Annotated in this window: 94 protein-coding genes and 4 pseudogenes (2 of these 98 cut by a window edge); 41 read left to right on the top strand and 57 right to left on the bottom strand. The window is 64.5% G+C overall.

Going from position 1 to position 113,934, the window contains the following annotated elements; all coding sequences use genetic code 11:
• Both dnaB and alr read left to right on the top strand, forming a co-directional pair.
• Window positions 1-697 carry the final stretch of a replicative DNA helicase gene (gene dnaB, locus D6Z43_RS22590; RefSeq protein ID WP_120654253.1) on the top strand. 698 nt of this gene lie to the left of the window's left edge, so the window shows 697 of its 1,395 coding nt (coding positions 699-1,395); its start codon lies beyond the left edge, outside the window; the stop codon is at window positions 695-697.
• A gap of 71 nt (window positions 698-768) precedes the next feature.
• Entirely contained in the window at window positions 769-1,845 is a 1,077-nt protein-coding gene (alr, locus tag D6Z43_RS22595) for an alanine racemase (protein ID WP_120654254.1), read from the top strand.
• 93 nt (window positions 1,846-1,938) lie between these two features.
• Here alr and D6Z43_RS22600 read toward each other — a convergent pair whose 3' ends face one another.
• Complete coding sequence (locus tag D6Z43_RS22600; protein WP_120654255.1) at window positions 1,939-3,846, bottom strand: diguanylate cyclase; 1,908 nt, start codon at window positions 3,844-3,846, stop codon at window positions 1,939-1,941.
• Between the two features lie 211 nt (window positions 3,847-4,057).
• Here D6Z43_RS22600 and D6Z43_RS22605 point away from each other — a divergent pair, with 211 nt between their 5' ends.
• The 7 genes from D6Z43_RS22605 to D6Z43_RS22635 all read left to right on the top strand — a co-directional run bounded on the left by D6Z43_RS22605 (window position 4,058) and on the right by D6Z43_RS22635 (window position 17,098).
• Window positions 4,058-6,343, top strand: a complete 2,286-nt coding sequence (locus D6Z43_RS22605) for a YgiQ family radical SAM protein (protein WP_120654256.1) — start codon at window positions 4,058-4,060, stop codon at window positions 6,341-6,343.
• A 177-nt stretch (window positions 6,344-6,520) separates the two neighbouring features.
• Window positions 6,521-7,750, top strand: coding sequence for a parallel beta-helix domain-containing protein (locus tag D6Z43_RS22610; RefSeq protein WP_120654257.1), 1,230 nt, complete (start codon window positions 6,521-6,523; stop codon window positions 7,748-7,750).
• On the top strand, window positions 7,747-8,856 hold the full coding sequence (locus D6Z43_RS22615) for an SO2930 family diheme c-type cytochrome (protein ID WP_120654258.1): 1,110 nt from the start codon (window positions 7,747-7,749) through the stop codon (window positions 8,854-8,856). The genes D6Z43_RS22610 and D6Z43_RS22615 overlap by 4 nt, the downstream gene beginning before the upstream one ends.
• A gap of 385 nt (window positions 8,857-9,241) precedes the next feature.
• Complete coding sequence (locus D6Z43_RS22620) at window positions 9,242-12,529, top strand: DUF2126 domain-containing protein (protein WP_120654259.1); 3,288 nt, start codon at window positions 9,242-9,244, stop codon at window positions 12,527-12,529.
• 98 nt (window positions 12,530-12,627) lie between these two features.
• Complete coding sequence (locus tag D6Z43_RS22625; RefSeq protein WP_120654260.1) at window positions 12,628-15,126, top strand: circularly permuted type 2 ATP-grasp protein; 2,499 nt, start codon at window positions 12,628-12,630, stop codon at window positions 15,124-15,126.
• Complete coding sequence (locus tag D6Z43_RS22630) at window positions 15,126-16,061, top strand: transglutaminase family protein (RefSeq protein WP_120654261.1); 936 nt, start codon at window positions 15,126-15,128, stop codon at window positions 16,059-16,061. Before D6Z43_RS22625 ends, D6Z43_RS22630 begins: the two co-directional genes overlap by 1 nt.
• A gap of 188 nt (window positions 16,062-16,249) precedes the next feature.
• A complete protein-coding gene (locus tag D6Z43_RS22635) occupies window positions 16,250-17,098 on the top strand; it encodes a mechanosensitive ion channel family protein (protein WP_120654262.1) in 849 nt (282 codons plus the stop codon).
• Window positions 17,099-17,163: 65 nt separating this feature from the next.
• Here D6Z43_RS22635 and D6Z43_RS22640 read toward each other — a convergent pair whose 3' ends face one another.
• The 4 genes from D6Z43_RS22640 to D6Z43_RS22655 all read right to left on the bottom strand — a co-directional run bounded on the left by D6Z43_RS22640 (window position 17,164) and on the right by D6Z43_RS22655 (window position 19,508).
• Window positions 17,164-17,610, bottom strand: a complete 447-nt coding sequence (locus D6Z43_RS22640; RefSeq protein WP_120654263.1) for a GNAT family N-acetyltransferase — start codon at window positions 17,608-17,610, stop codon at window positions 17,164-17,166.
• A gap of 5 nt (window positions 17,611-17,615) precedes the next feature.
• Window positions 17,616-17,987, bottom strand: a complete 372-nt coding sequence (locus D6Z43_RS22645; RefSeq protein ID WP_120654264.1) for a DUF393 domain-containing protein — start codon at window positions 17,985-17,987, stop codon at window positions 17,616-17,618.
• A gap of 58 nt (window positions 17,988-18,045) precedes the next feature.
• On the bottom strand, window positions 18,046-18,633 hold the full coding sequence (locus D6Z43_RS22650) for a TIGR00730 family Rossman fold protein (RefSeq protein ID WP_120654265.1): 588 nt from the start codon (window positions 18,631-18,633) through the stop codon (window positions 18,046-18,048).
• A gap of 251 nt (window positions 18,634-18,884) precedes the next feature.
• A complete protein-coding gene (locus D6Z43_RS22655; RefSeq protein ID WP_120654266.1) occupies window positions 18,885-19,508 on the bottom strand; it encodes a LysE family transporter in 624 nt (207 codons plus the stop codon).
• Between the two features lie 123 nt (window positions 19,509-19,631).
• Between D6Z43_RS22655 and azu the strand changes: the two genes are divergently transcribed.
• Window positions 19,632-20,081, top strand: coding sequence for an azurin (gene azu / locus D6Z43_RS22660; RefSeq protein WP_120654267.1), 450 nt, complete (start codon window positions 19,632-19,634; stop codon window positions 20,079-20,081).
• A gap of 100 nt (window positions 20,082-20,181) precedes the next feature.
• Here azu and D6Z43_RS22665 read toward each other — a convergent pair whose 3' ends face one another.
• Together D6Z43_RS22665 and D6Z43_RS22670 are read right to left on the bottom strand one after the other, a co-directional pair.
• Window positions 20,182-21,201 (bottom strand): DUF1338 domain-containing protein, encoded by a 1,020-nt coding sequence (locus D6Z43_RS22665; protein WP_120654268.1) that lies wholly within the window; start codon window positions 21,199-21,201, stop codon window positions 20,182-20,184.
• Between the two features lie 196 nt (window positions 21,202-21,397).
• Complete coding sequence (locus tag D6Z43_RS22670) at window positions 21,398-22,291, bottom strand: LysR family transcriptional regulator (RefSeq protein WP_120654269.1); 894 nt, start codon at window positions 22,289-22,291, stop codon at window positions 21,398-21,400.
• Between the two features lie 207 nt (window positions 22,292-22,498).
• On the opposite strand from D6Z43_RS22670, the gene D6Z43_RS22675 reads away from it, so the two are divergent.
• The 8 genes from D6Z43_RS22675 to D6Z43_RS22710 all read left to right on the top strand — a co-directional run bounded on the left by D6Z43_RS22675 (window position 22,499) and on the right by D6Z43_RS22710 (window position 31,976).
• Window positions 22,499-23,989 carry an aldehyde dehydrogenase family protein gene (locus tag D6Z43_RS22675; RefSeq protein ID WP_120654270.1) on the top strand — a complete coding sequence of 497 codons (1,491 nt, stop codon included), beginning with the start codon at window positions 22,499-22,501 and terminating at the stop codon, window positions 23,987-23,989.
• A 12-nt stretch (window positions 23,990-24,001) separates the two neighbouring features.
• Window positions 24,002-25,285, top strand: a complete 1,284-nt coding sequence (locus tag D6Z43_RS22680; RefSeq protein WP_120654271.1) for an FAD-binding oxidoreductase — start codon at window positions 24,002-24,004, stop codon at window positions 25,283-25,285.
• A 518-nt stretch (window positions 25,286-25,803) separates the two neighbouring features.
• Window positions 25,804-26,925: a branched-chain amino acid ABC transporter substrate-binding protein gene (locus D6Z43_RS22685; protein WP_120654272.1), complete on the top strand. Its 1,122-nt coding sequence runs from the start codon at window positions 25,804-25,806 to the stop codon at window positions 26,923-26,925.
• 226 nt (window positions 26,926-27,151) lie between these two features.
• Window positions 27,152-28,066: a branched-chain amino acid ABC transporter permease LivH gene (locus D6Z43_RS22690; RefSeq protein WP_120654273.1), complete on the top strand. Its 915-nt coding sequence runs from the start codon at window positions 27,152-27,154 to the stop codon at window positions 28,064-28,066.
• Between the two features lie 2 nt (window positions 28,067-28,068).
• Window positions 28,069-29,355: a high-affinity branched-chain amino acid ABC transporter permease LivM gene (livM, locus tag D6Z43_RS22695; protein WP_120654274.1), complete on the top strand. Its 1,287-nt coding sequence runs from the start codon at window positions 28,069-28,071 to the stop codon at window positions 29,353-29,355.
• Window positions 29,352-30,227 (top strand): ABC transporter ATP-binding protein, encoded by an 876-nt coding sequence (locus D6Z43_RS22700; RefSeq protein ID WP_120654275.1) that lies wholly within the window; start codon window positions 29,352-29,354, stop codon window positions 30,225-30,227. Before livM ends, D6Z43_RS22700 begins: the two co-directional genes overlap by 4 nt.
• Window positions 30,224-30,940: an ABC transporter ATP-binding protein gene (locus D6Z43_RS22705; RefSeq protein WP_120654276.1), complete on the top strand. Its 717-nt coding sequence runs from the start codon at window positions 30,224-30,226 to the stop codon at window positions 30,938-30,940. Before D6Z43_RS22700 ends, D6Z43_RS22705 begins: the two co-directional genes overlap by 4 nt.
• A gap of 103 nt (window positions 30,941-31,043) precedes the next feature.
• Entirely contained in the window at window positions 31,044-31,976 is a 933-nt protein-coding gene (locus D6Z43_RS22710; protein ID WP_120654277.1) for an ornithine cyclodeaminase family protein, read from the top strand.
• Between the two features lie 99 nt (window positions 31,977-32,075).
• Here D6Z43_RS22710 and D6Z43_RS22715 read toward each other — a convergent pair whose 3' ends face one another.
• Complete coding sequence (locus D6Z43_RS22715; RefSeq protein WP_120654278.1) at window positions 32,076-32,399, bottom strand: putative quinol monooxygenase; 324 nt, start codon at window positions 32,397-32,399, stop codon at window positions 32,076-32,078.
• A gap of 567 nt (window positions 32,400-32,966) precedes the next feature.
• Here D6Z43_RS22715 and D6Z43_RS22720 point away from each other — a divergent pair.
• On the top strand, window positions 32,967-33,731 hold the full coding sequence (locus tag D6Z43_RS22720) for an SDR family oxidoreductase (protein WP_120655339.1): 765 nt from the start codon (window positions 32,967-32,969) through the stop codon (window positions 33,729-33,731).
• Here D6Z43_RS22720 and D6Z43_RS22725 read toward each other — a convergent pair.
• From D6Z43_RS22725 to D6Z43_RS22750, 6 genes are all read right to left on the bottom strand, one after another.
• Window positions 33,712-34,623 carry a glycerophosphodiester phosphodiesterase gene (locus tag D6Z43_RS22725; RefSeq protein ID WP_120654279.1) on the bottom strand — a complete coding sequence of 304 codons (912 nt, stop codon included), beginning with the start codon at window positions 34,621-34,623 and terminating at the stop codon, window positions 33,712-33,714. The genes D6Z43_RS22720 and D6Z43_RS22725 overlap by 20 nt on opposite strands.
• Before the next feature lie 216 nt (window positions 34,624-34,839).
• Complete coding sequence (locus tag D6Z43_RS22730) at window positions 34,840-35,412, bottom strand: HupE/UreJ family protein (RefSeq protein ID WP_120654280.1); 573 nt, start codon at window positions 35,410-35,412, stop codon at window positions 34,840-34,842.
• A 27-nt stretch (window positions 35,413-35,439) separates the two neighbouring features.
• Window positions 35,440-36,051, bottom strand: coding sequence for an urease accessory protein UreG (ureG, locus tag D6Z43_RS22735; protein WP_120654281.1), 612 nt, complete (start codon window positions 36,049-36,051; stop codon window positions 35,440-35,442).
• Window positions 36,052-36,065: 14 nt separating this feature from the next.
• Complete coding sequence (locus tag D6Z43_RS22740) at window positions 36,066-36,740, bottom strand: urease accessory protein UreF (protein WP_120654282.1); 675 nt, start codon at window positions 36,738-36,740, stop codon at window positions 36,066-36,068.
• Complete coding sequence (gene ureE / locus D6Z43_RS22745; RefSeq protein WP_120654283.1) at window positions 36,737-37,237, bottom strand: urease accessory protein UreE; 501 nt, start codon at window positions 37,235-37,237, stop codon at window positions 36,737-36,739. Before ureE ends, D6Z43_RS22740 begins: the two co-directional genes overlap by 4 nt.
• Before the next feature lie 170 nt (window positions 37,238-37,407).
• Window positions 37,408-38,043: a TetR family transcriptional regulator gene (locus D6Z43_RS22750; RefSeq protein WP_120654284.1), complete on the bottom strand. Its 636-nt coding sequence runs from the start codon at window positions 38,041-38,043 to the stop codon at window positions 37,408-37,410.
• Between the two features lie 140 nt (window positions 38,044-38,183).
• Here D6Z43_RS22750 and D6Z43_RS28810 point away from each other — a divergent pair.
• A pseudogene (locus tag D6Z43_RS28810) lies at window positions 38,184-39,294 on the top strand (ferredoxin reductase).
• Window positions 39,295-39,302: 8 nt separating this feature from the next.
• Window positions 39,303-40,364: a fatty acid desaturase gene (locus D6Z43_RS22760; protein WP_120654285.1), complete on the top strand. Its 1,062-nt coding sequence runs from the start codon at window positions 39,303-39,305 to the stop codon at window positions 40,362-40,364.
• A gap of 249 nt (window positions 40,365-40,613) precedes the next feature.
• Here D6Z43_RS22760 and D6Z43_RS22765 read toward each other — a convergent pair whose 3' ends face one another.
• Window positions 40,614-40,868, bottom strand: a complete 255-nt coding sequence (locus D6Z43_RS22765) for a hypothetical protein (protein ID WP_256660907.1) — start codon at window positions 40,866-40,868, stop codon at window positions 40,614-40,616.
• A gap of 284 nt (window positions 40,869-41,152) precedes the next feature.
• On the opposite strand from D6Z43_RS22765, the gene D6Z43_RS22770 reads away from it, so the two are divergent.
• A complete protein-coding gene (locus D6Z43_RS22770) occupies window positions 41,153-43,201 on the top strand; it encodes an AsmA family protein (RefSeq protein ID WP_120654286.1) in 2,049 nt (682 codons plus the stop codon).
• Window positions 43,202-43,247: 46 nt separating this feature from the next.
• On the opposite strand, the gene osmE (D6Z43_RS22775) is transcribed toward D6Z43_RS22770, so the two are convergent.
• From osmE (D6Z43_RS22775) to D6Z43_RS22785, 3 genes are all read right to left on the bottom strand, one after another.
• Entirely contained in the window at window positions 43,248-43,586 is a 339-nt protein-coding gene (gene osmE / locus D6Z43_RS22775; protein ID WP_120654287.1) for an osmotically-inducible lipoprotein OsmE, read from the bottom strand.
• Window positions 43,587-43,810: 224 nt separating this feature from the next.
• Window positions 43,811-44,176 carry an osmotically-inducible lipoprotein OsmE gene (osmE, locus tag D6Z43_RS22780; protein ID WP_120654288.1) on the bottom strand — a complete coding sequence of 122 codons (366 nt, stop codon included), beginning with the start codon at window positions 44,174-44,176 and terminating at the stop codon, window positions 43,811-43,813.
• Between the two features lie 112 nt (window positions 44,177-44,288).
• A complete protein-coding gene (locus D6Z43_RS22785) occupies window positions 44,289-45,554 on the bottom strand; it encodes an Hsp70 family protein (RefSeq protein WP_120654289.1) in 1,266 nt (421 codons plus the stop codon).
• 118 nt (window positions 45,555-45,672) lie between these two features.
• Here D6Z43_RS22785 and D6Z43_RS22790 point away from each other — a divergent pair, with 118 nt between their 5' ends.
• Window positions 45,673-45,942: a PsiF family protein gene (locus D6Z43_RS22790; protein ID WP_120654290.1), complete on the top strand. Its 270-nt coding sequence runs from the start codon at window positions 45,673-45,675 to the stop codon at window positions 45,940-45,942.
• Between the two features lie 37 nt (window positions 45,943-45,979).
• Here the strand turns inward: D6Z43_RS22790 and D6Z43_RS22795 are convergent, their stop codons facing one another.
• The 3 genes from D6Z43_RS22795 to D6Z43_RS22805 form a co-directional block, all read right to left on the bottom strand.
• Window positions 45,980-46,462 (bottom strand): hypothetical protein, encoded by a 483-nt coding sequence (locus D6Z43_RS22795; RefSeq protein WP_120654291.1) that lies wholly within the window; start codon window positions 46,460-46,462, stop codon window positions 45,980-45,982.
• Between the two features lie 7 nt (window positions 46,463-46,469).
• Window positions 46,470-46,823, bottom strand: coding sequence for a DUF6152 family protein (locus D6Z43_RS22800; protein ID WP_120654292.1), 354 nt, complete (start codon window positions 46,821-46,823; stop codon window positions 46,470-46,472).
• 168 nt (window positions 46,824-46,991) lie between these two features.
• On the bottom strand, window positions 46,992-47,438 hold the full coding sequence (locus D6Z43_RS22805; RefSeq protein ID WP_120654293.1) for a YqaA family protein: 447 nt from the start codon (window positions 47,436-47,438) through the stop codon (window positions 46,992-46,994).
• A 192-nt stretch (window positions 47,439-47,630) separates the two neighbouring features.
• On the opposite strand from D6Z43_RS22805, the gene D6Z43_RS22810 reads away from it, so the two are divergent.
• Window positions 47,631-48,497 carry an oxaloacetate decarboxylase gene (locus tag D6Z43_RS22810; RefSeq protein WP_120654294.1) on the top strand — a complete coding sequence of 289 codons (867 nt, stop codon included), beginning with the start codon at window positions 47,631-47,633 and terminating at the stop codon, window positions 48,495-48,497.
• 97 nt (window positions 48,498-48,594) lie between these two features.
• A complete protein-coding gene (locus tag D6Z43_RS22815; protein ID WP_120654295.1) occupies window positions 48,595-48,861 on the top strand; it encodes a DksA/TraR family C4-type zinc finger protein in 267 nt (88 codons plus the stop codon).
• Between the two features lie 8 nt (window positions 48,862-48,869).
• Here the strand turns inward: D6Z43_RS22815 and D6Z43_RS22820 are convergent.
• The 15 genes and pseudogenes from D6Z43_RS22820 to D6Z43_RS22890 all read right to left on the bottom strand — a co-directional run bounded on the left by D6Z43_RS22820 (window position 48,870) and on the right by D6Z43_RS22890 (window position 62,514).
• A pseudogene (locus D6Z43_RS22820) lies at window positions 48,870-49,154 on the bottom strand (type II toxin-antitoxin system RelE/ParE family toxin).
• On the bottom strand, window positions 49,144-49,389 hold the full coding sequence (locus D6Z43_RS22825) for a type II toxin-antitoxin system Phd/YefM family antitoxin (RefSeq protein ID WP_120654296.1): 246 nt from the start codon (window positions 49,387-49,389) through the stop codon (window positions 49,144-49,146). Before D6Z43_RS22825 ends, D6Z43_RS22820 begins: the two are co-directional and overlap by 11 nt.
• 94 nt (window positions 49,390-49,483) lie before the next feature.
• Window positions 49,484-51,184, bottom strand: coding sequence for an urease subunit alpha (ureC, locus tag D6Z43_RS22830; protein WP_120654297.1), 1,701 nt, complete (start codon window positions 51,182-51,184; stop codon window positions 49,484-49,486).
• An 81-nt stretch (window positions 51,185-51,265) separates the two neighbouring features.
• Window positions 51,266-51,571 carry an urease subunit beta gene (locus D6Z43_RS28445; protein WP_021222397.1) on the bottom strand — a complete coding sequence of 102 codons (306 nt, stop codon included), beginning with the start codon at window positions 51,569-51,571 and terminating at the stop codon, window positions 51,266-51,268.
• A gap of 4 nt (window positions 51,572-51,575) precedes the next feature.
• Complete coding sequence (locus D6Z43_RS22840; protein ID WP_120655340.1) at window positions 51,576-52,076, bottom strand: GNAT family N-acetyltransferase; 501 nt, start codon at window positions 52,074-52,076, stop codon at window positions 51,576-51,578.
• A gap of 8 nt (window positions 52,077-52,084) precedes the next feature.
• Window positions 52,085-52,387, bottom strand: coding sequence for an urease subunit gamma (gene ureA, locus D6Z43_RS22845; RefSeq protein WP_120654298.1), 303 nt, complete (start codon window positions 52,385-52,387; stop codon window positions 52,085-52,087).
• A complete protein-coding gene (locus D6Z43_RS22850; protein WP_120654299.1) occupies window positions 52,387-53,226 on the bottom strand; it encodes an urease accessory protein UreD in 840 nt (279 codons plus the stop codon). The genes ureA and D6Z43_RS22850 overlap by 1 nt, the downstream gene beginning before the upstream one ends.
• Window positions 53,227-53,300: 74 nt before the next feature.
• Window positions 53,301-53,999 carry an urea ABC transporter ATP-binding subunit UrtE gene (gene urtE, locus D6Z43_RS22855; RefSeq protein ID WP_120654300.1) on the bottom strand — a complete coding sequence of 233 codons (699 nt, stop codon included), beginning with the start codon at window positions 53,997-53,999 and terminating at the stop codon, window positions 53,301-53,303.
• A 102-nt stretch (window positions 54,000-54,101) separates the two neighbouring features.
• Window positions 54,102-54,962 (bottom strand): urea ABC transporter ATP-binding protein UrtD, encoded by an 861-nt coding sequence (gene urtD / locus D6Z43_RS22860; protein WP_120654301.1) that lies wholly within the window; start codon window positions 54,960-54,962, stop codon window positions 54,102-54,104.
• A complete protein-coding gene (gene urtC, locus D6Z43_RS22865; protein ID WP_120654302.1) occupies window positions 54,963-56,051 on the bottom strand; it encodes an urea ABC transporter permease subunit UrtC in 1,089 nt (362 codons plus the stop codon).
• Window positions 56,051-57,619: an urea ABC transporter permease subunit UrtB gene (gene urtB, locus D6Z43_RS22870; protein WP_120655341.1), complete on the bottom strand. Its 1,569-nt coding sequence runs from the start codon at window positions 57,617-57,619 to the stop codon at window positions 56,051-56,053. Before urtB ends, urtC begins: the two co-directional genes overlap by 1 nt.
• A gap of 208 nt (window positions 57,620-57,827) precedes the next feature.
• Entirely contained in the window at window positions 57,828-59,093 is a 1,266-nt protein-coding gene (gene urtA, locus D6Z43_RS22875; protein ID WP_120654303.1) for an urea ABC transporter substrate-binding protein, read from the bottom strand.
• Window positions 59,094-59,179: 86 nt separating this feature from the next.
• Window positions 59,180-59,896 (bottom strand): GntR family transcriptional regulator, encoded by a 717-nt coding sequence (locus D6Z43_RS22880; protein ID WP_120654304.1) that lies wholly within the window; start codon window positions 59,894-59,896, stop codon window positions 59,180-59,182.
• A 2-nt stretch (window positions 59,897-59,898) separates the two neighbouring features.
• Entirely contained in the window at window positions 59,899-61,701 is a 1,803-nt protein-coding gene (gene atzF, locus D6Z43_RS22885) for an allophanate hydrolase (protein WP_256660908.1), read from the bottom strand.
• A 216-nt stretch (window positions 61,702-61,917) separates the two neighbouring features.
• Window positions 61,918-62,514: a MarC family protein gene (locus tag D6Z43_RS22890; RefSeq protein WP_120654306.1), complete on the bottom strand. Its 597-nt coding sequence runs from the start codon at window positions 62,512-62,514 to the stop codon at window positions 61,918-61,920.
• Window positions 62,515-62,653: 139 nt separating this feature from the next.
• Between D6Z43_RS22890 and D6Z43_RS22895 the strand changes: the two genes are divergently transcribed.
• Together D6Z43_RS22895 and D6Z43_RS22900 are read left to right on the top strand one after the other, a co-directional pair.
• Window positions 62,654-62,923: a MoaD/ThiS family protein gene (locus tag D6Z43_RS22895; RefSeq protein WP_120654307.1), complete on the top strand. Its 270-nt coding sequence runs from the start codon at window positions 62,654-62,656 to the stop codon at window positions 62,921-62,923.
• A gap of 21 nt (window positions 62,924-62,944) precedes the next feature.
• Window positions 62,945-64,024 (top strand): exo-alpha-sialidase, encoded by a 1,080-nt coding sequence (locus D6Z43_RS22900; RefSeq protein WP_120654308.1) that lies wholly within the window; start codon window positions 62,945-62,947, stop codon window positions 64,022-64,024.
• Between the two features lie 124 nt (window positions 64,025-64,148).
• On the opposite strand, the gene D6Z43_RS22905 is transcribed toward D6Z43_RS22900, so the two are convergent.
• The 13 genes from D6Z43_RS22905 to D6Z43_RS22965 all read right to left on the bottom strand — a co-directional run bounded on the left by D6Z43_RS22905 (window position 64,149) and on the right by D6Z43_RS22965 (window position 82,241).
• Window positions 64,149-66,899 carry a response regulator gene (locus D6Z43_RS22905; RefSeq protein WP_371924427.1) on the bottom strand — a complete coding sequence of 917 codons (2,751 nt, stop codon included), beginning with the start codon at window positions 66,897-66,899 and terminating at the stop codon, window positions 64,149-64,151.
• A 138-nt stretch (window positions 66,900-67,037) separates the two neighbouring features.
• Complete coding sequence (gene purD, locus D6Z43_RS22910) at window positions 67,038-68,327, bottom strand: phosphoribosylamine--glycine ligase (protein ID WP_120654310.1); 1,290 nt, start codon at window positions 68,325-68,327, stop codon at window positions 67,038-67,040.
• A gap of 226 nt (window positions 68,328-68,553) precedes the next feature.
• Window positions 68,554-70,161 (bottom strand): bifunctional phosphoribosylaminoimidazolecarboxamide formyltransferase/IMP cyclohydrolase, encoded by a 1,608-nt coding sequence (gene purH, locus D6Z43_RS22915; RefSeq protein WP_120654311.1) that lies wholly within the window; start codon window positions 70,159-70,161, stop codon window positions 68,554-68,556.
• A 115-nt stretch (window positions 70,162-70,276) separates the two neighbouring features.
• Window positions 70,277-70,597, bottom strand: a complete 321-nt coding sequence (gene fis / locus D6Z43_RS22920; protein WP_120654312.1) for a DNA-binding transcriptional regulator Fis — start codon at window positions 70,595-70,597, stop codon at window positions 70,277-70,279.
• A complete protein-coding gene (gene dusB / locus D6Z43_RS22925; RefSeq protein ID WP_120654313.1) occupies window positions 70,594-71,589 on the bottom strand; it encodes a tRNA dihydrouridine synthase DusB in 996 nt (331 codons plus the stop codon). The genes fis and dusB overlap by 4 nt, the downstream gene beginning before the upstream one ends.
• Before the next feature lie 178 nt (window positions 71,590-71,767).
• Window positions 71,768-73,135 (bottom strand): DUF3426 domain-containing protein, encoded by a 1,368-nt coding sequence (locus tag D6Z43_RS22930; RefSeq protein ID WP_120654314.1) that lies wholly within the window; start codon window positions 73,133-73,135, stop codon window positions 71,768-71,770.
• A 49-nt stretch (window positions 73,136-73,184) separates the two neighbouring features.
• Window positions 73,185-74,063: a 50S ribosomal protein L11 methyltransferase gene (gene prmA / locus D6Z43_RS22935; RefSeq protein ID WP_120654315.1), complete on the bottom strand. Its 879-nt coding sequence runs from the start codon at window positions 74,061-74,063 to the stop codon at window positions 73,185-73,187.
• Between the two features lie 125 nt (window positions 74,064-74,188).
• On the bottom strand, window positions 74,189-75,538 hold the full coding sequence (gene accC, locus D6Z43_RS22940; RefSeq protein ID WP_120654316.1) for an acetyl-CoA carboxylase biotin carboxylase subunit: 1,350 nt from the start codon (window positions 75,536-75,538) through the stop codon (window positions 74,189-74,191).
• Window positions 75,539-75,555: 17 nt separating this feature from the next.
• Window positions 75,556-76,020 carry an acetyl-CoA carboxylase biotin carboxyl carrier protein gene (gene accB, locus D6Z43_RS22945; RefSeq protein WP_120654317.1) on the bottom strand — a complete coding sequence of 155 codons (465 nt, stop codon included), beginning with the start codon at window positions 76,018-76,020 and terminating at the stop codon, window positions 75,556-75,558.
• Between the two features lie 26 nt (window positions 76,021-76,046).
• Window positions 76,047-76,490 (bottom strand): type II 3-dehydroquinate dehydratase, encoded by a 444-nt coding sequence (gene aroQ / locus D6Z43_RS22950; protein ID WP_120654318.1) that lies wholly within the window; start codon window positions 76,488-76,490, stop codon window positions 76,047-76,049.
• 122 nt (window positions 76,491-76,612) lie between these two features.
• Entirely contained in the window at window positions 76,613-78,391 is a 1,779-nt protein-coding gene (locus D6Z43_RS22955) for a protein-disulfide reductase DsbD (RefSeq protein ID WP_120654319.1), read from the bottom strand.
• 194 nt (window positions 78,392-78,585) lie between these two features.
• Complete coding sequence (locus tag D6Z43_RS22960) at window positions 78,586-80,550, bottom strand: methyl-accepting chemotaxis protein (protein ID WP_120654320.1); 1,965 nt, start codon at window positions 80,548-80,550, stop codon at window positions 78,586-78,588.
• Window positions 80,551-80,624: 74 nt separating this feature from the next.
• Window positions 80,625-82,241: a PleD family two-component system response regulator gene (locus tag D6Z43_RS22965; RefSeq protein ID WP_120654321.1), complete on the bottom strand. Its 1,617-nt coding sequence runs from the start codon at window positions 82,239-82,241 to the stop codon at window positions 80,625-80,627.
• Between the two features lie 282 nt (window positions 82,242-82,523).
• Between D6Z43_RS22965 and D6Z43_RS22970 the strand changes: the two genes are divergently transcribed.
• The 5 genes from D6Z43_RS22970 to D6Z43_RS22990 all read left to right on the top strand — a co-directional run bounded on the left by D6Z43_RS22970 (window position 82,524) and on the right by D6Z43_RS22990 (window position 87,721).
• A complete protein-coding gene (locus D6Z43_RS22970; RefSeq protein ID WP_120654322.1) occupies window positions 82,524-83,594 on the top strand; it encodes a DUF2333 family protein in 1,071 nt (356 codons plus the stop codon).
• Window positions 83,594-84,121, top strand: a complete 528-nt coding sequence (locus tag D6Z43_RS22975; protein WP_120654323.1) for an NUDIX hydrolase — start codon at window positions 83,594-83,596, stop codon at window positions 84,119-84,121. Before D6Z43_RS22970 ends, D6Z43_RS22975 begins: the two co-directional genes overlap by 1 nt.
• Window positions 84,122-84,461: 340 nt before the next feature.
• Window positions 84,462-84,833, top strand: coding sequence for a translation initiation factor Sui1 (locus D6Z43_RS22980; RefSeq protein WP_120654324.1), 372 nt, complete (start codon window positions 84,462-84,464; stop codon window positions 84,831-84,833).
• Window positions 84,834-84,963: 130 nt separating this feature from the next.
• Window positions 84,964-86,877, top strand: a complete 1,914-nt coding sequence (gene speA / locus D6Z43_RS22985; RefSeq protein ID WP_120654325.1) for an arginine decarboxylase — start codon at window positions 84,964-84,966, stop codon at window positions 86,875-86,877.
• A gap of 220 nt (window positions 86,878-87,097) precedes the next feature.
• Window positions 87,098-87,721: an FMN-dependent NADH-azoreductase gene (locus D6Z43_RS22990; RefSeq protein ID WP_120654326.1), complete on the top strand. Its 624-nt coding sequence runs from the start codon at window positions 87,098-87,100 to the stop codon at window positions 87,719-87,721.
• Window positions 87,722-87,780: 59 nt separating this feature from the next.
• On the opposite strand, the gene D6Z43_RS22995 is transcribed toward D6Z43_RS22990, so the two are convergent.
• The 3 genes from D6Z43_RS22995 to D6Z43_RS23005 are packed head-to-tail and all read right to left on the bottom strand — an operon-like array spanning window position 87,781 to window position 90,677.
• Window positions 87,781-88,239, bottom strand: a complete 459-nt coding sequence (locus D6Z43_RS22995) for a DUF2214 family protein (RefSeq protein WP_120654327.1) — start codon at window positions 88,237-88,239, stop codon at window positions 87,781-87,783.
• 38 nt (window positions 88,240-88,277) lie between these two features.
• Window positions 88,278-89,315, bottom strand: coding sequence for a sensor domain-containing diguanylate cyclase (locus D6Z43_RS23000; protein WP_120654328.1), 1,038 nt, complete (start codon window positions 89,313-89,315; stop codon window positions 88,278-88,280).
• A 12-nt stretch (window positions 89,316-89,327) separates the two neighbouring features.
• On the bottom strand, window positions 89,328-90,677 hold the full coding sequence (locus D6Z43_RS23005) for an MATE family efflux transporter (RefSeq protein WP_120654329.1): 1,350 nt from the start codon (window positions 90,675-90,677) through the stop codon (window positions 89,328-89,330).
• 141 nt (window positions 90,678-90,818) lie between these two features.
• On the opposite strand from D6Z43_RS23005, the gene D6Z43_RS23010 reads away from it, so the two are divergent.
• Complete coding sequence (locus D6Z43_RS23010; RefSeq protein WP_120654330.1) at window positions 90,819-95,723, top strand: alpha-2-macroglobulin; 4,905 nt, start codon at window positions 90,819-90,821, stop codon at window positions 95,721-95,723.
• A 65-nt stretch (window positions 95,724-95,788) separates the two neighbouring features.
• On the opposite strand, the gene D6Z43_RS23015 is transcribed toward D6Z43_RS23010, so the two are convergent.
• Complete coding sequence (locus tag D6Z43_RS23015; RefSeq protein WP_120654331.1) at window positions 95,789-99,424, bottom strand: cadherin-like domain-containing protein; 3,636 nt, start codon at window positions 99,422-99,424, stop codon at window positions 95,789-95,791.
• A 501-nt stretch (window positions 99,425-99,925) separates the two neighbouring features.
• On the opposite strand from D6Z43_RS23015, the gene pbpC reads away from it, so the two are divergent.
• The 4 genes and pseudogenes from pbpC to D6Z43_RS23030 all read left to right on the top strand — a co-directional run.
• On the top strand, window positions 99,926-102,268 hold the full coding sequence (gene pbpC / locus D6Z43_RS23020; protein ID WP_120654332.1) for a peptidoglycan glycosyltransferase PbpC: 2,343 nt from the start codon (window positions 99,926-99,928) through the stop codon (window positions 102,266-102,268).
• 232 nt (window positions 102,269-102,500) lie between these two features.
• Window positions 102,501-103,466, top strand: a pseudogene (locus tag D6Z43_RS28815) (cache domain-containing protein); the annotation flags it as partial.
• Between the two features lie 135 nt (window positions 103,467-103,601).
• The gene (locus D6Z43_RS28820) at window positions 103,602-104,330 is read left to right on the top strand and encodes a methyl-accepting chemotaxis protein (protein ID WP_371924428.1); all 729 of its coding nucleotides are present in this window, start codon (window positions 103,602-103,604) and stop codon (window positions 104,328-104,330) included.
• Window positions 104,331-104,571: 241 nt separating this feature from the next.
• A pseudogene (locus tag D6Z43_RS23030) lies at window positions 104,572-104,906 on the top strand (transposase); the annotation flags it as partial.
• A 213-nt stretch (window positions 104,907-105,119) separates the two neighbouring features.
• Here the strand turns inward: D6Z43_RS23030 and D6Z43_RS23035 are convergent.
• Entirely contained in the window at window positions 105,120-106,250 is a 1,131-nt protein-coding gene (locus D6Z43_RS23035) for a GGDEF domain-containing protein (protein WP_120654334.1), read from the bottom strand.
• Between the two features lie 85 nt (window positions 106,251-106,335).
• Window positions 106,336-106,782, bottom strand: coding sequence for a DMT family transporter (locus tag D6Z43_RS23040; protein ID WP_120654335.1), 447 nt, complete (start codon window positions 106,780-106,782; stop codon window positions 106,336-106,338).
• Between the two features lie 247 nt (window positions 106,783-107,029).
• Here D6Z43_RS23040 and D6Z43_RS23045 point away from each other — a divergent pair, with 247 nt between their 5' ends.
• On the top strand, window positions 107,030-109,012 hold the full coding sequence (locus D6Z43_RS23045) for a collagen-like triple helix repeat-containing protein (RefSeq protein ID WP_120654336.1): 1,983 nt from the start codon (window positions 107,030-107,032) through the stop codon (window positions 109,010-109,012).
• 75 nt (window positions 109,013-109,087) lie between these two features.
• Window positions 109,088-110,758 carry a ShlB/FhaC/HecB family hemolysin secretion/activation protein gene (locus D6Z43_RS23050; protein ID WP_120654337.1) on the top strand — a complete coding sequence of 557 codons (1,671 nt, stop codon included), beginning with the start codon at window positions 109,088-109,090 and terminating at the stop codon, window positions 110,756-110,758.
• Window positions 110,759-110,809: 51 nt separating this feature from the next.
• On the opposite strand, the gene D6Z43_RS23055 is transcribed toward D6Z43_RS23050, so the two are convergent.
• A complete protein-coding gene (locus tag D6Z43_RS23055) occupies window positions 110,810-111,223 on the bottom strand; it encodes a response regulator (protein WP_120654338.1) in 414 nt (137 codons plus the stop codon).
• A gap of 76 nt (window positions 111,224-111,299) precedes the next feature.
• Window positions 111,300-111,476, bottom strand: coding sequence for a Flp family type IVb pilin (locus tag D6Z43_RS23060; protein WP_120654339.1), 177 nt, complete (start codon window positions 111,474-111,476; stop codon window positions 111,300-111,302).
• 392 nt (window positions 111,477-111,868) lie between these two features.
• Between D6Z43_RS23060 and cpaB the strand changes: the two genes are divergently transcribed.
• Both cpaB and D6Z43_RS23070 read left to right on the top strand, forming a co-directional pair.
• Window positions 111,869-112,801, top strand: a complete 933-nt coding sequence (cpaB, locus tag D6Z43_RS23065) for a Flp pilus assembly protein CpaB (RefSeq protein WP_120654340.1) — start codon at window positions 111,869-111,871, stop codon at window positions 112,799-112,801.
• On the top strand, window positions 112,798-113,934 hold the 5' portion of the coding sequence (locus tag D6Z43_RS23070) for a type II and III secretion system protein family protein (RefSeq protein ID WP_371924429.1). It continues 111 nt past the right edge of the window; only the first 1,137 of its 1,248 coding nucleotides appear in the window; its start codon is at window positions 112,798-112,800; its stop codon lies beyond the right edge, outside the window. Before cpaB ends, D6Z43_RS23070 begins: the two co-directional genes overlap by 4 nt.

Genomic DNA, 113,934 nt, shown 5'->3' on the forward strand with positions numbered 1-113,934 from the left:
GAACCTGGTGGAAAACGCCCTGATGCGCAGTGACAAGGCGATCCTGGTGTATTCGCTGGAGATGCCCTCCGAATCCATCGTGATTCGTATGCTCGCGTCGCTCGGGCGCATCGACCAGACCAAAGTCCGTGCCGGCCGCCTGGACGATGACGATTGGCCGCGCCTGACTTCCGCAGTCAACCTGCTCAATGATCGCAAGCTGTTCATTGATGACACCGCCGGCATCTCGCCCTCCGAGATGCGCGCCCGTACCCGCCGTCTGGCACGCGAGCACGGCGAGATTGGCCTGATCATGGTCGACTACTTGCAGCTGATGCAGATTCCCGGTTCCAGTGGCGACAGCCGGGTGAACGAGATCTCCGAGATATCGCGCTCGCTCAAGGCTCTGGCCAAGGAGTTCAACTGTCCGGTGATCGCCTTGTCCCAGCTGAACCGGGGTCTTGAACAGCGTCCGAACAAACGCCCGATCAACTCCGACCTTCGCGAATCCGGTGCGATCGAGCAGGACGCCGACATCATCCTGTTCGTGTACCGGGATGAGGTGTACCACCCCGAGACCGAGTTCAAGGGGGTGGCCGAAATCATCATCGGCAAACAGCGTAACGGCCCGCTGGGTACCGCGCGACTGGCTTTCCTCGGCAAGTATTCTCGCTTCGAGAACCTCGCGCCGGGGGCCTATCAGTTCGAAGACGAATAAGCTGCAGGTCAATGAATGCGGGCGCCCAGGCGGTATGATGGGCGCCCGTTTTCGTTCATGAGCCCGTCTCAATGCGCCCGCTGATCGCTGCCATCGACCTTTCCGCCATTCGCCACAACTACTCCATTGCCAAGCGCTGTGCCCCAGGGCGGCAGGCCTTTGCGGTGGTCAAGGCGAATGCCTACGGCCATGGCGTGCGTGAAGTGGTCGCGAGCCTGCGCGGTGAAGCCGATGGCTTTGCTGTTGCCTGCCTGGAAGAAGCCGCCGAAGTGCGCGCCCTCGACGACGAAGCGCGGGTGCTGTTGCTGGAGGGCTGCTTCGAGCGGGCCGAGTATCACCTCGCCGCCCAGCTCGGGCTGGACATAGTTGTGCAAGGTCCCGAGCAGGCCGAGGCATTGCTCGCCGCCGCAATCGGGCGGTCGCTGAATGTCTGGCTGAAGCTGGACTCCGGCATGCACCGCCTGGGGTTCACCCCGGACGCGCTGCGTCACTGGCACGCTCGCCTGCGTGCTGCCGCCCAAGTGGCGGAGCTCAACCTGATCAGCCATTTCGCCTGCGCCGACCTGCGTGGCCATTCGCTCAACGAGGTTCAGCTGGAAGCCTTCCACGACCTGTTCGAGCTCGACTTCGACCAGCGCAGCCTGGCCAACTCTGCTGCGATCCTGACCATGCCCGCCTCCCATATGGACTGGCTGCGTCCCGGCATCATGCTCTACGGCGCCACGCCGCTGTCGGACCTCAGCGCCACCGAACTGGGCTTGAAACCTGCCATGAGCCTTAGCGCCCAGCTGATTGCCGTCCGTGAGATAGCTGTCGGGGAAACCGTGGGCTATGGCGCGACCTGGGAAGCTACCCGACCGTCGCGCATTGGCACCGTCAGCTGCGGCTATGCCGACGGTTATCCGCGTCACGCGCCTAGCGGCACGCCGGTGGTGGTCAATGGCCGTCGCGTGCCTCTGGTAGGGCGGGTGTCCATGGACATGCTGGCGGTGGATCTCAGCGAGTTGCCGGATGCACGTGTCGGTGACTCGGTGGAACTCTGGGGCGCGCAACTCTCGGTGGATGAGCTAGCCCAGGCCTGCGGCACCATCGGTTACGAGCTGCTGACCAAGGTCACCGCGCGCGTGCCGCGTCGTTACCTGGCCTGATCCCGCAATTTTGCAGGAGTGAATCCATTCGTGAAGGGCGGCGTGCCGCCCTGGTTGGTGCCTTGCTCGCGAAGCAGCCGCGAGGCGGTTCCGCTACAGCAATCCGCTGGGCGTCTTCAGTACATCCAGTTGCAGGCTCGTCTCACGGGACAACTCGCCATCTTCGCCGAACAGCACCATGCCTGAGCGGCCACGTGCCTTGACCTTGTACAGCGCCTGGTCAGCCGTCTGGTAGAGCCCAGCGAAATTCCTCGCATGCTGCGGGTAGAGCGCGATGCCGATACTGATGCTCACCGAAAGCTTTTCGGCGCCGTAGCACATCGGCGCTGCGAGCTCCTCCAGCAGGCGCTGGGCCAGTTTGCAGGCCTCGGCCTCGGCATCCGGCCCGCCGATCAGCACGGCGAACTCGTCACCGCCCAGGCGCGCTACCGCATCTCCGCCGCGGACGTGCTCGCGCAGGCGCCGACCGATGGTGCGTAGCATCTCGTCGCCGGCGTCATGACCGAATCGGTCATTGATGGGTTTGAAGTGGTCCAGGTCGATCAGCATCAGAGCGAGTTGCTCATCATGGCGCTTGGCGTTGGCCAGCGCCGACTCGGTGCGCTCGATCAGGTAGCGGCGGTTTGGCAGGTCGGTCAGGGCATCGTGGAAGGCGGCATGTTCAAGGGCGCGTTCACGCTCGCTGAGGCGCTGGTTGGCGGCCGCCAGCTCTGCGGTGCGCGTAGTGACCGCTGCCTGCAGTTCATCGGCGCTGGCCTGCATTTGCGCGAGGCGTGCGGCTTTCTCGCGATCGGCCTGTTCGAGGGCTGCGGCGCGCTCTTGCTTGAGCATCTGGATGCGGTAGGCCAGGGCGAAGGAGAACAGGATCGACTCGGCCGCAACGGCAACCGGGAACATGTAGGCGGTGAAGTTGATCGGCTGGATCAGGCCGGCGGCGCGCATGACTAGCACGGCGGTGCTGATCAGCACGGTGCCATAGCCGACCAGGTAGAAGCGCGCTGGAATGAAGCCCTGGCGCCAGCGGACCACTGCGCTGATCAGCGCAGTGGGCACGGTCACGATGGGCGTGATGGCGATCAGCAGGGCGCCCTCGGCGCGGTAGCCGAAGACATTGATCAGGATGGCGAGCGCGTAGAGCACGCAGGCCACGTTGAACAGGCGATCGGCCCACCGCAGGCCGCGGCGGGTATAGAGCAGCTCCTGGGTGAACCGCATCACGAAGATGCCCCAGAGCGAGGGCAGGGTAATGCGGTCCAGCCAGATCGGCACCGGGCGGTCCGGCCAGAAGTACTGGAAACCGTGGCCGGTCATGCTGAGGATGAACACCAACGCCGAGGCGGTGGCCAGCACGTACCAGAGATAGGCCTTGTCGCGCAGTGCTGCGAGGATGAACAGGTTGTAGAGGAAAAGCGCCAGGATGACCCCGTAGACCAGTCCGAAACCCAGGTTTTCGGTGGACTTCAGCTCTTTCAGGTCATCCGCCTGCCAGATCTTGAGGGGAAAGGAGTTGCCGGCCGGATCGTAGCTGCGGAAGTACAGGGTCAGGGGCTGGGCACCAATTTCCGGCAGCTTGAACAGCATGCGGCGGTAGGAATAGTCGCGGGTCTCGGCGAATGGCAGGACCTCGCTGCTCTCCCGTTTGCTCCAGCCACCGTTGCCGTCCGGCAGGAACAGGCTGACCCGATAGACCGTGATGCCGGCGTTCTCCAGCCACCATTGCGCAGGGGCATCGCCGCTGCGGCTGAGTTGCACCCGCACCCACCACGTGCTGCGGCTCTGGCCGACGGTGGCGCGGCCATCGGCCGGAACGAAGCGCTGCTGCACCTCCGGCTTGGCCATATCCCGGATATCCAGCGTGCCATCGGGGTCTTCCAGCAGGTCGATGGCCTCATTGAGCGTCGCGCCGCTGCTTTGGGGTGTCAGTTCAAAAGCTGCCTGGGATGGCAAGCCAAGGCCTAGCCAACAAAGGAGCAGGAAGAGGGACAGGATCGGACGTCGCACCGCACACGCTCCTTGTAAGTTATTTACTACTGCGGCCTGGCGGTTTGTAGGTCGGCCGAAGTATAGCGACCCGGAGAATCTGTGATCACTTTGTACGCGATTTCCTACAGCCTTGCATTCAGGCTTTGAGGAAACCTAGCGTCAGCGTCGGATTTGCTCAAAATTTGTGCTATATTCCGCGCCCCGTAAAAAAGCCCGCTGGTCAAAAAATATGCAAGCTGCGAAGCCGCTGTTCGACTATCCGAAGTACTGGGCCGAGTGTTTCGGTCCTGCACCCTTCCTGCCTATGAGCCGGGAAGAGATGGATCAGCTCGGCTGGGACTCCTGCGACATTATCATCGTGACCGGCGACGCCTACGTCGACCACCCGTCCTTCGGCATGGCCATCATCGGCCGCCTGCTGGAGGCCCAGGGCTTCCGCGTGGGCATTATTGCCCAGCCGGACTGGCGCTCGAAGGACGACTTCATGAAGCTCGGTGAGCCGAACCTGTTCTTCGGCGTGGCGGCGGGCAACATGGACTCCATGATCAACCGCTACACCGCGGACCGGAAGATCCGCTCCGACGATGCCTATACCCCCGGTGGCGTTGCCGGTAAGCGCCCGGACCGTGCAAGCCTGGTGTACAGCCAGCGTTGCAAGGAAGCCTATACCCACGTGCCGGTTGTGCTGGGCGGCATCGAGGCGTCCCTGCGCCGCATCGCCCACTACGACTACTGGCAAGACAAGGTGCGCCGCTCCATCCTCATGGATGCCACCGCCGATATCCTGCTCTACGGCAACGCCGAACGGGCCGTGGTGGAAATCGCCCAGCGCCTGTCCTGGGGTGAAAGCATCGACAGCATCACCGATGTGCGCGGCACCGCCTTCATCCGTCGTGACACGCCGACGGACTGGTTCGAGATCGACTCCACTCGCATCGACCGCCCCGGCCAGATCGACAAGATCATCAACCCCTACGTCAACACTCAGGATCTGCAGGCCTGCGCCATTGAGCAGGAGAAGGGCCCGGTCGAGGACCCCAATGAGGCCAAGGTGGTGCAATTGCTGCCCAACCCGCGCCTGACCCGCGACAAGACCGTGATCCGCCTGCCGTCCTTCGAGAAGGTACGCAACGACCCAGTGCTCTATGCCCACGCCAACCGCGTGCTGCATCTGGAGACCAACCCCGGCAACGCCCGCGCGCTGGTTCAGCGCCATGGCGACGTGGATGTGTGGTTCAACGCGCCGCCCATCCCGATGACGACCGAGGAAATGGACTACGTCTTCGGCATGCCCTACGCCCGCGTTCCGCACCCCGCATACGGCAAGGAGAAGATCCCGGCCTATGACATGATCCGCTTCTCGGTGAACATCATGCGGGGCTGCTTCGGTGGCTGTACGTTCTGCTCCATCACCGAGCACGAAGGCCGCATCATCCAGAACCGCTCGGAAGAGTCGATCATCCGCGAGATCGAGGAAATCCGTGACAAGGTGCCCGGCTTCACCGGCGTCATCTCCGACCTGGGTGGCCCGACCGCCAACATGTACCGGATTGCCTGCAAGAGCCCGGAGATCGAAAAGCACTGCCGCAAACCTTCGTGCGTGTGGCCGGGCATCTGCGAAAACCTCAATACCGACCACTCGGCGCTGATCCAGCTTTATCGATCCGCGCGTGCGCTGCCTGGCGTGAAGAAGATCCTCATCGCTTCCGGCCTGCGCTACGACCTGGCCGTGGAGTCGCCCGAGTACGTCAAGGAACTGGTGACCCACCACGTTGGCGGCTACCTGAAGATCGCCCCGGAACACACCGAGGAAGGGCCGCTGGGCAAGATGATGAAGCCCGGCATCGGTTCCTATGACCGCTTCAAGCAGATGTTCGAGAAGTACTCGAAGGAAGCGGGCAAGGAGCAGTACCTCATCCCGTACTTCATCGCCGCCCACCCCGGCACCACGGACGAGGACATGATGAACCTCGCCCTCTGGCTCAAGCGCAACGGCTTCCGCGCCGACCAGGTGCAGGCCTTCTACCCGTCGCCCATGGCCAGTGCTACCGCCATGTACCACTCGGGCAAAAACCCACTGCGCAAGGTCACGTACAAGAGCGAAGGCGTGAAAATCGTCAAGAGCGAGGAACAGCGCCGTTTGCACAAGGCCTTCCTGCGCTACCACGATCCGAAGAACTGGCCGATGCTGCGCGAGGCACTGGAGCGCATGGGCCGTGGCGACCTGATAGGCAATGGCAAGCACCAACTGATCCCGACCTACCAGCCGGCCACGGACGAGTACCACAGCGCCCGCCGCAAGAACTCCACGCCGGCCGGCAGCAACAAGGTCGGCAAGGTGCTCACCCAGCACACCGGCCTGCCGCCCCGCGCCAGCGATGGCAGCAAGCCCTGGGACAAACGCGAACAGGCCAAGGCAGCCGCTTTCGCTCGCAAGCAGGCCGAGAACAAGGCCGCGGCGTCCGAAAAGGGTGGCAAGAAGAAGCCCGCCAAGCGGCCAGTCGCGCCGCGCTGATGAAAACGCCAGCCTTCGCGCAGGCGTTTTCGTCTCTGCGCTCTCCGTAGGAGCGAGCTCTGCTCGCGAAGAGTCGTTCCGCAGGCTCTCTCCTGCGCTGTCGTCTGTCGGGTTCTTCCTACAAGATATTGTTTGGCACTATAGTGCCAAAATCATAAGAAGAACCCGGTACTGCCCATGCGCCCATTCTCCCTCCTGGCCCTTGCCATCCTGCTCGCCGGCTGTGGCGACCAGGCCGACTCCCCCGTTACTCACGCTGACTTCCAGAGGGACCTGCAGGCCCGCCTGATCAAGGCCAAACCCGGCTCCGTCATCGAAATTCCCGCCGGCAAATGGCAACTGGATCGTGGCCTGAGCCTCAAGGTCAGTGGCGTGACGCTCAAGGGGGCCGGAATGGACAAGACCATTCTCAGCTTCAAGGGCCAGAAGGCTGGTGCCGAAGGGCTGCTGGTGGACGCCTCGGACTTCACCATCGAAGACCTCGCACTGGAGGACAGCAAGGGTGACGCCCTCAAGGTGGTCGGTGGCAGGAACATCGTCATTCGCAATGTTCGCACCGAGTGGACCAACGGCCCGGCCACCGAGAATGGCGCCTACGGCATCTACCCGGTGCAGACCGAAAACACCCTGATCGAAGGCGTGGTTGCCATCGGCGCATCGGATGCCGGCATCTACGTCGGTCAATCGCGCAACGTGGTGGTACGCAATAGCCGCGCCGAACGTAATGTCGCCGGCATCGAGATCGAGAACACCATTGGTGCCGACGTCTATGACAACGTCGCCACGGGCAATACCGGCGGCATCCTGGTGTTCAACATGCCCAACCTTCAGCAGCCTGGACATGGCACGCGCATCTATCGCAACCGGGTCGAGGGCAACAACCACGACAACTTCGGCCACAAGGGCACACCGGTGGCCAGCGTGCCCGCTGGCTCCGGCGTGGTAATCAACTCCAACGACGATGTGGAAATCTTCGACAACGACATCGGCAACCATCGCACCGCCAACGTCATCGTCAGCAGCTACTTCAGCACCGGCTACAGCGACCTCTCTACCACCAGCGACTTCGACCCCTACCCGGAGCGCATCGCTATCCACGGCAATCGCTTCGGGCCCGGCGGCGACAGCCCCGACCACCTCGAACTGAAAGCCCTCAAGGTCGCCAAGTTCGGTCTCAATGGCCGCCTGCCAGACATCCTCTGGGACGGTTACGTGAACCCGGCGCGGCTGGTGGATGGCAAGTTGCCGGTGGAGTTGGGCATCTGCGTCGACAACGGCGCAGCAACCCTGGTCAACGTCGACGGGCCCAACAACTTCAAAAACATCAGCACCGACATGGCCAACCACCGCTGCACGCTGCCACCGCTGCCGGAAGTGATCCTCGCCGCGGCGGGGCAGGGGGCATGAGGGCAGCGCTGTGTCTGGCGTTCCTGCTGCTGTCCGGCTGTGGCCAGCAGCAGGAGCCGCTTTACCTGCCCGACGGCGAGAGCTACCCGGAAAAGCTCAGTGGCTGGGGCATGCTGCAACGCGCCGATGGCCAGCTGCAGCCCGCAGCAGAGGCGCTGGCCTACGACCTGAATACGCCGCTGTTCAGCGACTACGCCCACAAGTTGCGCACCTTATGGCTGCCGCCGGGCCAGGCCGCCCGCTATGGCGAGCAGCATCTCGAATTCCCCGTCGGCACGGTGCTGACCAAGACGTTCTACTACCCGAAGGATGAGCAGGGCCGCCTGCTGAAGAACACCCGCGATGATCGCGATCCGGTCAAGGGGCTGGACCTGGCCACGGTGTGGCTGGTGGAAACCCGTGTTTTGCTGCGCCAGCAGCAGGGTTGGGTAGCGCTCCCCTATGTCTGGGATGAGGCGCAGAGGGAGGCGAACCTGGAGTGGGCCGGTGCCAGCACTGCGCTTGAACTGCGCGATGAGCAGGGCGGTTCACTGCAGGTGGACTACCAGGTTCCCGACGCCAACCAGTGCGCCGGCTGTCATGAGGAAAACCACGGTGAAGGCCTGCGGCCCCTGGGACCGAAAGCGCGCCATCTGAATCGCGACCTGGCCTATCCGGAGGCTGTGGAAAACCAGCTGCAACACTGGCAGCGCAAGGGCTTGCTCCAGGGACTGCCAGCGTCGGAGAGCATTCCGCGCAATGCCCTGGCCAGCGCTCCCCGTGAAGGGGAGGACCTGGAGAGGCAGGCGCGCAGCTACCTCGATATCAATTGCGCCCACTGCCATAACCCCAAGGGGCCGGCGCGCACTTCTGGCCTCTACCTCGATCCCGCCACACCGCTCGGCATTCCCTATGGGCTCTGCAAGCAGCCTGTCGCGGCCGGCAAAGGTTCTGGCGACCGACTGGTGGATATCCACCCTGGCCAGCCGGACGCCTCGGTGCTGATCTACCGTGTCGAGAGCACCGACCCCAGCGTGATGATGCCGGAGCTGGGACGTTCCACTGCCCATGGGGAAGGGGTGGAGCTGCTGAGACGCTGGATAGCCGGTTTACCGGGAGGGTGCTGAGCGGGGGCGTTTTCCCCTGTAGGGGGGAGCTCATTCGCCAAGCAGTCCGAAGGGCTGCCCGTGGGTGCCGATTGGAGGCAGCTGCGCCGCCCTTGGCGAATGAATTCGCCCCTACAAAGAGCATGTAGCCGCGTTCACCTGGATGTAGTCGCTTATACCCAATCGGCCTAAGCAGCCTGATGCGAATTCCCTTCTCCTTCATCTTCGGCCGCTAGGCTTGAATCTCACCTGTTGGCCCGCCGCGAACCATTTTTGTGCGGCCGGGTCATCCAGGTGCGAAGGTGGCCCTTTTCCGGTGCTCGGAAGGGCCGAAAACCGTTGGTTCGGGGGCTGGCACAAGTCTTGCGCGACTCCCGCTATCGCCCAGGCTCGCAGGAGGCACGCCGTGTCGATTCATGTCGCACTGCATCACGTCACCCACTATCGCTACGATCGTGCGGTCAATCTCGGCCCGCAGATCATCCGCTTGCGGCCGGCGCCCCACAGCCGCTCGCGCATCCTCGGCTATTCGTTGAAAGTGGCGCCGGGCAAGCATTTCATCAACTGGCAGCAAGACCCCCAGGGCAACTACCTGGCGCGCCTGGTGTTCCCGGAAAAGACCCGCGAACTGAAAGTGGAAGTGGACCTGGTCGCCGAAATGGCGGTGTTCAATCCCTTCGACTTCTTCCTTGAGCCCTACGCCGAGCAGATTCCCTTCAGCTACACGGCCGATGACCGGCGTGAGCTGGCGCCCTACCTCAGTTGCCTGCCCGCCACCCCGCTATTCGCTGACTACCTGGCACGCATCGATCTCACCCCGAAGGGCAGTGTCGACTTCCTGGTGGCGATCAACCAGCAGCTTTCCAGGGACATCCGCTACCTGATCCGCATGGAGCCAGGGGTGCAGGCGCCGGAGGAAAGCCTGGCGAAGGCTTCCGGCTCCTGTCGCGATTCCGCCTGGCTGCTGGTGCAGCTGCTGCGCCACCTGGGCCTGGCCGCACGCTTCGTCTCCGGCTACCTGATCCAGCTCACCGCCGACCAGAAGTCCCTCGACGGCCCAAGCGGTACGGAGGTCGACTTCACCGACCTGCACGCCTGGTGCGAGGTTTACCTACCGGGTGCCGGCTGGGTCGGCCTGGACCCCACCTCTGGCTTGTTCGCCGGTGAAGGCCATATACCGCTGGCCTGCAGCCCGGAGCCGACCTCCGCAGCGCCAATCAGCGGTGGCGTGGATGAGTGCGAGTGCGAGTTTTCCCACGACATGCGCATCGAACGGGTCTGGGAAGCGCCTCGGGTGACCAAGCCCTACAGCGATGAACAGTGGCAGTCCATCCGTGAGCTTGGCGCGCGCATCGACGCCGACCTCGCCGCGGGCGACGTGCGCCTGACCATGGGCGGCGAGCCCACCTTCATCGCCATCGACTACCCCGACGATCCGGAGTGGAACACGGCTGCACTGGGGACCAACAAGCGCCGCCTGGCCGCCGAACTGTTCCACCGCCTGCGCAGGCACTATGCGCCGAGCGGCCTGGTGCACTTCGGCCAGGGGAAGTGGTACCCCGGCGAGCAACTACCGCGCTGGTCGCTGAACTGCTTCTGGCGCAAGGACGGCGAGCCCATCTGGCAGAACCCGACGCTCTACGCCGATGAAAGCCGCGACTATGGCGCAGATGCCCATATCGCGGCTCGATTCCTCCGTCGGGTAGCCAATCGGTTGGGCGTGTCGGGAGACAACCAGTTCCCGGCCTTCGAGGACTGGTTCTACTACCTCTGGCGCGAGCGTAAGCTGCCCGGCAATGTCACCCCGGAAGATTCCCGCTTGGCCGACCCGCTGGAGCGCGAGCGTCTGCGCCGGGTGTTCGAACGCGGCCTGGGTGAAGTCGTCGGGCAAGTGCTGCCGCTGGCGCGGAGCGCCGCCGGAGATGCCTGGGAAAGTGGCCGCTGGTTCCTGCGCGACGAGCACTGCCGCCTGATTCCCGGCGATTCCGCCATGGGCTATCGCCTGCCGCTGGATTCCCAGCCCTGGGTCAGCGAGGCGGACTATCCCTACGTGAATCCGGCCGATCCCGGCCAGCAGTTCCCGCCGCTGCGCCGCGCCGCGCTGATCCGCCAGCAATTGCGTGACGACGTGTCGGCTGCCCATGGCGACGCTCGCGAACCGCACCTGCATCAGTCCGCCGCTGGCATCACTCGCACCGCCCTTTGCGCCGAACCCCGCGAAGGTCGTCTCTACCTGTTCATGCCGCCGCTTTCCGAGCTGGAGTCCTACCTGGAGCTGGTGGCCGCCATCGAAGCCACGGCCGGTGAGCTGAATTGCCCGGTGCTGCTGGAAGGCTACGAGCCACCCGGCGACCCACGCCTGACCAACTTCCGCGTCACCCCCGATCCGGGCGTGATCGAAGTGAATATCCACCCCTCGGCCAACTGGGACGAGCTGGTGGAACGCACCGAATTCCTCTACGAGGCGGCCCGCCAGAGCCGGTTGTCCAGCGAGAAGTTCATGGTCGATGGACGCCACGTCGGCACCGGCGGTGGCAACCACTTCGTCCTCGGTGGCGCCACGCCAGCGGATTCTCCCTTCCTGCGCCGTCCGGACCTGCTGCGCAGCCTGATCAGCTACTGGCACAACCACCCTTCGCTGTCCTACCTGTTCTCCGGCCTGTTCATCGGCCCGACCTCGCAGGCGCCGCGAGTGGACGAGGCACGCAACGACGCCCTCTACGAACTGGAAATCGCCTTCGCCCAGATGCCCCAGCCCGGAACCGACTGCCCGCCCTGGCTGGTGGACCGGCTGCTGCGCAATCTGTTGGTGGATGTCTCCGGCAATACACACCGCGCGGAATTCTGCATCGACAAGCTCTATTCGCCGGACAGCAGCAGCGGACGCTTGGGCCTGCTGGAGCTGCGTGCCTTCGAAATGCCGCCCCATGCGCGTATGAGCCTGGCTCAGCAGCTGCTGTTGCGCGGGATGGTGGCGCGTTTCTGGAACGATCCTTATCAGCCACCGAAGCTGGTGCGCTGGGGCACTGAGCTGCATGACCGCTTCCTGCTGCCGCACTTTGTCCAGCAGGATTTCGAGGACGTGGTCCACGAGTTCAACGCCGCCGGCTATCCACTGCGCAGCGAATGGTTCGCCCCGCACTTCGAGTTCCGCTTCCCCAAGTACGGCGACTACCAGGTCAAGGGGATCGACCTCGAGCTGCGCCAGGCGCTGGAGCCCTGGCACGTACTGGGCGAGGAGGGCTCCGCCGGCAGCACCGTGCGCTATGTGGATTCGTCACTGGAGCGGGTGCAGGTCAAGGTCAGCGGCATGGCGCCGGATCGCTACGTGCTGACCTGCAATGGTGAGCCGGTACCGCTGCGGCCCACCGGGCGGGGCGGTGAGTTCGTCGCCGGCGTGCGCTACCGCGCGTGGCAGCCTGCCGCCTGCCTGCAACCGACCATCGGTGTGCAGGTGCCCCTGGTGTTCGATCTGGTGGATACCTGGATGCAGCGCTCCCTGGGCGGCTGCCAGTACCATGTTGCCCATCCGGGTGGGCGCAGCTACGACAGCTTCCCGGTGAACGCCTACGAGGCCGAAAGCCGGCGCCTTGTGCGCTTCTTCCGTCACGGACATACACCAGGCAAGCTGCAGGTCGGCCAACCTGTGCTCGATGACGAACTGCCGATGACCCTGGATTTGCGCCGCCCTTAGTTTCAGGCGGTATGTGCGTCGCCCCGGCCGACGGTACAGCGGCCGGGCGTCGCGCTGTCCGCTAAAGTTTCACTGCCGCCCATCTGCCGAGTCCCTTGATGTCCGAGCTGCTAGCCAACTATCCCCTGACCGCCACGGCCTACCACGAACTGCTGGATGCCGAGGGCCAGGTGCGTCCCCATTGGCAACGCCTTTTCCAGCAGATCGAGCGCAGCAGTCCGGCGCAGATGCAGCAGCGCCAGGAACTGCTGGCGCGGCAGATCCAGGAGAACGGCGTCACCTACAACGTGTACGCCGATCCCAAGGGCACCGACCGCCCATGGGAGCTGGACCTGTTGCCCAACCTGCTCTCGGCCGAGGAATGGCAGCCCATCGCCGCAGGCGTGGCCCAGCGTGCGCGCTTGCTCAATGCCGTGCTCGCTGACCTCTACGGCGGGCAGCACCTGCTGGCCGAAGGGCTGTTGCCCAGCGAGCTGGTCTATGGCCATCCCAACTTCCTCTGGCCCTGTCAGGGTGTGCAGCCGCCTGGCGGCATATTCCTGCACAGCTATGCAGTGGACCTCGCCCGGGATGCCGATGGCCGCTGGCATGTGCTGGCCGATCGCACCCAGGCGCCGTCCGGTGCCGGCTACGCGCTGGAAAACCGGCAAATCGTGTCCCGTGCACTGCCGGAGCTTTATCGCGACCTGCGCGTGCAATACCTCGCCGGCTACTTCCGCACCCTGCAAGAAACCTTGATCCGCCAGGCGCCCAGCGATGGGGAGACGCCGCTCGTGGTACTGCTCACCCCGGGGCGCTTCAACGAGACCTATTTCGAACACCTCTACCTGGCCCGCCAGCTTGGTTTCCCGTTGGTGGAGGGTCACGACCTGACGGTGCGCGACGCCACCCTCTACCTCAAGACGCTCGGCGGCCTGAAGCGCGTTCACGCCGTGTTGCGCCGCCTCGACGACGACTACTGCGATCCGCTGGAACTGCGCACTGATTCGGCCCTTGGGGTGCCGGGCCTGCTGGATGCGGTTCGCCAGGGGCGGGTGCTGGTGGCCAATGCCCTGGGCAGTGGCGTGCTGGAGTCGCCGGGTTTGCTGGGCTTCCTCCCGAAAGTCAGCCAGCGCCTGCTCGGCGAGGAGCTGCTGCTGCCAACCGTCGGCACCTGGTGGTGCGGCCAGGGGCAGGTGCTGAGCAAGTCCCCGGACGGCCTGGCTGGATTGGTGATCAAGCCGGCCTTTCCCAGCCAGAGCTTCGAACCGCTGTTCGGCCACGCGCTAGAAGACGGTGCGCTACTGGCGTTGCGCAAGCGCCTGCAGGCCCATCCCCACGCCTATGTCGCCCAGCGCATGGCGCAGCTTTCCCAGGCTCCGGTCTGGCAGGGCGATGAAGAAGGTGGCGAGCTGCACTCGCGGGCCATCGGTATGCGCGTGTTCGCCGTGGCAGGCGCAGACGGTAGCTACTGGGTGATGCCTGGAGGGTTGACGCGGGTGGCCTCGGAGGCCGATGCCGAAGTGGTATCCATGCAGCGCGGCGGTGCCAGCAAGGACACCTGGGTGCTGGCCGACCTGCCAGTGGTGGGCGAGCCGTTGCGGCCACGCACCATCGGCGCGCGCGACCTGATCCGTCAGGACCCCTATCTGCCGTCGCGGGTGGTGGAGAACCTCTACTGGTTCGGCCGCTACGGCGAGCGCTGCGACGATGGCGCGCGGCTGTTGCGGGTGGTGCTGTCGCGCTATGTGGACGCCGACGGCGACGAGCAGGCATTGCGCTCGGCACTACAACTGGCCGGCGCCATCGGCCTCGTGCCTGTCGGCAAGGAGCCCCTGGAGCAGCGCCTGCTGGCGGCTCTGCTGGACGACGAATGGCCGAGCAGCGTCAGTGCGAACCTGCGCCGCCTGCACTGGGCCGCGGCTCAGGTGCGTGGCCGGTTGTCGCGGGAGAACTGGCACGCGGTGCTGGAACTGCACCGCGAGGCACAGGCCCTGGACCCGAAACGTACCGATCTCGGCGAGGCAATGGAGTTCCTCAATCGCCTGCTGATGTCCCTGGCGGCGCTGTCCGGCTTCGCCCTGGACGACATGACCCGTGACGATGGCTGGCGCTTCCTGATGATCGGCAGGCGTATCGAGCGGGTGCAGTTCTACGCCGACGCCATTGCCGGCTTCCTCGAAGGAGGCGCTTCCTGGGACCAGGGCGCCCTGGAGTGGTTGCTGGAGCTGGGCAACAGCACCATCACCTACCGTTCGCGCTACCTGGCATCGCCGCAGTTGATCCCGGTGCTCGACCTGCTCCTGCTGCATGACCAGAATCCCCATGCCCTGCGCTTCCAGCTGCAGGCGCTGGAACGTTCCCTCGGGCGCTTGCACCAGGAATTCGGTGCGCCACAGGAACTGGTGCTGAGCGGGTTGATCGGACGCCTGTTGGCTTTCGACCTGGCCACCCTCGAAGACCCTCTGTTCGGCAGCGAAAGCCTGGCCGAGGTGCTGGCCGGCCTGGCGGGACTGCTGCGGGATATCGCACAGAACGTCGGGCAGGTCTCCGATCGTCTCGGATTGCGCTATTTTGCCCACGTCGACGACGTCAGCCAGCAAACGGTATCCACCTGATGCGCGCACAAGCCCAATCCATCGCCCCCGTGCAGAGCGCCCGCTACCAGGTGTTCCACGACACCCACTACCGCTATTCGGCGCCGGTGTCGCTGTCCCAGCAGCTGCTGCATCTCTGGCCGCGAGATTGCGCCTGGCAGCTGTGCGGCGGGCAGCAGCTGCTGATCGACCCCGAGCCCACACTGCGCCAAGACCTCACTGACGTTTTCGGCAACCCGCTGACGCGCCTGGCCTTCGAGCGGCCCCATGACGAACTGCAGGTCAATGCCCGCCTGCAGATCGAAGTCCTGCCCCACGCGCCGCTGGACCTTGCCGCCTCGCCGGCCTGGGAGCATGTGCCGGCCGCTCTAAGCTTCACCGGCCGCGCCCTGTCGCCCATCGAGCTGGATGCCTGCCGCTATCGCGTCGAGTCGCCCTATGTGCGCATCAAGCGTCAATTCGCCGAGTTCGCTGCGGGCTGTTTTCCGGCTGGGCGACCCTTGCTGCAGGGCACGGCGGCGCTGATGGAGAAGATCTTCAGCGAATTCGCCTTCGATGCCGAAGCGACCCAGGTGGCGACGCCGCTGACCGAGGTGCTGGAGCGCCGTCGCGGGGTTTGCCAGGACTTCGCGCACCTGATGCTGGCCTGCCTGCGCTCCCGTGGGCTGGCGGCGCGCTACGTCAGTGGCTACCTGCTAACCCAGCCGCCGCCCGGCCAGCCCCGCCTGATCGGCGCAGACGCCTCGCACGCCTGGGTATCGGTCTATTGCCCGCGCAATGGCTGGGTGGACTTCGACCCCACCAACAACATCCTGCCCAACCTGGAGCACATCACCCTGGCATGGGGCCGCGACTTCTCCGATGTCTCGCCCTTGCGCGGTGTCATCCTCGGCGGTGGCAGCCACGACCCCGAAGTACGGGTCACCGTCATGCCCCTTTGGGAAATGGCCGTCTGAAACCCGCCTAGGTTGGTCCGAGCCCCGCGAGGCCCAACGTAGTGCTCCATCTCAGGCAGCGCATTGTTGGGTTTCCTACCTCTGCGGAACGCCGCCCGACCCAACCTGCGGGACTGTGCCGGGCGAGCACTTTGCCGGCGCCGTGCTAGCTTTTTCGGAGCCACTTCTCTCCTGCAAGGTGCTTTGCCATGGATGAAACAACCATCGTCAATGTGGGGACCGAGAAGGTCAGCGCGTTTATGACCACGGTCATGCAGTACGCCACTACCTTCGGCGTCAAGATTCTCGCGGCCATCGCCTTCTGGGTGGTCGGTCGCTGGCTCATCGGTTTTGCGGTTGGCCTGGTCCAGCGCTCCCTGGAACGACAGAAAGTGGACCCGACGGTGCTGCGCTACGTCGGCTCGTTCATCACCGTCACCCTGAACGTCCTCCTGGTGGTGGGCATCCTCGGCTTCTTCGGCATACAGACCACCAGCCTCGCGGCATTGATTGCGGCGGTCGGCCTGGCCATCGGCATGGCCTGGTCGGGGCTGCTGGCCAATCTGGCAGCAGGCGGTTTCATCATCGTCCTGCGGCCGTTCAAGGTGGGCGACATGATCAGCGCAGGCGGTGTGACCGGCACGGTGAAGGAGATCGGTCTGTTCGCAACCGCGATCAACACCCCGGACAACGTGATGACCCTGGTGGGCAACAACAAGATCTTCAGCGACAACATCCAGAACTTCAGCCACAACGAGTTCCGCCGGGTGGAGCTGAAAGCCCAGCTCTCCGGTGCTGCCGATTGGCAAGCTGCCGCAGCCGTTCTCAAGGCGCGCATCGCTGCCATCCCCAATGTGCTCACCGAGCCTCCGGTGGATGTGGAAATCCTCGAGTTCAACCTGGTGGGGCCGGTACTGGCGGTGCGGCCTTATTGCCACAACGACAACTACTGGCAGGTGTATTTCGATACCAACCGCACCATCAAGGAGGCCCTGGGCACGGACTTCCCTGCACCAATGCCGGCGCAGACCATCATCGTCCAGCAGCCGCAGGGATAACCACTTACTGCCCCCCCTCTCCCTTTGGGAGAGGGTTGGGGTGAGGCTAGTCAGATGGGCCGGAATCAGTCCTTGCGCAGATGCAGGATCGGGAACGGCTTACCCGAACCATCCACTTCCGAGCGGTCGTACTGCACGAAACCCAGGCGCAGATAGAAACCCACGGCCTGCGGGTTCTGTTCGTTCACGTCGACGCTGCGTGCGCCTAGCGCCATCGCGCGCTCCATCAGTGCGCGGCCAATGCCCCGGCCATGCCGGGCTGGATCGACGAAGAGCATTTCCACCCTGTCCCCGACGCTGCCAATGAAGCCGGCGATCTGTCCGTCGGCACTGCGCAGACAGGCCAGCTGTACCGAGTCCAGGTAGGCGTCGCGCACCAGTGGCTTGAAGAACTGGATGTCGTCCTCGGTGAGAAAGTCATGGGTGGCGCGCACAGCGTCTTCCCAGATTTCGACCAGTCGCTGGCGGTCGGCCGGGGAAAGGGTGTTCAGGGTTTCGACTGCGATAACCATCCATGTCACCAGTGATGTTTGGCCCGGTTCCATCTGTAGAGCAGGCGGGCGAATATCTTGTAGGCGAGCTGTGCAAGGCCGTGGATCAACGGCAGGGAGAACAGTCGGGCTTTCCAGCGTTCCCCTGGCGAGTGGCGCCAGAGCACGATGAAGGCATCCACGCCCATGCGCTTGATGCCCTGCTCGTCCACAAGGTGCAGGCGCTCGCGGACGTATTCGAGGTTTTCGCCGATTTCGTCCACTGAACTGTTGTCCTGATGGACATCGGCCCATTCCACCTGGCAGGCGGTGGTCTTGCCTTTCTGGCCTTCGATTCCGGCCTTGCACACCGGGCACGCGCTGTTGAAGTAGACCTTGATCCGCTCTTCGCCTTCCATGGGCCGCTCCTGGCCGTGGGTTCGTCCCGGACAGTGTAAGGCCAGGACGGGCGCGGGGTCAGTGGTGCTTGCGGTCGACCCACTTGGGCGCGCTGCTTGGGCGCCAGGCTTCCAGGCGGTCCAGCAGGGTCTCCGGGTGGCCGCCGACCTGCAGCATGCCGCGGTGCTGATCGCGGACGAAGCGCTCTTCCACCAGGTGGTCGAGGAAGTCGGTGAGCTTGTCGTAGAAGCTGTTCACTTCCAGCAGGCCCAATGGCTTGCTGTGGTAGCCCAGCTGGCCCCAGGTCCAGATCTCGAACAGCTCTTCCAGGGTGCCCAGACCGCCGGGCAGGGCGATGAATGCGTCGGACAGCTCGGCCATGCGTGCCTTGCGTGCGTGCATGCCGTCCACCACTTCCAGGCGGGTCAGGCCCTTGTGGCCGATCTCCGCGTCCATCAGGCTCTGCGGAATCACCCCGATGACTTCCCCACCGGCAGCCAGGGCAGCATCGGCCACTGTGCCCATCAGGCCGACAGCGCCGCCGCCGTAGACCAGCGTGATGCCCCGCTCGGCCAGGGTGTGACCCAGGAGGGCGGCTGTTTCACGGTAGATAGGCTTGGCGCCGGGGCTGGCACCGCAGAACACGCAGATGGAACGCAAGGACATGGGGGACTCCTCGTGCGAAAAAAGCGCGCAAGAGTACCGATTTAGTCCCTGGGCTCCAAGCTGTACGAGTGGTCAACTTCCGAACGGTAGGCGCCGGAATCAGTCGGCGCAGCCGCCGCAAACCCCGGCGACACAAGCGGCGAGCAGGCTTGGCGGGAAGTTCGTGGCGCATCTCCTTCTGGACGAGTGGCGCCATGCCAGGGCGGCACCGGGTCGGGCCACCCTGTGATTGCATCGATCAATCCGGTAGATCAGGCCAGCTTCAGCAGCTCCGCCGCCGTCATCCCCGACAGGCCCAGCAGGCAAAGGCCACAGGCGAGATAGGTGAGGCGGTGCCAGAGGGTGGAAGCGGCACGGCGGAACCAGTCCACCAGGCCGGCACAGATAAAGCACCAGAGCAGCGAAGACAGCATGAAACCGCCGAAGAACACTGCAAGGTGGGTCGGTGTCGGTTCGGCCACGCCCACTGCCGCCATGGCCCCGCCCATGGCGGCCCAGTAGACGATGTTCTGCGGGTTGGTCAGCGACAGGGCGGCGCCAGAGGCGAAAGCACCGCCGCTGGCACCTTGCTCTTCGGTCGAGGGCTGCGGCGGGCGATGGGCGTCACGCAGCGACTGCAAGCCGAGCCAGCCCAGATACAGGGCACTGGCGATGGTCAGGGGGTAGCGCACGGTGGCGCTGTCCAGCAACAGGGCGAGGCCGGTAAGGCCCAGCGCGGCCCAGGTGGCATCGCCCACCAGCGAGCCGATCTGCACCATCAGCGCGGGCTTGTAACCGTCGCGCAGGCCGCGGCGCAGGGTTTCGCTGAACACCGCGCCGGGTGCTGCGTTGAAGACGAATCCGAGAAGCATCGCAGCGATGAAGAAGGACAACATGAGTCTTGAAATTCCTTGTTTCAGACGGGTTGCGGCCTGTTGCCGCACGATATGGGAACTCGTGGATAAATGGTGCAGTCTCCCTTCTTGGGCATTTCTGCCCTTTCTGCCAAGGAGACTCCCATGATTCGCAAGCTCGTCGTTGCATCCGTGCTGGCCCTGGCCAGTGCACCTCTGCTGGCTGCTGAATGTACCGTGGATGTGCAAGGCACTGACCAGATGACTTTCGATACCAAAGAGATCAAGGTCAGCAAAAGTTGCAAAACCTTCACCGTGAACCTGAAGCACTCGGGCAAGCTGGCCAAGAACGTAATGGGCCACAACTGGGTGCTGAGCAAGACCACCGATGCCCAGGCCATTGCCACCGAAGGCATGACCGCCGGCCTCGACAAGGACTACATCAAGGCCGACGACCCCCGCATCATCGCCCACACCAAGATGATCGGCGGTGGCGAGAGCGCCAGTGTGACCTTCGACGTGTCCAAGCTGACTGCCGGTGAGGGCTACGAGTTCTTCTGCTCGTTCCCGGGGCACGTGTCGATGATGAAGGGTACCCTGGCCCTGGTCGACTGACCTCAGGTGAACGCAAAAAAGGCCGCTCCGTGTAGCGGCCTTTTTTTGTTTCTGGAGCGAGCGCGGGCGTACATCTCTGTAGGGGCGAATGAATTCGCCCCTACTGGCCTGCGGTCATCTTGAAGATGCCCTGGGCATTGCCGCTGTCGAAGTTCAGGTCCAGTCGGGCCTCTTCCGGATCGAGCTCGCGCTGGATGAATTCCACGAATGAACCCGGCACCTCCCGCTGCACGGTCCGGCCGTTGGCGTCGATGAAGTCGCGCTGTACCTGCACGGCGCGGTAGGCGGTTTGCATCACCCGGCCGGACGCCGAGACTTCGATGCTGGCCTTCATCGGCCGGCCCTTGGCATTTTGCTCATCGACCACCGACTGCAGGTTGGCGACCCGGTCGGTGAGGTGATTGAACATGTTGCCCTCAGTGGCGATCCAGGCCATTTCCACGCTTTCGTCGCGCAGCAACTGGTAGTCGCTTTCTTGCACCACACCGTGCTGACGGTCAAAGGCGCGATAGAGCGCGGGTAGCAGGTGCCGAGCCTCGGCCTCGCTGCATTGGCGCTGGCGCCAGAGGGTGTCGAGGATGGCCTTGTGGCTGGCGTCCAGCGGGTCGCGGCTGTCGCCCACCACGCGGCTCACCGCCAGCTGGAAGCTCTCGCCGAAGCGGCCCGGATGGAGTTCTGAGACGAAGAACTGGGCGATGTCCTCGGGAAGGTCCATCTGCCGGTAGGCATAACCGGTCATCTTCAGTCGGGTCAGCGGATAGGTGCGCACATCGGCGAACCCCAGGGGCTCCAGCAACCGGGCGAAGGCCAGGCGGCCACGGGGCAGGGCGCCGTTATCCGGCCAGTCGACGGTGCGGATGGCACCGTGATCGAACACCACCTGGCGGCCTTTGGCTTTTTGCTCTTCCACATAAGTACGACCAATGGGCACCGCCTCCACCAGCTTGTGGAACAGGCAGAGATTCAGTGCCTCGGCCAGCCAGGCGCGGTGCACGGCGGCGTTACTGAATGGAAAGGCAGACAGGCTCGTGGGGATTTCCACATGGGCTTCGACCCAGCGGGCGGCGGGCTCGCCGATCACGCTGGCGACCAGGGCAAAAAGGCGTTGGTTGGTGGACATGGAACGATTCCGGGATGGAGAAAAGGTGAGCCTATCCAAGCAGCCCGGCGGCGGTGGGGCAAACGAAAAAATCCGGCGGGTTCATTCCGTTTTTTCCTGAATGCGTCGCGCTGTGGTACGTGCATTCAATGTAGGGGCGAATGAATTCGCCCCTACGGAAGAGAAGTTCGCAAATTTCCTGACAAGCCAGCGCTCGTTACTCCTGATCCATCTGCTCCAGCATCCAGCGCACGAAACCCTTTACCTTCGGCACTTCCGCTGCGTGCTCGGCGTAAGCCAGGTAGTAGGCATTGCGGCTGGGCATGGGGTGATTCCAGGGGATCACCAGCTTGCCTTCCTGCAACTCTTCCTCCACCAGGAATCGCGGCAGCAGGGCTACGCCGCAGCCGGCCTGGGCGGCGCGGATGCACATATAGGACGTGTCGAAGCGTGGCCCGTGGTAGCTGTGTTCGGTGTGCCGGTCCTGGCTCTGGAACCATTCATGCCAGGCTTCCGGGCGGGTCGCGTTCTGCAGCAGCACCAGTTCGGTGAGCTGAGTCGGCTCGGTGAAAGGCTGCTTCGGCATCGCGCCGGGGGCGCAGACCGGTACCACTTCCTCGCTGAACAGGCGGATGCACTCGGCGCCAGGCAGCGCGCCATGGCCGAAGTAGAAGGCCACGTCGCAACGCCCCTGGACCAGGGCATTGGGTTCCAGTTCATTGCGCAGGTCCAGGTGCACATTCGGGTGTCGCAGCCGCCAGCCCTTGAGTCGCGGAATCAGCCAGCGCGCACCGAAGGTGGGCGGGGTGGCGACCCGCAGCACTTCGGTATCGCCGCCGTAGGACAGCATGTAGTGGGTGGACATCTCCACCTGGGCGAGGATCTTGCGCACTTCGGTCAGGTACAGCGAGCCCGCCGGGGTCAGCTGCAGGCGCCGGCGTACGCGGCGGAACAGGAGGTGCTGGAGCAGTTCTTCCAGCTGCGCCACCTGCTTGCTCACCGCACTCTGGGTCAGGTTCAGCTCCTCTGAGGCGCGGGTGAAACTGAGGTGACGGGCCACCGCTTCGAAGCATTGCAGGGCGGTGATCGAGGGCATGTGGCGTTTGAGCATCGGGTTTTCTCGGGGCGGGCCGGTACATGAGTAAACGGAATGATATGTGTCGGAAAGGTCGTTTGTTGGCAAGACCTTTTCGCGGCTATTACTGGTGCCATTCCGATTCAGCGCTGAACCGGTAGGAGCGAGCTCGCTCGCGAAGCCTTCGCCAGCACGCTGGCTCCTACAGCGATCGCGCCATTACTTGCCGAAACAGGAGTTCCCATGGTTGCCGCACTGCTTGACCGCCTCGGTGTCGATTCATCCCTCTACCAACAAGGCGATCACGCCGTTCATTCGCCCATCGACGGTAGCCGCATCGGTACCGTGCGCCTTGAAAGCCGCGCGGAAGTCGAAGCGAAGATCGCTCGCGCAGCCGAAGCCTTCCACGCCTGGCGCAAGGTGCCGGCGCCGCGTCGCGGCGAGCTGATCCGCCAGTACGGTGAAGTGCTGCGCCAGTACAAGGCCGAGCTGGGGGAACTGGTTTCCTGGGAAGCCGGCAAGATCACCCAGGAAGGTCTGGGCGAGGTGCAGGAAATGATCGACATCTGCGACTTCGCCGTCGGCCTGTCGCGCCAGCTATACGGGCTGACCATCGCCTCCGAGCGCCCCGGCCACCACATGCGTGAAACCTGGCATCCGCTGGGTGTGGTCGGTGTCATCAGCGCGTTCAACTTCCCGGTTGCCGTCTGGTCGTGGAACACCGCGCTGGCGCTGGTATGCGGCAACCCGGTGGTGTGGAAACCTTCGGAGAAGACTCCGCTCACCGCGCTGGCCTGCCAGGCGCTGTTCGAGCGCGTGGCGAAGAATTTCAGTGACGCTCCGGCCAACCTCAGTCAGGTGGTGATCGGCGCTCGCGAAGCCGGCGAAGCCCTGGTGGATGACCCGCGCGTGGCGCTGGTCAGCGCCACCGGCAGCACCCGCATGGGCCGAGAAGTCGCTCCTCGAGTTGCGGCGCGCTTCGCCCGCAGCGTGCTGGAGCTGGGCGGTAATAACGCCATGATCCTTGCCCCTAGCGCCGATCTCGACCTGGCGGTACGCGCCATTCTCTTCAGCGCCGTTGGCACTGCCGGCCAGCGCTGCACCACCCTGCGCCGCCTGATCGCCCATGAATCAGTGAAGGCCGAGATCGTCGAGCGCCTGAAGGCTGCCTATTCCAAGGTGCGCATCGGCCATCCGCTGGAGGGCAACCTGGTCGGTCCGCTGATCGACAAGCAGAGCTTCGAGGGCATGCAGCGTGCGCTGGAGCAGGCTCGCGCCGAAGGCGGCACGGTGTTCGGTGGCGAGCGCCAACTGGCCGATCGTTACCCCAACGCCTATTACGTATCACCGGCCATCGCTGAAATGCCCGGCCAGAGTGCCGTGGTCTGCCACGAGACATTCGCCCCGATTCTCTACGTGGTCGGCTACAGCGATTTCGAAGACGCCATCGCCCTCAACAACGCCGTGCCCCAGGGCCTGTCGTCCTGTGCGTTCACCACCGATGTGCGTGAAGCCGAGCTGTTCCAGTCGGCGGTGGGCAGCGACTGTGGCATCGCCAACGTCAACATCGGCCCGAGTGGCGCGGAGATCGGCGGTGCCTTTGGTGGCGAGAAGGAAACCGGAGGTGGCCGCGAGTCCGGCTCGGACGCCTGGAAGGCCTACATGCGCCGCCAGACCAACACCGTGAACTACTCTCACGAGCTGCCGCTGGCCCAGGGCATCACCTTCGACTAAGGATTGCACTCCATGACCCTGCGCCAGGAATGCCTCTGGGAATATCTGACGCCACAACTGCCGGAAAGCCCGGTCTTGCACGGCGAGGTCAAGGTCGATGTCTGTGTGATAGGGGCCGGCTTCACCGGCCTCTCCGCAGCCTTGCACCTGCTGGAAGCGGGTAAGCGTGTCTGCCTGCTGGAAGCCCATACCGCTGGCCACGGCGGCTCCGGGCGCAACGTCGGGCTGGTCAACGCCGGCATGTGGATTCCGCCGGATGAGATCGAGGCCGGCCTCGGTCGCACGGTTGGCGAGCGCCTCAATCGCACCCTGGGTGCCGCACCGTCACTGGTTTTCTCCCTGGTGGACCGCTATGGCATCGACTGCCAGTTGCGCCGCGAGGGCACTCTGCATATGGCCCACAACGCTCGTGGCCAGGCCGATCTCGCCAGCCGTTGTGAGCAATGGCAGCGCCGTGGCGCGCCGGTTGAGCTGCTGACCGGCAACGCCTGCCGCGACGCCACCGGCACAGACAGGATTGCCGCCGCGCTGCTCGATCGCCGCGCCGGGACCCTCAATCCGATGGGGTACACCCGTGGCCTGGCCCGTGCGGTGAAATACCTCGGCGGCCAGCTCTTCGAGCATTCGAAGGTTTTGCGCCTGGAGCGCCAGGGCGCCGACTGGTGTGTGATCAGCGAGCACGGCGTGGCCATCGCCCCGCAGGTGGTGATCGCCTCCAATGCCTACACCGAAGGCGAGTGGACCGAACTGCGCCGCCACTTCTTCCCCGGTTATTACTACCAGGTGGCTTCCACGCCGCTCTCGGGTGAGGCCGCCGCGCGCATCCTGCCGGGCGGCCAGGGTTCGTGGGATACCCGGCAGGTGCTCAGCAGCATCCGCCGCGATGCCGCCGGACGCCTGCTGCTCGGCAGCCTGGGTAATGGCTCGCGCAAGCCGGACTGGTTCCTGCGCGCCTGGGCCGATCGCATCCAGCGCCACTACTTCCCGTATCTGGGCAAGGTGGACTGGGAGTTCACCTGGACCGGTTGTATCGACTTCACTCCCGACCATCTCATGCGCCTCTACGAGCCGGCGCCGGGACTGCTGGCCTTCACCGGCTACAACGGTCGTGGAGTGACCACCGGCAGCGTGGTAGGCAAGGCGTTCGCCGACTATCTGCTCAGTGGTGACGAAACGGTCCTGCCGATGCCCTTCCAGCCCATGCGGGCGGTAGCGGCGGTAGGGTTGCGCAGTTCGCTCTACGAAGCAGGTTTTTCGCTCTACCACGCGGGGCAGTGCCTGCGTGTGGTGATCTGATAGGAAGGGCGGGATGGAGTAGGGTGGACCGCGCTTCACCGGTCCACCATGGTGCGTCAGGGCTGGCATCGGATGGTGGCAATGAAGAAGCGATATCCACCCTGCGAAAAGCCGTCATTCAGCGCTTCGTCGAAGTGAGCGATGTGCATTGGGTTCGCTGGGCTCGTGATGCAGATCGCAAAAAAAATGCCTGCACTGCTTTCGGGCGATGGGAATTTTCTTGCAGGATTGGGGGAACGGTAACAGTGCGGAGTGGGAAAATTCGCGCACCAGTGATGTGCAAATAAGTACCGCGAGTCTATTGTTAGCGAATCTGCTGGCACACTGATGCCGTGCAGTTTCCAGACACGTCCGGAAATTAATCGGTTCGATTTGGAAGTCATTGATTTAAAAGAATAAAAATAATAAATCGAGGAGGTGGGAACAGCCTTTCAGGGCGCGGAGCAACTACAAGAATTAATGGCACGCCACTTGCTGAACACGAGCGCTAACCCTAAAAACCTCAGGAGCAAAACTCCATGTCGCAGAAGATTTTCAGAAAAGGCTTTCTGGCTCTGGCGGTTACCACCGCGCTGGGCATTTCTTCCGTTGTACAGGCTGATGTAGTCATTGGCGTAGCCGGGCCGCACACCGGCGCGAACGCCTCGTTTGGGGAACAATACTGGCGCGGTGCTTCCCAGGCCGCCGAAGATCTCAACGCCGCCGGTGGTATCAACGGCGAGAAGATCAAACTGGTGAAAGCCGACGACGCCTGCGAGCCGAAACAGGCCGTGGCCGTTGCCAACCGTCTCGTCGACCAGGACAAGGCCATCGCCGTTGTCGGTCACTTCTGCTCCTCCTCCACCATTCCTGCTTCCGAGGTCTACGACGAAGCCGGCATCCTCGCCATGACACCGGGCTCCACCAACCCGGCAGTGACCGAGCGCGGCCTGTCCGGCATGTTCCGCATGTGCGGTCGTGACGATCAGCAAGGCATCGTGGCCGGCGACTACATCGTCGACGTGCTGAAGGCCACCAAGGTCGCGATCATCCACGACAAGGACACCTACGGTCAGGGCCTGGCCGACGCCACCAAGGCACAGCTGGCCAAGCGCGGCGTGAAGGAAGTCCTGTACGAAGGCCTGACCCGCGGTGAGAAAGACTTCAACGCCCTGGTCACCAAGATTCGCGCCTCCGGCGCCGAGGTCGTCTACTTCGGCGGTCTGCACCCGGAAGCCGGCCCGCTGGTTCGCCAGATGCGTGAGCAGGGCCTGACCGCCAAGTTCCTCTCCGGCGACGGCATCGTGACCGACGAACTGGTCACCACCGCCGGCGGCCCGCAATACACCAAGGGTGTGCTGATGACCTTCGGCGCCGACCCCCGCAAGATCGCGGACGGCAAGGCGGTGATCGAGAAGTTCCGCGCCGGCGGCTTCGAGCCGGAAGGCTACACCCTGTATGCCTATGCGACCCTGCAAGCCCTGGCTGCCGGCTTCAATGGCGCCGGTTCCAACGACCCGGCCAAGGCTTCTGAATGGCTGAAGGGCCATCCGGTGCAGACGGTGATGGGCAAGAAGGAGTGGGACTCCAAGGGCGACCTGAAAGTCTCCGACTACGTGATCTACGAGTGGGATGACAAAGGGAAGTACTCCCAGCAGTGATAGGCGGCTCGCACTCCGCAAGGAGCGCGAACCGTTAGCTCGGCTGACCGGCCAGGCGCTACCCGCGCCTGGCCGGTCGGTGCATTCCGGGAAACTGCTGAAGTCCTATTCTGCTCGAGCCGGGAGTCCCGAACTCCCGATCCGGTAATTCAGTGGTGCCCGTCTGATTCCACTCGCGGGAGCTGGCCGAACCCAAGGCCGGACCCCCAAAAGACGAGACAGAGTGATGGACGGTATTATCCTGCAACAGCTGATCAACGGGCTGACCCTCGGGTCGGTCTACGGTCTGATCGCCATCGGTTACACCATGGTTTACGGCATCATCGGCATGATCAACTTCGCCCACGGCGAGGTTTACATGATCTCCGCCTACATCGCCGCGATCACCCTGGCCATCCTGGCCTTCTTCGGACTCGAATCCTTCCCGCTGCTGATCCTTGGCACCTTGCTGTTCACCATTGCGGTGACCGGCGTGTACGGTTTCGTGATCGAACGCATCGCCTACAAGCCGCTGCGCAACTCTACCCGCCTGGCGCCCCTGATCTCCGCCATCGGCATGTCGCTGATCCTGCAGAACTACGTGCAGCTCAGCCAGGGCGCCCGCCAGCAAGGCGTGCCCACCCTGCTCGACGGCGCGCTGAAGTTCCATATCGGTGATGGCTTCGTGCAGCTCACCTACACCAAGGTGTTCATCCTGGTGGCGGCCTTCCTCGGCATGGCGGTGCTGACCTACATCATCCAGCGCACCAAGCTCGGCCGCATGTGCCGCGCCACCCAGCAGGACCGCAAGATGGCGTCGATCCTCGGTATCAATACCGACCGGGTGATCTCCTACGTGTTCGTCATCGGTGCTGCCATGGCGGCCCTGGCCGGCGTGCTGATCACCATGAACTACGGCACCTTCGACTTCTATGCCGGCTTCATCATCGGCATCAAGGCGTTCACCGCCGCGGTACTCGGCGGCATCGGCTCGCTGCCCGGCGCCATGCTTGGCGGGATCATCCTGGGCATCGCCGAGGCGCAGTTCTCCGGCATGGTCAACACCGACTACAAGGACGTGTTCAGCTTCTCCCTGCTGGTACTGATCCTGATCTTCCGTCCCCAGGGCCTGCTGGGCCGCCCGCACGTCGCCAAGGTGTAATCATGACTTCTGCCATTGCCAGGAAACCCCTGGATTTCAAGAAGAGCCTGATCGACGCCGTTATCGCCGGTCTGCTCGCCCTTATCGTCTTCGGCCCCATCATGGGTGTGGTACTCGACGGCTACAGCTTCAACCTGGAGTTCAATCGGGTTGGCGTGATGATGGCCGTGGTGATGCTCGGTCGTTTCTTCCTCAGCCTCTACCTGCAGACCCCGCGCGGCGAAGTGCTGATGCAGCGCTTCGAGACCACCGGCTCCGGCGTGCACGTGCGTGAGCCCGACTACAAGAGCCGGTTGCGCTGGATCATCCCGTTGCTGATCGTCGCCGCGGTGATCTTCCCGTTCTTCGCCAGCAAGTACCTGCTCACCGTGGTGATCCTCGGCCTGATCTACGTGTTGCTGGGCCTGGGCCTGAACATCGTGGTCGGCCTCGCCGGCCTGCTCGACCTCGGCTACGTGGCCTTCTACGCCATCGGTGCCTATGGCCTGGCGCTGGGCTACGAGCACCTGGGGCTGGGCTTCTGGTCCGCCTTGCCATTGTCCGCCGTTGCCGCAGCGCTGGCCGGCGCGTTGCTGGGCTTCCCGGTGTTGCGCATGCACGGTGACTACCTGGCCATCGTGACCCTGGGCTTCGGTGAGATCATCCGCCTGATCCTCAACAACTGGCTGAGCTTCACCGGTGGCCCGAACGGCATGTCGGTCCCGTCGCCGACCCTCTTCGGCCTGGAATTCGGCCGCCGGGCGAAGGATGGCGGGGTGCCGATCCACGAGTTCTTCGGTTTCACCTACAACCCCAACCTGAAGTTCCTGTTCATCTACGTGGTGCTCTTCCTGGTGGTGATGCTGGTGCTCTATATCAAGCACCGGCTGACCCGCATGCCGGTCGGTCGTGCCTGGGAGGCGCTGCGCGAAGATGAAATCGCCTGCCGCGCCATGGGCCTGAACCACGTGCTGGTGAAGCTCTCGGCCTTCATGCTGGGCGCCTCCACTGCAGGCCTGGCCGGCGTGTTCTTCGCCAGCTACCAGGGCTTCGTGAACCCGTCGTCCTTCACCTTCTTCGAGTCGGCGCTGATTCTTGCCATCGTCGTGCTTGGGGGCATGGGCTCCACCGTTGGCGTGGTAATCGCTGCGTTCGTCCTCACTGTCGCGCCGGAGCTGCTACGTAGTTTCGCCGACTACCGTGTGCTGCTCTTCGGCGTGCTCATGGTGGTGATGATGATCTGGCGGCCGCGCGGGCTGATCCGTATCAGCCGTGCCGGTTTCACCCCGCGTAAAGGAGTAGCCCCATGAGCGACGAAAACATCCTCAGCGTCGAGCACCTGATGATGCACTTCGGCGGCATCAAGGCGCTCAATGATGTCAGCCTGAAGATCAAGCGCGGCTCGATCTCCGCGCTGATCGGCCCCAACGGCGCCGGCAAGACCACCGTATTCAACTGCCTGACCGGTTTCTACAAGGCCACCGGCGGACGCATCCAGCTCAACACCCGGAGCGCCAGCACCGACGTGATCAAGGTACTGGGCGAACCCTTCCAGCCCACCGATTTCGTCAATCCGGCGCAGTTCGCCAGCCGCCTGCACTACAAGATGTTCGGCGGTACCCATCTGGTGAACCGCGCAGGGCTTGCGCGCACCTTCCAGAACATCCGTCTGTTCCGTGAAATGTCGGTGGTGGAGAACCTTCTGGTGGCCCAGCACATGTGGGTGAACCGCAGCCTGCTAGCGGGCGTGTTCAATACACCGGGCTTCCGCAAGTCCGAAGAGAACGCCCTTGACCATGCATTCTACTGGCTGGAAGTGGTGGACCTGGTGGACTGCGCCAACCGCCTGGCCGGCGAGCTTTCCTACGGCCAGCAGCGCCGCCTGGAAATCGCCCGCGCCATGTGCACCCGACCGCAACTGATCTGCCTCGACGAGCCCGCCGCCGGCCTCAATCCGGCCGAGACCGAAGCGCTCAGCCGGATCATCCGCAAGCTGCGCGACGAGCACGACCAGACCGTTCTGCTGATCGAACACGACATGGGCATGGTGATGAGCATTTCCGACCACATCGTGGTGCTGGACCACGGCGAAGTGATTGCCGAAGGCAACCCCCACGACATCCGCCACGATCCCAAGGTGATCGCCGCGTACCTTGGCGCCGAAGAGGAGGAAGTGGCATGAGTGCACCCCTCCTGGAATTCAAGGATGTCGATGTGTTCTACGGGCCCATCCAGGCCCTGAGAAAGGTCAGCCTGCACATCAATGAAGGTGAGACGGTGAGCCTGATCGGCGCCAACGGCGCGGGCAAGTCCACGTTGCTGATGTCGATCTTCGGCCAGCCGCGCGCAGCCAATGGCGCCATCGTCTACCGGGGCACGGACATCACCCACAGGTCGGCGCACTTCGTTGCCTCCAACGGCGTCGCTCAGTCGCCGGAAGGGCGCCGGGTGTTTCCCGACATGAGCGTGGAAGAGAACCTGCTGATGGGTACCATTCCCGTCGGCACGGACCATGCGGACGAAGACATGCAACGCATGTTCGACCTCTTCCCGCGTCTCAAGGAGCGGCGCAACCAGCGCGCCATGACCATGTCCGGCGGCGAACAGCAGATGCTCGCCATCGCCCGCGCGCTGATGAGCCGGCCCAAGCTGCTGTTGCTCGACGAACCGTCCCTGGGCCTTGCGCCCATCGTGGTCAAGCAGATCTTCCAGACCCTGCGGGAGCTGGCTCAGACCGGCATGACCATCTTCCTCGTCGAGCAGAACGCCAACCATGCGCTCAAGCTCTCCGACCGCGCCTATGTGATGGTCACCGGGGAAATCCGCATGAGCGGCACGGGCGAGGAGCTACTGGGCAACCAGGACGTCCGCAACGCCTATCTCGGCGGGCATTGACACACCGTCTACACCTTTCTCCGAGCGTCTCCCCTCTCCCTTCAGGGAGAGGGGTCGGGGGAGAGGGATGTCTGTTCACCCCCGCTCTACCAGGGAGTCCAAGATGCAAACCCTGCGCTTCTTCACCAACGCCGATGTCGCTGCGGCGCTGGATTACCCACAACTGATCGAAGCCTTGCGCCATGGCTTGGCCAACCCGGCCGAAGCCCCGGTGCGCGCCTGCCACGCGCTGCCACAAGACGCAACGTTGCTTTGCATGCCGGTCTGGCAGAAAGGGCACGGCGTCGGCGTGAAGCTGGTGACCGTGTATCCCCACAACGGCGAAAAGGGGCTGCCCTCGGTCGCCGCACTCTTCACGCTGTTCGACGACGCCACAGGGCGGCCGCTGGCGGTGCTGGAAGCCTCCGAACTGACCGCCCGACGCACCGCCTGTACCTCGGCGCTGGCCGCCAGCGCGCTGGTCCGACATGACGCCAGCCGACTGCTGGTGGTGGGCACCGGCACCCTGGCCGCGCACATGGTGCGGGCCCACTGCGTGGTGCGACAGTACGAGCGTGTGGATATTTGGGGCCGCCATCCGGACAAGGCTGCCGAACTGGTACGTACCCTCGCCGACGAAGGTTATCCGGTGCATGTCGCGCCCGACCTGCAGACCTGCGCCCAGCAGGCTGACTGCATCAGTTGCGTCACCACTTCCACTTCTCCGCTGATCCTCGGGGACTGGCTGCGGCCAGGCACCCATCTGGACCTTGTGGGCGCCTTCCTGCCGACCATGCGGGAAACCGACAGTGCCGCCGTGGCCCGCTCGCGTATCGTCGTCGACACCCGTGCCGGAGCCCTGGAAGAAGCCGGCGACCTGCTGTTCGCCATCGCTGACGGTGCCATCACGGAGCAGGCCATCCACTTCGAACTCGCCGACCTGCTGCATGGCCGTGGCCATCGCCAGACCAACAGCGAAATCACCCTGTTCAAGTCCGTGGGCTACGCCCTGGAAGACTTGATTGCGGCGCAGGTGTTGTTGCAGGCGGTGCAATAAGCCGTTGTAGGAGCGAATTCATTCGCGACGGGGCGTGCAGTGGTCTTTCTCGGCAGCCCTGCGGCCTGCTTTCGCGAATGAACTCGCTCCCACGGCTGTTCAGAGTTCATCCCCTTCCACGACAGCGGGCAGCTTCGCCGCCAGCACTTCCACTCGTTCGATCGTCGGCGGCTCGCTGAACAGTTCGTCGGCTCGACTCATCAGGGCTTCCGCGACTTTTCCGGTGATGTGGGCCTGCAGCCCCAGATCGTTGGTGAAGGCATCGAAGATGCCGAAGGTCGTCGACCCCATGCGCAGGGCGAACCAGGCCGTGGTATCGGGCTCTTCCTGCACCAGTCGCAGGCCGCCACGGAGGAAGTCCTCCACTTCGGCGACTTTGCCCGGTTTGGCTTCCAGGCGTACCAGTAAGGCGACTTTGACCATGTCTCGACTCCTCTGTGGGTGAGGCAGGCAAGTCTAGGCCGATGGAAGAGAGAGCCAGACCCGCTTGTCCGAAGTGAAGATATCCACAACCAATGGGAAGCGCGGCGAGTTTTCCTGTAGGGGACGAATTCATTCGCCAAGGGCGGCGCAGCTGTCCCCATTGACCTTCAAGGGCAGCCTCTTGGCCTGCTTGGCGTATGGAATCGCCCTCACGACGGAGTTGATCACAATCTCTGTGCAGCGTTCTGTGGATAACTTGGGAGCAATTGCTTCCACGCCCCACAGTCCGCAGCCCCAAAAGCGCTGCTCATAAACTGATCAGTTTGGCTAAGTGCCGGGTAAACAGTGGCTTACGCACTTCCTTCGCTACAGCACCCCCGACCATCGAGTTGTCCCCGGCAGCTGTGTGGAAAGCTGTGGATAAGCTTGGGAGTAAAGGCTGCGGCCCAGTGCTGGCGAGGGTTGCATGGAGGTGCTGGTTTTTTCGCCATCAGCTCGTCCCTGTGGATGTCGTAACCTATGCCGGTCTATCGCAACGGGCCCGTGCCCCAGAGCAAGGAGAACAGCATGACTTCCACCCTTTTCATCACCGGCGCCACCTCGGGATTTGGCGAAGCCTGCGCCCGGCGATTCGCCCAGGCCGGCTGGTCGCTGGTGCTGACCGGCCGCCGCGCCGCACGCCTGCAGGCGCTCAAGGATGAGCTTTCGGCCCTGACCGATGTGCACACGCTGGAGCTGGATGTGCGCGATCGCAAGGCCATGGAAGCGGCCATTGCAGGCCTGCCGGCGAAGTACGAAAAGATCCGTGGCCTGATCAACAACGCCGGCCTGGCCCTGGGCGCCGACCCCGCGCCCAAATGCGACCTGGATGACTGGGACGTCATGGTCGATACCAACATCAAGGGCCTGATGTACAGCACCCGTCTGCTGCTGCCGCACCTGATCGCCCATGGCCGTGGTGCGAGCATCGTCAACCTGGGTTCGGTGGCCGGCAACTGGCCCTATCCTGGCAGCCACGTGTACGGAGCCACCAAGGCGTTCGTCGGCCAGTTCTCGTTGAACCTGCGCAACGACCTCGTGGGCACCGGCGTGCGTGTCACCAACATCGAGCCGGGCCTGTGCGAGAGCGAGTTTTCCCTGGTGCGCTTCGGCGGAGACCAGGCCAAGTACGACGCCACATACGCCGGCGCCGAAGCCATCCAGCCGGAAGACATCGCCGAAACCATTTTCTGGATCATGAACCAGCCGGCCCACGTGAACATCAACAGCCTGGAGCTCATGCCAGTGAGCCAGACCTGGGCGGGCTTCGCGGTCAATCGTTCAGCGAAGTGATACGTGTCGAGCGCCCCAGCAGCTGCAGGGCGCGATCCGGGTAGTCGGTGATCAGGCCATTCGCTCCCATGTCCAGCAGGTGGCGCATGGCCGGTTGCTCGTTGATGGTCCACATCTGGACTGCCAGGCCGCGCTGCAGGGCGGTCCGCATGAGGCTGTCGCTGGCCACTTGCAGGCCGCCGCTGCGCTCGGGGATCTGCAAGGCCTGGTAGGAGGGGCTGACCAGGCTGCCCAGGCCGATCCAGTTCAATGCCACCAACAGGCGCACGGAAGTGGGGCCGGCCGACGTGGCGACGCCGGGACAGACTTCGCGGAAGCGCTTGAGGCTGCGTTCGTAGAAACTCCCCACCAGCACTCGCTGGCGCTGCTGGTGCTTGTCCAGCAACGCGCACAACTGCTCCTCCATGCCCACATCCGGCACCTTGATCTCAACGACCTTGGGTTGCTCCGGAAAACGCTCCAGCACCTCGGCGAAGGTGGGGATGCGAATGCCCTGGCCACGGTACGGGTAGCTCTCGCCACCGTCGGCACTCCAGCGGTAGCCGGCGTCCAGGGCCTGCACGTCCGTCAGGGCGAGGTCGGCCACCTGGCCGTCGCCGTTGGTGGTGCGGTCCACCCGCGGGTCATGCAGTACCACCAGCTCGCCGTCGCGGGTGCGACGGACATCCATTTCGAGCATGTCCACCTTGAGGGCGGCGGCCCGCTCGAAGGCGAACAGGGTGTTCTCCGGCCAGAGGCCGCGACCGCCGCGATGGGCAATAACCAGCGGGTGGTCGCCCAGACCTGCGAGCACGGCAGGGCGTTCCGCCGGGCGGCTGGTCAGGGCCAGCGCCAGCAAGGCGACAACGACAAGGAACAGGGGGGCGAGAAAGAATCGGGCGAAGCGCTTCATGTTGTTCTTATCCGTAAGACGTGGACGGGCGTGCCGAATCAAACGCGGGGACTATGACAAAGACGTGACGGTGAGGCGAGGGGGAGGTGTGCGGGTTGGGACAAGGAACTCGTTGCAATATCTATCGCGAATGAATTCGCTCCCACAGAAGAAGCCGCACACGCCCTTGTGGGAGCGAATTCATTCGCGAAAACCCCGGATGGGGTGTCCTTGGACTCAGCTCGCCAGCAACCACACGCCGGCACTGGCCGAAACACCACCTGCGATGCGCACCAGTGGTGCGGCGGTACGCGGCAAAGCGCGAACCAGGCCGTAGCCGGCGGCATGCAGGGCGGCAGTGGCGGCGACGAAACCGGCGGCGTAGCCCCATGGGCTGGACAGGTCCGGCAGTTCGAGGCCGTGGGCGACACCGTGGGCCAGGGCGAACGCCACAGTCAGACCCACGGCCAGCCACAGCGGCGGGCGCACCGCCAAGGCGACCAAAAGGCCGAGGGCGAGCACCGAGCCGGCGATACCGGTTTCCATCAGCGGCATTTCCACACCGGCGAAGCCCAGCAGGCCCCCCAGCAGCATGGTGCCGACGAAAGTGAGCGGCAGTGCCCAACGAGCGGGGCCCTGTTGCTGTGCGGCCCAGAGACCGACGGCGAGCATGGCCAGCAGGTGATCGAGGCCGGAAATCGGGTGGGCGATGCCCGACATCATGCCGGCGTGGTCATGGCCAGCATGGGCGAAGGCCATGGCCGGTGTGAGAAACAGGGCGATGGCGAAGAGCGTCTTGCGCAGGTTCATGGTGAGGCTCCTTTCTCATGTTTAGGTTCAGGCGGCCAGCAGGCCCTGCTTCTCGATGAAGGCGATGATCTCGTCGAGACCCTGGCCGACCTTCTGATTGCTGAACACGAATGGCCGCTCGCCGCGCATCTTGCGGGCGTCGCGGTCCATCACTTCCAGGGACGCGCCGACCATGGGCGCCAGATCCACCTTGTTGATCACCAGCAGGTCGGACTTGCAGATACCGGGGCCGCCCTTGCGTGGCAGCTTGTCGCCGGCGGAAACGTCGATCACGTAGATGGTCAGGTCGGAGAGTTCCGGGCTGAAGGTGGCGGAAAGGTTGTCGCCGCCGGACTCCACCAGGATCAGGTCCAGACCGGGGAAGCGGCGATTGAGCTGCTCCACGGCTTCGAGGTTGATCGAGGCGTCTTCGCGGATCGCGGTGTGCGGGCAGCCTCCGGTCTCGACGCCAATGATGCGCTCCGGCGCCAGGGCCTCGTTGCGCACCAGGAACTGGGCGTCTTCCTGGGTGTAGATGTCATTGGTCACCACCGCGAGGTTGTAGCGCTCGCGCAGCGCACGGCAGAGGGCCAGGGTCAGGGCGGTCTTGCCGGAACCTACCGGGCCGCCGATACCGACGCGCAAGGGTTGGCTGTTCATATGCTGTGCATCTCCTAGGAACGGAACAGACGGCTGTATTGACGCTCATGCGCCATGCTCGCCAAGGACAGGCCGAAGGCGGCGCTGCCCCAGCGGGTCGGGGGGATTTCACTGGCTTCGCGCTGCGCCTGCTCCAGGCAGGGCAGCAGGGCGGAGGTCAGGCGCTGGGCGGCCTGCTGGCCCAGCGGCAGGGTCTTCATCAGCACCGCCAGCTGGTTTTCCAGCCAGCCCCAGAGCCAGGCGGCCAGGGCGTCCGGCGGCGCGATGGACCAGGCGCGGGCGGCCAGGGCCCAGGCCACGGCCAGGCCGGGTTCTTCCAGCTCGCCGAGCAGATGGCGCGCGGCGTCGTCCTGCTCGGGGAGGTCATGCAGGAGTTGCTGCAGGGAATAACCCATTTGCCGGCTTTCCAACTGCAGTTCGCGGGTTTCGCGGCTGGCGCGATGACGCTCGGCGAGGCGCTTCAGCTCGATCCAGTCTTCGCGTGCTGCTGCATCGCAGTGGGCCAGCAACAAGGGCGCCTCGAAGCGCGCAAGGTTGAGTAGCAGCTGATCCCTGATCCAGCGCGCGGCGCTATCCGGGTCATGCACCTGGCCCGAGTCCACGGCCAGCTCTAGCCCCTGGGAATAGCTGTAGCCGCCAATGGGCAGCTGCGGACTGGCGAGGCGGAGCAATTGCCAGGCGTTGTTCACTTGCGCACACCGAACTGATGCAGGCGTGGTGCGTAGCTGAAATCGGCTTCGAGCTGATGAGAATGGTGATGGCCACCGCCATAGGCGCCGTGCTCGGGCTGGAAGCCCGCTTCGATGTTTTCCACCGTGGCGCCCAGTTGTTCGAGCATCGCCTTCAGCACGTAATCGTCCAGCAGGCGCAGCCAGCCATCGCCGATCTCCAGGGCGACGTGGCGGTTGCCAAGGTGGTAGGCAGCGCGGGTCAATTCGAAGGCGCTGACGCAGGTGACATGGAGCAGGGCTTCGGGGCGGGCGCTGATGCGCACCACTCGGCCGTCCTGGCTGCGCAGGCAATCGCCGTCGCGCAGGGGCGGCTGGCCGCGTTCGAGGAACAGGCCGACGTCTTCGCCCTTCACCGTGAAGCAGCGCAGACGGCTCTTGCTGCGCCCTTCATAGGTCAGCAACAGCTCTTCGTCCCAGCTCGATTGGGCTTCTATTCGTTCGTGGATGACCAGCATCGGGTGAATCCGGCAGTGTGCAATGCCGGGTGCAGAGCAAGGCCCTTGCCAAGATGGCCGGGCGCCCGCTCACAGGGGCTTTGGCGAAGCCGTGCCTGCCTGTGGGGCGTGATGATGGTCCGTGATGGTGCGAGCTGCACCCAGGTGGTGCGGCGGTATTGGCGGAACGGTCAGCTTTTTGGCTTGCCGGGGCCGAGCCAGTGTTTGCCACCGATCATGATGAAGCGCAGCTGCTGGGTGATCTTGGCGGCAGGCAGGAGGTGCGGCGGCAGATTGTCCGCCGGCGGGTCGATCAGTTCCGGAAGGGTGGCGAATACCGTTTTCACCACCAGGTCGGCTACCAGGTCCAGGCAGTCGTCATCCAGGTGCGGCATGCGGTTGATCAACTTGAGGTCCGCAGCCAGATCATCGGTGATGCGTTGGCGCAGTGCGCCGATGGCCTGGCGTACGGCATGCGAGCCGCCGTATTGCTCGCGGGCGAGGAAGAGAAACTGGCCGCGATTGGCGGCAACTGCATCCAGGAAGATGCGCACCGAGGCTTCGATGATGCCGCCCAGCTCGAACTCGTTCTGGCGCACCATTCGGATCGTTGCGCGAAAGGTCTCGCCGACTTCCTCGACCAGGGCCAGGCCGAGTTCGTCCATATCGTTGAAATGGCGATAGAAGCCGGTGGGCACGATGCCGGCGTTGCGCGCCACTTCCCGCAGGCTCAGGCCGCCGAAGCCGCGTCCGCTGTCCATCAGGAGGCGCGCGGCGTCCATCAGGGCGTGGCGGGTCTGCTGCTTCTGTTCCGAGCGTTGAGTCATGGGGCGCGGCCGTTGGCGAATGTGCGGCGCACTCTAGCAAAAGCGCTTTGGGGGCGTCGAACCCGCTTCAGTGAACATGTGTTGACTGTAATTCGTCTCTTCATGCAGCCTAGTGCACAACTGTTCACTAGAGTCTGTCCATGCCCCTTTTGTCCCTATCCCTGGCGCGCCGTTTCGGCCCTGCGCTCTGGCCTCTGCGTGCGCTGGTCGCCGGAGGGTGGTTGCAGGAGTCCGAACTGGATTGCCTGCTGCGCCGCGCTCATCCGGTCCTGCGACTGAACCGGGTGTTCGCCCGCGTCGAGTCCCGTCGCTGGGTGGCCGACGACATGCTCGCCCTCGGCCTGCGCACCAATGGCAATGCGCACGGCTGGCGACCCGGCCAGCATGTGCGGCTTTACCAGGAGCTGGATGGCGTACGTCATGGACGCAGCTATAGCCTGCTGGCGGCGGAGGTGGACGGACGCATCGAACTGGCGGTGAAACGCCAACCGGGTGGACGCCTTTCCAACGGGTTGCTGGATCGGCTGGAGGTGGGCCACGTGCTGGAGCTGGAACCGGCCCAGGGTGAACTGGCTTGGCCGAGCGACGCGGCTTCCGTATTGCTACTGGCCGCCGGCTCGGGCATCACCCCCTTGCTCGGCCTGCTGCGCCAGGCGCTGGCCCGTGGCTTCAGTGCGCCGGTGACACTGTTGCACTACGTGCGTCGGCGCAGTCAGCGCGCCTTCAGCGAAGAACTGCAGGCACTGATGCGGCGCCATCCCAACCTTCAGGTGCGCTGGGCTATCAGCGGCGAGGCACCCTCCACCCTTGGCCGATGAGCTGATGGGGCGCTTCCGGGCGGATCATCTGGCCGGGTGGCCGGCCCACAGCCTGCTGGCTTGCGGGCCGCATGGTTTCGTGGCGGGCGTTCGCGACTGGTGGCAGGCATTGCCCCGCGACGGCAGCCTGCAACTGGAGGCCTTCACGCCTCCGGCGCCCGCGGTCGGGATTGGCACAGCAGTGCGCCTGCGTTTTGCCCGGTCGCATCGGGAGTTGCCCGGCAGCAGCGCCGTCAATCTGCTGGAACAGGCCGAATCCCACGGTTTGCGCCCGCCCCATGGCTGCCGCCAGGGCATCTGCGCGGGATGCACCTGCCAGCTGCTGGCCGGCAGCGTGCGAGACCTGCGCACCGGCGCTGTGACAGCCGGGCCGGGTCTGCCGATCCGCCTCTGCGTCAGCGCGCCGGTGGGCGATGTGGAATTGGAACTCTAGGACTTGTGATGCGAAGCGACCGCGAACTTACCCCTGCCGAGCTGGATGCCTTCGGCGTTGAGCTGGACGACTTGCGCCAGCGCACCCTGGACGACCTGGGCGAAGCCGATGCCCGCTACATTCGCCGCATCCGTGCGGCTGTGCGTTTCTGCTGCTGGAGCGGGCGCGTCTTGCTGCTGCTCGGTTGGTTCCCACCCAGCTGGCTGCTGGGCGTGGCCCTGCTCGGGCTGGGCAAGATCCTCGAAAACATGGAGCTTGGTCATAACGTCATGCATGGCCAGTACGACTGGATGAACGACCCGGAGCTGCGCGGCACCCGCTATGAATGGGATATCGCCGGGCCTTCCGACTTCTGGCGACATACCCATAATCACATCCACCACAGCTACACCAACGTGCTCGGCATGGATGATGACGTGGGCTATGGCGTGGTGCGGCTGTTTCCCGAGCAGCGCTGGAAGCCCTTCTACCGCTGGCAACCATTGTGGGTGGCGTTGCAGGCTGTGCTGTTCCAGTACTCGGTAGCCGTGCAGCACCTGCGCCTGGATCAGTACGTCAAGGGCCGTATGAGCGCCGATGAATTGCGCCCGCTACTGCGCCAGTTCAATGCCAAGGTACTGCGCCAATCGGTGAAGGATTACCTGGCTTTTCCGCTCCTGGCGTTGCTGGTGGGAGGGAGCGTGACGGCGGTGCTCGTGGGGAATCTACTGGCCAACCTGATCCGCAACCTGTGGACTTTTACCGTGATTTTCTGCGGCCACTTCACTGAGCGCGCGGCGGTCTTCCCCGCCGACGTGCTGGAAGGGGAAAGTCGTGGTCACTGGTACCTGCGCCAACTGCGCGGCTCCAGCAATCTGGAAGGTGGCCCGTTGTTCCATATCCTCACCGGCAACCTCAGTCACCAGATCGAACACCATCTGTTCCCCGACCTGCCGGCGCGGCGTTATTCCGAGATGGCCAAGCAGGTGCGGGAGATCGCCCGGCGATATGGGCAGGATTACAACAGCGGTCGTTTGTCGGTGCAGTTCGGCAGCGTGATGAAGCGCATCTGGAAGTACCGGTTGGCCTGAGTTCGCAAGTGAACACGTGCTTGTGGGTTGGGTCGGGCGGCGCTCCGCCGAGGAACGAAGCCAAACGGCAGGCGCTTCCCTCTCCCTCTGGGAGAAGGGTTGGGAGTGAGGAACGGTTGTGGCCGCTCTGGCGCCCAAGGGCGAACCTGCGGTCCGCTTGGCGAATGAACTCGCCCCTACAGATTGCGGATATCCACAAACAACAAGCCCGGCATCCGCCGGGCTTTGAGGGTTTACCGCGTACTGCGATCAACTGATGCGCTGGGCTTGTGGCAGGCGATCGGCGCCACCTTCGGCAACGCGCAGGGCATTGGTGCGATCAGAGCCACCCTCAGCCACGCGGTCCAGGACCATGAAGCCGCCTTCCACTGCAACCGGCTCGATGACCTGGATGCTGGAACCTTCCTTCGATTCACCCAGTACTGGCTGGAAAGCGGCCGGCAGGGCGAAAGCGCTGGTGCTCAGGGCGGCGATGAACAGGGCGGCGAAGGCTTGGGTTTTCATGATCGTGGGCTCCTCGAAGGGGGCTGGAAGCGGGGTACGGAGCCAATTCTACGGACGGGGATTCGATTAAAAAGTGATCACTCTAGATAGGGAACATCAACGCCGTTAATGTTCTGTGGAGCCTTTTATAATCAATGCCTTGCGCCAACTTGCAGGCAAGTGGGCGGAATAGGCGGCAATAGAAGCGATGCGTTCGATGGAGCATCTCGGCACATTCGCAGGTCGATAAGGCATGGAGATCACGTGGCCCGCGAGCGGCTGCCGTGAGCAACGGGGAGAAGTGCATGACGCGAGGTCTTCGCATCCTGGCCAGGACGGTCCTGGCATTGGCGCTGCTGCTGGCGGCCTTGCTGGTGCTGGTTGCCACCTTCGACTGGAACCGCATCAAACCGGCACTCAACCAGCGTGTATCCGCCGAGCTGGGGCGGGAGTTCGCCATCGAAGGCGATCTCAGCGTCATCTGGCAGCGCGAGGAAGGTGAGGGGGGCTGGCGTGCCCTGTTGCCCTGGCCGCATTTCGTGGCCGAGAAGCTGCACCTGGGGAATCCCGAATGGGCCAAGGGGGGCGACTTCGTCACGCTGGAACGGGTGGAGTTCCGTGTCGCGCCGCTGCCGCTGCTCTGGCAGCAGCTGAGCATCCCGCGCATCGATCTGGGTAGCCCCAAGGCCAGCGTCCGGCGCCTGTCGGATGGCCGTAATAACTGGACCTTCGAGCTGCCGGAAAAGCCGCAGGACGGACAGCAGCAGGGCTCCAGCTGGAGCCTGGATATCGGCACCATTGGCTTCGACAAGGGCCAGGTCAAGGTGGATGACGCCCAGACCGGCACCCGGCTCGACATTCTCATCGATCCACTGGGCAAGCCCATTCCGTTCAGTGAGCTGCTGCCGGCCAAGGGAGCCCGGCCGGCGGCGACCACCGCTCAGGACTACGCCTTCGGCTGGCAGGCGAAGGGCAGTTACAAGAGTCAGCCGCTGGATGGCAAGGGCAAGGCGGGTGGCTTGCTGGCGTTGCAGAATGCCGACCTGCCATTCCCGCTGCAGGCTGAAATCAAGGCCGGCGACACTCGCATCGCCTTGCTGGGAACCTTGACTGACCCGCGCGAGCTCGGCGCCCTCGACCTGCGTCTGCAGCTTTCCGGCAAGAGCCTCGCCCAGCTCTATCCGCTGACGGGCGTCACGCTGCCGGAAACTCCGGCTTACTCCACCGACGGCCGGCTGGTGGCCCAACTGCAAGAACCCGGTGGGGCGAAGTTCCACTACCAGGGGTTCAACGGTCGCATTGGCGGTAGCGATATCCATGGCGATCTCACGTATGTCGCCAGCCAGCCCCGGCCCAAGCTCTCCGGCACCCTGACTTCGGAACAGCTACGCTTCGCCGATCTCGGCCCACTGATCGGCGCTGATTCACGGGCGGGTCAGCAGGCGCGTGGCGTCACTACGCGGCAGCCGACGGACAAGGTGCTGCCGGTGGAGGAATTCCGCACCGAACGCTGGCGGGCAATGGATGCCGATGTGAATTTCACCGGCAAGCGCATCCAGCACAGCGAGAAGCTGCCCTTCACCGACCTCTCCACCCATGTGCTGCTCGATGACGGCCTGCTCAGCCTTGCACCTCTGCGCTTTGGCGTAGCTGGTGGCGACCTGGATTCCACGATCCGTCTCGACGGGCGACGCATGCCACTGACTGGCAGGGCGCAGATCAAGGCGCGGCACTTCAAGCTCAAGGCGCTGTTCCCCAATGTCCAGGCTATGCGCAACAGCCTGGGCGAACTGAACGGCACGGCGGACCTTTCCGGCACCGGAAACTCGGTGGCAGCGCTGCTGGGCACGGCCAATGGCGATGTGCAGATGCTGGTCAACGACGGCACCATCAGCCGCAACCTGATGGAGATCGCCGGGCTCAATATGGGCAATTACCTGGTGGGGCGGCTGTTCGGCGACGAGGAAGTGAAGATCAATTGCGCGGCGGCAGACCTGGGCCTGAAGGACGGCCTGATGACCCCGCGCCTGTTCGTCTTCGACACCGAGAATGCACTGGTGCGGATCGACGGCAATGCCAACTTCCGCAACGAGCGCCTGGACCTCAGCGTCAATCCGGATTCCAAGGGCATGCGGGTATTCTCGCTGCGTTCGCCACTCTACGTGCGCGGCACCTTCAAGAATCCCCAGGCCGGGGTGCAGACAGTGCCGTTGGTGGTGCGCGGGGCGGGCATGCTGGCGTTGGGTGTGGCGGTAGCGCCGGCAGCTGCCTTGCTGGCGCTGGTGGCGCCGGCGGCCGGAGGCGGCGAGGGTAATGCGTGCCAGCCCCTGTTGCAGCAGATGCACAAGCGTTAGGCGGACGCTTTACCGAGGACTCGCTGATGCGTTTGCCGGGCCGGCCTCAAAGCTGATCGCGCTCCGCCTGCTCACGCTGGCCGCAGGTCATGAAGCCCTTGTGACGTACGCGGCCGGTGCTGTCGAAGCTGATGTGATAGGGCTGTTGGTGCCCTTCTTCATTGAGGATGTAGTTGTTGCAGGAACCCGGGTGCACGCTGCGCTGGACGACTGAAGAGGGACGCCCACCGATGATCAGCACCTGCTGCCGGCTCATTCCGGGTTCGACTTCCTCCACCAGAGGCTGGTTGCGGAAGGTGAGATAGTCGGTGGGGTTTTCGATCTTGCTGGCGCAGCCCGCCATCGATGCCAGGGCACAAGCCATGACAAGCGCTTGCTTGTACATCATGGGTCCTCATGGGTTAACGCTGTTGAAACACAGCGCTTGGATCATCGGAAACTGGGGAGAGTTCGCCCGAGTTCGCCGGTAGGCGAAGCAGGCGATGGACGGCATTGCGCCAGCAGCTGGCGAAATGCCTGGAGGAGGGACTGAAAGCCCCGGCGGGCGAGGCTTTCAGGAGATCTGATGGCGAATTGCCCGATGCCACCGTTCGGTAGCGATAAGGCCGATCAATAACCGTCGTGTTCCGCCTGCTTCTGGGCCTTCTCGCGCTCGGCCTGCTCGCGTTGCTGGCAGGTCATGAAGCCCTTTTCCTCGACCCGGCCGCTGCCGTCGAAGCTGACGTGGTACGCCTGCTGGTGGCCGTCCTGGTTGAGGATGTAATCGTTGCAGATACCGGCATTGACCTTGCGACGGGCAGACGACGATGGCGGGCCGCCGATGTTGCGCACCTGCGATTCGGTCATGCCTTCTTCGACCTGCTTGACCAGCGGCTGGTCGCGGTAGGTGTAGTAGTCGGTGGGGTTTTCCAACTTGCTGGCGCAGCCGGCCATCGAGGCCAGGGCGCAGGCCAGCAGCAACGCTTGCTTGCTCATGGCAGAACTTCCCTATCTGGCGCGGGCTCGCCCCGCGATGGGGTTGAGCCTAGCAGGCAGTTGAAAAACTACCTGCTCTGTCGATGGGGTGTCCCGGTTCGCCGTTGAATGCTCAGCCGTAGCGTTTCTTCGCTTCGATGGCCAGGCCGCTGCCGATGCTGCCGAACAGGTTGCCTTCCACCTGGCGGGCATTGGGCAGCATCGCCGCCACGCTCTGGCGCAGCGCCGGAATGCCGCTGGAGCCACCGGTGAAGAACAGGGTGTCGACCTGGTCGGCTCGCACGCCGGCCTGGTTCAGCAGGGCATCGACACTGGCGCGGATACGCACCAGGAGGTCGTCGATGGCGCTCTCGAACAGCGCGCGGGTCAGCATCACGTCCAGGCCGGGTTCGATACGTGTCAGGTCGATGCGGCGGTTCTCGCCCTCGGTCAGCTCGATCTTGCTGTCTTCCACCTGCATCGCCAGCCAGTGGCCGGCGCGCTGCTCGATCAGGCTGAAGAGGCGGTCGATGCCGGTCGCGTCGACGATGTCGTAGCGCATGTTCTTCAGCGCCAGTTGCGCCTTCTGGGCGTACACGGCGTTGATGGTGTGCCAGGTAGCCAGGTTAAGGTGGTAGCTGGTGGGCATCAGCGCATCGCTCTTCATGCGGCTGCCATAGCCGAACAGCGGCATCACGCCTTGCAGGCTGAGTTGCTTGTCGAAGTCGGTGCCGCCGATGTGCACGCCGCCGGTGGCGAGAATGTCGTCCTGGCGATCGGCCACTTCACGGCGCTCGGGCGAGAGGCGTACCAGGGAGAAGTCCGAGGTACCGCCGCCGATGTCGACGATCAGCACCAGTTCCTCACGCTCGATTTCTCGCTCGTAGTCGAACGCAGCAGCGATGGGTTCGAACTGGAAGGACACATCCTTGAAGCCGAGCTTCTGCGCCACGGCCACCAAGGTGTTCTGGGCTTCCTGATCGGCCTCCGGATCGTCATCCACGAAGAACACCGGGCGACCCAGTACCACCTGCTCGAACTCGTGGCCGGCAGCTGTTTCGGCGCGCTGCTTGAGCTGGCCGATGAACAGGCCAAGGAGGTCCTTGAAGGGCAGGGCGCTGCCCAGCACCGTGGTTTCGCTCTTGAGCAGCGGCGAGCCCAGCAGGCTCTTCAGCGAGCGCATCAGGCGGCCTTCATAGCCTTCCAGGTATTCGTGCAGGGCCTGGCGGCCATAGGCCGGGCGGCGTTCCTCGGTGTTGAAGAAAACCACCGAAGGCAGGGTGAACTTGTCGTCCTCCAGGGCGATCAGCGGCTCCACATCCGGGCGCCACCATCCGACGGTGGAGTTGGAGGTTCCGAAGTCGATGCCCAGGGCCTGGGCGGAGAGGACGTTGCTCATGTCGCGGGTGTTCCGAAAAAAACGGCCGAGCAGTTTACGCGAGCGGAATCAGGTTGTCCGGCACAGTTCGTCGCGCTGGCTAGACTTCCCTCCTGTGGATAAACAGGGAGACCCTTCCATGAAGAAACTATGCCTGCCCGTGATGTTCATCGCCCTGCTGGCCGCCGGCCAGGGCTTCGCCGCTACCCAGCAGGAAAAGATGAAAACCTGCAACGCCGACGCCTCGGCCAAGTCCCTCAAGGGCGACGAGCGCAAGGCCTTCATGAGCAAGTGCCTGAAGATGACCCAGCAGGAGCGCATGACGGCCTGCAACAAGGACGCTTCGGAAAAGACCCTGAAAGGTGACGAGCGCAAGGCTTTCATGAGCCAGTGCCTGAAGAAGGACTAGCGCAAGCCTCGACGCCAGCTTCCCGACATCGAACTGGCTAGATGTACGCCAGTAACCGGCCTGCCGACATTACCCCGCACCAGATCAGTATCGACAGCGCCACCTGCAGCCGCCCGCCAGCGGGTGGCTGCTGGTCCCAGTCCACCAGCCGTGCGCTCCACAGAGCGCGGAACAGCAAGGCGTTGACGACTCCCACGGCGACCAGCAGCAGCTTGAGTTGCAGCAGCCAGTTCCCCAACAGTGGCCCCGCGTCGGCGGCGAACAGGCAGAAACCGGTAAACAGCAGGAGCAGCAACCCGGCAATTCCGATCGGTGTCAGGCGGCGCGACGTCTCCTGCAGCGGCACTTCGCGGGCAAGTCCGAGCAGGCGCAGATCGAGCAGCAGCATCGAGCCGAGCAACATCACCAGCCCGAGCAGGTGCAGCAGGTTGGCCGCCGGGTAGAACAGCGTGGACTCGCGCATCAGCGTGCCAAAGGGCGAGGCCTCCAGCTGTTCCGCCCAGGGCAGGACGAACTCCATCACCGCCTCAGCGCAGCTCCACCGTGCGTCCGTCGACGATCACTCGCTCCGCGCGGATCTCCGCCGTGCCGTCCTTGCGTGGGTACCCGATAATGCTCACCCGCTTGCCGGGGAGCAGGTCCGCTTCCGGTAATCCTCGCGCCGCCATGCGGCTGATGGGCGCCAGCACCACGTGCCATTCACGGCCTTCGTAGTCGATGGTGATATGCGCATGGGGATTGCGGTAGGAGAGTTCCTTGACCGGCGCCTCGATGGTCAGCGTCTTGCCGGCGTCATAGGAGCTCCAGCCGTGATGGGCTAAGGCAGCGGTGGCGCCGAGTACCAGGGCGAAGAAGGCGATCAGCAGGGTGAGCTTTCTCATTGGGTGGCCTCCAGGCAGCGACCCGGAAAGCGTAGGCGCTCTATGGATTAATCGCCGCCGGGGCAGTTTCCCGAAACACAATGGTCGCTGAGCAACTGCGGGAGCGAATTCCTTCGCGATTGAAATCGCTCCCACAGCGGATTGCCGGATCGGTGAAGCGTGATCCCCCTACGGCATCCCCATCCAGCCCAGAGTCAGAGACGTCAGCACCAGGTAACGCCCCGCTTTGGCCAGCGTCACCAGCGCCAGGAACACCCAGAAGGATTCCCGCATCACCCCGGCCACAAGGGTCAGTGGATCGCCGATCACCGGTACCCAGGCCAGCAGCAGCGACCAGCGCCCGTAGCGGTGGTAGAAGGCCTGAGCCCGTTCCATCTGCGCCGGCTTTACCGGGAACCAGCGGCGTTCGCGGAAGTGCTCCAGGTAGCGTCCCAGCCACCAGTTCACCAGCGAGCCCAATACATTGCCGAAGGTTGCTACCGCCACCAGCGCCCAGGCCGGATGGGCCTTGCCCAGCAGAAGTCCGACCAGCACGGCTTCTGATTGCAGGGGGAGCAGGGTGGCGGCGCCGAAGGCGGACAGGAACAGGCCCAGGTAGGCGGTGAGTGCCAGCACGGCAGCGTCTCGAAAAAGGGGGCGTCAGTGTGGCGGCCGACGAAGTGCCGGACAAGTCGGGTGGCGCTTAAGCGAATTGAAAGACTGATCCGTTAGAATGGGCGCAGTCTGACAATGGAAAAACGGGGGCGTCGACTCCAGAGTTACGGAGCCGGCTTCATTCTGACCCCCTTCTGATCTTTGGTGCCCTTTATGCGTAGAGCTTCTCATCACGAGTTGCGCACGGCCTTTCGTGCGCTGCTGGACTCGGATTCCTGTTATCACACCGCTTCGGTGTTCGACCCCATGTCCGCCCGCATCGCTGCTGACCTCGGTTTCGAAGTCGGCATTCTCGGTGGCTCGGTTGCGTCCCTGCAGGTGCTCGCCGCGCCTGACTTCGCCCTGATCACGCTCAGCGAGTTCGTCGAACAGGCCACCCGCATCGGCCGCGTTTCGCGCCTGCCGGTCATCGCCGACGCCGACCACGGCTACGGCAACGCCCTCAACGTGATGCGTACCGTGGTCGAACTGGAGCGTGCCGGCATCGCCGCACTGACCATCGAAGACACCCTGCTGCCGGCCCAGTTCGGCCGCAAGTCCACCGACCTGATCCCGGTGGAAGAGGGCGTCGGCAAGATCCGCGCTGCCCTGGAGGCGCGCGTCGATCCGGACCTGGCGATCATCGCCCGCACCCACGCCGGTGTGCTCAGTACCGACGAAGTGATCAAGCGCACCAAGGCCTATGAGGCTGCCGGCGCAGATGGCATCTGCATGGTCGGCGTGGCTGACTTCGAGCATCTGGAAAAGATCGCCGAGCACTTGAGCATTCCGCTGATGCTGGTCACGTACGGCAACCCCAAACTGCGTGACAACGAGCGCCTCGCCCGCCTTGGCGTGCGCATCGTGGTCAATGGACACGCTGCCTACTTCGCCGCCATCAAGGCGACCTACGACTGCCTGCGCGAGCAGCGCCAGGTAGCCACCGGCACCGAACTTACCGCCACCGAACTCACCCACAAGTACACCTTGCCCGAGGACTACATCATCTGGGCCGAGGAGTTCATGGACGTGAAGGAGTAGCGCGACCTCCACTTGTCGCCTGACGACCGCCCCCCTTGCAAAAGGCCGGAAGAAAGCCCAAATCTTCCACAGAGCCTTGAGCAAGCGGGAGGTCAGCATGGCCAGCGGTTGGGCCGGCGATGGCGCCGTCCAGGAACAGATCGACAGCACTATCGAAGATGCCATCCAGCGCGCGCGCAGCCAGTTGCCGAAGGGCGAAAGCCTGACGCACTGCGAGGAGTGCGACGCCCCTATCCCCGAAGCCCGCCGCAAGGCGATCCCCGGCGTGCACCTGTGCGTCGCCTGCCAGACCGAACACGACAAGGAAAATGCGGCCTTTACCGGGTACAACCGGCGGGGGAGCAAGGACAGTCAGTTGCGGTAGGGCGATATCTAGAGTCGATCCTGCGCTTTGCTGTAGACCAGCCCGCGCTCACGCTTGCCGACGCTGATCACGACCACTGTGATTCGCTGATCTTCGACCCGGTACACCAACCGATACCCGGCAGTGCGGAGCTTGATCTTGAAGCAGTCAGGCATGCCGTGAAGGGCATCGCCCGGTACTCGCGGTCGTTGCAACCGCTGTTTCAGCTTCTACTTGAATTGCTCCCGGACGGTATCGCCGAGCTTGCGCCATTTCTTCAGCGCCGAAGGCAGGAACTCCAGTTCATAGATCATCGAGGCTGACTTTAACTCCCTTCTCGTGGGCACGGCTGCGGACTATCTCGGCAAGATCCTGATCGTCCAGATAGTCCATCAGCGCTTCGAAGGTTTCAGCCGGAACCATGTAGGCCATGACCTTGTTGTGATTGAGAACAGCCACCGGGGCACCTTTCGCACCGGACACTACGGCTGAAGGGTTTTTCTTCAGCTCGGATACGCTGACGGCAACATTGGCAAGAACGCTCTGCATGAATTTGGCTCCTATATAGGGAGCCAAATCCTGGTCTTTTTATGGCGCTTACTCAAGCCACAGGTTGGTCTGGGAGTTGCGTTGACTTCGTGAGTCAGAACAGGAAGTACCGCTGCGCCATCGGCAGCACGTCCGCCGGTTCGCACCAGAGGAGTTGGCCGTCTGCTTTCACCTGGTAGTTCTGCGGGTCGACTTCGATGGTCGGCGCATAGCCGTTGTGGATCAGGTCCTTTTTTTGCACGTCGCGGCAGCCCTTCACCACGCCGATCTGCTTCTTCAATCCCAATTGTTCGGGGATGCCCGCTTCGAATGCCGCCTGGCTGATGAAGGTGATGCTGGTGGCGTGACGGCTGCCGGCGTAGCTGGCGAACATCGGGCGGTAGTGCACGGGTTGCGGCGTGGGGATCGAGGCGTTGGCGTCGCCCATCAGGCTCGCGGCGATGGCGCCGCCCTTGAGGATCAGCGTCGGTTTCACGCCGAAGAAGGCCGGGCGCCAGAGCACCAGGTCCGCCCACTTGCCTACTTCGATCGAGCCCACTTCATGGCTGATGCCGTGGGTGATGGCCGGGTTGATGGTGTACTTGGCGATGTAGCGTTTGGCGCGGAAGTTGTCGTTGCCGGGCGCGTCTTCGGGCAGGGCGCCGCGCTGTTTCTTCATCTTGTCGGCGGACTGCCAGGTGCGGGTGATGACTTCGCCTACGCGCCCCATCGCCTGGCTGTCGGAGCTGATCATGCTGAAGGCGCCAAGGTCGTGGAGGATATCTTCGGCGGCGATGGTCTCGCGGCGGATGCGGCTTTCGGCGAAGGCCACGTCCTCGGCGATGCTCGGGTCCAGGTGATGGCAGACCATGAGCATGTCCAGGTGCTCGTCGATGGTGTTGCGGGTGAAGGGCCGGGTCGGGTTGGTCGAACTGGGCAGCACGTTGGAGAAGCCGCAGGCCTTGATGATGTCCGGGGCGTGGCCGCCGCCGGCGCCTTCGGTGTGATAGGTGTGGATGGTGCGGCCCTTGAACGCGCCAAGGGTAGTTTCGACGAAGCCGGACTCGTTCAGGGTGTCGGTATGGATGGCCACCTGTACGTCGTACTGGTCGGCGACCGACAGGCAATTGTCGATGGCTGCCGGCGTGGTGCCCCAGTCTTCATGGAGCTTGAGGCCGATGGCGCCGGCCTTCACCTGCTCGATGAGCGGCTCCGGCAGGCTGGCGTTGCCCTTGCCGGTGAAGCCGATGTTCATCGGGAAGGCGTCGGCGGCCTGGAGCATGCGCGCCATGTGCCACGGCCCCGAGGTGCAGGTGGTGGCGTTGGTGCCGGTGGCCGGGCCCGTACCGCCGCCGATCATGGTGGTGACGCCGCTCATGAGCGCCTCTTCGATCTGCTGCGGGCAGATGAAGTGGATGTGGGTGTCGATGCCGCCGGCGGTGAGGATCATGCCCTCGCCAGCGATCACCTCGGTGCTGGCGCCAACGGCGATGGTGACGTCGGGCTGGATGTCCGGGTTGCCGGCTTTGCCGATGGCGGCGATGCGGCCGTCCTTGAGGCCGACGTCGGCCTTGACGATGCCCCAGTGGTCGATGATCAGCGCGTTGGTGATCAGGGTGTCGACCACATCGGCGGCCAGCAACTGGCCCTGGCCCATACCGTCGCGGATCACCTTGCCGCCGCCGAACTTAACTTCTTCGCCGTAGGTGGTGAAGTCCTTCTCGACTTCGATCCACAGGTCGGTATCGGCCAGGCGCACCTTGTCGCCGACGGTGGGGCCGAACATGTCGGCATAGGCTTGTCTGCTGATTTTCATCGTCAGTGCTTCCGTTGATTCCATGCGGGGCGGGTCTACCCTCACCCCCAGCCCCTCTCCCGGAGGGAGAGGAGGGTTGTGTTAGAGGTCGCCCATCACCCGGCCGGCGAAGCCGAACACGCGGCGTAAACCGGCCAGGTCGACCAGTTCCACCTCGCGGCTCTGGCCGGGCTCGAAGCGCACGGCGGTGCCGGCCGGGATGTTCAGGCGCATGCCGCGTGCGGCCGCACGGTCGAAGGCGAGCGCATCGTTGGTTTCGAAGAAGTGGTAGTGGGAGCCGACCTGGATCGGCCGGTCACCGGTATTGGCCACGGAGAGGGTCAGGGTGCGGCGGCCGGCGTTGAGTTCGATCTCGCCGTCCTGGATCTGGTATTCGCCGGGGATCATCAGGTCACTCCAGGATGAGTTGCATGAAGGTGAGGTCGAGCCAGCGCTCGAACTTGCGGCCCACCTGGGGCATCTGCCCGGTGGTGACGAAGCCGAGGCGTTCGTGCAGGCGGATGGAGGCGGCGTTCTCGCTCTCGATGGCGGCGACCATCACGTGCAGGCCAGCCTTGCGGGCGCGTTCGATCAGCGCCTGCATCAGCGCTGGCCCGAGGCCCTGGCCGCGCTGGTCACCGTGCACGTAGACCGAGTGCTCCACGGTGTGGCGGAAGCCCTCGATGGTGCGCCAGGTGCCGTAGCTGGCGTAGCCGAGTACATCGCCCGCCGCGTTCACTGCCACCAGCACCGGGAAGCCTGCAGCCGCTCGGTCGGCCAGCCAGGCGCAGCGGTTGGCCAGATCGACCAGGGTTTCGTTCCAGATCGCCGTGGTGTTCTCCACGGCGTCGTTGTAGATGGCGAGGATGCCGGGGAGGTCAGCCTCGATGGCATCGCGAATGTCGTAAGTCATGGCAGTGGTCACGCAATTGGCTGGTGCACGGTCACCAGCTTGGTGCCGTCGGGGAAGGTGGCCTCGATCTGGATCTCCGGGATCATCTCCGGCACGCCTTCCATCACCTGGTCACGGGCGAGCAGGGTGGTGCCGAAGTGCATCAGCTCGGCCACGGTCTGGCCGTCGCGGGCACCTTCCAGCAGGGCGGCGGAGATGAACGCCATGGCTTCCGGGTAGTTGAGCTTCAGGCCACGGGCCAGGCGTCGTTCGGCCACCAGGCCAGCGGTGAAGATCAGCAGCTTGTCTTTCTCTCTTGGGGTGAGGTCCATCAGGTACTCCAGATGCGAGGAGGCGCGGCCTCGCGGCCGAGCAAGGCAGGGCGCAACAGGCGCCAGAGGTCGATCAGCCAGGCGCGGGCGTGCAGTGCCTCGGAGGCGAGGCAGCGGGCCACCAGCAGGCCGGGCAATTGGGTCAGGTCGCCGCGCCCTGCACAGGGGAGTTCGCGGCAACGTTCGAGCAGGTTGGAGTCGATCTCGCCGGTAACGATCAGGGTGGCAAACACCGGATGGCCGGCAAGGCCGATGGGGGAGTCGAGCAGGCCGTCGGCACCTTCGACGCGCTGGCGTTCATGCCAGATCAGGGTGCCATTACGGTGGATATCCAGATGCGCCTGGAAGTGGCCTTCGACGAAGCGTTCGCGGGCAGCGGGGCGGCCGAGGGCGACCATGTCCCAATAGAACAGGCGGGCGTCGTCGGCCAGTTCGATGCGGGTGGAAAGCTCGGCCTTGGCACCCGAGAAGACGATGGTTTCCTGGGGCAGCCATTCCAGCGTGGCGCCGGACTCGACGTTGAGTTCGACTTGCTGGAAGGCCGGACTGGCGGCGCGATACCACTTGGCCGCGCCGGGGCTGGTGAGCTGCGCCCAGGCGCCTTTGCCAGCGCGTGCGGAGATGTCCAGGCGGTCGCCGCCGGCAATGCCGCCGGGTGGGTGGACGATGATGTGCTGGCACACTTGCGGGCCTTCGGCATGCAGGTGCTTCTGTACCCGCAGAGGGCCCTTGTGACGGCGCTGCACTGGGCGCGTGGTAGCTCCATCGAGCGCATAGGCCAGCTCCAGTTCGGCGTGCCAACTGGGGGTGAAGAGGGCTGTGTCGGCAGGTGCGTTCATAAGTCGTTCTTGTAGGGTGGGTTAGTCGCGAAGCGACGTAACCCACGCGGTGCGAAGTTGTTGGCAGGGGCACATCATATGGTCACCAGGCCCCGCACGCCCTCGGCTTCCATGTTTTCTCCGCGCCCCTGCTGGACGATTTCGCCCCGGCTCATCACCAGGTACTGATCGGCCAGTTCGGCGGCGAAGTCGTAGAACTGCTCCACCAGCAGGATGGCCATGTCGCCGCGCTCGGCGAGCTTCCTGATCACCGCGCCGATCTCCTTGATCACCGAGGGCTGGATGCCTTCGGTGGGCTCGTCGAGTATCAACAGGCGCGGCTGGCTGGCCAGGGCGCGGCCGATGGCGAGTTGCTGCTGTTGGCCGCCGGAGAGGTCGCCGCCGCGGCGGTGCTTCATCTCCCGCAGCACGGGAAAGAGCTCGTAGATGGATTCCGGCACCGCCTTGGCCTGGCCGGCGGGAAAGCGGGAAAGGCCCATCAGCAGGTTCTCTTCCACCGTCAGGCGCGGGAAGATTTCGCGGCCCTGGGGCACGTAGGCGATGCCCGCATGTACCCGTTGGTGCGGCTTGAAACCGGTGATGGCGCGGCCTTCCCAGTTCACCGCACCTTCCTTGGCCGGAATCAGGCCCATCAGGCATTTCAGCAGGGTGGTCTTGCCCACCCCGTTGCGCCCGAGCAGGCAGGTGACTTCACCGATCTTCACGTCGAACGACAGGCCGCGAAGGATGTGGCTGCCGCCGTAGTACTGGTGGAGCTTGTCGACTGTCAGCATGTCGATGTCCTTGTCTTTGCGTAGGGTGGATCGCGCTTCATCGATCCACCCTGCAAGGCGGTGGTTGAGAAAAGCGTCATCCACCCTACGAGTGTTGTTTCTTCAGCGACCGAGGTAGACCTCGATCACCTGTTCGTTGGCTTGCACGTCGGCCAGCGAGCCTTCGGCCAGGACGTGGCCCTGGTGCAGCACGGTGACGTGGTCGGCGATTGAGCCGACGAAGCCCATGTCATGCTCCACCACCATCAGCGAATGCTGGCCGGCGAGGCTCTTGAACAGCTCGGCGGTGAACTCGGTTTCGGCATCGGTCATGCCTGCCACCGGCTCGTCGAGCAGTAGCAGTTGCGGGTCCTGCATCAGCAGCATGCCGATCTCGAGGAACTGCTTCTGGCCGTGGGAGAGCAGGCCGGCCGGGCGATTGCGCGAGGCTTCCAGGCGGATCACCGCGAGCACTTCGTCGATGCGGTCCTTCTGCTCGCCGGTGAGCTTCGCCCGCAGGCTGGCCCAGACGGATTTGTCGGTCTTCTGCGCCAGCTCCAGGTTCTCGAACACCGAGAGCGCCTCGAACACGGTGGGCTTCTGGAACTTGCGGCCGATGCCGGCCTGGGCGATTTCAACTTCGCTCATGCGGGTGAGGTCGAGTGTTTCGCCGAACCAGGCCTTGCCGGTGTCGGGTCGTGTCTTGCCGGTGATCACGTCCATCAGCGTGGTTTTGCCCGCGCCGTTGGGGCCGATGATGCAGCGCAGCTCACCGACCCCGATGTAGAGGTTGAGATCGCGCAGCGCCTTGAAGCCATCGAAGCTGACGCTGATGTCTTCCAGGGTGAGGATGGTGCCGTGGCGCACGTCCAGGCCTTGGCCGGCGACATGGCCAAGGCCCAGAGCATCGCGGCCGCTGCCGGCGTCGCGGTTGGGATCGAAGGCGGGTTCGAGCATGAGTTCGGGTACCGGAGCTGCACGCATTTACTTTTCTCCCCGTTTGACCAGGCCAATCACGCCCTTGGGCAGATAGAGGGTGACCAGGATGAACAGGGCGCCGAGGAAGAACAGCCAGTACTCGGGGAAGGCTACGGTGAACCAGCTCTTCATGCCGTTGACCAGGCCGGCGCCGAGCAGTGGACCGATCAGCGAGCCGCGACCGCCGAGGGCGACCCACACGGCCGCTTCGATAGAGTTGGTGGGCGACATCTCGCTGGGATTGATGATGCCCACCTGGGGTACATAAAGCGCACCGGCCAGCCCGCAGAGCACAGCGGACAGCACCCAGATGAACAGCTTGTAACCACGCGGGTCGTAGCCGCAGAACATCAGGCGGTTCTCGGCGTCGCGCAACGCCGTGAGCACGCGGCCGAACTTGCTCCGGGCCAGACGCCAGCCGAGCAGCAGGCTGCCCACCAGTAGCGCCACCGTCGCCAGGAACAACACCGCGCGGGTGCCCGGCGCGGTAACGTCGAAGCCGAGGATGCGCTTGAAGTCGGTGAAGCCGTTGTTGCCGCCGAAGCCGGTTTCGTTACGGAAAAACAGCAGCATGCCGGCGAAGGTCAGCGCCTGGGTCATGATCGAGAAGTACACGCCCTTGATCCGCGAACGGAAGGCGAAGAAGCCGAACACCAGCGCCAGCAAGCCTGGCGCCAACACCACCAGGCACATGGCCCAGAGGAAGTGCTGGGTGCCGGCCCAGTACCAGGGCAGCTCGGTCCAGGCGAGGAAGCTCATGAAGGCCGGTAGGCCGTCGCCGGCGGCTTCGCGCATCAGGTACATGCCCATGGCATAGCCGCCCAGGGCGAAGAACAGCCCGTGGCCGAGGGACAGGAGCCCCGCGTAGCCCCAGACCAGGTCCAGGGCGAGGGCGACTATGGCGTAGCAGAGGATCTTGCCCACCAGGGTCAGGGTGTAGGCCGAGACTTGCAGCGGGTTGTCCGCCGGCAGCAGGTGCAGCAATGGCATGGCCAGCAGTAGGGCAAGCACCACCGCGCCGATGGCCAGCGAGGTGCGTGGGCCGAGGGTGGCCGTGGCGCGGGCAAGCAGGGTCTGGTTGAGTGGTTGAGTCATCAGTCGATCACCCTGCCTTTCAGTGCGAAGAGGCCCTGCGGGCGCTTCTGTATGAAGAGAATGATCAGCGCCAGGATGAGTATCTTGCCCAGCACGGCACCGATCTGCGGTTCGAGGATCTTGTTCGCCACGCCGAGACCGAAGGCAGCCAGGACGCTGCCAGCAAGCTGGCCGACGCCACCCAGCACCACTACCAGGAACGAGTCGATGATGTAGCCCTGGCCAAGGTCAGGGCCGACGTTGCCGATCTGCGACAGGGCGACGCCGCCAAGGCCGGCGATACCGGAGCCGAGGCCGAAGGCGAGCATGTCCACGCGGCCAGTGGGCACGCCGCAGCAGGCGGCCATGTTGCGGTTCTGGGTGACGGCACGCACGTTGAGGCCCAGGCGGGTCTTGTTCAGCAGCAGCCAGGTCAGGACCACCACGAACAGGGCGAAGCCGATGATCACGATGCGGTTGTACGGCAGCACGAGGTTGGGCAGCACCTGCATCCCCCCGGACAGCCAGGTGGGGTTGGCCACTTCGACGTTCTGCGCACCGAAGATCACGCGAACCAGCTGGATCAGGATGAGGCTGATGCCCCAGGTCGCCAGCAGGGTTTCCAGCGGACGGCCATAGAGGTGGCGGATCACCGTGCGCTCCAGCGCCATGCCCACCAGGGCGGTGACGAAGAAGGCCACCGGCAGCGCCACCAGCGGATAGAGCGCGAGCATTTCCGGCGCCAGGTGCTGGAAGCCCAGTTGCACCATGTAGGTGGTGTAGGCACCGAGCATCAGCATTTCGCCGTGGGCCATGTTGATCACCCCGAGCAGACCGAAGGTGATGGCCAGGCCGAGGGCCGCGAGCAGCAGGATGGAACCCAGCGACAGGCCGCTGAAGGCCTGGCCGAGTAGCTCGCCCACCAGCAGCCGGCGCTTGACCTGGGCCAGGCTGGTTTCGGCGGCGGTGCGTACGCCAGCATCGGTTTCCACGCTCGGGTCGAGCAGGGTTTCGAGACGGGTGCGGGCCAGCGGGTCGCCGGTTTCGCCGAGCAGGCGCACGGCGTTGAGGCGGATGGCAGGATCGGGGTCGACCAGCTGCAGGTTGGCCAGGGCGAGGCTGATGGCGTCGCGTACGCCGGTATCTTCTTCGGCCACCATGCGCTGGTTGAGCAATGGCAGTTGCGCGGGCTTGGCGCTCTTCTGCAATTGACGAGCGGCTTCCAGGCGCGCGGCGGGTTCGGCGGCGAGCAACTGGTGGCTGGCTTGGGCGGTGATCAGCAGGCCGCGTAGGCGGTTGTTCAGACGCAGCTTCTTCGGCGTTCCGACGGCAGCAGCATCACCTTCGGCGGCGATGAAGGCACCGTCCTGTTCGAGGAAGGCCTGTTTGGCGTCGATGGCGAAGCGGCCCTGCTGCAGGGCATCCAGTAGCGGCTGGCGCGCGGCGTCGGGCTCGGCGGCCCAGCGCTCCAGCAGTTTCGCCTGCTGCGCCGGATTGGCCGCGGCGAAGTCGTTGGCGTCGCCAGCCAGTGCTTCGAGGGGAAGCAGCAGGGCCAGGGCGAGGAGGATTCGGTAGAAGGCGGAGGGCATGGGATGGTCCTGGTTCATTGCGCGAGTAGAGGGCTGTGCCGACTGACACTTCCCTCACCCCCGGCCCCTCTCCCAGGGGGAGAGGGGTGACGTGGTGCCGGGCGCCGTGTTTCCCCGAGGCTCCGAACGATTCCCCTCTCCCTCCGGGAGAGGGGCTAGGGGGGAGGGAACCTGGTTCGGCACGGTGTCCCGGACAACCTCATTCAGCTCAGTTGCTCTTCACCGCATAGTCCGGCTTCTTGTCGTTGCCGGGGATGAAGGGACTCCAGGGCTCAGCGCGCAGCGGGCCTTCGGTCTGCCAGACCACGGAGAACTGACCGTCTTCCTGGATCTCGCCGATCATCACCGGCTTGTGCAGGTGGTGGTTGGTCTTGTCCATGGTCAGGGTGTAGCCGGACGGCGCGGCGAAGGACTGGCCGGCCAGGGCTTCGCGGACCTTGTCCACATCGGTGGTGCCGGCTTTCTCCACGGCCTGCGCCCACATATGGATGCCTACGTAGGTGGCCTCCATCGGGTCGTTGGTCACCGCAGTCTGGTAGTTGGGCAGGTTCTTGGCTTTCGCATAGGCCTTCCACTGCTCGACGAACTTGCCGTTGACCGGGTTATCCACGGACTCGAAGTAGTTCCAGGCGGCCAGGTGGCCCACCAGCGGTTTGGTGTCGATGCCGCGCAGTTCTTCCTCGCCCACCGAGAAGGCCACCACCGGTACGTCGGTGGCTTCCAGGCCCTGGTTGGCCAGTTCCTTGTAGAAGGGCACGTTGGAGTCGCCGTTGACGGTGGAGATCACTGCGGTTTTGCCGCCAGCGGAGAACTTCTTGATGTTGGCGACGATGGTTTGATAGTCGCTGTGGCCGAAGGGGGTGTAGACCTCTTCGATGTCCTTGTCGGCGATACCCTTGCTATGCAGGAAGCTGCGCAGGATCTTGTTGGTGGTGCGCGGGTAGACGTAGTCGGTGCCCAGCAGGAAGAAGCGCTTGGCGCTGCCGCCGTCTTCGCTCATCAGGTACTCGACGGCCGGAATGGCTTGCTGGTTCGGCGCGGCGCCGGTGTAGAAGACGTTGGGGGAGAGTTCTTCACCCTCGTACTGCACCGGGTAGAAGAGCAGCCCGTTGAGCTCCTCGAAGACTGGCAGCACGGACTTGCGCGATACCGAGGTCCAGCAACCGAAGACCACATCCACCTTATCCTTGGTCAGCAGCTGGCGGGCCTTCTCGGCGAACAGCGGCCAGTTGGACGCAGGGTCCACCACCACCGGCTCGAGTTGCTTGCCGTTGACGCCGCCCTTGGCGTTGATCTCGTCGATGGTCATCAGCGCCATGTCTTTGAGCGAGGTCTCGGAAATCGCCATGGTGCCGGAGAGGGAGTGCAGGATGCCGACCTTGATGGTCTCGGCCGCCTGAATAGTCCAGGACATGCCCATGGCGGCGATGGATGCGGAAAGGGTGAACGCCTTGATCAGGCTGCGACGTTGCATGGGTCGATCTCCGTTCTTATCCAAGTTTTTGAAATAACTGCGTTTATTGGTTTGGTGTCCGGGCAGTATTCAAAGGGGCTTCCTCGTCACCCTTGGGCGGGCTGCGGTCTCTGCCGAGCGCTGTGCAACATGTGCAGGGTGATCTTGCGTACTTCGGCCTTGCTGGTTTCGATATGGGTCCTCAGCAATTGCTGTGCCTCTTCGCAGCGGCGGTGCGTGATGGCCTGGAGAATTGCGGCGTGTTCGACGTAGGTGGCGTCGACACGAGGTGTCTGGGTGAAGTCCAGGCGCCGGATGATGCGGATCTTTTCGCTGACTTCACGGTGGATACGGGCCATCTCGCGATTGCCTGCGGCTTCCACCAACTGGCAATGAAAATCCTCGTCCAGGCGCGACACTTCGAAGCCGTCGTCCGGTCGCGGTTGCACCATCCAGGTGCGACTGAGCCGTTGCAGTGCCTCGGGTTGCTCGCCAGTGGGGCGGCAGCAGTGGCGACGTACGGCCTCCAGTTCCAGGACGATGCGTAGTTCGTACAGCTCTTCGAAGTGATCGAAGTCGAACGCCTTCACCTGCCAGCCGCTGCGAAAGCGCACTTCCAGGTAGCCCTCGCGCTCCAGACGATGCAGGGCCTGGCGCACCGGCGTACGACTGGCGGCCATGCGCTCGGCTATATCGCCTTCGCTGAAGCGGTCGCCGGGCAGCAGGCGGAACTCGCTGATGTCCTCCTTGAGTCGGGCGTAGATGCGTCCGGCCAGGCTGTCGGGGCGCTCCTGGCGCCCGTTGCTGGTGCTGGCGAGTTGCATGGTCAGCGCTGCTGACTGGCGATAAAGGCGCGCCAGCCACCGAAGCCGGTGATGTCGCGGGCGCCTTCCAGTGCGTAGGGCTCGCAGATGAAGCCCTTCACCCAGCGACCGTCTTCCAGCTGCAGGTTGCCGATGCCCAGCGGCGGCGGGATTTCGGCGACGAACTCGCCGAAGCGCGCCAGCGGGATGTCCCAGAGCTCGACGATCAGCGCGGCGCCATCCGGTCTGCGCGCCAGACCTGGTTTGGGCGGCACGGTGCCGGGCAGGGCGAACAGGCGGTAGTCGGTAGCGGTGCGGGTTTCTTCCACCAGCACGGCGTTTCGGGCGGTGAGCTGGAAGTTCAGCGGCATGCCTGTGAGGTGGGCGCCGACCACCGCAACGCGGACACATCCTGGCGCCTGGCTCGCGGGCGCCAGGGGCGGCAGCACGCGTCCAGTGGCGCCCAGTGGCAGGCCGAGGCTGGCTTGCCAGCGTTTGCCGAAGTCGGCTAGCGCGGCGTCGTGCCAGGCTGGGGCGAGCAGGGTGATGCCGGCCGGCAGGCCATCGGCCCGGAACCCGGCGGGCAGGGCCAGGGCGGCGAGGTCGGAGAAATTGGTGAAGTTGGTGTAGGTGCCGAACTGGGCGTTGAACAGTACCGGCTCTTCGGCCATCTCGGCGATGCGGCGGATGGTCGGCGAGGTGGGCACCACCAGGGCGTCGAAGGGTTCGAGGGCCAGGTTGATCTGGCGCGCCAGTTCGGCACGCAGGTATTCGGCGCGGTAGGCGTCGCAGGCGCTGTAGTTCAGGCCGTTGGCGAGAATGCCGTGCACCACCGGATCCATGGCATCGGGCTGATCGCTGAAGATGGCGCCGGCCGCCACGGTGCGTTCGGCCACCCAGGGACCCTGGTAGAGCTGCGCGGCCAACTGGCGGAAGGGGCTGAAGTCGATTGGGGTGATCTCGGCGCCGAGGGTACGAAGTTTGTCCAGCGCGGCCTCGAAGACGGCACGGGTCTGCTCGTCACCGAAGAATTCCAGGGTGTCCGGCACTGCCAGCTTTGGCCTCGCGGACACGCCGACCGGATTGCTGTTGGGGTTTTGCCGGGAGTACGGGTCGCGGGCGTCGTAACCGCCACCAATGCGCGCGACGGTTTCCGCGTCGGCCACCGTCAAGGCGAACACCGAGATGCAGTCGATGGTGCGGCAGGCCGGCACCAGACCGGCGTTGGACAGCCAGCCCTTGGTGGGTTTCAGCCCGACGATGTTGTTGAAACCCGCTGGCACGCGGCCGGAGCCGGCGGTATCGGTGCCGAGGGAAAAGGGCACCAGGCCGCGCGCCACGACCGAGGCGGAGCCTGAACTGGAGCCGCCGCTGACGTAGTCCGGATCGAAGGTGTTGGCGACGGCCCCATAGGGCGAGCGGGTTCCCACCAGCCCAGTGGCGAACTGGTCGAGGTTGGTCTTGCCAATGAGGATGGCGCCGGCTGCGCGCAGGCGGGCAACCACGTGGGCGTCGTCGATGGCTTCATACGCGAAGGCCGGGCAGGCGGCGGTGGTGGTCCAGCCCGCGGCGTCGATGTTGTCCTTGATGGCGAAGGGGACACCGTAGAGGGGCAGGCGCTCACGCCGGCCTTCGGCAGCGGTCAGCAGGTCAGCGAGTTCGATGAGCTGGGCATCGAGCTGCTCGGCGCTGGCCAGGCTGATCCAGGCGTTGTCTTCTGCATCGAGGCGCTGGAGCAGGGCGTGCAGCAAATCGGCGGGTTGCAGTTGGTCGCGGTAGGCCTGTTGCCAGTCTGAAAGGGTGAAGGCGAGAGGGGCTTCGGACATGCTCTGGAGTTCCATCTTGTATCCAAGTTGGAATTCCCTTGAGCAAGGCTGGTGCCAGAGTCTGGAAAGCCGCGCCATTGCTGGGGTCAGGGCTTATTCGCGATGTTCGCGGTGCGCCTCGATGCGCACCGCGCCAGGGCATGGGCGGCGAATCAGGACGTAGGTTGGTGCAAAGCGAAGCGAAGCCCAACGCCGAGTTGGGCATTGCGCACGAAGCTACAGCACCAGGTAATTCTTCACCCCGGTGAAGATGATCTGCGCGGCCAGGGCGCAGACGAACAGGCCCATCAGGCGACTGACGATCTGCAGGCCCTGGTCGCCGAGGATGCGTTCGATGTGGTCGGAAAGGTAGAGGATGGCTCCGACCGTGGCCGAAGCGATGGCGATGGCGAAAAGAGCCGTGAACTTGTCATTCCAGTGCACATGGCCGGCACCCATCACCAGCATGGCGCCGATGGTGCCGGGGCCGACGGTCAGCGGAATGGTCAGCGGGACGATGGTGACGTCCTGTTGCACGTTGTCCGCCTGTACTGCCGGCTTGCCCTGGGCCATGCCAAGGGCAGAGATGAACAGCACGGTGCCGGCGCCGATACGGAAGGCGTCGATGGTGATGCCGAAGACATTGAAGATGGCCTGGCCGAACAGGTAAAGCAGGGCGCTCGCCACCAGCGTACCGAGGGCGACTTTCCATGCGAGCTTCTTGCGCTCCTTCACCGTGTATCCGCGGGTCAGGCTGATGAAGCAGGAGAGCACGAAGAAGGGGCTGTAGAGCACCAGCATCTTCAGGTACAGGCTGGAAAGGCTTTCGAGCATGGGGGCATCCATTCTTGACTGCGAGGGCCGCTCATCAGTGTAGAGGCTGCCCTGCCATTGGGCGCACAACTATAACCGCGTCACCGGGGTCGGCTATACCTTCCCCCACTGGGTCGTTTCGTCGCGCAGGGAGCCGTTGATGGCGCGCATGAGCTTTACCCCCAACCTCCAGCGTCACCTCGATGTCCCCGAACTGGACGTCGCGGCTTCCTCCGTGGCCGAGGCGCTGGAAGCCGCTTTCGTCGCCAATCCACGCCTGCGCAGCTACCTGCTGGATGATCAGGGTCGCCTGCGCCGGCATGTGGCGATCTTCGTCGATGCCCAGCAGGTCAGTGACCGCCGACGCCTCAGCGATCCCGTGGGACCATCCAGTGACATCTTCGTTGTCCAGGCGCTGTCCGGCGGCTGAGCCGGCGCAAGGAGAAGGAGCATGAGCCGATGCATCCACGTGGCGACCCGCAAGGGTCTGCTGCGATTCGAGCCGAAGGGTGATGGCTGGCGACTGGCTCGCCAGGATTTCCTTGGCGAGCCGGTGAGCATGTTGCTGGCCGACCCGCGCGATGACCACCTCTATGCAGCCCTGCACCTTGGGCACTTCGGCCCCAAGTTGTGGCGCTCGGCTGATGACGGGCAGAACTGGGAGGAGATCGCCGCCCCGGCCTTCGCCCAGGTAGACGGGGGCGAGGATGGCCCCTCGGTCGAGATGATCTGGTGCCTTGAGCCGGGAGGGGCGGACCAGCCCGGAACCCTCTGGGCCGGAACCATTCCCGGGGGACTGTTCAGGTCGCGTGACCATGGTGCGTCCTGGAGCCTGGTGGACAGCCTCTGGGAACGCCCGGAGCGGGCCAACTGGTTCGGCGGAGGCTATGACCAGCCGGGCATCCACTCCATTTGCGTCGACCCGCGCAACAGTCGGCACCTGACCCTGGCAGTGTCTTGTGGCGGCGTCTGGCACAGCGAGGACGAAGGCGTCAGCTGGAGCTATCGCACCCGAGGCATGCGCGCCGCCTACATGCCGCCGGAGCGTGCCGAGGAGCCTGACATCCAGGACCCACACCGCATGGTGGCCTGCCCTGCGGACCCGGAGCGGCTCTGGGTGCAGCACCACAACGGTATCTTCGTCAGCGCCGATCGCGGATTGAACTGGCGGGAAGTGCAGCAAGCCGGGCCATCCACCTTCGGTTTCGCCGTGGCGGTGCATCCGTCCGATCCGGATTGCGCCTGGTTCGTGCCGGCGGTGAAGGACGAATGCCGCGTTCCCGCCGACCAACGCCTGCGGGTTACCCGTACGCGCGATGGCGGCAAGCGTTTCGATGTGCTCGAGCGGGGCCTGCCACAACAGCTCTGTTACGACCTGGTGTACCGGCACGGGCTGGATGTGGATGGCAGCGGGCAGCGCCTGGTGATGGGCTCCACCACCGGGCATCTGTGGGTATCCGAGGACCAGGGAGACAGCTGGAACCTTGTGGCGGGGCACCTTCCGCCGATCTTTGCGGTGAGGTTTGGGTAGGGCCTGCGGGCAGCCAGAAAACAGTCAGCAATGGCGCTGAAAACCCCCTCTCCCTCTGGGAGAGGGTTGGGGCCGCTGCGCGGCCCTTGGCGAATGAGTTCGCCCCCATAGGTCGTTCGCCCGATCAGCTATGCATCGCATGCCGTTCGCGCAGTTCCTTCTCGGCTACCCAGTATTCGATCAGCTCGCGCAGTTGCGACAGTTCAACCGGCTTGGCCATGTGGCCGTCCATGCCGGAGAGGCGGGCGCGTTCCTTGTGTTCGCTGAGGATATGGGCGGTCAGTGCGACCACCGGCGTGCGCGGGCGCTGCTCCAGGTTTTCCCAGTTGCGCAGCATCTCGGTGGCGGTAAAGCCATCGAGCACCGGCATCTCGCAATCCATCAGTACCAGGTCGTAGTGCTGGTTCTTCATTGCGCTCAGGGCTTCCTCGCCGTTGCTGGCCGTGTCCGGTTCGAGGTTCAGCTTGCTCAGCATGCCGCGAATGACCTTCGTGGAAATGCTGTTGTCTTCTGCCACCAGGATGCGGAAGTCGGTGGGCACATGCAGTGGTTCGCTGACCTGGGAGCCCGGCAGGGAGATCGAGCCGCCGTTCTTGCGCTGGTTGAGTTCGTCGGCCAGCGTGGTCTTCAGGGTGTACCCCGCCACTGGCTTGGCGAGGATGCGCTTGATGCCGGCGTTGCGCGCGATGATCTTGCTCGGTGCGTTGCTGATGCCGGTAAGCATGATGATCAGGATGTCGTGGTTGAGGCTGGGGTCTTCCTTGATCTTGGCGGCCAACTGCATGCCGGTCATGCCGGGCATGTCCTGGTCCAGCAGGACCACGTCGAAATACTCGCGCAAGTGCGCCTTGGTTCGCAGCAGGGCCAGGGCTTCCTTCCCGGACGGCACGGCGCTGACCTGCAAGCCCCAGGCGCCGCATTGCTGGACCAGTACCTTGCGGCAGGTGTCGTTGTCGTCCACCACGAGCAGGCGCGCGCCTTCCAGCGGGCTGTCGAGGTCGGCGGCCGGGCGCTCGAGGTGCTGGGCGTCGAGCGGCAGCGTCAACCACAGCGTGCTGCCTTGCCCTGCGCCACTCTGGATGCCGAACTCGCCCTCCATCAGGCGTACCAACTGGCGGGCGATGACCAGGCCCAGGCGGCCGCCGAGTTTGGAGGAGGCGAGGAAGTCGCTGCTCTGTACTTCGGCGTTGAGCAGGGCGGAGCGCTCGCCGGCTTCCAGGGGGCGACCGCTGTCCTGCACGGCGATGCGCAGGCGGGGCTGGGTGCTGCTGTTGTCCAGGGCCACCACCAGCAGGATTTCGCCTTCGTCGGTCTGCTTGAAGGCGTTGTCGAGCAGGCTCAGGAGAATCTGACGCAGCCGCGTGGGGTCGCCGCTGACCACGCGGGGTACCTGGGGTTGCATGAAGCTGATGAGTTCGACCCGCTGCTGCTCGGCCTTGGCGCGGAAGATGTCGAGACAGTCGTCGATCAGGGCGTTGAGATCGAACTGCACGTCGTCCAGTTCGATCTGCCCGGATTCCAGCTTGGAGATGTCGAGGATTTCGTTGATCAGGGTGAGCAGTTCGTTACCCGAGCTGTGGATGGTTTGTACGTAGTCGCGCTGCTTGGCCGACAGCGGTGTGCCGAGGAGCAGCTCGGTCATGCCCAGTACGCCGTTCATCGGCGTGCGAATTTCGTGGCTGATCTTGGCGAGGAACTCGCCCTTGGCCTTGAGCTCGGCGGAGCTGGCGGCCAGGGCACGGCTGGCGCTGAAGACCTCGTTCTGGATGCGTCGCTGGCGTTCACTCAGGGCCATGCTGAGGAATACGCCGCTGATCGTGGAGATTGCCAGCAGGGTGTAGGCCAGCCAGTCGGACTGCAGCTGCCAGTAGCCGAACAGGGCGGGCAGGGCGCCGAGAATGGCAATGCAGAACACACCCAGGGCCAGACTGAACAGCCGTGCCGGGCGGTAGCCTTGGCGCCAGTGGAGGATGGCGAACACGAACATGCTCAGGCTGGCGATGGCGGCCATCACATAGACCAGCTGGTTGAATTGCAACTCGGTGACGATCAGCAACAGGGCGGCGGTGAGGCTGATCAGCACGATCTCGCCCAGAAGCAGGCCGGTCAGCGGCGTGCTCGGGCAGACCTTGTGGAAGAAGCTGACGGTGAAGGCCAGGGCACAGACCATGGCCATCAGCATGGAGAGATTGGCGATCTGTGGTTGCGCGCTCTGCCAGTCACCCAGCCAGGGCGAACTGATGCCCAGCAGGCTGACGCCGGTGACCATCAGGCAACCCTGCGCGGCGGCGAGCCAGAGGCTGACAGCTGCGCGGGAATACGCGTAGCGCACCAGGTTGTAGTACACCAGCATGCCCAGGCCGCCGAGCATCAGGCCAAAAAGCAGCGGGCGGGTGTCGTCCGCTGCCATCAGCGCCGAGGAACGCAGTTCCACGGTCGGACGCAGGGCATGTTCCGAGGCCATGCGCAGGTAGATGTCCAGCGGTTCCTGCTGTACCGGAAGCGGCAGGAGGAAGTCGCGGCTGGGCAATGGGCGCTCGCTGAAGGGCAGGCGGCTGCCGGTGCGGGTGTGGGCGACCAGTTCATCGCCCCTGAGGACGTAGAGGTCGAGATAGGCCAGGTAGGGGGCGAAGACCCGCAGCAGCTGTTCCTGCTGGCTGGGGGGGAGGCGGTAATGCAGCCAGAGCGCGCTGCTGCCGCCGGGAGTGTAAAGCTGGTCGAGGTCGACCGGGGTGAACTGGGAAAGGGCCTGCTGGGTGCGGATTTCCTGCAGCTGCAGGTTGGCGCTCGGATCGAGCAGCATGCTCCACTGCCGCTCCCCGGCCGCCTGGGCGGGCAGCAGATAAAACAGGGCCAGAAGCAGGCTGGCGATCAATGCTGTGGCAATCCTGAGCCGGGGCACGTTCGAGGTCCCTTCGTGGGTGAGTGGCCGGATTATAGTCAAGGCCATCTCGTGCGGAATATGACCAAGGCGGCCATCGGGCCGCCTTGGTGAGCACTATCTATTGACTTCTTACCCTTCGCCGCGTTCCCGGGCAATGGCCCTGTAGCCGATATCCTTGCGATAGAAGCAGCCGTTCCAACGGATCTTCTCCGCCAGGCGATAGGCCTGCTGCTGGGCGTCGGAGACGCTGGCGCCGATGGCGGTGGCGCAAAGCACGCGACCGCCGGCGGTGACGATGTTGCCGTCCTTCAGCGCGGTGCCGGCATGGAACACCTTGCCGTCCAGGGCTGCGGCATCGGCCAGGCCTTCGATGACGTCACCCTTGGCATAGTCGCCCGGGTAGCCGCCTGCGGCCAGTACCACGCCAACGGTGGGGCGCGGGTCCCAGGTGGCTTCGACCTTGTCCAGGGCCTTGGCCAGGGCGGCCTCCACCAGCAGGACCAGGGACGATTCCAGGCGCACCATAATGGGCTGGGTTTCCGGATCGCCGAAGCGGCAGTTGAATTCGATGACCTTGGGCGCGCCGCTCTTGTCGATCATCAGACCGGCATAGAGGAAGCCGGTGTAGACGTTGCCCTCCTCGGCCATGCCGCGCACGGTCGGGTAGATGACTTCGTCCATCACGCGCTGGTGCACTTGGGCAGTGACCACCGGAGCGGGGGAATAGGCGCCCATGCCGCCGGTGTTCGGGCCGCTGTCGCCGTCGCCCACGCGCTTGTGGTCCTGGCTGGTGGCCATGGGCAGCACATTCTGGCCGTCGACCATGACGATGAAGCTGGCTTCTTCGCCATCGAGGAACTCCTCGATCACCACGCGCGAGCCGGCGTCACCGAAGGCATTGCCGGCGAGCATGTCGCGTACGGCGGCTTCGGCCTCTTCCAGGGTCATCGCGACGATCACGCCCTTGCCAGCGGCCAGGCCGTCGGCCTTGATGACGATGGGGGCGCCTTTCTCACGCAGGTAGGCCAGGGCCGGTTCTACCTCGGTGAAGTTCTGGTAGTCGGCGGTGGGGATCTTGTGGCGGGCCAGGAAGTCCTTGGTGAAGGCCTTGGAGCCTTCCAGCTGGGCAGCACCGGCGGTGGGGCCGAAGATGTCCAGGCCGCGCGAGCGGAACAGGTCGACCACGCCTTTCACCAGCGGCGCTTCCGGGCCGACGATGGTCAACTGGACGTTCTGGGCCGCGAAATCGGCCAGTTGTTCCAGGGCCAGCACGTCGATAGCGACGTTTTCGCACTTGGCTTCGGTCGCGGTGCCGGCGTTGCCCGGGGCGACGAAGACCTTCTCGACGCGCGGGTCCTGGGCCACTTTCCAGGCCAGGGCGTGTTCACGACCGCCGCTGCCGATAATGAGTACGTTCATTGAATTCTCCTTCAGGAGGCGGGCCTGGGGCCCCAACGGTGGATGAGAAGAGCGTCATCCACCCTACAAAAGCTACGAATCTTCTACGACGGACTGTAGGGGGCGCGATGGAGCGGGTAGATGCAAGGCGTCCGGTCCTTCACCCAGCGGAGTTGCCTTCTGGCAATGAGCATTGGGGAAGGGCCGGACAACGCAGCAGATGCCCGCTTCAGTGCGTCCCTGTCACTCAGTGGCGGAAGTGGCGCATGCCGGTGAACACCATCGCGATGCCGGCTTCGTCGGCGGCGGCGATGACTTCGTTGTCACGCATGGAGCCGCCCGGCTGGATCACGGCGGTGATGCCGGCCTTGGCCGCATTGTCGATGCCGTCGCGGAACGGGAAGAAAGCGTCGGAAGCCATGACCGCACCCTTCACCTCAAGACCGGCATGCTCGGCCTTGATGGCGGCGATGCGGGCGGAGTTGACGCGGCTCATCTGGCCGGCGCCGACGCCGACGGTCTGACGGTTCTTGGCGTAGACGATGGCGTTGGACTTGACGAACTTGGCCACTTTCCAGGCGAAGATCAGGTCGTGGATTTCCTGCTCGCTCGGGGCGCGCTGGGTGACGATCTTCAGGTCTTCTGCCTTGATCATGCCGATGTCGCGGCTCTGTACCAGCAGGCCGCCGTTGACGCGCTTGAAGTCCCAGCCTGCGGCACGCTCAGCCGGCCATTCACCGCATTCCAGCAGGCGCACGTTGGCCTTGGCAGCGACCACTTCACGAGCGGCGGCGGAGATTTTCGGCGCGATGATGACTTCGACGAACTGGCGCTCGACGATGGCCTTGGCGGTATCAAAGTCCAGTTCGCGGTTGAAGGCGATGATGCCGCCGAAAGCGGATTCGGTGTCGGTGGCGTAGGCCAGGTCGTAGGCCTTGCGAATGCCGCCTTCGTTTTCCGGTACGACGGCCACGCCGCACGGGTTGGCGTGCTTGACGATGACGCAGGCCGGCTTGACGAAGCTCTTCACGCACTCCAGCGCAGCGTCGGTATCAGCCACGTTGTTGAAGGAGAGTTCCTTGCCCTGCAGCTGCACGGCGGTGGAGACGCTGGCCTCGCCCTTTTTCGCTTCTACATAGAACGCCGCGCTCTGGTGCGGGTTCTCGCCGTAGCGCATTTCCTGGGCCTTGACGAACTGGCTGTTGAAGGTGCGCGGGAAGGCGCTACGGCCTTCGGTGGACAGGGTGTCGCGTGCCTGGTCGATGGTGCCCAGGTAGTTGGCGATCATGCCGTCGTAGGCGGAGGTGTGCTCGAACGCCTTGAGGGCCAGGTCGAAACGCTGCGCGTAGGTCAGGCCACCAGCCTTCAGGCCTTCGAGGACGCTGGCATAGTCGCTGGCGTTGACCACGATGGCGACGTCCTTGTGGTTCTTCGCGGCGCTGCGGACCATGGTCGGACCGCCGATGTCGATGTTCTCGATGGCTGTCGGCAGGTCGCAGTCAGGCTTGGCGACAGTGGCTTCGAAGGGGTACAGGTTGACCGCGACCAGGTCGATCGGCTTGATGCCGTGCTGTTCCATCACCGCGCCATCGAGGTCGCGACGGCCAAGGATGCCGCCGTGGATCTTCGGGTGCAGGGTCTTCACGCGGCCGTCCATCATTTCCGGGAAACCGGTGTAGTCGGCGACTTCCACGGCGGCGATGCCGTTGTCCTTGAGCAGCTTGTAGGTACCGCCGGTGGAGAGGATCTCTACGCCGAGGGCAGCCAGTTCACGGGCGAACTCGACGATGCCGGTCTTGTCGGAAACGCTGATCAGGGCGCGGCGAACGGGAAGGCGGGTGGTCTGGTCGGTCATTTCGGAACCATTCGAGTGGGAGAAGATTTAGCGGTTGGGCCTGAAACCGGAAGCCGGAAGGCTGAGCGTCGGGTCTGGTTCCCGCTTCAGGCTTCCGGCTTCAGGTTCCCGCCTTTCAGAGCAGGTCGTATTGCTTGAGCTTCTTTCGCAGCGTGCCCCGGTTGAGGCCGAGCATCTCGGAAGCCTTGGTCTGGTTACCCTTGACGTAATTCATCACGGATTCCAGCAGCGGCGCTTCCACTTCGGAAAGCACCAGGTTGTACACGTCCGTGACGGCGGCGCCCTCAAGATGGGCGAAATAATTGTGCAGCGCCTTTTCGACGCTGCCGCGCAGGGTCTGGCCCTCAGCGGTAGGTGCCGTCAGGTGCTGTTTAAGGTTGGCGGTGTCGCTCACGGGTGTTGCCCCATCAAAAAAATTCTCGGTCATCGTCGTCATGCGGCCTTTTCCCCTTCGTTGTGACGCTCGGCGAAGAACTCCCGAACGTTGGCGCACTGCGCGTCCGTGGACTCCAAACGATTGAACTTGGCGCGAAACTCCCTGGCGCCCGGCAGGGTTGCCAGATACCAGCCGACATGCTTGCGGGCGATGCGAACGCCCATCTCGTCGCCGTAGAAGGCGTGCAGTGCGGCCAGGTGCTCCAGCAGTATCTGTTCCACTTCGATCAAGCCCGGCGCCGGCAGAAGTTCACCGGTCGTCAGGTAATGCGCGATCTCGCGGAATATCCAGGGTCGCCCCTGGGCCGCTCGACCGATCAGCAGGGCATCGGCACCGGTGGCGTCGAGGACCTGCCTGGCTTTCTGTGGCGAATCGATATCGCCGTTGGCAAAGACCGGAATGGACACCGCCTGCTTGATCGCAGCGATGGTCTCGTACTCGGCTTCGCCCGTGTACAGGTCTGCGCGGGTCCGGCCGTGGACGGCCAGGGCCCGGATGCCAGCCTGTTCGGCGATTTTCGCCACGTTGATGCCGTTCCTGTTCGATCGGTCCCAACCGGTGCGGATCTTCAGGGTGACGGGCACATCGACGGCCTTGACCACGGCGTTGAGGATATCGGCCACCAGGGCTTCGTCCTTCATCAGCGCCGAGCCGGCGGCCTTGTTGCAGACCTTCTTCGCCGGGCAGCCCATGTTGATATCGATGATCTGGGCACCGAGATCAACATTAGCCCTGGCCGCTTCGGCCAGCATCTCCGGATCACCGCCGGCTATCTGGACGGAACGGGGCTCCGGGTCGCCCTCGTGGAGCAGGCGCAGCCGCGACTTGCGGCTGTTCCACAGGCGCACGTCGCTGGTGACCATTTCCGATACCACCATGCCGGCGCCAAGACGGCGGCACAGCAGACGGAACGGCCGGTCGGTCACACCCGCCATGGGGGCGAGAATCACTGGATTGGGCAAGGCATAAGGGCCAATGCTAACCGCCGACATAGGTCTTCCCTGTTTGGGGCCTGCTCAGTTGAGTGCTGGGGGAGTTCGAAAAAGGGTGGGCATGATACCCGCTCTCGGTGACTGGATAAAGGCTGTTTTGAACAAATTCTGAACAGCCCTGTGCTTATCGCCGGGAGTTAGAAAACGCCTGGAGACTCCGGAATCCGGCGTCTCCAGCTTATTCGGGGGAGTGGAAGCTGAGGCTGTAGTTCACAGCCTTGGTGCCTGGGTCGAGGATGTCCAGGCTGATGTGGATAGGGGTTTGCGGAGGCATTTCCGCCTGTCCGGCCAGTTCGCCGGAAAGGTATTCGCCTGGCTTGAAGCGACGGCTGGCCAGTAATTGGCCATTGATGTCGGCAAAGCGCAGCTCCAGCAGTGGGAACGGCTGGGCGAAGGCGGCGCGGTTGTAGAGGATGGCGTCGACCACGAGGGCGCCGGAGAACTCGGGGTGGCTGCGCACCACGAGGTTGCTGCTCTTGATCAGGTCGATATCCACCTTGGAGGGCAGCTGGCAGCCGATTTCCGGGCAGATTTGCTGGAACCAGGGGCGGTACTGGTCCTGCCGGGCCAGTTCATCGAAGTGGTACCAGATGTACTGGGTGGACAGTGCGCCGATTGCGATCAGGTTCAGCAGGAACCAGCCGATCCAGCGGCCCCAGGGGCGTCTGCTTTCCTGCCAGTCCAGCTGCAGCGGCTCGTCATTCAGGTCGAGGAGGCCGTCGTCGCGGAGGGCAGGTTCGTTGCGCGAGTGTTGCAGGCGCACGGGCTCGGTAGCAGGCGGCTCGTCCAGCTCGTCGTCATCGTCGCGCAGGTCTTCGGGTTCGTCGTCGCGGGCTGAACCCAGGCTGAAGTCCGGGCCGGGCTCGTCCTCTACCAGGTCCATGGACAGGCTGGGTTCGGTGCGCTCTGCCGGAGCAGGCTTGGGCGGCTCCACTGGCGTGCGACTCACCGGCTCGGCAACTGGCTCGGCGCGCAGTTCGAAGTCAGGCCCAGCTTCGGGTTCGTGCTCGTCGTCCCGCTCGGCGGCCAGTTCCGCAGACGGCTCCTCGGCCTCCAGCAGAGCTTCGGCCCAACCTTCATCGTGACGCGGCGTCGGTTGCGCTTCGGTCCGCACGGGTGCGGCGGGGCCCAGCAGGTCACGGGACAGGCGCTGCTCTTCCTGCTCCAGCTTGGCCAGTTCTTCGTCCAGGTCGAGGCTGTCGAGGTCCAGGTCGTCGTGAATCCACAGGGTGTCGCTACTGGCTGGCTTGACCGGCGTCGTCTGCGGTGCAACCGGCGGCTTGAGCACGGTGGCGACGCTGGGCACTGGCGCGGCCGGTGCCTGGGGTGTTGCCGGCCTGGGTGGCGCTGTCGGTGCCGCGGGCTTGGGCTTCGGGGTCGCCGGCGCTATCGCCTGGCCCTTGGCCGCCAACAGCTGCTGAGCCGCATTGAACACATGCAGACAAGCGCCACAGCGCACGGCGCCATGGGCTACGGCCAGCTGTGCGCGGCTGACGCGGAAACTGGTCTGGCAATGCGGGCACTGGGTGACGAAGCTGTCGGTCATGCGGCGATCCGGTCGAAACGAAAGGCTATTTTACTCGATCTGCTGGCTTTCAGCGGCGCACGCCACTGATGCGTACCCAGCCGTCCTTCTCTGCAGTAGGGTCGAGGTCGAAGGCGCCGGCATAGGCCGTGCGCACTTCCTCGGCCTGCTCGGCGAGGATGCCGGACAGCGCCAGGCGTCCGCCGGCTGCCACGAGGCTGGTGATCTGCGGCGCCAGCGAGACCAGCGGGCCGGCAAGGATATTCGCCACTACCACTTCGGCGGGTTTGGCTGGAAGGTCGGCCGGCAGGTAGACCGGGAAGCGCGCCGGGTCGATGCCGTTGCGCGAGGCATTGTCGCGGGAGGCTTCCAGGGCTTGCGGGTCGATGTCGGTGCCGACTGCCTGGCGCGCACCCAGGAGCAGCGCGGCGATGGCGAGGATGCCCGAGCCGCAGCCGAAATCCAGTACTTCGCAGCCGTCGAGGTCCTGGCCATCGAGCCATTCCAGGCAGAGGGCGGTGGTTGGATGCGTGCCAGTGCCGAACGCCAGGCCCGGGTCCAGCAGGAGGTTCACCGCGCCCGGCTCGGGGGCGTCGTGCCAGCTCGGTACGATCCACAGGCGGCGGCCGAAGCGCATGGGCTGGAAGTTGTCCATCCAGCTGCGTTCCCAGTCCTGGTCTTCGATGCGCTCGATCTGGTGCTCCGGTAGCGCGCCGCCGGTCAGCAGTTCCAGGTGCGCCACCAGGTTGGCTTCGTCGGTATCGGCCTCGAACAGGGCGAGCAGATGGGTATTGGACCAGAGTGGGGTGGTCCCCAGGTCCGGTTCGAAGATCGGTTGATCTTCGGCGTCCATGAAGGTTACCGAGACAGCGCCCACTTCCAGCAGGGCGTCCTCGTAGGTTTCCGCCTGTTCCGGGGTGATGGCGAGTCGAACTTGTAACCAGGGCATGACGGGACCTCTTGAAAATTCAGCGTGCACATGCGGCAGGCGCGCAAGCTTACTTGAGCACAGGCCGGAAAAACACAAGGGCCGCCATATGGCAGCCCCTGTGATCGTGGATCAGGCACCCTGAATCAGTGCTTGTCCATGCCGAGTTTCTTTTCCAGGTAGTGGATGTTGATGCCACCCTTGCAGAAACCCTTGTCGCGAGTGAGGTTGCGGTGCAGCGGGATGTTGGTCTTGATGCCGTCAACGACAATCTCGTCCAGCGCATTGCGCATGCGCGCCATGGCTTCGTCGCGGTCCTTGCCGTAGGTAATCAGCTTGCCGATTAGCGAGTCGTAGTTCGGCGGAACCGCGTAGCCGCTGTACAGGTGCGAATCGACGCGAACGCCGTTGCCGCCTGGGGCGTGGAAGTAGGTCACCTTGCCAGGGCTCGGCATGAAGTTGTCCGGGTCTTCGGCGTTGATCCGGCATTCCAGCGCATGGCCACGGATGACGACGTCGTCCTGCTTGATCGACAGCTTGTTGCCAGCGGCGATGCTGAGCATTTCCTTGACGATGTCGATGCCGGTGACCATTTCGGTGACCGGGTGCTCCACCTGCACGCGAGTGTTCATCTCGATGAAGTAGAAGCGACCGTTCTCGTAGAGGAACTCAAAGGTGCCAGCGCCGCGGTAGCCGATTTCGATGCAGGCCTGGACGCAGCGGTCCAGTACTTCGGCGCGGGCCTTCTCGTCGATACCCGGGGCTGGGGCTTCTTCCAGCACCTTCTGGTGGCGGCGCTGCAGGGAGCAGTCGCGGTCACCCAGGTGGATGGCATTGCCCTGGCCGTCGGACAGGACCTGGACTTCGACGTGGCGCGGGTTGGTGAGGAACTTCTCCAGGTAGACCATGGAGTTGCCGAACGCGGCACCGGCTTCGGTGCGGGTCAGCTTGGCCGACTTGATCAGTTCTTCTTCCTCGTACACCACGCGCATGCCGCGACCACCACCGCCACCGGCGGCCTTGATGATCACCGGGTAGCCCACTTCACGGGCGATGGCCAGCGCGGTTTCCTCGTCTTCCGGCAGCGGGCCGTCGGAGCCCGGCACGGTCGGTACGCCGGCGCGCTTCATGGCGTCCTTGGCCGATACCTTGTCGCCCATCAGGCGAATGGTGTCGGCTTTCGGGCCGATGAAGGCGAAACCGGAGTTCTCCACCTGCTCGGCGAAGTCGGCGTTCTCGGCCAGGAAGCCGTAACCCGGGTGGATAGCAGTGGCGCCGGTTACTTCGGCGGCGCTGATGATCGCCGGGATGTTCAGGTAGGACTGGGCTGCCGAAGCCGGGCCGATGCAAACGGTCTCGTCGGCCAGGGACAGGTGCATCAGCTCACGGTCGGCCGTGGAATGCACCGCCACCGTCTTGATGCCCAGTTCCTTGCAGGCGCGCAGGATGCGCAGGGCGATCTCGCCACGGTTGGCGATCAGGACTTTTTCCAACATCGCAGGCTCTCCGCGGTTCAGACGATGGTGAACAGCGGCTGGTCGTACTCAACCGGCTGACCGTTTTCCACGAGGATGGACTCGATCACGCCACTGGCTTCGGCTTCGATGTGGTTCATCATCTTCATGGCTTCGACGATGCAGAGGATGTCGCCTTTCTTCACGCTCTGGCCGACTTCGACGAAGTTGCCCGAGGTCGGGGAGGCGGCACGGTAGAAAGTGCCGACCATCGGAGAGCGCACGACGTTGCCGTTCAGCTTCGGTGCTGCCGGTGCAGCGGCTTCAGCTGCGGCGACCGGAGCGGCAGCGGCAACAGGTGCTGCTACCGGTGCCGGGGCGGCGGCGTAAACCGGCTGGGCCGCGAAGGCCTTGTTGCTGTGACGGCTGATGCGCACGGACTCTTCGCCCTCGCGGATCTCCAGTTCGTCGATACCGGACTCTTCCAGCAGTTCGATCAGTTTCTTGACTTTACGGATATCCATTAATCATCAACTCCCAAGGGGTGAGGTCAGGGGCGTTCAAGGTGTTCTAGCGCCGCGTCCAGGGCCAGGCGGTAGCCGGTGGCACCCAGACCGCAGATCACTCCTACTGCAACGTCGGAGAAGTAGGAGTGGTGGCGGAAAGGTTCCCGTTTGTGCACGTTGGACAGGTGCACTTCGATGAATGGGATGCTCACTGCGAGCAATGCGTCACGTAGGGCGACACTTGTATGCGTGAAAGCAGCAGGATTGATGATGATGAAGTCCACTCCTTCACCGCGGGCCGCATGAATCCGGTCGATGAGTTCGTACTCGGCATTGCTCTGCAGGTACATCAGGTGATGGCCGGCCTCGCGAGCGCGGCGCTCCAGGCCCTGGTTGATCTCGGCCAGGGTCGTGGCCCCGTACTTATCGGGTTCGCGGGTGCCCAGCAGGTTGAGGTTGGGGCCGTGCAGGACGAGCAGGGTGGCCATGCTGTTTGTTCCTTATTGGAGGCCAGGCGGCACTATGCCGGACAGCGGAAAAGGCTGTCCAGTTGCCGACAGTAATCGACAAGATGCCCGGTGTTTGCGGCAAATATATGACGTTGCATGCGTCAGCGCGACGCATTCGCCTGTTGCAGACGGGCGGCGAAGGCCTTGGCATCGACTTCACCTACGACACGCAGATCGGCCAATTCGTCACCCTTGCCGTTGAAGAACAGGATGGCCGGCGGCCCGAACAGCTTGTAGCGATCGAGCAGGGCGCGTTGTTCCGGATTGCTCTCGGTCATGTCGAAGCGGATAAGGCGGTAGCCGCCCAGCTGCGAGGTAACCTCCATGGCGGTAAGGACTTCACGCTCGATCACCTTGCAACTAATGCACCAGTCGGCATACCAGTCCAGCAGCAGCGGCTGGCCAGAGCCTTTGGCCTCTGCGAGGACCCCGGTGAGTTCCACCGGAGTCTTGATCGTTTGCCATGCTCCGCTGGCCGGGGCGACGGACGGCGCACCAACCAGGTGCGCACGGCCGAGCGGACGCAACGGATCGGATTCTCCCTTGAGGGCGCCCGACCAGGCAGCCACTGCGTAGACCAGCAGGACCAGTCCTGCCAGTTGACCCAGGCGCTCGCGCGGAGCCTTGGGGGTGAATTCCAGGGCGCCGAGGAACAGCGCAACGCCGCCGGCAAGCAGGCCCCAGAGGCCCAATGCCAGGGGGCCGGGCAGGACGCGTTCGAGCATCCATACCGCTACCGCCAGCAGCAGCACGCCGAAGGCATTGCGTACGCTGACCATCCACTGGCCTGCCTTGGGCAGCAGGGCACCGCCGCCGGTGGCGAACAATACCAGCGGGGCGCCCATGCCCAGGCCGAGGGCGAAGAGCTTGAGGCCGCCTCCCAGGGCGTCGCCGCTTGCACTGATATAGAGCAGGGCTCCGGCCAGCGGCGCAGAGACGCAGGGCGAGACCAGCAGGCTGGAGACCACGCCGAGCAGCGCGGCGCTCCAGATCGAGCCACCCTTGGTGCTGCCCGCCAGCGAATCCAGCGGGCCGCTGATGAAGCGCGGCAGGCGTAGTTCATAAAGGCCGAACATGGCCAACGCGAAGAGGGTGAAGAAGCCGGCGAAGGGCACCAGTACCCAGGGCGACTGCAAGCGTGCCTGCAGGTTGAGTTCGGCGCCGAACAACCCCATCAGCGCACCCAGCAGGGCAAAGCAGGCGGCCATCGGTAGGATGTAGGCCAACGAAAGCGTCAGGCCGCGTCCGCCGCCTGCCTTTCCGCGCAGTACCACGCCGGAAAGAATCGGCAGCATTGGCAGCACGCAGGGCGTGAAGGTCAGACCGAGGCCCGCGAGGAAGAACAGGGCCAGTTCGTGCCAGCCCCAGCCTGTGCCGGCGGTGCTGCTGCCCAAGGAGTCAATGCCGCTGCTGGCGCCACCCTCAGCCAGTTTGATGACCTCGGTCTCTGGCGGATAGCACAGGCCCTTGTCGGCGCACCCCTGGTAAGTCACTCGCAACTCGGTGGGGGCCTTGCGTGACGGGTCCACCGGCAGGTTGACGTCGGTGACGCCGTAGTACACCTCGACGTCGCCGAAGTACTCGTCGGTCTTGTGCTTGCCGGCCGGCAGCACGGGCTGGCCCAGGCCGCTGTCGGCGGGCTCTGCGCGGAACTGGAAGCGGTGACGATAAAGGTAATAACCCTCGGCATTGGTGAAGCGCAGCTTCACCGAGGTGGGGCTGCTTTCCACGAGGCTGAGGCGGAAGGCCTCGCGAACCGGCAGGAAGTCTCCGCTGTTATTGAGGGAGGCACCCAGGGTCGGGCTCGGGCGGTTGTCCAGCAACCCTGCGGCGGCGGGCAGGGCCACCAGCAGAAAGATCAGGCTCAGCAGACGGCGCATGGAGGTCTCTTGGGGCGGAAAACGCTCGCATCATAACGGACCTCGACGGCTTCCTGCAGGCTCCGGGCTGTAAGCGGTTTTGTCCTCAGAGCGAAAGGTCGTGCGGACGGTGCCTATAGGCATGATGGACTTCCGTACGCCACGCGGAATCGTCGGGCGATTGAATGGGCGCGACAATAGTTCGCGCCGTTTCGTCAGACGCGGAAGGCCTGCACGGCCGTGTGCAATTCACCCCCCAGGCGCAGCAGGCGTTCGCCTTGGCTGCGGCTTTCGTCAATGCGCGCGAGGTTGCTGCCGCCGAGCTGGTGGATCTGTTCGCTGTGGTCGCGGATTTCGCTGACTGCGCCGCTCTGCTGGGCAGTGGCGTCGGCAATCCGTTCGGCCATGCTGGCGATCGTGCGAATCGCACTGACCACTTCCACCAGTGCGCCGTCGGCGGCGGCGGCCTGTTCGGCGCTGGCTTCGGCATGTTCGACCTGGATACGCATGGCGTCGACCGATTGCCGTGCAGCCTGCTGGAGGCGAGCGATCAGCTGCTGGATTTCAGCCGTGGCCCCCGCAGTGCGCTGGGAAAGGGAGCGCACTTCCTCGGCGACCACTGCGAAGCCGCGGCCCATTTCACCCGCCCGAGCGGCCTCGATGGCGGCGTTGAGCGCCAGCAGGTTGGTCTGCTCGGCGATGCCACGGATCACCGTCAGCACCTTGTCGATGGTTTCGGTCTCTTCCGCCAGGCGCTCCACGGCCTGGGCGTTGTTCTGCACTTCGCCCACCAGTTGGTGAAGTCCGGCCAGGCTCTGGTCGATCACGCTCTGGCCCTGTTCCACGGCCAGACCGGCATCGCGGCTGGCATCGGCGGCCAGGCTGGCATCGCCGGCCACCTGTTGGATGGTGTTTTCCAGTTCGCCCAGGGCATCGCGGATCTGTGCGGTGCCGCCCGCCTGGTCCTCGGCGCCGGCGTGGAGTCCGTTGTTCAGCTCGGCCAGGGTGCTGCTGCTGCCGGCGACTTTCTCGGCGTGCTGGCGAATGGTGCCCACCAGTTCGCCGAGATAGTCGCGCAGGCGATTGAGCGAGTCTTCGATGCGACGCAGGTCGAGCGTGCGGGAGCCCAGGGCTATGGGGCGGCTGAAATCGCCGGCGGCCCAGGCTCCCAGGGCGCTGACCAGACGCCCGAGCACCTGGGTCAGGCGGCGCTGGATGCGGTCGATGCACAGGGCGATGAGCAGAATCAGGCCGATCATCAGGCCTTGCATGACCCGCACTTCAGCCTGGATGCGACCGTGTTCGGCACGCACTTCGGGCTCCAGGGCGGCCAGCGCGGTTTGCAGGGCATCCACGCGCTGGGTGGTGGCGGCGGCGAGTTCGCTGCGCCGCTGGATCAGGTCGCGGGTGCGCGCCAGTTCGCCCGGATAACGCTTGAGCAGACCGGCCAGTTCACGCTTGAGGGCGATGCCGCGATCTTCGGTCTGGCTGGTTTCATTGCTGCTTTCCAGGCCCATCATCGCGGCGAAGTCATCGGCGGCCGAATTGCTGCTGTCGGCCACGCCGAGCAGGGGCAGTTGGTCCAGCCGGGCGCTGTCACGACCGAGTGCCTCCAGTTCGCGCTCGACGTCGGCGGCCAGTTCGTCGCGCCCGCTGGCCACCAGCTTCGCGCGGGCCTGGCTGAGGCGGTTGAGGTGCTGGGCGGCGGCGAACAAGGGGGCTCGATAATCGCTGGCAGGCGGCGAGCTGGCGGAGTCGGCGTACTGGGCGAGCTGGTCGAGGGAGCCGGCGATTTCCCGCTCGGCCTGGATCAGCAGGCCCTGGGGATCACCTGCCAGCTTGCCGGCTGCGAGCAGTTCGTCGCGCGTGAATTCGCGCAGCTCAACAAAGCTGGGGAGCAGGTCCTGGGTCAGTTCGCTCGGGAGCTGGGCGAGGCGTTGCTCCAGGCTGTCGATGCCCTGGGCGGCGGCACTGTGACGCAACGCATCGCCGCTGTTGAGGTAGGCCTGAACGTTGTCCACCACCTCACCCTGGAAACGCTGGGCCAGGTCCAGGTACTGCTCCATGAGTTGATAGGGGCGTTCAAGTGCCCGCTGCGACCACCAGAGCGTGGCTCCCAATGCCAGGCACACGGTGACCAGCAGCAAGGTAATGAGGTTGGTGAGCAGTTTCAGGCGCATCGCGTCCTCGACAGACAGCTGAGGGGATGGCCAGATGATATTGCTGTTTGGTGACAGTCCCGTGACGACGGTTCTCAGTCGCGGTGCAGCTCAACCCGATTACGACCGCCGTGCTTGGCGCAATAGAGCGCTTCGTCCGCCTGCTTGGACAGCTGGTTGATATCGAGGTCGTCATGCAGTTGGGCAATACCGCAGCTGAAAGTGCAGGACAGGTCGTGGGGCTGGGCCGGGTAGCGGATCTCCGCGAAGCGCCGGCGGATTTCCTCCAGCACGCGATGGGCCGCGTCGAGATCGGTATCCGGCAGGACCACCGCGAATTCCTCGCCACCGTAGCGGCCGATATGGTCGGTCTTGCGCAGGCGCTGCTTGAGGAACAGCGCAAGGCTCTTGATCACCCGGTCGCCCATGGGATGGCCATAGGTGTCGTTGACCTTCTTGAAGTGATCGATATCGAGCATGGCGAAGCACAGCGGCTTGCCTTCCCGGCGGGCGCGGGAGCAGGCGTCCTCCAGCAGTTGCAGCGTATGGGTGTGATTGAACAGCCCGGTGAGGCTGTCGCGCACCATGCGTGCCTTCAGGCTGCGAGCCCGCTTGGCGCGAGTACGGACCGTCGCGATCAGGTGGCGCGGCTTGATCGGCTTGGTCAGAAAGTCGTCGCCGCCTTCGCTCATCGCATCCAGCTGTTTGTTGAGGTCATCCTCCGCCGACAGGTAGATGATCGGCACGCTTACATAGCGCTCGTGCTGGCGAATCACCTTGGCCAGCTCGGTACCCAGGCATTCGGGCATGTACATGTCGAGGATGATCAGGTCCGGCTGGAATTCGGCCAGGGCCAGCAGGGTCTTCACCGGCTCGGTGATGACGCGGGTGACGATGCCGGCGGAGTTGAGGATCAGCTCGGTGTGGGTGGCCTGGGCGCGGGAGTCGTCCACCACCAGCACCTTGAAGGGATCGTAGTGGGCGGTGCGGGTCAGGGTTTCCAGTTTTTCCAGCAGGCTGGAGGCATCCAGGGCGCCGGTGAAAAATTCCTGGCCGCCGGCACGCACTGCTGCCAGGCGCGTTGGTGCATCCGCTTCTTCATGGCTGAAGAAAATGATCGGCAGCTTCTGCTCCAGCCCTTGCTGGGCTTCGCGTGCCAGATCCAGGCCCTTGCCGGGGCCGGAAAAGTCTACTTCCAGCACGATCGCAGCCGGATGCCGTTCGGCCATGGCCGAGCGGAAGGCGTTGGCGCTCTCGCAGAGCTGGGCGTTGAGGCCGAAGAACTCCAGTTGCTGGGTCAGGCGTTCGGCACGGTCCTCGCTTTGCAGAGCCAGGTACACCGGCTTGCGCAAGGGCGGAAGGAAGGTCTGCTCGAACTGGTCGCCATGCCGCAACCCGGTGCGCGACAGGCGCTGCATCAACAGGCTGAGTTCGGTGATCAGGTCGCTGGACAGCCGGCCGCGATTCTCTTCCACGCCACGCAAGCATCTGCCAATGGCCACGGCCAGGCGCGTGTGCTCCGGCTGTTCGAAGCGTTCGGCGTAGCGCTGCAGGTTGAGGCTGGCCTCGGCCAGCTCGGTCATGCAGGCCGTGCTCCACTCGCTGCGTTGCAGGCGCTGCCAGATCTCCAGAACATGCCGCGCCTGGTTGATTACTCGCTGGGCGAAGTGGTTCTTGAGTCGGTCGCGGCTGGGATCTTCGTGCTCGGTCATGGCCGGGGATGTCGCCTGGAGACGATCTAGATGATGGCGCCATGCTATCACCTTGTAGGCGGTACGCCAGTGCCATCTGTCCCGATTTTGCGGGGTACGTCAGGTAAATACCGTCAGCAAGTCGCCAAGGCCCCGGAAACACCGCGTGCACCGGCGGTTGGTTTGGTTCGCGGGCACTGCGCCGCGCCTGCGCATCACTTATAGTGCAGGACTTGGCCGCAACGCTCCGGGCGTAACGCGGTCGAACCTATCCGTGCTGATCGAAATTCGAAGGACACTGCCATGCTGGACTGGAAGAAGCGTATGGGCGATGCGCGTGAGCGCGTCGATGATTCGGTTGACGATGTACGCAGCTACCTCGGTGGCATCTGGCTGAGTCGTGCCCTTGGCAGCCTGCTGGCGATCTACCTGCTCGCCTGTGTCGTGGTGGGTTGGTACTGGAGCAGCGAGCCCGATCTCTTCCCAGTGCAGCAGAACGCCCAGGCAGCCGCCGAGCGTGCCGGCCGGCAGATGGTCAGTGGCTACACCACCGTGGAAACCCTGAAGACCGTGGGGCAGACCCTGCTCGACAAGAGCGGCGGTTACCTCTCCAACGACCTCGCCCCACCCGGTCTCTGGCTGGACAATATGCCCAGCTGGGAATACGGCGTACTGGTGCAGGTGCGCGACCTGTCCCGCGCCCTGCGTAAGGACTTCGCTCGCTCCCAGTCGCAGTCCACCGAGGATCCGGACCTGGCCAAGGCCGAGCCGCGCTTCAACTTCGACAACAAGAGCTGGGCGCTGCCCGCGTCCGAGTCCGAGTACAAGGAAGGCATCCGTTCGCTGGACCGCTACCTGGCGCGCCTGTCCGATCCCAAGCAACCCAGCGCACAGTTCTATACCCGTGCCGACAACCTGAACAACTGGTTGGGCGACGTCGCCACTCGCCTCGGTTCGCTGTCCCAGCGCCTGTCCGCCAGCGTTGGCCGGGTGCGCTTGAACACCGACATCAGCCCGGAAGCCGCCGCCGCCACCGGCAAGGTGCCGGAGGTGAGCGAGGAGATCGTCGAGACGCCCTGGCTGCAGATCGACAACGTCTTCTATGAAGCCCGCGGCCAGGCCTGGGCGCTGTCCCACATCCTGCGCGCCATCGAAGTCGACTTCGCCGACGTGCTGGCGAAGAAGAACGCCACCATCAGCGTGCGCCAGATCATCCGTGAACTGGAGGCCGCCCAGGAGCCCCTGTGGAGCCCGATGGTGCTCAACGGCAGCGGCTATGGCGTGCTGGCCAACCACTCGCTGGTGATGGCCAACTACATCTCCCGTGCCAACGCCGCTGTAATCGACCTCCGTCAGTTGCTGGAGCAGGGCTGATGGCCATGGACGATCGCGAGGCGGCCCATCGCGCCGCCTCCGACGCCGAGCAAGTGGCCTGGGTCGATGAGCAGGATCGCCCCCTCGGCGGCCTGCCCCGCGCCCAGCTGAGAGAGCGCGGATTGATTTCCCGAGGCACGTTCATTCTCCTGTTCAACTCCGCCGGCCAGCTCTGCGTGCATCGCCGCACGCTGAGCAAGGCGCTTTATCCGGGCTATTGGGATGTGGCTGCCGGCGGCATGGTGCAGGAAGGTGAGGGCTACGCCGAATCGGCGGCCCGTGAGCTGGAAGAAGAGCTCGGCGTTGGCGGGGTTTCGCTGCGCGAGCATGGCCGCTTCTATTTCGACGAGCCGGGCAATCGTCTCTGGGGCGCGGTGTTCTCCGTCGTCTCCGATGCACCGCTGAAGTTGCAGCCGGAAGAGGTGATGGAGGCACGCTTCATGTCGGTGGATGAGGCGCTTTCCCTGACTCCTTGCTGCCCGGACTCCCTCAAGGCGTTACAGCTTTACCTGGCATCACATACGTGAATGCTCCGGTAGGAGCCCGCTTGCTGGCGACCCCTTCGCGAGCAAGCTCGCTCCTACCAGGGGGGGTAGTCGTTCCCGCTTGGCCAAAGGCCCGCCCCAAACCCGCGTCAGGCGTGGGTTTGTGCAGAATCTCGGACCCTTTCGTGCGGGATGCTGCACGAGGTCGCCAATCTGTCGATCAATGGCGCATTTTCGTACTTAGCATTCGCTGCGAATGCTGATAAATTTCGCCGCCTTTCAAGCCCGGCCACATACCGGGTGCGCTGCCCCTGCCAGAGTGGGGCTTCGCGGTCGGCTCCCCGCCGACCAGTCGCTATCCTGACCCCTACGAGGAAAGCCGGTGGTCAAGAAAGCTTCGTCCTTTGCCGCCCTGGGCGGCCTGGTGTACTCCACCGACAGCGGCCGGCATTGTCCGGATTGCCGCCAACCCATCGATGCGTGCATCTGCAAGCAAGCCGTCGTGCCTGCTGGCGATGGCATTGCCCGCGTGCGCCGTGAAACCAAGGGTCGTGGCGGCAAGACCGTCACCTCCGTCAGCGGCGTGCCGCTGGCCGAGGACGCCCTGAAGGAGTTGGCTACCGCGCTCAAGCGTCGCTGCGGGACGGGTGGAGCCTTGAAGGACGGCGTGATCGAGATCCAGGGCGACCACGTGGACCTGTTGCTTGAAGAACTCGCCAAGCGCGGCTTCAAGGCCAAGAAATCCGGCGGCTGAGCCACGGCTTTCTAAACTGACCGTCAGAGCAGCGGTCAACACTCCAACGTCACACGACCGAATTAACCTGTCCAAGCCCCCGGCATGATCCGGCGGGCATGGCGCTTTTCTATCCCATAGGGGGAAACCGATGTCTGCACGACGCACGCGCAAGGACGATGGCACCAGCTGGACCGTGGCCGACAGCCGCAGTGTCTATGGTATTCGCCATTGGGGGGCCGGCTATTTCGCAATCAACGAAGCGGGCCGCGTCGAAGTGCGCCCGCGTGGAGCCGGCAGCGAGCCGGTGGACTTCTACGACATCGTCGGCGACCTGCGCGAAGCGGGCCTGTCCCTGCCGCTGCTGGTGCGTTTCCCGGATATCCTGCAGGACCGCGTGCGCCAACTGACCGGAGCGTTCGATGCCAACATCGAGCGCCTGGAATATCAGAGCCGCTACACCGCCCTGTACCCGATCAAGGTCAACCAGCAGGAAGCGGTGGTGGAAAACATCATCGCTACCCAGAACGTTTCCATCGGCCTTGAGGCAGGCTCCAAGCCCGAGCTGCTGGCCGTACTGGCACTGGCGCCCAAGGGCGGCACCATCGTCTGCAACGGCTACAAGGACCGAGAGTTCATTCGTCTCGCGTTGATGGGCCAGAAGCTCGGCCACAACGTCTTCATCGTCATCGAGAAGGAAGCCGAGGTGGAGTACGTCATCGACGTCGCCGCCGAGCTCAAGGTCGCGCCTCAGGTGGGCCTGCGCGTGCGGCTGTCGTCCCTGGCCTCGTCCAAGTGGGCCGACACCGGTGGCGAGAAATCCAAGTTCGGTCTTTCCGCCGCGCAGATCCTTTCGGTGGTGGAACGCTTCCGCAAGGCCGGCCTGGACCAGGGCGTGCGCCTGCTGCACTTCCACATGGGCTCGCAGATCGCCAACCTCGCCGACTACCAGCACGGTTTCAAGGAAGCCATCCGTTACTACGCGGAGCTGCGCAACCTCGGCCTGCCGGTCGACCACATCGACGTCGGCGGTGGCCTCGGCGTGGACTACGACGGCACCCACTCGCGCAACGCCAGCTCCATCAACTACGACATGGACGATTACGCCGGCGTGGTGGTGGGCATGCTCAAGGAGTTCTGCGACGCCCAGGGCCTGCCGCACCCGCATATCTTCTCCGAGAGCGGCCGCGCCATGACTGCGCACCACGCCGTGCTGGTGATGCAGGTGACCGACGTCGAGCGCCACAATGACGCCGTGCCGCAAATCGACAACGCTGCCGAACAGCCGGAGATCGTGCGCTGGCTGATGGACATGCTCGGCCCAACCGATGCCGAGATGGTCACCGAGACCTACTGGCGTGCCACTCACTACATGGGGGATGCTGCTACTCAGTACGCCGAGGGCAAACTGACCCTCGCCGAGAAGGCCCTCGCCGAGCAGACCTACTTCGCCATCTGCCGTCGCCTGCACAATCAGCTCAAGGCGCGCCAGCGTTCCCATCGCCAGGTGCTCGACGAGCTGAACGACAAGCTCGCGGAGAAGTACATCTGCAACTTCTCGGTGTTCCAGAGCCTGCCGGACACCTGGGCTATCGGCCAGGTACTGCCGATCATCCCGCTGCATCGCCTTGACGAGGAACCGCTGCGCCGCGCTGTGCTGCAGGACCTGACCTGCGACTCCGACGGCAAGATCAACCAGTACGTCGACGAGCAGAGCATCGAGACCAGCATGCCGGTGCATGACGTGCGCGAAGGCGAGGACTACCTGCTGGGCGTATTCCTGGTGGGCGCCTACCAGGAAATCCTCGGCGACATGCACAACCTGTTCGGCGACACCGACTCGGTGAACGTCTACCAGCACGACGACGGCAGCGTTTACCACGCCGGTATCGAAACCCATGACACCATCGAAGACATGTTGCGCTACGTGCACCTGTCGCCCGAGGAGTTGATGGCCCTGTATCGCGACAAGGTATCCAGCGCCAAGCTGAGCCCACGCGAGCGTACCCAGTACGTTGACGCCCTGCGTCTGGGGCTGACCCGCTCCTCCTATCTGTCTTCCTGATAGGTGTGAAGCGACCCGTAGGTTGGTGCAGGGCGAAGCGAAGCCCAACATCTCCGCTGCGCGTCGTGAACAGGCTCACTGATGAATGAAAAAGCCCGGCTATGTGCCGGGCTTTTTCATGGACGCCAATCTGCGCACACCCGACAAAACCCCTGGCAAAATTCCCGATCCGGCGCTTTCATCCTTGCGAGCATTTCTCAACTTGTCGGGAGCTTTGCCAATGCCACGCGTCCTTCTGCTCGAATGCAGCCCCAATGACCAGGCCTCGCCCGGCGGCCAACTGGCCCGGGAAATGGCCCGGCGCATCCATCCAAAGGCCGAGGTGATCGTCCGTAACCTGGTGAGTGAACCGCTGCCGCCCCTTTGTGCGGGTTACGCCGAAGCGGTGGTGGGCAAGTCGGATTGCGCGGACGAGCACTTCGCCATTTCCGAGCAGTTGATCGGCGAGCTGGAGCGCAGCCATTACCTGCTGATCTCCACACCGATGCACAACTACATGGTGCCGGCGGCGCTGAAACTCTGGCTGGATTACGTCGTGCGCATCCGTCGCACCTTCGAGATCCATAACGGCCAGCGCGAGGGTTTGCTGGAGGACCGGCCAACTTTCGTGGTGTTGAGTTCCGGCGGGCACTACCTGGGCGCCAAGGCCAAGCAGATGGATTTCCTCTCGCCCTACCTGCGCCATGTGCTGGGCATCATCGGCCTGCACCATGTGGAGTACATCCACCTGCAGGGCCTGGCCGACGGCGACGAAGCGGTGGCCGCTGCCCTGCAGCAAGCGCGGGAGCGCCTTTCGTTCAATCCGGTCTTCGCCCCCGAACCCTTCCCGGATGTGGTGCTGTAGGGGCGGAGACGCCACTCACCTCCAGCGCACCCTGCGGGGAGCCAGGCGCCGCATCAGCCTCAGTTGCCGATCACGCCATAGCCGCGCGCCATCAGCACCGCGAACAGCGGCATCAGCAGCGCCAGCAACAGCTCCAGGCGGATAACCATGATCACCGCCTTGGCCTTGCCGGGGCTGACCTCAGGTACCTGGCCGGCTTTCAGTGCATTGCGCCAGTTGAGGAAAACGAAAGTGGGGAAGCCTGAAAGCAGGGCGATCAGTGCGAACAGGCCCATCTTCGCGTGAAACATCGAGTTGTTCAGGTAGTAGTCCACGCCCTTGTCGTACCAGAAAACCCGCGCCAGGCCGGTGACCAGCACTGCGCCGGCGGCCACGCCATAGGTCATGTCGACGCGCACCAGGCTGCGGGCGCGCTCCAGGTCGAGCGGCAACTTGAACAGACGGTGCTCCAGGGTGAGCAGGGCGAACAGCACGAAAATCGACAGGAAATGCAGGTAAGCGGCGACAGCTTGTCCCATGGTTACTCCTCAGGTCATCAGGTCAGTTGTGGTTATGGTCATCCTTGCCGGGCGAGGTACTCCACCCGGTTGCGGCCATTCTGCTTGGCCAGGTACAGCCCGCGGTCGGCCCGATCCAGCACGTTGGCCTGGGTGTCACCGGCCTGCACCAGGGTTGCGCCGAAGCTGGCGGTCTGCGCCAGGGCTAATCCTTCCAGGGCGATGGGGTCCTGCTCGATGGCGCGGCGGAGGCGCTCGGCCACCTGCATCAGTTCCGCCTCTTCGTGCACGGCCACCAGGGCGACGAACTCTTCGCCTCCCAGGCGTGCCAGTAGGTCCTGGGGGCGCAGCGCCGCGCTCATGCGTCGGGCGCTTTCCCATAGCACCTGGTCGCCAGCGGCGTGGCCATGCTGGTCATTTACCTTCTTGAAGTGGTCCAGGTCGCAGTAGATCACGCCCAGACGCAGATCGCTGCCCAGCAGTTTGGCCTGTTCCAGCGGGAAGAGCTGATTGAAGCCGCTGCGGTTCCACAGCTGGGTCAGCGGGTCCACCTGGGCCTTGCGCTGCTCACGGTTCACCGCTTCGCGCAGGTGAAGGGTCTGCTGGCTGAGCATGCGCATTTGCAGATAGCCCTGGGCGAGGGTGGCCAGGTCGTGCAGGCGGGTACGGTCGAAACGGCTGAACGGGCGGGGCGTCGGGTCCAGCAGGCAAAGCGTGCCGATGGGCTGGCCGTCGCTGGAGTAAATCGGCTGTCCGGCATAGAAACGCAGGTAAGGCGGGCCAAGCACCAGCGGATTGTCCGCAAAGCGGGGGTCGCGCCGGGCATCTTCCACCAGTAGCAGGTCGTCCTGGAGAATCGCGTGGCCGCAGAAGGAAATGTTCCGCGGCGTTTCGCTTGCGTCCAGACCAATGCGGGCCTTGAACCACTGGCGGTCGCGGTCGATCAGGCTGATCAGCACAGTGGCCACGTTGAACAGGTCGCGGGTCAGGCGTACCAAGGTGTCCAGGTAGTGTTCGGCGGGCGTGTCGAGCACTTCCAGGTTCTGCAGGGCCAGCAAACGGCGTTTTTCGTCGGGGTGGCATGGGGCGGCCAGCATGTCTTCTTCTCCTTATCCATGAGGGCGGGCGAACCAAGCGTCGTGCTTCTGCAGACGCCAGGCAGCGGCGCCGAGGCTGACCCCGCGTAACGCCATGAAGGCGAGGAAGGCCAGCCAGAGTCCGTGGTTGCCGAGAAACTGTAGCCCCCAACCCAACGGCAGGCTAAGGGTGACTGCCAGCAGCATGGCGTCGCGCATTTCGCGAGCTCGCGTGGCACCGATGAAAAGACCGTCCAGCAGGTAGCTCCAGACCGCGATCAGCGGCAACAGCGCCAGGTAGGGCAGGTAGGTGTGCGCGACTTCCCGTACTGCCGCGATATCGCTCTGCATGTCGATGAACAACCCGCCAGCGACGGCGAAGAACAGCACGAAGGCCAGGCTTGCCAGCAGCGACCAGCCGCCGGCCACCAGCAACGAACGGCGCAATGCCGGGCGATCACCGGCGCCGATGGCGTGGCCGCACAGGGCCTCGACCGCGTGAGCCAGGCCATCCAGGGCGTAAGCGGTGACCAGCAGGCCGTTGAGCAGCAGGGCGTTTGCCGCCACCGTGGCATCGCCCATCCGCGTGCCCTGCACGGTCAGCAGGAAGAACACCAGCTGCAGCGCCAGGGAGCGGATGAAAATGTCGCGGTTCACCGCCAGCAGTGGCCGCCAGTTGCGCCACAGCTTCAGCGCAGGCCAGCCGATGCGTCCGGGATAACGCAGCAGGGCGCCGCGAGTAAGCGCAAGCCCGATCAGCGCGCCGCTCCATTCGGCGATCACTGCCGCCCGTGCCGCGCCGGCTACACCCCAGTCCAGACCGAGGACGAACCACAGCGCCAGGGCGATGTTGGCGAGGTTGGTTCCCAGCAGGATGGCCAGCGGCGCGCGGGCGTTCTGGGTGCCGAGGAACCAGCCGACCAGGGCATAGTTGGCCAGCGCCGCCGGAAGACCGAGCAGGCGCAGGTGGAAGAACTCGCGGGTCAGCGTGTCCAGCTCGGTGGATGGGTTCATCAACTTCAGGGCCAGGTCGCTGAAGGGCACCGCCAGCAGGCCCAGCAGCAGCGCCAGCCCTAGCGCCAGGCCCAGCCCCTGCAGCAACACCTGGCGCAAGGTGCCACCGTCCGCACGGCCGGCGGCCTGGGCGGCGAACCCGGTGGTGCCCATGCGCAGGAAGCCCAGCACGCCGAGCAGCAGCATGTACAACGTGCTGCCCACTGCCACTGCGGCCAACTGGTGGGCGTGGGGCAGGTGGCCAACCACTGTGCTGTCCACCAGGGCGACCAGGGGCACAGAAATGTTCGAGAGGATCATCGGGGCAGCCAGTGCCCAGACTTTTCGATGGGTCGGGGTGTGCCGCCAGGCGTCGAGGAACAGGCTCATGCAGGGCTCCAGTCAGGCCGCGCAGTATAGCGGCGCGACGTTTCGTGAGGCGCATCGCTCCTGCCGTCATCCGGATGCCACCGGAGCGCCGGGCTGGTCTATAGTTCGCCGCCTATACGCACTCCCCATCGAGAGCCTGCCATGCCGAAGAAAGGACTACTTCTGGCCGTGGTGCTGAGCCTGCTCAGCGCCTGCGATTCCTCCACCCCCGAGCAAGCGGCGAGCAAGTCGCCACCTGCCGAAATCGAGCAGGCAGCGCGCCCGGCCGTCGACACCGCGGCCCTGGCCAAGCGCTACGCCGGCCGTGAGCTGAAAGTGATCGATGTGTCCGAAGTGCAGCTCGACGGCGCCAGTGCGCTGTCGGTGACCTTCTCTGTGCCGCTGGACCCGGAGCAGACGTTCGCCGAGCGCCTGCACCTGGTGGACAGCAAGGACGGCAAGGTGGACGGCGCCTGGGAGCTCTCCGACAACCTGATGGAGCTGCGCCTGCGTCACCTGGAGCCCAAGCGCAAGCTGGTGCTGACCATCGACCCCGGCCTGCGTGCGGTGAACGACGCGCGTCTCGCCGACGAACACATCACCCGCCTGGAAACCCGCGACCTGCAAGCGACCGTCGGCTTCGCCAGCCGTGGTTCGCTGCTGCCCACGCGCCTCGCCGAAGGCCTGCCGGTGATCGCGCTGAACGTCGACAAGGTGGATGTGGACTTCTTCCGCGTGAAGTCCGAATCCCTGCCGGGCTTCCTCGCCCGCTGGGGCAAGCGCGGCGCCCTGGACGTGTGGGAGGCTCGCGAGCTGCTGAAGATGGCCGACCTGGTCTACTCCGGTCGCTTCGATCTCAAGCCCGCGCGCAATACACGCGAGACCCTGCTGCTACCCATCGCCAACCTCGAGCCGATGAAGCAACCGGGTGTCTACCTGGCGGTGATGAAAGAGTCAGGCAGCTACGCCTATTCCAACCCGGCGACGCTTTTCACCCTGAGTGACATCGGCCTTTCCGCCCACCGCTACAGCGACCGCCTGGATGTTTTCACCCAGGCCCTGGAAGGTGGCGCCGCGCAAGCCGATATCGCCCTGGAGCTGCTGGACGGCGAGGGGCGCGTGCTGGCCGAAGGCAAGACCGACGGCAAGGGTCACGCCGAAATCCCCCTGGCGCCCAAGGCCGAGGTACTGATCGCCCGCAAGGACGAGCAGACCAGCTTGTTGCGCCTGTCCGCACCCGCGCTGGATCTGGCCGAGTTCGACATCGCCGGTCCGGCCAGCCACGCCCTGCAGTTCTTCGTCTTCGGCCCGCGCGACCTCTATCGTCCGGGTGAGACCGTGCTGCTCAATGCGCTGCTGCGCGATGCCGATGGCCGGGCGGTGAAGGACCAGCCCGTCACCGTCGAAGTACGCCGCCCCGATGAACAGGTCAGCCGCCGCTTCGTCTGGGAAGCCGGAGAGGGCGGTTTCTACCAGTACCAGTTGCCGCTCGCCGCCGAGGCGCCTACCGGTCGCTGGCAACTGTTGTTCGACCTGGGCGATGGCAAGCCGCAGCTCTACGAATTCCTCGTGGAAGACTTCCTGCCTGAGCGCATGGCGCTGGAACTCAAGGGCAGCGACCAGCCCTTCGCGCCCACTGATAATGCCCGCTTCCAGGTCAGTGGCCGCTACCTCTATGGCGCGCCGGCCTCGGGCAACCGCCTGACTGGCCAGCTCTATGTGCGACCGCTGCGCGAAGCGGTGAAGGCGCTGCCCGGCTACCAGTTCGGATCGGTGACCGAGGGCGAACTGGCGCAGGACATCGAGGTGGACGAAACCCAGCTCGATGCCGACGGCAAGACCGAACTGAGCATCGACACCCGCTGGGCCGAGGCCAAATCGCCCTTGCAACTGATCCTCCAGGCCAGCCTGCAGGAATCCGGCGGCCGCCCGATCACCCGTCGCCTGGTGCAGCCTGTGTGGCCGGCCGATCGCCTGCCGGGCGTGCGTGCATTGTTCGATGGTGAGGAGACCGATGCCGACAGCGTGGCCGAGTTCGAGCTACTGGTCGCCGACCCCGAAGGCAACAAACTGGCCGCCGACAACGTCAAGGTGCGCCTGGTGCGCGAGCGTCGCGACTACTACTGGAACTACTCCGAGAGCGACGGCTGGACCTACCACTACAACGAGAAGTACCTGAACCTCTCCGAAGAGCAGGTGCAGGTAGCGGCCGGCGGTACTGCGAAGGTCAGCTTCCCGGTGGAGTGGGGCCCCTATCGCGTGGAGGTGGAAGACCCGGCCACCGGTATCACCAGCAGCCTGCGCTTCTGGGCCGGCTACCGCTGGCAGGACAACGCCGAAGGCGGCGCGGTACGGCCCGACCAGGTGAAACTGGCGCTGGACAAGCCGGGCTATGCCGCTGGAGACACCGCCAAGGTCACTGTTACGCCGCCCAGCGCGGGTAGCGGTTACCTGTTGGTGGAATCCGCCGAGGGCCCGCTGTGGTGGCAACCCATCGACGTGCCCGCCGAAGGCAAGAGCTTCGACATTCCGGTCGCCAAGGAGTGGGCGCGCCACGACCTCTATGTCAGCGCCCTGGTGATCCGCCCCGGCGAGCGCAAGGCCAGTGTCACGCCCAAGCGCGCCGTGGGCCTGCTGCACCTGCCGCTGGAACGGGCACCGCGCAAGCTGGCGCTGACGCTCAGCGCGCCGGAGAAGATGCGGCCCAAGCAGCCACTGAAGATCCAGGTGCAGGCGAAGAACGCCGATGGCAGCGTGCCGAAGTCGGTGAACGTTCTGGTGGCCGCGGTGGACGTGGGCATCCTCAATATCACCAGCTATGCCACGCCCGATCCCTTCGCCAGCCTGTTCGGCCGCAAGGCCTACGGCGCCGACCAGCTCGACGTCTACGGCCAACTGATCGAAGCCGGACAGGGCCGCCTGGCGAGCATGGCCTTCGGTGGCGACGCGGCGCTGGCCGGTGGCGGTAAGCGCCCGCAGACCAGCGTCACCATAGTCGCCCTGCAGAGTGCGCCGGTCACCCTGGATGATCAGGGGCAGGGCGAAATCAGCGTCGACATTCCCGACTTCAATGGTGAGCTGCGCCTGATGGCCCAGGCCTGGACCGACGAGCGCTACGGCATGGCCGAGGCGAAGACGGTGGTGGCTGCGCCGCTGGTGGCGGAACTCGCTGCGCCGCGTTTCCTCGCCGGTGGCGACCAGACCACCCTGGCGCTGGACCTCACCAACCTCTCCGGCAAACCCCAGCGGCTGGACATCGAGCTGGAAAGTGCCGGCCAACTGGACCTCACCCAGAGCGGCGGTACCCAGGCCGTGCCGGTGCAGCTCGCCGACGGCCAGCGCACCACCCTGCGTATCCCCGTGCGTGCCGTAGGTGGCTATGGCCAGGGTCAGTTCAAGGTGACAGTGAATGGCCTGGAGCTTCCTGGCGAGAACCTGCCGCCGTTCAGCCGTGAATGGACGCTCGGCGTGCGACCGGCCTATCCGGCCCAGCTCAGGCAGTTCCGTGCGGTGCTCAAGGGCGATAGCTGGAGCCTGCCGGCTGGAACCCTGGATGCCTACGAGCCCGATGGCCGCGAGGCCCTGCTGCAGCTTTCCAGTCGCCCGCCGCTGAACCTCGGTGAACAGGTCCGCGCGCTCAAGGCCTATCCCTACGGTTGTGCCGAACAGACCACCAGCGGACTGTACCCGTCGCTGTACGCCGACGCCGCGTCCCTCAAGCGGCTCGGCCTGGAGGGCGAGCCGGACGACGCGCGCCGAAAATCCATCGACTTGGGAATCGAGCGCCTGCTGGGCATGCAGCGCTATAACGGCAGCTTCGGCCTGTGGAGCGCCGACAGCGAAGAGGAATACTGGCTGACCGCTTACGTCACGGACTTCCTCCTGCGCGCCCGCGACCAGGGCTTCGCCGTGCCACCGGAAGCCCTGAAAAAAGCCAGCGAACGCCTGCTGCGTTACCTGCAGGAGCGCAGCCTGATCGAGGTCAGCTACAGCCAGAATGCCGACCACACCCGGTTCGCCGTACAGGCTTATGCCGGCTATGTCCTGGCGCGCAGCCAGCAGGCGCCGCTGGGCGCACTGCGCAGCCTCTGGGAACGCCGTGCCGATGCCCGCTCCGGTCTGCCGCTGGTGCAACTGGCGGTAGCCTTCCAGCTGATGGGCGACGCACCACGCGCCGATCAGGCCCTTGAACTGGGACTGCGGATTCAGCGTGACAGCCACGACTGGCTGGCCGACTACGGCAGCCCTCTGCGCGACCAGGCGCTGATCCTGGCCCTGCTGGAAGAGCACGACCTCGCTGCAGGCGTACGCGAGCAACGCCTGTTCGACTTGGCCGACCTGGTAGCCGGCGAGCGCTGGCTGTCCACCCAGGAGCGCAACGCACTCTATCTGGCGGGACGTGGCCTGCTGGGCAAACCCGAACCGAACTGGAGCGCACAGCTCAGCGCGGGCGGTCAGCAGCGCGAGCTGAGCAACCAGATGCCGGGAATCAAGCTGGATGGCGCCCTGCTGGTCGAGCCGCTGAACATCGCTTCCACCGGTGCCGAACCGCTGTACCAGCAACTCACCCTCTCCGGGTATCCGCTGGCCGCTCCGGCCGCAGGCGGCGAAAACCTGTCGATCCGCCGTGAGTTCCTCGGCGCGAATGGCGAGCGCCTCGACCTCAACGCCCTGGACAGCGGTGAACTGGTGCTGGTGCACCTGACCATCGAAGCGAAAGAACGGGTGCCTGATGCCCTGGTAGTGGACCTGCTGCCCGCCGGCCTGGAGCTGGAAAACCAGAACCTCGCCCAGAGCGCCGCCAGCCTCGATGACGCCAGCGGTGCGGTGAAGGAGTGGCAGAAGTCCATGCAGAACGCCGCCATCAAGCACCAGGAGTTCCGTGACGACCGCTATGTAGCGGCCCTGGATGTCGGCGAATACGGCACCACCCACCTGCTGTACCTGGCCCGCGCGGTCACCCCGGGCAAGTACCGCGTTCCGCCGCCCACGGTGGAATCCATGTACCGCCCGAACTGGCAGGCCCTCGGGGATGCGCCGGAGCAACTGGTGGTAAGAGGCAAGTAAGGGCAGAGGGATACCCTGCCCAGACGTGATTCCCCCTTTCCCAGTCGGGGAGAGGGGGAAGACCCTCAGCTCGGAATGATGTGGTCGCCGCCCCCGAAGGTCGCCGTTACCTGTTGGACCCCGGTAATGGTGACCACCTCAACGAACGTCGCCCCTGCGCCATTGCCGTCGACATCCACCTGCACGGAGATGTCGCTGCCTACCTGCACCGCCTTGACGTAATTGGCGATCGCTTGCGGCAGCAAGCTGGTGCCGAGCAGTCCCGAGAAATCGAGCTTGTCTCCCTGGGCCGCGCTGTAGTCGGAGATGCGGTCCTCAGCCTCGCTGAGGCTATTGAACCTGAACAGGTCAGTACCGCCGCCGCCAATCAGCACGTCCGCGCCCAGGCCACCGTACAGCACATCATTGCCAGTTCCGCCATCGAGCGTGTCGTTGCCGGCACCGCCACGCAGTTCGTCGGCGCCGCCACTGCCGGTCAGGCTGTCATTGAATGCCGAACCGATCAGGCCTTCCATGTTCTTGTAGGTGTCGGACCCCAGGCCAACAGCGGACAAATCGACGACGGTGTTGCTGTTGCTCTGCACCAGCGTGAAGTTGAGGGCTGCGGTGGCGTCCGACAGATCGAGCAGGTCGCTGCCGGCACCGCCATCCAGGGCATCGTTTCCGCTGCCGCCCCTGAGAATGTCGTTGCCGCTGCTGCCGGTCAGGTTGTCGTTGTTGCGCGAACCGATCACGCCTTCCATGTTCTTGTAGGTGTCTGTGCCGATTCCGGCCAGGGCTCCCGTGTTCCAGAAACCGTTGGTGCCAGCAGCCGGATTGCTGCCCTGATTCAGGGTGAAGGTGACTGAGCCGGTGGCATCGGAGAAATCGAGCATATCGATGCCGTCACCGCCATCCAGCGTGTCGTTGTCTTCACCCCCGCGCAGGCGATCTTCGCCACTACCGCCGATGAGCGTGTCCGCACCATTCCCACCGACAAACAGATCACTCGCGGCCGCTCCGGTCAGGGCGTCCACGTTGCTGCCGCCGTCGAGAAACGCTGCCTGGTAACTGTTGCCGGAAAGGTTGACGCTCGAGCCGCCGTTGGTGGAGACGAGATTTACCGTTACCGATCCGGTGGCCGTTCCGCCGGCATTGTCCGAAAGGGTGTAGGTGAACGTACCAAAGGGGGCGGCCGGGTTATTGCCGCTGGCGAAGGTAATCAGGCTGTTGTTCGAGCCTTCGATGAACTTCACATCGGAAATCGCGCCTGTTCCCTGACCAAGACCGATGAGGGACAGGAACGACCCGTCGACATCAACGTCGTTGCCCAGCAAGGCGGCGACCGAGAAGACGATGCCAGTGCCATTGGCCGGATTGAAGGCAGCGGTGTTGTTGGATACGTAGAGCACATCGTTGGTCGCAACCGGCGCGGCGTTCACCTGCGTAGCTGTGACCGTGATCCCCAGGTTGTCGACGTCGCTGGCAGCGCCATCGCTGGTGGTCATGGTCAGCGTGTCTTCGCCGCTGAAGTTGGCAGCGGAGAGGTAGCTGATGTTCGCGGCCAGTGTCGCGTTGATCTGGGTGAGCGTTCCGTTGAGGGTAAGTGTCGAGGTATTGAGGCCGGTAATCGATGCGCCGCCCAAGAAGGACTGGGCGGACAGGCTGCCGTGGGCGACCTGGAAGGTCACAGTCAGGTTGCTTGAGGCGGCGTCCACATCAGCAATGCTCAGGCCGCTGATGCTCTTCGGAGTTCCTGCCGGGGTGGTCTGGGCACCGGGCAGGGTATTGACCGGGGCGTCGTTGACGGGGGTGATATCCAGCGTGGCGCTGCCGGCGGTGCTGAGTAGGCCGTCGGTCACCGAGTAGCTGAAGCTCACGGCAGTGTCGTCGTTCAGTGCTGGCGTATAGCTCCAGGTACCGTCGCCGTTATCAACCAGGCTGCCGCTCCCGGCGCTGATTTGCAGATTGGTGGCGGTCAGGGCAGGGCCGTCGACGTCCCCTGCGTTGAGCAGCAACTGGGCCTGGGTGATCAGGCGCGAACCACTGTCTTCGGCGATGGCTTCCAGGGTCACTTCGCTGGTGGTGGGCGCATCGTTGACGGGGGTGATATCCAGCGTGGCGCTGCCGGCGGTGCTGAGTAGGCCGTCCGTCACCGAGTAGCTGAAGCTCACTGCGGTGTCGTCGTTCAGTGCTGGCGTATGGCTCCAGGTACCGTCGCCGTTATCAACCAGGCTGCCGCTCCCGACACTGATTTGCAGATTGGTGGCGGTCAGGGCAGGGCCGTCGACGTCCGCTGCGTTGAGCAGCAATTGGGCCTGGGTGATCAGGCGCGAACCACTGTCTTCGGCGATGGCTTCCAGGGTCACTTCGCTGGTGGTGGGCGCATCGTTGACGGGGGTGATATCCAGCGTGGCGCTGCCGGCGGTGCTGAGTAGGCCGTCCGTCACCGAGTAGCTGAAGCTCACTGCGGTGTCGTCGTTCAGTGCTGGCGTATAGCTCCAGGTACCGTCGCCGTTATCGACGAGGCTGCCGCTACCGGAGCTGATTTGCAGATTGGTGGCGGTCAGGGCAGGGCCGTCGACGTCCGCTGCGTTGAGCAGCAATTGGGCCTGGGTGATCAGGCGCGAACCACTGTCTTCGGCGATGGCTTCCAGGGTCACTTCGCTGGTGGTGGGCGCATCGTTGACCGGGGTGATATCCAGCGTGGCGCTGCCGGCGGCGGTGAGGTCGCCGTCGCTGATCGTGTAGCTGAAGCTCACCTCGGTATCGTCGTTTTCATCCGGGGTGTAGCTCCAGGTGCCATCGCCATTGTTGGCAAGGGTGCCACCGCCGCTGCTGATCGTCAGGTCGCTGACGGTGAGTTCGTCGCCCTCGATGTCGGTGGCATTGGCGAGTAGTTCGGCCTGAGTGATGGTGCGCGCGCCACTGTCTTCGGCGATGGCCGTCAGGATCACCGGGGTAGTGGTGGGGGCGTCATTGACCGGGGTGATGTCGAGGCTGGCGCTGCCGGAAACACTGAGCGAACCGTCGCTGACGGTGTAGGTGAAAGACACTTGAGTGTCGTCGTTCAGCGCCGGGGTGTAAGTCCAGGTGCCGTCGCCATTGCTGACCAGGCTGCCATTGCCTGAACTGATCTGCAGGTTGCTGGCGGTGAGCCCATCACCGTCGATATCGGAGGCATTAGCCAGCAGTTCGGCCTGAGTGATGAGGCGTGCATCACTGTCCTCGGTGATGGCCGCAAGGGTTACCGGGCCGCTGACCGCCGGGGCGTCGTTGACGCCGGCGATTCGCACCGATGCTGTGGCCCAACTGAGGGTGCCGTTCCCCAGGCGGATGGCGTAGGTGAAGCTGTCGGTCAGGTACTCGCCGGCCGAAAGGCTCCGGTATTCCTCGCTCTGGAGGAGCGCGCTGGCGTCGTAGAGAACCTTGACCCTCCCATCCAGCGGGTCCTGGCCGATCCAGATGTGGGCGCCATAGGCGCTGAGGCAATCCTGGTCATGGGCCAGCAGGTCCGCTTGTATCTGCGTCCGGGTCTCCGTGCTGCCATCTGCCGTAACCCCATCGTCCAGGGAGTAGAGCGTCTTGGCCTTGCCGCCCAGGTCGTTCGCCATGACATCCAGACAGATGTAGTCGAGGCCGTCCCGCACCAGATTCTCGTAGAGGAAGCTGTCGCCGCTCGCTTGGGGGGTATTACTGAATGAGACGGTGGAGATGGCCATGCTGAATTCCTTGCGTTGAATTTATTGGTCTTGTGGGCTCTACCAGGGTGAGTCAGTGGTACCAGGCGGGGCCTGGGCCGCCTGCTCAACGGGCTCCAACCGCGGTGGCCGGGACGCGCGAAGCCCGAAGGCGGCGCGCAGGAATCTGCGAGCACCCATGTAATGGACTCCTGAAGTGAGCAAGGGACCGTGGGGATGAGAGGCACCGACTACAGCGACGGCCAAAGCACTGTAATGTCAGTTTGATATTCGTTTAGGAGGAGCCCGAGCCGCTGTAAAGGTGCGCCTTGGGGTGAAGAGTACTGGCGGTCAAAATCACGACGAACGGCAAGATAGAGTCGGAAATTTGACTGGCGATGTGATGACACTCAGCTCGCGGAACGGGGTGGCTTGTGGTGAAGGCCGGATGGGACGACCATCTGCTCCCTGCTGCGGACTTGCCCTGGAGACGACATGGCCCGGTACCTTCAGGTTGACCCGGAATCCGCCAGGATGGCGTGGATGAGGTCAGGCCGACTCCGGCAACTCTTGCGCCGGCCCTTGTTACTGATAGCGCTGCTGATGTTGGCGTTGCCCTGGTCCGCCGATCGCCTGTTCCCGTTGCCCCTGCCCGGGGACGACCTGGCGCGTGTGGTGCTGGCTGAGGACGGCACGCCGCTATGGCGCTTCGCCGATGCAGACGGTGTGTGGCGCTACCCGGTGGGCCAGGGGGAAGTTTCGCCCTACTATCTGGAGGCCCTGCTCACCTACGAGGACCGCTGGTTCTACCAGCACCCTGGGGTGAACCCGCTGGCCCTGGTCCGTGCCGCCTGGCTCAACCTCACCGGCGGGCGCGTGCTGTCGGGTGGCAGCACCCTGTCGATGCAGGTGGCGCGGCTGCTCGATCCGCACTCCCGGACCTTCGCCGGCAAACTGCGTCAGCTCTGGCGCACTGCGCAGCTGGAGTGGCATCTGTCCAAGGACGAAATCCTCGCGCTCTACCTCAACCGCGCCCCCTTCGGCGGAACCTTGCAAGGTGTGGCGGCGGCCAGTTGGGCCTACCTCGGCAAACCTCCGTCGCAGCTGACGCGGGCCGAGGCGGCGCTATTGGCTGTGCTGCCCCAGGCACCGAGCCGGCTGCGGCCCGACCGCCATCCCGAGCGCGCCCAGGCCGCGCGTGACAAGGTGCTGCGGCGCCTCGCGCTGTTCCAGGTGTGGCCGGAAGGTGCGGTGCAGGAAGCCATGGAAGAACCGGTGCTGCTGGCGCCACGGCAGGAGCCCAGTCTGGCGCCGTTGCTGGCAAGAAGGCTGAACACGGCCGGTAGTCCGCCCCTGATCCGCACCACGCTCGATGCCGCCCTGCAGCGACGGCTGGAAGACCTGTTGCTGGGTTGGCGAGCGCGACTTCCAGAGCGCACCTCGGCGGCCATCCTGGTGGTGGAGCACCAGAGCATGGCTGTGCGGGCCTACCTGGGCTCGGTCGATATCGCCGACGAGCGCCGCTACGGCCATGTGGACATGGTTCAGTCGGTGCGCTCCCCCGGATCCACCCTCAAACCGTTCCTCTATGGCATGGCCCTGGACGCCGGGCTGATTCATTCCGAATCCCTGCTGCAGGATGTGCCTCGACGCTACGGCGACTACCGCCCCGGCAATTTCGCTGCAGGCTTCATCGGCCCGGTGTCCGCCAGCGAAGCACTGGGCATGTCGCTCAATCTGCCTGCGGTGCAGTTGCTGGAAGCATTTGGCCCGAAGCGTTTTGCCGGTGAGTTGCGCAATGTCGGCGTGCCTCTGGCGCTACCGGCAGCCAGCGAGCCCAACCTCGCACTGATCCTCGGTGGTGCTGGCAGCAAGCTGGAGGAATTGGTCAGTGGTTACAGCGCCTTCGCCCGACAGGGCCGCGTCGCCCCCCTGCGGTTGCAACCCCAGGATGCGCTGCAGGAGCGGCGCCTGCTGTCTCCCGGTGCCGCCTGGATAATCCGCCGTATCCTGGCTGGCCAGGCGCGGCCGGACCGTGACCCACGTGCGCGGCTGACCCAGCGGCCGGTGCTGGCCTGGAAGACCGGCACCAGCTACGGCTTTCGAGATGCCTGGGCGATTGGCGTCGGCCCGCGCTACCTGATCGGCATCTGGATCGGCCGCCCCGACGGCACACCGGTTCCCGGCCAGTTCGGCCTGGCGTCAGCCGCACCGCTGCTATTGCAGGTGCACGACCTGCTGGTGAATCGCGACACCCAGCGCGGCATTGCCCAACCGGAGGACCCGCAGCCGTCTGAAGTCGGCGTGGCCGCCATTTGCTGGCCCCTGGGGCAGCCCATGGCCAAGGGGGATCTGAACTGCCGTCGCCAGCGCTTTGCCTGGACCCTGGAAGGTACCACCCCTCCAACGCTGCTGGCGGCCGATCAGCCGCTCGGCCTGGGGCTGCGCCAGCCCCTCTGGGTGGACGCCGCGGGTCGCCAGGTAGCCGCCGGTTGCAGCGGCGCCAAGGCCCGCGAGCTCGTGCTCTGGCCGGCGCCCCTGGAACCCTGGCTGCCGCGCCGTGAACGTCGGGCAGCGCGCCTGCCGATCATGGACCCGGCCTGCCCGCCAGAATTGCCGCCACCTGCCGCCCCGTTGTCCATCGTCGGGGTGCGTGATGGTGACCAGCTGCGCCGTCCATCGGGCAGTGCCGGACCCTTGCGCCTCACGCTCTCTACCCTCGGTGGCAGTGGCAGACGCTGGTGGTTCCTCGACGGCGCGCCGCTCACCGCCACGGCGGCGGAGGAGGGTTTCAACCAGGAGTTCCAGCGCAGCGGCCGGCACCAGCTGAGCGTGCTGGATGAAGCTGGACAAACCGCTCGTCTGGAGTTCGCCGTCACGGACTGACCAGTCGTTCAAGTTTTCGCTGGCGCGCCGATAAGTCTTGTTGGCAAAGAACGGGATTATTGTCGAACAATTTGTATACAATCTCCCGCCCTCGTCTCGCCCCAAACAAGACCTCCAAGGAGACAACTCCATGCGCCTCTGGCAACGCAGTATTCAGTGGCAGCTGATATTCAGCATGGGCGCGGCCCTGCTCGCCGGCATCCTCATCGTCATTGGCATCTATTCGGTGCTGATGAACCGCCTGACCGAACGTTACCTGCTGGATGAAGCCTTGCCCGCCCGCGTCCAGGCGATCGGCAACTCCCTGGAGCGCACCCTTGCGGCCCCGATTACCGCCAACGCCGGCATCGCGGAGAACGCGCTGGTGCAGGACTGGCTGGCCGAAGGCGAAGAGGCGGCCCGCGCCGAAGCATTCACCCGCTACCTGGAAGGTGTGCGCGCCCAACAGAACGCCACTACCACCTCCATCGCCGTGCTGGAAAGCGGCCACTACTACACGGGGCAGGGGCTGGCACGCACCATCGACCGCAGCCAGCCGGAGAACCAGTGGTTCTACAAGCTGGTGGACAGCGACCGGAACCGGGTGCTGGAAATCGACATCGACAAGGGCACCCGCCTGCCGACCCTGTTCATCAACCAGCGCATCAGCCGCAACGGCAAGACGCTCGGTGTTTCCGGCCTGGGCTACAGCCTGCAGTCCATGTCCGAGATGATCCGCGACTTCCGCTTCGGCGAGCGAGGGCGTGTCTTCCTGATGGACAGCGAAGGCAACATCAAGGTGCATCCTGACGCCGCCCTGAACGGCAGTGCCCGCCTGGCCGACGTCTTCGGTGCCGATTCGGCTGCCCAGCTGTTGGCCGCCGGGGGCAGGGCAATTCACTTCACCCGCGATGGCGAGGATTACCTGGCACTGGCCCGCCCCTTGGAAAGCCTTGGCTGGCAGTTGGTGAGCGAAGTGCCCGAAGCGGAAATCTACGCCGAGGCGCGCAAGGCCATGTGGACCAGCAGCTTCGCCGGCTTCGGTGTGCTTGCCCTCTGCCTGTTGCTGGTAGTGGTGCTGGCGCGCGGGTTGGTGCGACCTATTCGCCAGGTCACTGCGGCACTGGTTGAGATCGGCGGTGGCGGTGGCGATCTCACCCGTCGCCTGGACGAGTCCCGTGCCGATGAGCTGGGCGATCTCGCCCGTGGCTTCAACCGCTTCCTGGAAAGCCAGCGCAGCCTGATCGGCGAAGTGCTGGATACCAGCCAGCGCCTGCACAAGGTGGTCGGCCAGGTGGCGCAAGTGGTGGACAACACAGCCAGCCGCTCCAGCCAGCAACAGGAAATGACCGACATGGTGGCCACCGCGGTGCACGAGATGGGGCTCACCGTGCAGGAGATCGCCCGCAATGCCGGCACTGCCGCGCAAGCTTCGCAGCAGGCTCGCGACGAGTCGTTGCAGGCGCGCCAGGTAGTCGGCGAGTCGGTTGGGCATATCGAGAAGATGTCCAACGAGATCGGCGTCGCCGCTTCTGCGGTGAGCGAGCTCGCCAGCCAGGTCGCTTCCATCGACCAGGTGCTGGCAGTGATCCGTGGCATTTCCGAACAGACCAACCTGCTGGCGTTGAACGCCGCCATCGAGGCTGCGCGCGCCGGCGAGATGGGGCGAGGCTTCGCCGTGGTGGCGGATGAGGTGCGGACCCTGGCCAGCCGCACCCAGGCTTCCACCGATGAAATCCAGCAGATGATCCAGCGCCTCAAGCACGGCGCCGAAACCGCGGTGCACTCCATGCACGCCGGCCAGGCTGCCACCGGCACCGGTGTCGAAGCCAGCCAGCGCACCGGCACCTCCCTGGGCGCCATTACCGATCAGGTGGAACGCATCAGTGACATGAACCACCAGGTTGCGGCGGCCACCGAGGAGCAGTCGTCGGTGACCGAGGAGATCAACCGTAACGTGCAGGGCATCGCCGACCTGGCCCACGCTACGGCCAGCGAAGTGCGCGGTTGCCGGGAGGAATGCCAGACCCTCAGTCGCCTGGCTGGCGACCTGGCGCAACAGGTGGGCAAGTTCAGGTTGTGATGACGAGGCAGGACTGCGTCCTGCCCGGCGATTGAAATCGCCCTCACAAGGTGCCTCTGCTTAACGTGCAGGGTGCGCCATGCGCACCGAGTCCGAGCTCATCCTCGGTAATCAATCGGTGCGAACGGCGCACCCTAAAGGGAATAACGCTCCCACAAGGTCAACTTTCGGCCCAGACCGTGTAAAAACGTGGCTCGTGCCCTTGCTATGCTGCCGGCGGGTTTCGTAGCGGGGGCAGTCCATGAAGCGTTTCATCCCGGGCGAGTGTCGAGGCCAAAGCACGCTGTTGCCCGAGAGCCTGAATGATTACGTGGCGTACACCAACCCGGTGCGGGTCGGCGATGTGTTCGACGATGAACTCGACCTTGGCCGACTGGGTTTCGAAGGTATCGTCCCCGCGGAAACCGGTCGGCCTGCTTACCATCCTGCTGTTCTGTTGAAGATCTACATCTCGGCTACCTTAATCGCATCCAGTCCAGTCGCCGCCCCGAACGCGAGGCACAGCGCAACGTTGAGCTGATGTGGCTGACCGGACGCCTGATGCCGGACTTCAAGACTATCGCCAACTTCCGAAAGGCCAAGACCTCGGCCGCGGCCGCAGCGGGTCGCTTTGGCAGCGATGAAGGCCTGAAACCCCATTGGCGGCCAGCTGAACGCGTCGCACAGCATCGCGGAAGCCGCACGTGCCCGAATCAGTGAATGACCCGGATCGACACGCCAGGCGCCCAAAGGGCCTCTGGGCGCTGCTAAAACCATCCAGCATCCAGCTATCCATCACCCGCTGTGTTTTTACACGGCCTGGGCCATCTCCAACCTGTCCCGCCCCAGCGCCTTCGCGCGGTAAAGCGCATCGTCAACACGCTTGAAGAAGGCTTCGGCGCTGCCAGCGTCGCGCTCGTCGAGGCAACCGAGACCCAGACTCGTGGTTACCGGCAAATGCTGGTCGCCAAGCTGGAAGCCCCGATTGGCCAGGTCCTCGCGGAACTGTTCGGCCAGGTGGCGGGCCTGTTCCATGCTGGTATCGGGCATCAATACGCCGAACTCCTCGCCCCCCAGGCGCAGCAGTGCGTCGCTGTCGCGGCGGAAGAATTCGCGCATGCGCTCGCCGAACGCCTGCAGACAGGCATCGCCCATGCTATGGCCGTGCTCGTCGTTGATCCGCTTGAAGAAGTCGATGTCCATCAGCAGCAACGACAGCTCGCTCCCGTGGCGCTGGGCGGCGGCGCACATGGCCGGGAACAGGTTGTTGAACTGGTAGCGGTTGCCCAGTTGGGTCAGGCCATCGGTGCGGCTCAGGGTGTCCAGGCGCTGGCGCTGCTCCAGCAACTGCAGCTCCAGGGCGAGCATGGTGCCGTACTCGCGGTGGCTGCGATTCAGCGCCAGCAGCAGGTAGCTGAGGTAGAAGGTGAGGGTGACCAGCTCGGCACGCGAACCGTCCGCGGAAACACCCAGAACGACCAGGCCCGGCAGGTACAACAGCAGGATGGCGATGATTGCGCGACTTCGGCGCATGGCAAAGTTGAAGGCCATCGCGGTACTGAAGGCGATGGTCGCCAGGGTGCCGATAAGGCTGGAAGAGTGGAAGTCGGGCGCCAGCAGTACCCAGGCGTGGGCCAGGCCCCAGCCGATGGACGACACTAGGATCACGCCCCAATGCCGGTCCAGCCAGTGCTGCAGTTCGGCTTCGCTTCCTTCTGCCGGTGGATGGTGCAGCAGGCGCGCTGCCAGCATCAGGGCGAAGAATCCGCTACCGAGCAGCCCCACGGCCAGGTGTCCCATGGGGGCTGCGCTGAACAGCCAGCAGAGCAGCCAGGCCAGGAGGTAATAGACGCCGCCGAGTCTTGTGCGTGTGCGGGTGTCCTGCACTTCGCGCCAGAGGCTGAACCGCTCTGGGGAATGGGGTAAATCGGCATCGGTCATCTTTTTGTGATCACAGATACAGCAGAGGTCGGCTGAGCTTAGCCGTTCTCTCTCAGCATTGACATCAGATTGATATCGCTGCCGTTTATCCCCGACGAATGAGCCAGACGCCTCCGACGATCAGCGCCAGGCCGGCCAGTTTGCCGATGCTGATGGGGGCCTCGCGGAAGCCGGCCCAGCCGAAGTGATCCAGCGTCAGCGCCATGCTCAGTTGGCCAGCCAGCACCAGCGTCATGAACAGCAGCGCGCCAATTCGCGGACCTGCGAATGCAGCGGTGGCGATGAATACGGCGCCCAGCAGGCCACCGCTCCACTGCCACCAGCTCACCCCCTTGAGCGCATCGAGGGTCGGCAGCTCGCGCTGTATCAGCACTACGGTGAGCAAGGCCAGGGTGCCGACCACGAAGGACACCAGGGCAGCGCTCATGACGCTGGAAATCTGCTTGGCCAGTTGGCCATTGATGCCGGCCTGCAGGGGCAGGAAGGCACCGGCGACGAAGGGCAGGGCGAGCAGCCACCAGGCCTTGGGCATGGCGATCTCCGGGGGAATTCGAGGGGGGCATAGTATGCCCGACGTCGTTCACGGATAGCGCTTTGATCGCCGGACGAGGGGCTGTCTTTTCGCTGCAGCCCACGCCGCTCGTGGGCTGCAGGGCGCCTTATACAAACTGTTAATACCAAGTCGAAGATTGTCGATGGCTGCTTCGTGAACTGTCATGGCTCCAGGAGTACGGGGCTGAGGGGCCCCTGCGAATAGGCATGACGAGGTAGGGAAGCAAATGGACAACAAGACGAGTTGGATCAATCTGGGCACTGCCCTGACCCTGGCAATGGTGTTTTCCCTTACCGGGTGCAGCAGCGGCGGCGGTGGCTCGAAGAGCTTCGTGGACAGCGCGAGCAGCGATACGCCAGCGGATGCTTCGACTGGCACTGATAGCGGAACGGGTGTCGATGGCGGCGCTGGCGGTGGAGTGGTGGATGGTGGCGTCGGAGGAGGGAGTGGCGGCGGCGTGGTGGGTGGCGGAACCGGTGGCGGTACGGGCGGTGGCGTGGTGGATGGCGGCACAGGCGGCGGCACCGGTGGTGGAACTGGAGGCGGAACCGGTGGTGGTACTGGAGGCGGTACCGGTGGCGGCACGGGCGGTGGCGTGGTGGATGGCGGCACAGGCGGCGGTACCGGTGGTGGAACTGGAGGCGGAACCGGTGGCGGTACGGGCGGTGGCGTGGTGGATGGCGGCACAGGCGGCACCGGTGGTGGTACTGGAGGCGGTACCGGTGGCGGCACGGGCGGTGGCGTGGTGGATGGCGGTACCGGCGGAGGCTCAGGTGGCGGAACTGGAGGCGGCTCGGGTGGCGGTAGTGGCGGCGGAACCACTGTTCCCAGCCTGGTGACTGCCGAAGTGCTGCAGGACGCCGGGGGCATCGTCTCGGGTGCTGGCAACGCGGCCGAGCAACTGGGCCAGGTAGTCGGCAACATCCCGCTCGCCGGTAACGAGGACCTCACGGGGGGCGCGGGTGATCTGTTGTCTTCCGTTGGCCAGGCCACTGATAGCCTGGGCGATGGCATCAAGAATGGCGTTGGTCAGTTGGGTTCTGACGGCAATGCGCTGGGCACCACCGTTGCTTCGGTGGGTGAAGCGGTGAACGATCTGGGCGAAGGCGTTTCGGCTCTGGGCGATGGTGTGAAGGCCTTCTCCGACTCATCCGCCGTGCAGCATCTGCCGGTACTAGGCGACGCCGTCGGTGGCGTGACCGACAGGGTGGGCACGTTGGTGGATGGCGTTGGCGAAAAGGTCTCCATGCTCGGCAACACACTGGACACCGCCGCGACTTCCGGCCCGCTGGGTGAGGTCACCGGTGCCGTCGGCGCCAGGCTGGTGCCCGTGGTCAGCCTGGCGGAAGGCGTCACCGGCAAACTCGGTACCGCGACCGGGCTTAACGAGCCGGTGGGCGGCCTGCTGGACAAGGTCGGGGACACCCTCGGCACGGTAGGTGACACAGTTGCCGATGGCGTCGATAACCCCGTGGGGCAAGCTGTCGGCGACACCCTGGGTAAGACCGGCGATGCCCTGTCCACCAGTGGCGGCTTGCTCGACCAGCAGGAAGGCAGCAACACGCCGCAGGCGAGCCTGGATGCCGTGGTCAGTAATGTGACTGATGCCACCAGCCAGCTCGGCCAGCAGACCGGCATCGCCACCCCCGTGGACAACCTGCTGGAAACCGCTGGTGGCGTGATAGCCGGGGCTGGTGGCGGCCTGGACGCCGGCAGCAACAACGGCCTGGTCAGCGCAGCGGGCGGCGCCGTGTTGGAAACCGGGCAGACGGTGGCATCCCTCGGCACCCTCGTGGGCGGTGACGGCATCACCAATAGCCCTGTCGGCGTACCGGTGGCTGCGGTCACCAGCAATGTCGGCGCCGCACTGACTCCAGTGGTTCAGGGCGTTGATGGCGCTACGCAGCAACTGGGTGCGAGCACCGGACTGGGCGACCCTGCCGGCAATCTGGTGCAGCAGGTAGGGGGCGCCGTAGCCGGCCTTGGCCAGCAAGTCGACACCTCCAGCAGCAACCCGGTAGTCGGTCAGGTTGGGCAAACGGTCGATGGTGCCGGCCAGGTCGTCGAACAGGTCGGTGACCTGCTCCAGGGTGGTAGCAGCGCGCCGGGCGGCGCACTCGGCGGCCTTGGCGCCACGCTGCAAGGCAGCGTCACCGGTAGCGTGAGCGGCAGTCTCGGCACCGGCCTGCTGGGTGGCCAGCGGAACTGACCCGCCTCCGTCGGGCTCCCGAGCGGAGCCCGGCGCTCTCCTGCCCTATCCGGCGACGCGCTCAGGGAGTGACCCATGCGTGCTTCAGCAGTACTGCTCGCACTTGGCTGCGTGGTGCTCAACCATGCCCAGGCACAACAGAGTCCGGTCTATCTCAACAGCAACGAAATCGAACGTCAGCTACCCGCCCCCAACCTGCCGACCGATGCCTATCGGCCCAAGGCGCCTTCGCTCAAATTGCCGGAGGCGACTAAACCGCAGCCGCTGATGATGAGTACCCGCGTGAGGGTTCGTGAGGTGAGGATCGAGGGCGGCAGTATCTACCCCTCGGCCCAGTTGAATGCGATCTACCAGCCCTTTGTGGGTCGCGAGGTGAGCCTGGGCGAACTGATCGAAGCCACCCGTGGACTGACCCGGCGCTACCAGGGCGATGGCTACCTGTTGTCCTACGCGTTCCTCCCGGTGCAAGGCTTCGAGCAGGGGAGGGTGCGGGTGGTATTGGTGGAGGGGTATGTAAAGGACTACCAGGTCGAGGGCGACATCGGCGCCGTGCGCGCCCACGTCGACAAACTCGTCGCGAGGTTGCAGGCCGAGCGACCGCTGACCCGCAAGACCTTCGAGCGTTACACCAGCCTGATGGCGCGCGTTCCCGGCGTCACCCTGATCGCACGGGTGCCGCCGCCGGCCACTACCGATGGCGCCAGCCGCCTGCAGATACAGGCATCGCGCAAACCCTGGACCAGCAGCCTCAATTTCAGCGAAGACAATCGTGGTAGTGCGCAGGCGGTGCTGGGGCTCTCCAGCAACGCCCAGACCGCCATGGCCGAGCAGGTCAGCTTCAGCGTGCTGGCACCGCCCGGTAAAGACGACGAGCGCTACTACCGGCTCGACTACAGCCAGTACCTGGGTAGCGATGGCACGCGCCTGAACCTCTATGGCTCGCATTACCGCAGCCAGCCCGAAGACAACCTGCGCCTGGCCAACGGTCTGGAGCTGGAGCGTCACCTGAACAACGACCGTCTCTCGATTGGCGTAAGCCATCCGGTCATCGCCGCACAGAAGGAATGGCTGAGCCTCGGCGCGCGCCTCTATGGCGTGAACGACCGGGTACGCTACGAGGTGGTCGGCTTCCCCCTCGGCATCGATGCTGATACCGACCTGCGCGCCATCGCGTTCGAGGGCGACTGGAGCCGCTCCGATGATCGCCGTCTGCGCATTCTCAGCGCCGGTCTCTATCGGGGAATGGATGCTTTGGGCGCACGCACCGACAGTGACCTGTTCGATCTGGAGTTCACCCGCTTGCGCCTGTCCGGTGTGCAGAGCGAACGTTTCGGCAAGAACTGGCAAGGCGTGCTGTCCGCCGCGCTGTACTGGAGCGAAGACAGCCTGCCGGATGCGGAGCAGGCGGTGTTCGGTGGCCAGAACTTCGGTCGTGGCTACCCGAGCGACCAGGCATCAGGCGACAAGGGGTGGGGTGCGGCCGTTGAGCTGAACTACAGCCATCGACGAGAGGGCCGCTGGGTTCGCCTGCTTCAGCCCTACGTGGTGGTCGATACCGCGCAGGCCTGGTTCAACGAGCAGCCTCTGCCCCGCTCGCATCTCTCGTCCCTGGCAACGGGTGTGAGGATGGGGGACGCGCACTACTACAACGTCGCGTTGGAGGTAGCCAGGCCGATGTCGGACGAAGCCCTCGACAGCCGCAACCGCAGCCCGCGTGTGACCCTGAGTTTCAGCTACCAGTTGTAGCAACAAAAAGGCCGCCATCCCGGGCGGCCTTTTTCTTTCGATTCGCTTGTATCAGTTGCTGACCAGTTTCAACTGGGGCTGAGGGAACTGGTCCTTGATGACTTCCACCAGACGTTCCAGGTAGATGGGCTTGCGGAAGAAGTCGATGACATGCAGGCGCAGCACATCGATCACGTCGTCCATGTCGGCATGGCCTGAGGTCACGATCACTGGCAGGTGTTGCTTGTTGGTATGGGCACGTAGTCGCTGGATCAGTCGCATACCACTTTCCTCGGGCATGCGCAGATCGGTGACGACCAGGGAAATGTTGGGGTGGAGCAGCAAAAGGTCTATCGCGCTCCTGACCGAAGTGGCGGTGTGGCAGTAGAAGCCTTCGCCTTCGAGCATCTCTGCCAGTTCCTGCAGGATGTCTTCTTCGTCGTCGACCAGGAGCAACTGCTGTCGCAGCATTGGGGACTGGCTCATGGGAGGGCCTCCTGCCTGCGTTTATTCCTTGATGGTTCTGAGGTTTTTTGAGTTATTTGTTTTTTTGACTAAACGATCAGAGATTTGTGGTGATGGTTGTGAAAGTAGTATTGACCCAGGTCGATATGGTGTCGCTGAAAGTCACGATTACCGCGGCGACCATGGCGGCGACAATTGCATATTCAAGTCCGGATGCACCCTCTTCTTCCTTTGAGAACTTCACCAACTTCTTGAGCAGAGACTTCAGGGACATGGTTGTAAGCTCCTTGCCAGGTGGTTTGTTGCCTGAGGCAAGCTGAGCGTTGTCGACAGTTTTCGGTGATGCAACTGTAAGAAAGCATTAATACCAAAGGTATAGGTTTCGACGACTGTGGCTTTTCACCCGGAAGTGGGTGAAATATCCCCCGGAATTGGGGGGTGAGTCATCTGTAGAGACGAAGTTTGTATATATGCATGCGCAATTTTAGTGCGCCTGAAAATGACTATCAGGAGCCCGAAATAATTTTCCTTGCGTCGTGAAAACTTCTGCTAAACAGAGTTTCAGGGCAATAGACGAAGAGTGGATTGGCGGTTGCTGGCAGACCGCCTGGTGAAGATGCCCCCATACGCAGGGGCCTGTAGTTCTCACGGCAGAGGGAGTGCCAGATGAATAGCCGGATGACCATGGCTTTGGCCGCGGTGCTGTTGCTGGGCGCCTTGCTGGCCGGATATTGGGGGATAGTGCTCAGCCGCGCGCCGCAGGCAGCTCAAATGGCTTCGCCGACCGCTCCTGGCGAATCTTCCAACCAGTCCAACGATCCCGCCGACAAGCTGCGTACACCTGTCGTGGTCGCCGCCCGCCTTCTTGATCCGTTTACGGCTGTCACGGCCGAAGACCTGCGCGTCGAACAACTGCGCATCGCCCCGCCGGGTAGCTTCAGCAAGGTCGAAGACGTGATCGGTCGCCGGCCCTGGACACCTGTTCCGGCCGGCAGTTGGCTCAACCCGGCGAGTTTCGAGGCCGGTGGGCCGCTGGCCCGCATGATCCGCGCGGACGAGCGCGCCGTGGCGGTGCCTGTGGATGAAGTCGTGGGCGGCGGTGGCCACCTGCGCCCGGGGGACTATGTCGACGTGCTGCTGTTCCTGCGCGGCGAAGGCGGCAGTGGTCAGCAAAGCGCCCAGGTGGCGGTGCCAGCCTTGCGCCTGCTGAGCTTCGGCGAGGACCTGGGGCCGGATTCCGAAGGGCGCGCCAGCCAACCTGCGAAAGACGAAGAGAAAGCCCAGCGCCGGTCCCCCGCGACTGCTGTGCTGGCGGTCCCGGAGCAACAGGTGACACGGCTGATGTTGGCCAGCCAGGCCGGCTCCCTGCGCCTGGCGGTACGCAGCGCCGACGAACGCCTGCTGGAGCGCTACCAGGCTGGTGAACCTGGCGCCGCCCCCCTAGACGGTGCCAGCCGCCACCTCATTCCCCTCGAACAACTGGCCGCCTCGCCGGCGCCCCGCCGCGCCCCAACGCCCGCGCCGAAAGTCGTCTCCGCCGGCAAAGGACCGGGAGTCGCCATTTACCGCGGTGCTGATCTGACACGCCAGATCCCCTGACCCTGCAAGGAACGCCTGAAATGAAGCGTTGGATCGTATCCATGATCTTTCCCCTGCTTGGCTGTGCGCCCTTGGGCGTGTGGGCTGCGCCGGGTTGCGACGCGCTGGGCCAGGCCCCCGGCGTGGTGGAAGTGGGGCAGGGTCGCCAGGAGCTCATGAGCTACCCGCTGGCCATTACCCGCATTGCGGTGGGTGACCCCGCTGTGGCGGATGTCCAACTCGCCGACAAGCAATCCTTTCTGATCACGGGCAAGAAAGGCGGCGCCACCAGCCTGATGGTCTGGACCGGCTGCAGCCGTGAGCCGCGCCGCAGCCTGCTCTATGTTGGCGGCGCGGCCAGCAAGGCATTGGAGGCATCCTTGGCCGAGCCCATGGCGGAGGACGCCGTGACGAGCCAGGTGCAGACCGATATCCGCTTCGTCGAGGTCAGCCGGGGCAAGCTCAAACAGGCCAGTACCTCGCTGGTGCGCCAGGGCTCCAACCTCTTCGTGCTGGGTGCGCCGGGCAGTCTCAACAACATCACCGTCACGCCGGGCGGCGTTCTCGACGGCACTTTCGGTAGCCCCACTGGTGGCTTCGACATCATCTGGGGGGGCGGCAGCAGCAAGGTGCTGGGTTTCATCAATGCCCTGGAGAACAGCGGCTTCGCCTACACGCTGGCCAAACCGAGTCTCGTGGCGTTGAGCGGGCAGAGTGCGAGCTTCCTGGCCGGTGGAGAGTTTCCCGTTCCCGTACCTAACGGCGATGGTGACGACATCACCATCGAGTACAAAGAGTTCGGCGTGCGGCTGACCCTCACCCCTACCGTGGTCGGGCGCCAGCGGATTTCCCTGAAGGTGGCGCCGGAGGTCAGTGAACTGGACTTCAGTTCCGGTATCAGCATTGCCGGTACCCAGGTGCCGGCACTCAAGGTGCGGCGCACCGACACCAGCATTTCCCTGGCCGACGGTGAGAGCTTCGTCATCAGCGGCCTGATCAGCAGCCAGAACGTTGCCAACATCGACAAGTTTCCCGGCCTCGGCGACCTGCCAGTGATCGGCGCATTGTTCCGCTCTTCGCGGATCGACCGTGAGGATCGCGAATTGCTGATGATCGTCACCCCGCGCCTGGTGAAACCGCTGGCGGTGGACGCA

This window comes from Pseudomonas sp. DY-1 (genome assembly GCF_003626975.1).
Taxonomy (GTDB): domain Bacteria; phylum Pseudomonadota; class Gammaproteobacteria; order Pseudomonadales; family Pseudomonadaceae; genus Metapseudomonas.

Excerpts from the sequence above, each read along its gene's own strand:
- D6Z43_RS22650 (WP_120654265.1), bottom strand. The coding sequence starts at position 18,633 with ATGTCCTTGCGTTCCATCTGCGTGTTCTGCGGTGCCAGCCCCGGCGCC.
- D6Z43_RS23050 (WP_120654337.1), top strand. The coding sequence starts at position 109,088 with ATGCGTGCTTCAGCAGTACTGCTCGCACTTGGCTGCGTGGTGCTCAAC.
- D6Z43_RS22705 (WP_120654276.1), top strand. The coding sequence starts at position 30,224 with ATGAGTGCACCCCTCCTGGAATTCAAGGATGTCGATGTGTTCTACGGG.
- dusB (WP_120654313.1), bottom strand. The coding sequence starts at position 71,589 with ATGTCGGCGGTTAGCATTGGCCCTTATGCCTTGCCCAATCCAGTGATT.
- ureA (WP_120654298.1), bottom strand. The coding sequence starts at position 52,387 with ATGGACCTCACCCCAAGAGAGAAAGACAAGCTGCTGATCTTCACCGCT.
- D6Z43_RS22765 (WP_256660907.1), bottom strand. The coding sequence starts at position 40,868 with ATGAAAACCCAAGCCTTCGCCGCCCTGTTCATCGCCGCCCTGAGCACC.
- prmA (WP_120654315.1), bottom strand. The coding sequence starts at position 74,063 with ATGCCCTGGTTACAAGTTCGACTCGCCATCACCCCGGAACAGGCGGAA.
- D6Z43_RS23040 (WP_120654335.1), bottom strand. The coding sequence starts at position 106,782 with ATGCCCAAGGCCTGGTGGCTGCTCGCCCTGCCCTTCGTCGCCGGTGCC.
- D6Z43_RS22635 (WP_120654262.1), top strand. The coding sequence starts at position 16,250 with ATGGATGAAACAACCATCGTCAATGTGGGGACCGAGAAGGTCAGCGCG.
- ureG (WP_120654281.1), bottom strand. The coding sequence starts at position 36,051 with ATGAACAGCCAACCCTTGCGCGTCGGTATCGGCGGCCCGGTAGGTTCC.
- fis (WP_120654312.1), bottom strand. The coding sequence starts at position 70,597 with ATGACGACGATGACCGAGAATTTTTTTGATGGGGCAACACCCGTGAGC.
- D6Z43_RS22760 (WP_120654285.1), top strand. The coding sequence starts at position 39,303 with ATGCGAAGCGACCGCGAACTTACCCCTGCCGAGCTGGATGCCTTCGGC.
- speA (WP_120654325.1), top strand. The coding sequence starts at position 84,964 with ATGTCTGCACGACGCACGCGCAAGGACGATGGCACCAGCTGGACCGTG.
- aroQ (WP_120654318.1), bottom strand. The coding sequence starts at position 76,490 with ATGGCCACCCTGCTCGTCCTGCACGGCCCCAACCTCAACCTGCTGGGC.
- D6Z43_RS23045 (WP_120654336.1), top strand. The coding sequence starts at position 107,030 with ATGGACAACAAGACGAGTTGGATCAATCTGGGCACTGCCCTGACCCTG.
- D6Z43_RS22995 (WP_120654327.1), bottom strand. The coding sequence starts at position 88,239 with ATGGGACAAGCTGTCGCCGCTTACCTGCATTTCCTGTCGATTTTCGTG.
- D6Z43_RS22670 (WP_120654269.1), bottom strand. The coding sequence starts at position 22,291 with ATGCTCAAACGCCACATGCCCTCGATCACCGCCCTGCAATGCTTCGAA.
- D6Z43_RS23010 (WP_120654330.1), top strand. The coding sequence starts at position 90,819 with ATGCCGAAGAAAGGACTACTTCTGGCCGTGGTGCTGAGCCTGCTCAGC.
- D6Z43_RS22645 (WP_120654264.1), bottom strand. The coding sequence starts at position 17,987 with ATGGAAGGCGAAGAGCGGATCAAGGTCTACTTCAACAGCGCGTGCCCG.
- urtA (WP_120654303.1), bottom strand. The coding sequence starts at position 59,093 with ATGCAACGTCGCAGCCTGATCAAGGCGTTCACCCTTTCCGCATCCATC.
- D6Z43_RS22930 (WP_120654314.1), bottom strand. The coding sequence starts at position 73,135 with ATGACCGACAGCTTCGTCACCCAGTGCCCGCATTGCCAGACCAGTTTC.
- alr (WP_120654254.1), top strand. The coding sequence starts at position 769 with ATGCGCCCGCTGATCGCTGCCATCGACCTTTCCGCCATTCGCCACAAC.
- purD (WP_120654310.1), bottom strand. The coding sequence starts at position 68,327 with ATGAACGTACTCATTATCGGCAGCGGCGGTCGTGAACACGCCCTGGCC.
- D6Z43_RS22640 (WP_120654263.1), bottom strand. The coding sequence starts at position 17,610 with ATGGTTATCGCAGTCGAAACCCTGAACACCCTTTCCCCGGCCGACCGC.
- D6Z43_RS23005 (WP_120654329.1), bottom strand. The coding sequence starts at position 90,677 with ATGAGCCTGTTCCTCGACGCCTGGCGGCACACCCCGACCCATCGAAAA.
- atzF (WP_256660908.1), bottom strand. The coding sequence starts at position 61,701 with ATGTCCGAAGCCCCTCTCGCCTTCACCCTTTCAGACTGGCAACAGGCC.
- D6Z43_RS22795 (WP_120654291.1), bottom strand. The coding sequence starts at position 46,462 with ATGGAGTTCGTCCTGCCCTGGGCGGAACAGCTGGAGGCCTCGCCCTTT.
- D6Z43_RS22655 (WP_120654266.1), bottom strand. The coding sequence starts at position 19,508 with ATGTTGTCCTTCTTCATCGCTGCGATGCTTCTCGGATTCGTCTTCAAC.
- D6Z43_RS22800 (WP_120654292.1), bottom strand. The coding sequence starts at position 46,823 with ATGAGAAAGCTCACCCTGCTGATCGCCTTCTTCGCCCTGGTACTCGGC.
- D6Z43_RS23000 (WP_120654328.1), bottom strand. The coding sequence starts at position 89,315 with ATGCTGGCCGCCCCATGCCACCCCGACGAAAAACGCCGTTTGCTGGCC.
- D6Z43_RS22690 (WP_120654273.1), top strand. The coding sequence starts at position 27,152 with ATGGACGGTATTATCCTGCAACAGCTGATCAACGGGCTGACCCTCGGG.
- D6Z43_RS22700 (WP_120654275.1), top strand. The coding sequence starts at position 29,352 with ATGAGCGACGAAAACATCCTCAGCGTCGAGCACCTGATGATGCACTTC.
- D6Z43_RS22730 (WP_120654280.1), bottom strand. The coding sequence starts at position 35,412 with ATGAACCTGCGCAAGACGCTCTTCGCCATCGCCCTGTTTCTCACACCG.
- osmE (WP_120654287.1), bottom strand. The coding sequence starts at position 43,586 with ATGTACAAGCAAGCGCTTGTCATGGCTTGTGCCCTGGCATCGATGGCG.
- D6Z43_RS23015 (WP_120654331.1), bottom strand. The coding sequence starts at position 99,424 with ATGGCCATCTCCACCGTCTCATTCAGTAATACCCCCCAAGCGAGCGGC.
- D6Z43_RS22685 (WP_120654272.1), top strand. The coding sequence starts at position 25,804 with ATGTCGCAGAAGATTTTCAGAAAAGGCTTTCTGGCTCTGGCGGTTACC.
- ureC (WP_120654297.1), bottom strand. The coding sequence starts at position 51,184 with ATGAAAATCAGCAGACAAGCCTATGCCGACATGTTCGGCCCCACCGTC.
- D6Z43_RS22790 (WP_120654290.1), top strand. The coding sequence starts at position 45,673 with ATGAAGAAACTATGCCTGCCCGTGATGTTCATCGCCCTGCTGGCCGCC.
- D6Z43_RS22890 (WP_120654306.1), bottom strand. The coding sequence starts at position 62,514 with ATGCTCGAAAGCCTTTCCAGCCTGTACCTGAAGATGCTGGTGCTCTAC.
- accC (WP_120654316.1), bottom strand. The coding sequence starts at position 75,538 with ATGTTGGAAAAAGTCCTGATCGCCAACCGTGGCGAGATCGCCCTGCGC.
- osmE (WP_120654288.1), bottom strand. The coding sequence starts at position 44,176 with ATGAGCAAGCAAGCGTTGCTGCTGGCCTGCGCCCTGGCCTCGATGGCC.
- D6Z43_RS22630 (WP_120654261.1), top strand. The coding sequence starts at position 15,126 with ATGCGCGCACAAGCCCAATCCATCGCCCCCGTGCAGAGCGCCCGCTAC.
- accB (WP_120654317.1), bottom strand. The coding sequence starts at position 76,020 with ATGGATATCCGTAAAGTCAAGAAACTGATCGAACTGCTGGAAGAGTCC.
- D6Z43_RS22965 (WP_120654321.1), bottom strand. The coding sequence starts at position 82,241 with ATGACCGAGCACGAAGATCCCAGCCGCGACCGACTCAAGAACCACTTC.
- D6Z43_RS22990 (WP_120654326.1), top strand. The coding sequence starts at position 87,098 with ATGCCACGCGTCCTTCTGCTCGAATGCAGCCCCAATGACCAGGCCTCG.
- D6Z43_RS22710 (WP_120654277.1), top strand. The coding sequence starts at position 31,044 with ATGCAAACCCTGCGCTTCTTCACCAACGCCGATGTCGCTGCGGCGCTG.
- D6Z43_RS22975 (WP_120654323.1), top strand. The coding sequence starts at position 83,594 with ATGGCCATGGACGATCGCGAGGCGGCCCATCGCGCCGCCTCCGACGCC.
- D6Z43_RS22810 (WP_120654294.1), top strand. The coding sequence starts at position 47,631 with ATGCGTAGAGCTTCTCATCACGAGTTGCGCACGGCCTTTCGTGCGCTG.
- D6Z43_RS22615 (WP_120654258.1), top strand. The coding sequence starts at position 7,747 with ATGAGGGCAGCGCTGTGTCTGGCGTTCCTGCTGCTGTCCGGCTGTGGC.
- D6Z43_RS22850 (WP_120654299.1), bottom strand. The coding sequence starts at position 53,226 with ATGAACGCACCTGCCGACACAGCCCTCTTCACCCCCAGTTGGCACGCC.
- urtD (WP_120654301.1), bottom strand. The coding sequence starts at position 54,962 with ATGCGTGCAGCTCCGGTACCCGAACTCATGCTCGAACCCGCCTTCGAT.
- urtC (WP_120654302.1), bottom strand. The coding sequence starts at position 56,051 with ATGACTCAACCACTCAACCAGACCCTGCTTGCCCGCGCCACGGCCACC.
- pbpC (WP_120654332.1), top strand. The coding sequence starts at position 99,926 with ATGAGGTCAGGCCGACTCCGGCAACTCTTGCGCCGGCCCTTGTTACTG.
- D6Z43_RS22955 (WP_120654319.1), bottom strand. The coding sequence starts at position 78,391 with ATGCGCCGTCTGCTGAGCCTGATCTTTCTGCTGGTGGCCCTGCCCGCC.
- D6Z43_RS22900 (WP_120654308.1), top strand. The coding sequence starts at position 62,945 with ATGAGCCGATGCATCCACGTGGCGACCCGCAAGGGTCTGCTGCGATTC.
- urtE (WP_120654300.1), bottom strand. The coding sequence starts at position 53,999 with ATGCTGACAGTCGACAAGCTCCACCAGTACTACGGCGGCAGCCACATC.
- D6Z43_RS22825 (WP_120654296.1), bottom strand. The coding sequence starts at position 49,389 with ATGCAGAGCGTTCTTGCCAATGTTGCCGTCAGCGTATCCGAGCTGAAG.
- azu (WP_120654267.1), top strand. The coding sequence starts at position 19,632 with ATGATTCGCAAGCTCGTCGTTGCATCCGTGCTGGCCCTGGCCAGTGCA.
- D6Z43_RS22880 (WP_120654304.1), bottom strand. The coding sequence starts at position 59,896 with ATGCAACTCGCCAGCACCAGCAACGGGCGCCAGGAGCGCCCCGACAGC.
- D6Z43_RS22960 (WP_120654320.1), bottom strand. The coding sequence starts at position 80,550 with ATGCGCCTGAAACTGCTCACCAACCTCATTACCTTGCTGCTGGTCACC.
- D6Z43_RS22840 (WP_120655340.1), bottom strand. The coding sequence starts at position 52,076 with ATGACTTACGACATTCGCGATGCCATCGAGGCTGACCTCCCCGGCATC.
- D6Z43_RS23055 (WP_120654338.1), bottom strand. The coding sequence starts at position 111,223 with ATGAGCCAGTCCCCAATGCTGCGACAGCAGTTGCTCCTGGTCGACGAC.
- D6Z43_RS22680 (WP_120654271.1), top strand. The coding sequence starts at position 24,002 with ATGACCCTGCGCCAGGAATGCCTCTGGGAATATCTGACGCCACAACTG.
- D6Z43_RS22970 (WP_120654322.1), top strand. The coding sequence starts at position 82,524 with ATGCTGGACTGGAAGAAGCGTATGGGCGATGCGCGTGAGCGCGTCGAT.
- cpaB (WP_120654340.1), top strand. The coding sequence starts at position 111,869 with ATGAATAGCCGGATGACCATGGCTTTGGCCGCGGTGCTGTTGCTGGGC.
- D6Z43_RS22665 (WP_120654268.1), bottom strand. The coding sequence starts at position 21,201 with ATGTCCACCAACCAACGCCTTTTTGCCCTGGTCGCCAGCGTGATCGGC.
- D6Z43_RS23060 (WP_120654339.1), bottom strand. The coding sequence starts at position 111,476 with ATGTCCCTGAAGTCTCTGCTCAAGAAGTTGGTGAAGTTCTCAAAGGAA.
- D6Z43_RS22815 (WP_120654295.1), top strand. The coding sequence starts at position 48,595 with ATGGCCAGCGGTTGGGCCGGCGATGGCGCCGTCCAGGAACAGATCGAC.
- D6Z43_RS22770 (WP_120654286.1), top strand. The coding sequence starts at position 41,153 with ATGACGCGAGGTCTTCGCATCCTGGCCAGGACGGTCCTGGCATTGGCG.
- D6Z43_RS28820 (WP_371924428.1), top strand. The coding sequence starts at position 103,602 with ATGGTGGCCACCGCGGTGCACGAGATGGGGCTCACCGTGCAGGAGATC.
- D6Z43_RS28445 (WP_021222397.1), bottom strand. The coding sequence starts at position 51,571 with ATGATCCCCGGCGAATACCAGATCCAGGACGGCGAGATCGAACTCAAC.
- D6Z43_RS22750 (WP_120654284.1), bottom strand. The coding sequence starts at position 38,043 with ATGACTCAACGCTCGGAACAGAAGCAGCAGACCCGCCACGCCCTGATG.
- D6Z43_RS22675 (WP_120654270.1), top strand. The coding sequence starts at position 22,499 with ATGGTTGCCGCACTGCTTGACCGCCTCGGTGTCGATTCATCCCTCTAC.
- D6Z43_RS22610 (WP_120654257.1), top strand. The coding sequence starts at position 6,521 with ATGCGCCCATTCTCCCTCCTGGCCCTTGCCATCCTGCTCGCCGGCTGT.
- D6Z43_RS22785 (WP_120654289.1), bottom strand. The coding sequence starts at position 45,554 with ATGAGCAACGTCCTCTCCGCCCAGGCCCTGGGCATCGACTTCGGAACC.
- D6Z43_RS22895 (WP_120654307.1), top strand. The coding sequence starts at position 62,654 with ATGGCGCGCATGAGCTTTACCCCCAACCTCCAGCGTCACCTCGATGTC.
- purH (WP_120654311.1), bottom strand. The coding sequence starts at position 70,161 with ATGACCGACCAGACCACCCGCCTTCCCGTTCGCCGCGCCCTGATCAGC.
- D6Z43_RS23035 (WP_120654334.1), bottom strand. The coding sequence starts at position 106,250 with ATGACCGATGCCGATTTACCCCATTCCCCAGAGCGGTTCAGCCTCTGG.
- livM (WP_120654274.1), top strand. The coding sequence starts at position 28,069 with ATGACTTCTGCCATTGCCAGGAAACCCCTGGATTTCAAGAAGAGCCTG.
- D6Z43_RS22605 (WP_120654256.1), top strand. The coding sequence starts at position 4,058 with ATGCAAGCTGCGAAGCCGCTGTTCGACTATCCGAAGTACTGGGCCGAG.
- ureE (WP_120654283.1), bottom strand. The coding sequence starts at position 37,237 with ATGCTGGTCATCCACGAACGAATAGAAGCCCAATCGAGCTGGGACGAA.
- urtB (WP_120655341.1), bottom strand. The coding sequence starts at position 57,619 with ATGCCCTCCGCCTTCTACCGAATCCTCCTCGCCCTGGCCCTGCTGCTT.
- D6Z43_RS22715 (WP_120654278.1), bottom strand. The coding sequence starts at position 32,399 with ATGGTCAAAGTCGCCTTACTGGTACGCCTGGAAGCCAAACCGGGCAAA.
- D6Z43_RS22625 (WP_120654260.1), top strand. The coding sequence starts at position 12,628 with ATGTCCGAGCTGCTAGCCAACTATCCCCTGACCGCCACGGCCTACCAC.
- D6Z43_RS22725 (WP_120654279.1), bottom strand. The coding sequence starts at position 34,623 with ATGAAGCGCTTCGCCCGATTCTTTCTCGCCCCCCTGTTCCTTGTCGTT.
- D6Z43_RS22720 (WP_120655339.1), top strand. The coding sequence starts at position 32,967 with ATGACTTCCACCCTTTTCATCACCGGCGCCACCTCGGGATTTGGCGAA.